The sequence below is a fragment of the Pseudomonas sp. GOM7 genome (genome assembly GCF_026723825.1).
GTDB lineage: Bacteria > Pseudomonadota > Gammaproteobacteria > Pseudomonadales > Pseudomonadaceae > Aquipseudomonas.
On the sequence record NZ_CP113519.1, the window covers coordinates 3,526,250 to 3,641,592 of the forward strand.

Here is a 115,343-nt window from a genome sequence, read left to right on the forward strand (position 1 = left end):
TCCAGCCCAGCGTGCCGGTGCTCAGGCGGTTCTTATCGGCCTCGGCGGTGCTGCCGATAACCGCGCCATCGAGCTGCGTGTGTTTACCCACGTCGATCTGGTAGCCGCCCTGTCCCGCGAACAGGCCGGTCTGTTCCTGCACGCTTCGGTAGTCGGATTCGAGCTTGTTCTGGCTATAGCTGAGGTTGGCACCACCGCCAGTGCCGATAATGGCAACACTCGCCCCTGCTGAGATGTTCTGCTGCTTGGCGTCGTACTTGTCGCTGTCCTGCAGACTGCGCAATTCCAGATCACGGCCCACCTTGGCGGTGATGCTTTCACCGCTGACCTGGCTACCCGCAAGGCTGGTGTCACGGCCACTGTCCAAGCTGACTTGCCGGCCGGCATCGACCGTGGTTTCACTCCAGGTCGTACCGTTGCCTTTCTCCGAGCCTTTACCTGCATTGGCGTTGGCAAAGATGCTCAGGCCGATGCCATCAGCGCTCGCGCCGATGCTGGCACCAACGCTACCGCCGCCGCTCTTGTTCGAGCCGGTCAGTTTCTGGGTATCGGCGGCGGCCTCTAGCTGAATATCCTGCGCAGCCTTCAGACCCAGATCGCGCCCAGCCTGCAGGCGGCTGCCAGTCACACGAAGATCACCACCGCCCTCTTGCGAGCCCGTGGCCTCTACACTCAGGTCACGTCCGGCATTGACGTTGCTTCCCTGGCTGAGCTGTTGCTCTTGCACTTGCTTGGAGCTGGATTTCTGCGTGCCCAGCGACACGCTGATACCGAAGAACTGACTGGCATTCTCCGCCGTGATGCCACCGCCCATTTCGGCTGCCTGCATGGCTTGATAACCACTCAGCCCCGCCTTGACGCCTTGCAGCGCCGCCATGCGGCTGTCACCACCCTGCTCGGAATCACGTGCAGCCTGGGCACTTTCATAGCTACTATTCAGGGCCGAACCCACGCTACCAGAGAGAGCCAGGGTCAGGCCGCTCTTCTTGCTCTCTTGCCTCTGCTCGCTGCGATTGCGGTTCTGTGCGGCACTGATGACAACCTCCTGGCCTTTGAGCGCGATATCGCGCCCGGCCACGACATCCGAGCCGATCACGCTCAGTTTCTTGCCAGCCTCAGCTTCGACATCGCCTTGGACGCTACCGACGGTGCTGGCCCTGGTGGTTTCACTGGTGCTCTTCTGGCTGCCCTTGAGGCTGGAGGAGCCCAGGGTGATGCCTATGCCGCCACTGCCCATCAGGCCGGATTTCTTCTTCGCCTCGAAGCTCTCGCGGGACGTACTCTCGGTCACGCCACGGATATCGATATCGTTGCCCGCCAGCAGGGAAGTGCCGTCGGTGGATACCACATCGCTGCCGTGAATGCGCATATCGTTTTTGGCCAACAGCTCCACGCTATCGGCGCTGACCAGACTCCCCTGGGCTTCACTGGCTACCGTCGACTGGAACTTGGTCTTGCTGGAGCCCGAGAGCATCCCCTTCTTTTTCTTCTGGCTGTAAGACGACTGCGAGGTGATGTTTTCAGCGGTGATCAGGTTCAGATCATTGCCGGCGTAGAGATAGGCTTCCCCTTCTGCACGCACCTCACTGGCAACCAGGGTCATGTCCCTGCCAGCAGTGGCCAGCAGATCAGCCCCCGCGTCCACCTCGACGCCTTGCTGGCGCACGCTCTGCGCTTCCTGAATCGTATGTTTGCTGCTGCTCTTGCCGAAGCGCCCTTTCTTTTTCTGAAATTTCTCGTAGTAGCTGTAGTCCTGGTCGGCTTCGGCGAGCATGCGTAGATCGTTATCCGCCTCCAGGCTGACACCTTCTTCGGCCTTGAGCTTGCTGGCGCTCAATGTCAGGTCATTACCGGCAGCCACGCTCAGGTCACCGCCAGCCTCGAGCACCGAGGCCTGCTGACGGACCGACGCATTTTCCTGGGTGATGCGCTTCTTGCTGGTTCTGTAGCGGTACTCGCTGCTCTGCTCATTGGCTGCCGAGCCCACGAGCACATCACGCTCAGCAGAAAGCGCCAGATCACCCTCCGCCTTCACCGTACTGGCCACCACCGCAATATCCTGCCCAGCGGTCACGGCCAGATTCCCACCGACCTGCACGTCACTGCCATGCTGAGTCGTGCTACTGGTGCTCCAGAAGTGGTGCTTGTCCTGGCGCATGCTGCCGTTTTCTTCGGCAGCCGAGGCGATGATCACGTCGCCGCCCGCGTTGAGTTGGGCATCACCACCAGCCTTGAGGCTACCACCGATGTTCTGGATATCCCCCCCGGCGCGCAGTTGCAGGTCGTTGCCGGCTTCGATACCCGCGGCCTTGTCCACCACGCTGGTCAGTTGGCTGAAGCCCTTGCCCTCCTTGCTTTGCTGGCTGATGGTGCGTTCGTTGCTGATATCGTGGGTGGCGACCAGGGACACGTCCTGACCATTGATGAGGCCGCCCTGGGCGTTGTGGATGCTGTTGGTGGCCAGCAGACTCAGGCGCTGGTTGGCCTGCATCAGGCCGCTGTTGCTAATGTTCGCGGCGCTAGCATTGAAGCTCTTGGTGGCGCGCAAGGTGCCGCTATTGTTCAGGCTGCCGCCGCTGATCAGCGCGACATCCTGACCCTGGATCAAGGCACCGCTGGGCGCCAGGCGATCACCGACCTGGGCCAGGTAGAGCACCGGCACCAGGACTTTTTCGCCATTGACCTCACGCTCTTCGAGCCAGACGATGTCGTGGGTCAAGGCCGCCACCTGAGCCGAGGAGAGCCCCACCCCCACCGACAGGTTCAGCGCATCCTTGCTGGCGATGGCGTTGTCCATCAGATAGCGAAATTGCGCGTCGTTGTTGGTGAAGCCCTCGAGGTAGCGTTTGCCGGTACGCGCAGCCACGGCCTGCTCGAGCAGGCGCTGTTCGTACAGGCCGTCGCCCAGGCGTTTCTGTGCCGTGTCGCTATCGAAACCAAGCAGACCGAGCATGTAGTCGGAGCTGACGAACTGCTTGAGGTCAGCGAAGGCCGGATTGGTTTCGATCAGGTAGCGGTGGCCCGGCGTGGTGTTGGCGCGGAACAGGCCGTTCTGCCCTTGCGGCAAGCTGAAACCCGGCAGGCTGATGGGGTCGACTGCCTGCTGTGCGGTGTCGGCAGGCAGTTGCGGGTTGAGGCGCACCACCAGCGGTTGCGCCACTTCGCTCACCGACGTTTGCGGCGTTTGCGGCGTTTGCGTGGTATCGGTCTGGGGAGCGTTATGGGCCAGCGCGGATTCGTTGCTGATCGGCTGGCTGGCCTGGATGCGCACATTGCCTCCGGCCTGGATGATGCCAGGCGCCGCGACACCGATGGGGGTTTCGGTCTGAATATCGCTGGTCAGATTCCACTCATACAGCGCAGAGGGCATGTCCTTGGGCAGTGGCTGCGCGTTGTAAGGATCCAGCACGCGGCCACGGAAACGATGATCCGTGCCATCGGTGACCCGCCCCGTGTTGAAACGGCGCACCCGCTCGACCGAGGCCAGCGTGGCCCCCTTGTTCTCCAGGCTGGTAGCCTGGATGTCGATATCACCCGCCGCACTCAGGGTGCTGTAGCGGTTGGCTACGTCGCCACCCTTGAGCAGCAGATTCGCGCCACTGTGGATGCGCGAGGCGGCGGAGTCAGCCTGCACACTGGCCTCGAAGCGCTCGGTGGCGATGTAGTCGACGTTGTGGTGATCACCACTGCAGTCATAGCAGTGAACGCTGATGCTGCCGTAGGTCTGCGATAGCTGCCAGTCGAAGACCTCCTTGCGGTTGCGCAGCAGCGCTGCCCGCAGGGTCATGTCACCCGCTGATTCGATGCTGGCGGAGCGGTTTTCCAGCAGGTCGAGGTTGCTGCCCTGCTCGTCTTTGGCAACATCCAGTTGGCCCAGGCTGTAGATATCACCCAGCAGGTTGACCAGGCTGGCAGTGCGCAGCGTCATGTCCGCGCCACTGAAAATCAACCCACGCTCGTTATGCAACGAGTCACCCTCGATACGCAGCAGCCCACTGCCACCCAAGGTGCCACGGTTGTCGAGACTGCCCAGGGCGAGGGACATGTTCTGCGCGGCGGTCAGGCGACCACGGTTGAGCAACTGGCCGCTCAACTCGAAGCGCGCGATGCCGCCGCTCTTGGCCTGGGCGTCGCTGCCGAACTCGGCGCTGGCAGCCTTGAAGGTCAGGTCGCCCAGGCTGCGCAGGGCACCATTGCCCTGATAACGCCCACTGAGGGTCAGATCGAGCGCACCATCAGTGGCGATGACGCCATCGTTCACCCAGTCGTCGCCGGTGGCGACGATGCTCTGCCGAGAGATCAACTGGCCACTGGAGGTCTGGGTGAACTGGCCGATGTTCAACGTCAGGCGCTCGGCCTGCAGTTCGCTGGTGTTGGTCCAGTCAGTGGCGCTCAGGGTCAGTTCGCCATTGGTGCTGAAGCGCCCACCGGCGCCGCCCATGTCGGCCAGATCCAGCTCGAAGCCTTGCGTGCCCAGATGGCGCACCGTGCCGCCCAGGTTGCTCAGCGAACCACTGGCAAGGGCGAAAGCGGCGTTGCCGATTTCCACCAGGCCCTGGTCGTTGTCGAACAGGTTGCCGATCTGGAACTCGCTCTTGCCAGTACTGGCCAGGGCACGCAGGCGGCCATCGTGGTTCTGCGCGCTGCCTGCGGCCAGCTTGAGCGTCTGGCTGGACTCGATCAGGCCCTGGTCGTTGTTCAGTGCGCCCGTCAGCTTCACGTCGACGGCATCAGCGGCCAGGATGCCGCTGCGGTTGTCCAGCGAGGCAGCATCGATCAGCAGTTGGTTAGCGGCCAGCAGTTCACCGTTCTGGTTGCTCAGGGCGCCGCCTTTGAGTTCGAGGTTCTTCTGCCCGATAAGCTGGCCCTGGCTGTTGCTGAGCTGCGCCGCCTGGATCTTGGCATCGCCGGCGCTGAGCAGCTTGCCGTTACTGTTGTCCAGCACCTCGACATCCGCCTCCAGGCTGCCACGGGCGATGAGTTCGCCCCGGTTGCTGACGCGTTGGCTGTTCAGTACCAGCTTGCTGTCGGTAACCAGCGTGCCATCGGCCTTGACCCCAGCCTCGACGACGCCCTGGTTATCCAGCTCACCGCCGCCGACTTCGACGCGATTGCCGGCCGCCAGGCTTGCCTTGACCAGGGTCTTGTCGGTGGCGGTGACCGTGGCATTACGCCCGGCATAGGTATCGGCGCCCAGCTCGATCTCGCTGGCCGCGAGCTTCACATCCTGGCTGGCTGCGGTGCGCGCCAGGCTCAGCTTGCCGTTGGCATCGATCTGGATATCCCCGGCACTGGCGGCCATGTCGCCGGCCAGTTTCACCCCCACGCCCTGCTCGGTGCCCACCAAGCGAATGGCCCCGGCGTACATGCCGCCCAGGGCCGAGCTGTCGATGGCCAGCAGGGGCTTGTCCGAGCCGTCATCTGCCTTGGCGGTGGCAGCCAGGGTGGTAGCGTCCACCTGGTTGCGGCCAGTGACGATATTGAGTTTTTTCGCGTACAGCTCGGCGTTGATCTTGGCGCTGCGGGTGATCAGGTCGAACTGATCGACATTGGCGGCATTGAGGCCCTGCCCCTCGATGCTGATTTGCCCGCCGTCGACGTCGAAGCGTTGCAGGCGACCGCCTTCCACCACCGGCGTGCCGGTGCTGAGGGTGACCCGCGGGGTGTTGATGAAGCCACAGCCATCGCAGGTGATGCCGTGCGGGTTGGCGACGATGACCGCCGCCGAACTCCCGGCCACTTCCGTGTAACCCTTGAGCAGACTGGCATTGCCGCCGGTAACTTCGTTGAGGATCAGCCCGGCGGCGCCGTTCTTGAGATTCGGGTTGCCGACCACGTAGCCGCCCAACTGGGTCTGCACCACGTTCTGCGCGCTGTTGTTGAGGATCAGCCCCTGCGGGTCGACGTTGTAGTCGGTGAACTTGTTGTGCGACAGGCCACTGCCATTGGGCGTGGCGATATTGACCATCGGCACGCCGTTCTGCGCCTGGGTCACGGCCGTGTTGCCGCCTGCGGCCTGGTCCACCGCCAGTTGCGCCGCCGTGGCCACGATGGGGTTGAGAAACAGCACGCCCGCGAGGATGAGGGCAATGTTCTGATACAGGGGACTGCGTACGTCCATGTCGATACTCCTACCGGCCACAAGGGCGGAAATCAGAAGAACAGATCGAGGCGGAAATAAACCGGGCGCTCGCCATGCTCGATGGCATCCGGGCGCTCCAGGGAATGGGCAAAACTCAGCGACGCGGCCAGGTGCTGGCCGCGCAGGGCGAATTCGACGGCGTTGCCGCTCATGCGCCCGCGTTGCTCGGGGTTGTAGCGGCCACCGTGGATCACCCCGACGTCATAAGCGAAGGCCAGGCTGTACTCGTGAACCAAGGGACGTAGCACCTCCCAGGTCACCGGGCGGCGCCAGCGCAACTGGTTACGCCAGTAGCCGCCGGTGTCGCCGGACAGCGACTCCTCCTTGAACCCCCGCACCGAGCTGAGCCCGCCGATGCTGATGCGCTGTGGGCTGAACAGCACGTCCTCGCTCTTCTGCCCGTAGGCCAGGCTGTCGAAAGTGAAGGACTCGCCCCATAGCTCGAAGGGCTGCAAGTAGCTCAGGGTCAGGCTGTACTTGTTGTAGCGCGCCACCGGCTGGCTGCCCTGCGGATCGCCGGCACGCTGGGCGTCGAAGGCGCCGATGCCACGCTGCCAGCCGATATCGGCGTTGACGAAGGCCGTGCCGATGCGGCGGCCATGGTTAAAGCCCAGTTGCGCTTCGGACAGGCGTGTACTGGAAGTGTCGATGCGGTTGCCGAGGATGAAGTTGTTGCTGCGCAGGTGGCTGACGCCCAGGTTGAAGGCCGTCTTGCTCACGGCATCGCGATGCAGCACGCGCTCGCCACGCAGGGCGTGGGTCTGGCTGTCGCCGTCCTGATCGAAGAGGAAGCCATTGCCCTCGCTCTGCGTGCGGTAGTAGCTCTGGCTGAAGCTGTAACTGAAGTTCCACCAGCCGTAGGGCACCTGGTAGATCAGGCTCTGGCTGTGAGAATGGCGATAGCTGTCGCTCACCGCATCGCGCGTGGCGCGCAGGCTGAGCTGATCGGCCAGGCCCAACGGGCTGTCCCAGTCGAAATTCACGCCCCATTGCTGTTCGCCGGTGCTTTCCTGCCCCTCGTTGCTGCGGCTCAGGCCGGCACGCCAGGGCTTGCTGCGCTGGCCCTGCAAGCGCACGCGGCTGCCGCCCACCGCTTGCCCTGGCACCAGTTCTAGCTGGGCCTGGCGCGACGGCAGGCGATTGAGCTGATCGACCAACTGCTCCAGCTCGCGCAGGTTGAGCACCTCGCCAGTCTGCCCGGGAAAGCCCATGGCCAGTTCGCGGTCGGAGGCCAGCTCGGAGCTATCCAGCCCCTCCAGATGGCCTTCCACCACTATGACCCGTAACTCACCGGAAGACAGATCCTGCTGCGGCAGGTAGGCCCGCGAGGTGACATAGCCGTGATCGATATAGAACTGGGTGATGGCCTTGAGCAGCTCGTTGAGCTTGCCCACCCCCAGGCACTGGCCAGCAAAGGGCTGCAGCACCTTCTGCTGCTCGGCCTTATCGAGCAGCGTCGCGCCCTCTAGGCGAATCTGCGAGATATCGAAACAGCGCTCGTCCTCGACAGGCGGGCTTGCAAGCTGAGGAGTATTGCCAGGCAGTTGGCGCAACTCATCGAGGCGCTGCTGCTGCTCCTGCAGCACACGCTCCTGACGCTCGCGAATCAGCTCACGGTCGCCTGGCGTCTGCGCCAGCGCAGTGGTGGACAGGGATAACGCACATAGCCATACGGCCAAAGGGCTACTACGGAAAGGCATGCTTTCAGTCCTTTGATAGCGAAAAAAACAACGGCGGAAAACTGGCGTCGATTAAACAGCATGGCACCTGGCCATCAAACCAACATTGAGTGAGCCAGTTCACATTTTCCCGTTCAGGATTCGTTCAACCCGACGAATGGCATATAGCCACCAGGCATGACCTCCCTTGCTCAGCCAGCCGCTTCCTGCCTAGGCTGTGCCCCTTCGCTCACTCAGGACATGGCCATGGACAAGCAGCAGAGCTGGCGCCAACGCCTCTACATCATCATTTTCGAGACCAGTACGCCGGCGGCGCAGCGCTTCGACAACTGGCTGCTGGTGACCATCCTGGCCAGCCTGGTGGTGGTGATGCTCGATAGCGTCGAGCGCTTCCATAGCCAGCACGCCGAGCTGTTCAGCGCGCTGGAGTGGTTCTTCACCGCGCTGTTCGCCATCGAATATGGTTTGCGCCTGTACTGCTCACCCAAGCCCATGCGCTATGCCTTCAGCTTCTTCGGCCTGGTGGATCTGCTCGCCGTGCTGCCGGCCATCCTGGCGCTGGTGTTCGCCGATGCGCAGTACCTGATGATCGTTCGCGCCATCCGCATGATCCGTATCTTCCGCGTGCTCAAGCTGCGCCAGTACCTGAACCAGGCCAATTTCCTGCTGGTGGCGTTACGCGGCAGTCGGCAGAAGATCGTGGTGTTCCTGGTCACGGTGTCCACCCTGGTCACGGTGTTCGGCGCGCTGATGTATGTGATCGAGGGGCCGAGCAACGGCTTTACCAGCATTCCCATCAGCATCTACTGGGCGGTGGTGACGCTGACCACGGTGGGCTTTGGCGACATCACCCCACAGACACCCGTGGGCCAGATGCTGGCGACCATGGTGATGATCACCGGCTATTCGATCATCGCCGTGCCCACCGGCATCTTCACCGCCGAGCTGGCCAACGCCATGCGCCAGGACGGCTCGATGGAGCATGACTGCCCGCACTGCCGCAAACCCTTTCACGAACACAGCGCAGCCTTCTGCAACCGTTGCGGTGGGCCGCTGTTCAGTCGCAAGCACGAGGACGTGGACACAGCTTGAAGTAAAACCATGGGCTCCATGCGTGGTCTGAAAGGCGCTCACTGAGCTATAACACCGCCTTTTTAGCTGAAGGATGCGCCTGATGGCAGTCACCACCAACAATGCCACGGCACCGGCCAAGGCTGCCTGGATCGGTCTGATCCTGGGGCCCTTGCTCCTGCTGGTGTGCTTGATCACCGACCCGCCCGGCGGATTGTCCGCCACCGCCTGGGCCACCGTTGGCCTGACGTTGCTGATGGCCACGTGGTGGTCGACCGAGGCCATTCCGATTCCGGCCACCTCGCTGTTGCCGATCCTGCTGGTGCCCGCCCTGGGCATCGACAGCCTCAATGCTGCCACCGCCCCCTATGCCAGCCCGACCATCTACCTGTTCCTCGGCGGCTTCATCCTCGGCCTGGCCATGGAGCGCTGGAACCTGCACAAGCGCATCGCCCTGATGACCCTGCTGGCCATGGGCAGCAAGCCGAGCCGACAGATCGCCGGTTTCATGCTGGCCACCGCCTTTCTCAGCATGTGGGTGAGCAACACCGCCACCACCATCATGATGCTGCCCATCGGCCTGTCGGTGATCGGCCTGCTGGCGGGCGAACAGGCTGCCAGCAACGCCGAGCGTGAACGTTTCGCCACCGCCCTGCTGCTGGCCATCGCCTATGCCGCCAGCGTCGGCGGTATCGCCACCCTTATCGGTACGCCGCCCAATGCCCTGCTGGCAGCCTTCCTGGCAGAGAACTACGACGTGCAGATCGGCTTCGGCCAATGGATGCTGCTCGGCCTGCCGGTGGCGAGCCTGATGCTGGTATTCATCTGGTGGTGGCTGACCCGTGGCGGTTTCAACCTGGCCGGGCACGACAGCACGCAACTGATCCGCAGCGAGCTGGCCGAGCTCGGCCCCTTGAGCCGTGGCGAGAAACTGGTGGCCTTGGTATTCGTGATCACCGCACTGGCCTGGGTATTCCAGCCGCTGATCGGCGAGTGGGTGTCAGGGGTCAATGACACCAGCATCGCCATCGCCGCGGCGCTGGCCTTGTTCATCATTCCGGTGGACAGCAAGCAGCGCGTGTTCCTGATGAACTGGGAAAGCGCCAGCAAACTGCCCTGGGGCGTGTTGTTGCTGTTCGGTGGCGGCCTGTCCCTGGCCGGAGTGATCCGCAGCACCGGCCTGGCCGAGTGGATCGCGCAGAGCCTCGGCGCCCTCGGGGCGCTGCCGGTAATCGCGATGATCGGCGTGGTGGTGCTGGTGATCATCTTCCTCACCGAGGTGACCTCCAACACCGCCACTGCGGCCGCCTTCTTGCCCCTGCTGGGCGCACTGGCGGTATCGCAGGGCATGCCTGCCGAGCTGCTGGCGATTCCCGCCGCCATCGCTGCAAGCTGCGCCTTCATGATGCCGGTGGCGACGCCGCCCAATGCCATCGTGTTCGGCACCGGGCACATGCGCATCCAGTCGATGATCAAGGCCGGCTTCGCCCTCAACCTGTTCGGGGTGCTGCTGGTGACGGTGATCAGCTATCTGCTGGTGGGACTGATCTGGGCACATTGAACAGGGGGCTCTGCCCATAAAAAGCGGCGCCTGCGGGCGCCGTTGTCATATCGGGTGTTTGCCGGGTTTCGCCTCAACGATTCTGGTAGTGCCGAAACAAGCCCGGCGGAATACCCGAGCTATCGGTTTCCGTCCAGGGGCCAGCGGCTTGCGGCGACCAGCTCCAGCCGCCATCCCAGCGATAGAAGATGCGCTCGCGGTAGAACAGATCATGCGCACCCTCCACCACATAGACGCCCAGCGCCGGGCTCCAGTGGCTCTTGACCCCGGGCGGCGGTGCGTAGCGCGGGTGCGCCGGTTGCTGCACTTCAGGCACGGAAGAACCCGGCGCCCCTGGCTGCAGGCCGGCACAGCCAACCAGCGCCAGGCTCAGCGCGCACAGCAGCGCCAGCCGTTTCATTGTGCCTTGGCCTCGGGGCTGTCGATCAGCAGCTTCTGCACATCACGAGCGGTGCTGGAAACCGGCCCGACCTGCCCCGTCCACTCGCCCTGGGTGGCATTGCCAGCGCGCGAAACACGAGCGACCAGTTGCACCTGCTGGAAACGCGACAGCTTCAGCTCCGGCATCATCGCATCGACATCGGACAGGCTGACCTGCGCCGGCAGGTCGGACACCTTCAGGCGCTTGACCGCCAGCGGCATCGGTGGGCCACTGAGGGCACGGGCGAAGATGAACACGGCATCGTCTGGCTTGACCTGGGCCTGCACCTGGGGCGCCAGCGAGACGGCGACCTCCAGGGCCTGTACCTTGGCCGCGGGCTCGGCGGCGGCGGCGCTGGCCTGCTCGCCTTCGCCCATCTGCTGACGGGCACGCTCGATGCCGCTGGCGATGGCGGCACGCGACGGATCCTGCTCGGGCAATACCGCGACCAGGCGCTCCCAGTAGCGCACGGCATCGGCATAGCGCTGGCTTTCATAGGCGGCGATACCGAGCAGGCCGAGGCTGGTGACTTCTTCCGCATCCGCCTTCAGCGCCTCGTCGGTCAGCGCCTGCAACTGCGCGTTCCACTGCTTGCCATTGGCGAAGTACAGCGCCTGGGCCCACTGCCCGAGCAGCTCGGGCGCGCGGCCTGCCAGGCCCACCGCTTTCTCGAAGGCCTTGGCGGCGTCGGCGGCACGATCCTGCGCCATGTAGGTACGGCCGAGGAAGTACCAGGCCTCGGCGGACTCCGGCTGCTCCTGCACCGTACGCTCCAGGCGGGCGGTCATTTCCTCGATGCTCTGCGGTTGCTGCGCAGCCATTTCGCGGGCCTGCTGCAATTGCTCCAGGGCGCCCCAGTGCATGTACAGACCCACGCCGAGCACCGGCACCAGGATCGCCGCCAGCAGCGGAATCTTGCTGCCCAGCACGCTGCTACGGCGCTGCACGCCTTCGGTGTCGGTGAGCAGCTCGCGTGCAGCCTCGGCACGGCCGGCTTCCAGCCCGGCATCGTCGAGCACGCCGCGCTGGTGCTGCGTCTGCAGCTCCTGCAGGCGCTCCTGATAAAGGGTGACGTTGAGCGCGGTACGGTCTTCCTCGGCCTGCAGCTTGCGCACGCGCAGCACGGGGATCAGCAGGAACGCCAGGGCAGTGAGCAACAGCAGCCCGGCGGGCAACCAGAAATCGATCATCGGTCTTTCTTGTCCTGAGAGGCTTGTTCGAGCAGTGCGGCGAGGCGCTGCTGTTCGTCAGTGCTGAGGCCATTGTCCGGGCGCGCCTTCTGGCCACGGCGGCGCAGGACGATCACCCCGAGCACGCCGAAACCGATCAGCAGCAGGCCGGCCGGGCCGTACCAGAGCAGCAGCGTGCGGCTGGTCACGGGCGGGTTGTAGAGGACGAAGTCACCGTAGCGGGCGACGAGAAAATCGATGATCTGCGCGTCCGTCTTGCCCGCTTCGAGCATCTGGTAGACCTCGTTGCGCAGATCCATGGCGATCGGCGCATTGGAGTCGGCGATGTTCTGGTTCTGGCACTTGGGGCAACGCAGTTCCTCGACCAGGGTGCGATAGCGCTCACGCTCCGCTTCGTTGGCGAACTCGTAGGTGTCGATGGCGGCATGGGCGCTGGCCAACAGGCCCAGCGCCAGGCCGGTGGCAATCAGCAGACGTTTAGGCAGGCGCCATGAAAACGTCGCGAGCGAAGAGCAGGCAAGGCGAAAGCAGGCGAAGAAGCGGAGTTTACAAGTTGTAAATGAGCATTCTGAGCCTGTTTTCAACGCAGCATGATCGAGCGCAGTAGTTTTCATGGTGCCTGTGCCTCGTCGACCAGCTCTCGATAGATCGGCGCCAATTGTTCGCGCCAGATGCGCTCGTCGATGGCGCCGACGTATTTGTGGCGGATGATGCCCTTGGCATCGATGAAGAAGGTTTCCGGCGCGCCGTAAACCCCCAGATCCAGGCCCAAGGTACCCTTGGCATCCTCGATGTTGAGCTGATATGGGTTGTGCAAGTCGCGCAGCCACTTCTGCGCAGGCTCACGTTCATCCTTGTAGTTGATGCCATGAATGACCACGCCAGCTTCGGCCAGCTTGTTCAGCACCGGATGCTCATGGCGGCAGGATGGGCACCAGGTGCCCCAGACATTGACCAGAGCCGGCTTGCCCTTGAGGTCGTCCTGGGTCAGGGTGCGCGATGGATCGGTCACCGACGGCAGACTGAACGCCGGGAACGGCTTGCCGATCAGCGCCGACGGCAGCTCGGAGGGATCGAGGAACAAGCCGCGATAGAGGAATACGGCCATCGCCAGAAAAGCCAGCAGCGGCAGCAGCAATAACAGGCGTCTCATGCAGTAGCCTCCATGCCCAGCGCTTCACGCACTCGGGTTCTGACCTTGATCCGATAACGCTTGTCGGCCGCGGCGAGGAAACCGCCGAAGGCCATCAGCAGGCCGCCGAGCCAGATCCAGCGCACGAAGGGCTTGATATGGATGCGCACGGCCCAGGCGCCCTGCTCCAACGGCTCGCCGAGGGCGACGAAGAGATCACGGGTGAAGCCGGCGTCGATCCCCGCTTCGGTCATGGTGGCCTGCTGCACGGTGTACAGGCGTTTTTCCGGGTGCAGCACCTTGATCTGCCGCTCGCCGTCGAAGACACGCACCGTGCCCTTGTCGGAAATGAAGTTGGGGCCTTCGTGGTGCACGGCACCGTCGAACTGGAAGCGATAGCCGCCCAGCTCCACCGAATCGCCCGGCGCCATGCGCAGGTCACGCTCGTAGCTGCCCAGGCTGGTGAGCACCACGCCGAGGGCGCAGAAGGCGAAGCCGAAATGTGCCAGTTGCATGCCCCAGTAGCTGCGGCCCAGGCTCGGCAAGCCCTTGAGCAGGCCCTTGTGACGGGTCTTGTCGAGCACGTCGCGCACGCCAGCCAGAACCACCCAGAAGGCCAACAGGCAGACCGCCAGCACCGCCCAGTGGAAATCGCCGTGGAGGAAGGTGGCGATCACGGCCAGCACCACGCTGGCCACCAGTACCGGCGTCAGCATGCCAACCAGCCATTTCAACGGAGTGTCCTTCCAGCGCACGATCACGCCAACGGCGATCACCGCCATCAGCAAACCCATCAGCGGCAGGAACAAGGCGTTGAAGTAAGGCGGGCCGACCGACAGCTTGGCGCCGGTCAGGGCATCGAGCACCAGCGGATAGAGGGTGCCGAGCAGGATCATCGCCGCCGATACCACCAGCACGATGTTGTTGACCAGCAGCAGTGTCTCGCGCGACCACAGGCCGAAGCCCACCTGGCTCCTGACCACTGGCGCACGCAGCGCGAATAGCGCCAGCGAACCGCCCACTACCAGCAGCAGGAAGGCGAGGATGAACACGCCACGCTCCGGGTCAGTGGCGAAGGCATGCACCGAGGTCAGCACGCCGGAGCGCACCAGGAAGGTGCCGAGCAGGCTGAGGGAGAAGGCAGCGATGGCCAGCAGCACCGTCCAGCTCTTGAACACGCCACGCTTCTCGGTGACCGCCAGCGAGTGGATCAGCGCGGTGCCCACCAGCCAGGGCATGAACGAGGCATTTTCCACCGGATCCCAGAACCACCAGCCGCCCCAGCCCAGCTCGTAGTAGGCCCACCAGGAACCGAGGGCAATGCCGATGCCGAGGAAGGCCCAGGCGACAATGGTCCAGGGCCGCGACCAGCGCGCCCAGGCGGCGTCCAGCTTGCCGCCGAGCAACGCGGCGATGGCGAAGGCGAAAGCGACGGAGAAACCGACATAGCCCATGTACAGCATCGGCGGATGCACGATCAGGCCGAAGTCCTGCAGCAGCGGGTTGAGGTCGCGACCGTCGACCGGCACGTTGGGCAGCAGGCGCGCGAAAGGGTTGGAGGTGATGATCAGAAACAGCAGGAAGCCGACGCTGATCATGCCCATCACCGCCAGCACGCGAGCGAGCATTTCCTCCGGAAGGTGGCGCGAGAAGATCGCCACGGCGAAGGTCCAGCCGCCGAGGATCAGTGCCCAGAGCAGCAAGGAGCCCTCGTGCGCGCCCCATACGGCACTGAACTTGTAGAACCAGGGCAGCGCCGTGTTGGAGTTGTGCGCCACGTAGGCCACGGAGAAATCGTCGACCATGAAGGCGTAGGTCAGACAGCCGAAGGAGAACGCCAGGAAGGCGAACTGCCCCCAGGCCGCCGGTTGCGCCAGGCTCATCCACTGGTGGTCACCGCGCCAGGCGCCGATCAGCGGCAAGGTGGCCTGCACCAACGCCAGGCACAGGGCCAGAATCATTGCCAGTTGGCCCAGTTCAGGGATCATTGCGCGTTCTCCTGCTGGTAACCCTGCTTGCCGGCGGTCGCAGCATCGTGTTTCTGCTTCATCCCGCTCTTTTCCAGCGCCTGCATCACTTCCGGCGGCATGTAGTTCTCGTCGTGCTTGGCCAGCACCTCGTCGGCCACCAGCACACCCTGCTCATTGACCCGGCCGAGGGCGACGATGCCCTGCCCTTCACGGAACAGATCCGGGAGGATGCCGTGGTAGCGGATGGTCACCTCATGGGCGCCATCGGTGACCACGAAGTCCACTTCCAACGAATCGGCCGAGCGCTTCACCGAGCCCTCCTCGACCAGGCCACCGGCACGGATGCGGGCGCCTTCCGGCGCTTCGCCATTGGCGATCTGCGTCGGGGTGTAGAACAGGTTGATGTTCTGCTGCAACGCACTGAGCGCCAGCGCCACGGCGATACCTACGCCGCAGAGGATGGCCAGAACGATGTACAGGCGTTTCTTGCGAACCGGATTCACTTGGACTTCTCCCGGCGCAAACGACGCGCCTCGTCTTGCAGATAACGGCGGCGCGCCAGGATCGGCAGCGCCACATTCAGCAACAGAACCACCAGGCTGATGCCATAGGCGCTCCACACATAGGCACCATGGGTGCCCATGGCGAGGAACTCGGCAAACGAGGAAAAGCTCATGCGCGGCCCTCCACCAGGTTCTGCACTTCGCTCTTCACCCAACTGCTGCGCGATTCGCGCTTGAGCACTTCAAGACGCATGCGATAGAGCAGCACGGCGCCGAAGAAGCAGTAGAAGCCCAATACCGCGAGCAGCAGCGGCAGCCACATTTCCACCGGCATGGCCGGCTTCTCGGTGATCTTGAAGGTGGCGGTCTGGTGCAGCGAGTTCCACCATTCCACCGAGTACTTGATGATCGGGATGTTGACCACGCCGACGATGGCCAGCACGGCGCAGGCCTTGGCGGCGCTGTCGCGGTTGCTGATGGCGTTGCCCAGGGCGATGACGCCGAAGTAGAGGAACAGCAGGATCAGCATGGAGGTCAGGCGCGCGTCCCACACCCAGTAGGTGCCCCAGGTCGGCTTGCCCCAGATGGCGCCGGTGATCAACGCGATGAAGGTCATCCAGGCGCCAATCGGCGCAGCCTGCTGCAGGGCGACGTCGGCCAGCTTCATCTTCCATACCAGCCCCACCAGGCCGGCGACGGCGAGCATGACGTAGATCGATTGCGCCAGGAACGCGGCCGGCACATGGATGTAGATGATGCGGAAGCTGTTGCCCTGCTGGTAGTCCGGTGGCGCGAAGGCCAGGCCCCAGACCAGGCCTGTGATGATCAACAGCACGGCGGCGACGCTGAGCCAGGGCAGCCAACGACCGCTCATCTCATAGAACCACTTGGGCGAACCCCATTTGTGAAACCACGTCCAGTTCATTCGCTCGACTCATCATCTACACGTAGCCCGGAGGAACTCCGGGGAGGCTATCGAGAGCTCCCGGATTGCATCCGGGCTACATCACGGTTCGTTCTTATTCACCGACGCTGATGGTCAGGCCGGCGGCAATCGCAAAAGGTGTCAGGGTCACCGCCAGGGCAGTGAGGCTCGCCAGCCACAACAGGTGGCCGCTCGCCGGCAATCCTTGCAGGGCCGCCTGCAACGCCCCACTGCCGAGAATCAGCACCGGGATGTACAGCGGCAGAATCAGCAGCGCCAGCAGCAAACCGCCGCGCTTGAGACCGACGGTGAGCGCCGCGCCCACCGCGCCAAGCAGGCTCAGCACCGGGGTGCCGAGCAGCAGGGAGATCAGCAGCACCGGCAAGCAACGCCCGGGCAAGCCGAGCATCAAGGCCAGCAGGGGCGCCAGCAATACCAGGGCCAGGCCGCTGAACAACCAGTGTGCCAGCACCTTGGCCAACACCAGAAGAGGCAGGGGGTGCGACGAAAGGACCCACTGTTCCAGCGAGCCATCCTCGAAATCACTGCGAAAAAGCCCATCCAGCGAGAGCAGCACGGCCAATAGCGCCGCCACCCAGACCAGGCCAGGGGAAAGGGTTTGCAACAATTGCGTCTCCGGCCCCACCGCCAAGGGGAACAGGGCGATGACGATAGCGAAGAACACCAGCGGGTTGGCCAAGTCGGATGGGCGACGGGCCAGCAGGCGCATCTCTCGGCTGAGCAATTGCGTGAAGACGTTGCTCATGCGGCGTGCTGCCCCAGATCGAGTTCGCGATAGGTGGCCGGCTTGTGCTGCAGGCTGTGATGGGTGGTCAGCACCACCACGCCGCCACGCTGGCAATGGCTGGCCAGGTGCGCTTCGAGTTGCGCCACGCCATGTTTATCCAACGCGGTGAAGGGTTCGTCGAGCACCCACAGCGGCGGCGTGTCGGCCAGATACAAGCGCGCCAGGGCCACACGGCGCTGTTGGCCAGCGGACAGGGTGTGACAGGGCACGTCCTCGAAACCGCGCAGGCCGACGGCCTCCAGTGCCTGCCAGATCGCCTCACGGCTGGCTGGGCGATGCAGCGCGCAGAGCCAGGCCAGGTTCTCCTCGGCCGTCAGCAAGCTCTTGATGCCAGCGGCATGGCCAATCCACAACAGGTTGCGCGCCAGTTCGCTGCGCTGCTCGGTGAGCGCCCGTCCCTGCAGCAGGATGTCCCCGGCAGTCGGCTGGCGCAGCCCGGCGATCAGGCGCAGCAGGCTGGTCTTGCCACTGCCGTTGGGGCCACTGATCTGCAGCATGTCACCGGGCTCGAGACGGAACGCCAGGTGCTCGAAGAGCATGCGCCAATCCCGCTCACAAGAGAGCGCCACGGCTTCGAGAAGAGGAACGGAAGAGGTCATCGATACCTGGCAGGGTTCAAGTCGGCGATGGTTCGGCCGCTATACTGAGGCGTGCCGGAAGCGCTGTGCGCAACGGGACGGCATTATACATGTCACGGCACGGCACCCGCAGTCAGCATTTTCGACAGGGTGTGAATCGAGTAGGGTGAACCCGGTATCGTGCCCCCCCCGCAAACAGACGAACCAGCCGCAGAGCGTACTTGCGTAGCAGTACGCCACCCGACACCTGAGAGCCCATGAGCGAGATCAGCAGCCCACGCCCGCTTCCCCCCTCCCCGCCACCGATTCGCAGCAGCGCGACGGCGGCGGACATGGCCGTGCGCCTGCTGCAGCCGTTGGAGGGCATGCTCGCCGCCGGGGAAAGCGCCAAGGCCGAAGTGGTGGCCGTGCGCGAACAGGCGCAGAGCTTCCAGTTGCTGCTGAAACTGACCCTGGAAGGTGGCAAGCAGACCACCCTGCAAGCCGAGAGCCCACGCCCGCTGGCCCAGGGCAGCGCTCTGGTGGTCACCGCGCTGTCCGATACCCGTCTGGCCCTGGCGCTGCAAGCCGGGGGCGACAAGGCGCTGACCAGCCTCGACCTGCAACAACTGCCTCTCGGCACCCTGGTGCAGGGCAAGGTGATCAGCCGTGAGCCCTTACCTCTGCCCGCGCAGAACGCCCAGCAGGTCTATCGCCTGCTGGTCAACTTGCTCAACACACCGTTGGCCGGCAACAAGCTGGCCGTCGACAGCCTCATGCCATTGCCGCTGGGCAGCCTGCTCAGCGCTCAGGTGCAAGGCAGCCAGAGCCTCGCCTTCCTGCCCCTGAGCGGCCGCCTCGATCAACTGGTGCTGGGCCAGCAACTGGCCGCCCAGCAGAACCGTCAGGGCTCTCTGGAGGGCCTGTTCAAAGGCTTGCAGAATCTGGCCGGTGGCGACGAAAGCCTGCGCACCAGCATCGACAAACTGCTCGGCGCCCTGCCCAGCAGCGACCAACTCAGCACCGCCAAAGGCCTGGCCAAGGCCCTGGAAAGCAGCGGCGCGCTGCTCGAAGCCAAACTGCTGCATGGCCAGACCAGCGCCCTGCCACAGGATCTGAAGGCCAACCTGCTGCGCCTGATCGCGCAGATGCTGCCGCAAACGCCGGGCGGCGCCGCCACCCTGGCCGGGCTGCAGGGCGCCATCACCCAGAACCTGCCCGCCATGGCGCGACAGATGCTGGGAATCAACAGCAGCGGCAGCTCGGCGCGCCAACAGGCGCTGAGCTTCCCCCTGCCCTCGCGCCTGCTGCAGAACATGGAAGAAGGCGAAGCCGACCTGGAGGCTCTGCTGAAATTGGCCGCCGCCGCCATTTCCCGCTTGCAGACCCACCAGTTGTCGAGCCTGGCGCAGACCCAGGTGGATGCCAACGGCAACCTGCTGACCACCTGGCAACTGGAACTGCCCATGCGCCACCAGCAGGAGATCATCCCGCTGCAGATCAAGCTGCAACGCGAAGAAGGCAATGCCAAGGGGCAGAAGAACGAACAGAAGGAAACCCTCTGGCGCATCGACCTGGCCTTCGACCTGGAACATCTGGGCCCGCTGCAGGTACGTGCGCAATTGTTGCGCGGCAGCCTGTCCAGCCAGCTATGGGCCGAGCGGGCCGAGACCACGGCGCTGATCAACGCCGAGCTGGGCAACCTGCGTGAGCGCCTGCAGGCTGCCGGCCTGGAGGTCGGTGAACTGGCCTGCAGCCAGGGCATGCCGCCTCAGGGGCCGAAGACCTCGCTGGAACAACGCTGGGTGGATGAAACCGCATGAGCCGCAAACAACAACCCGCAGCGCGCCAGGCCATTGCCCTCAACTACGACGGGCAGAGCGCGCCTTTGCTCAGCGCCAAGGGTGACGACGAACTGGCCGAGGCTATCCTCGCCATCGCCCGCGAATACGAAGTGCCGATCTACGAGAATGCCGAGCTGGTGCGTCTGCTGGCACGCCTGGAGCTGGGCGATGCCATCCCCGAATCGCTGTACCGCTGCATCGCCGAGATCATCGCCTTCGCCTGGCACCTCAAGGGCAAGACGCCACCAGGTTTCCAGGCGCCAGAGGACGAGCGCGACGTCACCCCGCCCCTGCCCCGCCTTTCTGGCCCGGCGCCCGAATAAGTGAATATTGGTTCTTCGCATTTTTGGGGGAATGCTTGGTTGACACCGGGCTGGCGAGTTTGTGTGTTGTTTGATGTTCTGCGCGCCGCTTCGGTGTGTTCGGAAACTCCTTGTTTCGCCCCCTCGGGCGACTCACTTTTCTTTGAACTCGGATTGCCGCCCAGCGCAAAGAAAAGTAAGCAAAAGAAACGCACCCCCGCCATCCGGGTCTCGCTTCGCTCGACTCCCCTCACTCCGGCATTGCTCCGGGGTCGGCGTACATGGGCCATCCATGGCCCATTACGCGGGGCCGCCATCGGTATCTCGCGGCATCCATGCCGCTCGCCCCCCTGCGCAATGCCTACGTTCGGCCTCCTGAAGGGGGAGTTAGCGCGCCTGAACGAACCGAAACTCCATGGTGTGCCCGGCATGTTCTGGTAGCTGTGAAGTCGCGATGTGGCCGTCGAATTAAACCGATACTTTCATTCGCGTAGTTTCATCTTGCCGGCTTCCAGCCGGCATCCCGGTCAGCCCTAAGGCTGACCTTATGTTCAAGCACGCAGAGTCCCAAAGAGTTACCGGAGGTTCAGGCGCGTGCAGAGCCCGCCCAGGAGGGTGAGCGGAATCGTCGTGGAAGAGGTCGAGCGACATGGATGTCGCGAGAGCCGCGATGGCCATGGATGGCCCACCGCGGCGGGCCTCTGGAGCGGCGATGGAGCGAACGAACCCTGGCGCAGCCAGGGCCGGATGACCGGGCGGAGGGTTTTGGTTACTTTTGCCCTGCAAAAGTGACTCGCCCGGGAGGGCGAAACCAAAAACATCAACAAAAACGCGGCAATTCAGAACAGACACAAGAACAACCAACACCCGTATTGCCAGTCCAGTGTCAATACTATTTTTCCCGAGATTCCGCGAAGAACCTGAATATTGGGAGTTACACCTGTTTGCTGCGCGGCTGATGCAAGCGGCTGATCAGCTCGGCCTCGGCCTTGCTCAGGCCACAGGACTGGGTCAGGTCATCGACGCTGGCGCCCATCCCCACCAGGCGCGCCGCCTGGGTGAAGGACAAGCTGTTGGGGTCGCGCTGTTCGATCTGGCTGACCTTGTCCGGCAGCGGCGCCACCACACGACGCAGCTCGTGCAGTTCCTCACCCATGCGGATGCTGCCGGTCAGGTAGGCGTCCAGGCGCTTGGTCAGCTCGCGAATCCGCGCATCGCGCACGGCGTCACGCTTGGCCTGCTCCGCCAGCAAACGCTGCTGACTGCGGTACAGGCCGTTGCAGACGATGCCCAATGCCACACATAGCAGCGCCACCAAGGCCAGGGCCGCAGCGAGCATGGCGAACTCGGACATGGCTCAGATGCTCTCCAGCTCCGACCACTCTTCCTCGGACATCATCTTGTCCAGCTCGACCAGAATCAGCAGTTCGCCGTTCTTGTTGCACACGCCCTGGATGAACTTGGCCGTCTCGTCGTTGCCAACGTTCGGCGCCGTCTCGACTTCCGATTGGCGCAGGTAGACCACCTCGGCGACGCTGTCGACCAGGATGCCCACCACCTGCTTGTCGGCCTCGATGATGACGATACGGGTGTTATCGGTGACCGGCGCCGAGCCCAGGCCGAAGCGCTGGCGGGTATCGATCACGGTGACCACGTTGCCGCGCAGGTTGATGATGCCCAGCACGTAGCTCGGCGCACCCGGAACCGGCGCGATCTCGGTGTAGCGCAGGACTTCCTGCACCTGCATCACATTGATGCCGTAGGTCTCGTTGTCCAGGCGAAAGGTCACCCACTGCAGAATCGGATCTTCGGCACCTTGTGCAGAACTTTTCTTCATGTCCCTAGCCTCGTCAAAAACCGCTCAGTGCGGCACGCGCGGTTGAACCCGCTTGTCATTAACTATAGAGCCCGTTTGCCCGGACTCACCAATTCTCAGTGTGCTTTTGTGCCGGCCATGCTTTTGACGGCACCACTGGCGATCAATTCGGCTAGGGCCTCGACGTCGAGCAAGGCGCACATCTGCTCGATCACCGTGCCCGCCAGCCAGGGGCGTTGCGTGCGCTGACTGCGCCACTTCACCTCGCTGGGGTCGAGGCGGATCGAGCGGCTGACCTGATGCACCGCCAACCCCCACTCATAGCCACCCACCGAAATCACGTACTGCAGGCCTTCACGGAAGTCGTCACGATAGCGGTCAGGCATTACCCAGCGCGCCGTATCCAGCACCTTGAGGTTGCCGGACTGGCCGGGCAGTAGCCCGAGAAACCAGTCCGGCTGGCCGAACAACGGGGTCAGCTCCTGGCCCTCGAGCGGGTAGATCGAACCCAGGCACACCAGCGGCACAGCCAGGGTCAGACCAGCGACATCGAACAGCAGGCACTCGAACGGTTCCTCGGCCCAGGCCGGCCTGCCATCGAGTGAAGGGCCAAGCGGCGGCGTGGGAGCTTCGCCTTGAGCCGCACTCACCGGCGGTGCCAACTCGATCACTCGCGCAGGCGCCTGCACCTCGGGCTCCACGGGTACCGAGCGCACCTCGGGCACGACCGCTGCTGGCTGCGCCAGTGGCTCGACGGGCGCCGGCTTCGCCAGCGGTTCGACCAGCACGGGCTTGGCCACGGGCGGCACCATGCGGGCATCGCGTATCTGTTCTTCGAGCACGGCAGCCTCGAACTCGTCGAGGCTGACGGACATTTCCAGCTCGACGGCGGCTTCCTGCAGCAAACCGTCGAGGTAGGACTGCAGGGCCAGTTGCGAGCGCGTAGCGGTGGCGAGGGGACGACTCATGGATGGATCCCGTGATGAAAAGCTGTACAGCTTATCGGCCGCACAGTGACCCGGCTTGAGTGCAGTTCAGCATAGACCGGCATTTCAGGCTACCTGCGCGGCGGGCTGATGGTTCAGCAGATGCTTGAGCAGCGCGCGATAGGCGATCACGCCACGACTGGTGGGGTCGAACTGCGACGGCGTGCGGCCTGCACGGCTGGCATCACGCAGACGGGTATCCACCGGCACGTAAGCCGGCCAGAGGTTGTCGGGATAGGTGTTGCGCAACAGCTTCAGGGTGCTCATCGAGGCCTGGGTACGCCGGTCGAACAGGGTCGGCACGATGGTATAGGGCAGCGCCTGCTTGCGCGAACGGTTGATCATGGTCAGGGTGGTGATCATCCGTTCCAGGCCCTTGACCGCGAGAAACTCGGTCTGCACCGGGATCACCAGTTGCTGACTGGCGGCCAGGGCGTTGACCATCAGCACGCCGAGCAGCGGCGGGCTGTCGATGATGGCGTGGTCGAAGTCTTCCCAGAGCTGCGCCAGACTCTTGGCGATGACCAGGCCGAGGCCACTCTGTCCAGGCGACTGGCGCTCCAGCGTGGCCAGGGCGGTGCTCGACGGCAACAGGGAAATGTTTTCGTGGCTGGTGCCATGCAGCAGTTGCCTGGGCAAGCCCTGCGGCACGTTGCCCTGATGCAGGAACAGGTCGAAGCAACTGTGCTCCAGCGCATCGGGATCGTGCCCGAAGTAACTGGTCATGGATCCATGCGGGTCGAGGTCGACGACGATCACACGCTTGCCGGCATCGGCCAACAGGCCAGCCAGGGCGATGGACGTGGTGGTCTTGCCGACACCACCTTTCTGATTGGCTACTGCCCAGACTTTCATGTTCTCTCATCCTCCCGGCGCGACGCGTTGAAGCCGAGAATGGCTGTCGCCGCTGCTGCACGGCGACCGATAAATTGACGGCTCACGGTTGCGAGGCCCCCTGCCCTGGCGCTGTAGCAGGTTGCGTGCCAGCTCCGCCTTGCTGAGCCGCCGTACTGCCGCTGTTGCGGCGATTGTCCAGATCACGCGAGATTACCAATACCACACGACGGTTGCGCGCACGCCCCTCGGGCGTGGCGTTGTCGGCTACCGGTTGGTACTCACCATACCCCACTGCGGACAACCGTGCAGGGTTGACGCCATCCATGGCCAGCATGCGCACGATGCTGGCAGCGCGTGCCGCAGACAGCTCCCAGTTGGTAGGGAACTGGCTGGTCTGAATCGGCAGGTTGTCGGTGAAGCCTTCCACCTTCACCGGGTTCTCGTAGGGCGCCAGAATCTTGGCAACCTTTTCGATGATGTCGAACGCCTTGTCGTTGGGCAAGGCATCGCCACTGGGAAACAGCAGGCTAGAGCTCAACTCGATCTCGATCCACATCTCGTTGCCGCGAATGGTCAACTGATCGCTCTGCAGCAGATCGCCAAAGGCGCTGCGCACGCTGGAGGCGATGCTGCGCAAGGTGGTGTCGGTCATCTCGCTGTCGTCGTCCGGCGTGTCGTCCTGCGCCTGGGAACTGCGCGGGCGCTCCTCGCCGACGGGGATAGGCTTGACCGAACGATCCGGCTGGTTGAACACCCCGGTCAGGGAGTCCGACAGAATCTTGTACTTGCCTTCGTTGATCGAGGAGATCGAATACATCACCACGAAGAAGGCGAACAGCAAGGTGATGAAGTCGGCGTAGGACACCAACCAGCGTTCGTGATTCTCGTGTTCTTCCTGATGCCGTCTGCGCGCCATGCCATGCCTCCATCAGTCCATGAAGCCTTGCAGCTTCAGCTCGATGGAACGCGGGTTCTCGCCTTCGGCAATCGACAGGATGCCCTCCAGGAGCATCTCGCGATAACGCGACTGGCGCAGCGCAATGGACTTGAGCTTGTTGCCCGCTGGCAACAGCAGCAGGTTGGCGAAGCCGACGCCGTAGATGGTCGCCACGAACGCCACGGCAATGCCGCTGCCGAGCATAGCGGGATCAGCCAGGTTGCCCATGACGTGAATCAGCCCCATCACCGCACCGATGATGCCGATAGTCGGCGCGTAGCCGCCCATGCTCTCGAACACCTTGGCCGCCTGCATGTCGCGTGCTTCCTGGGTGTAGAGATCGACTTCGAGAATGCTGCGAATGGCCTCCGGCTCGGCGCCATCGACCAGCAGTTGCAAGCCCTTGCGCGCGTAAGCATCGGGCTCGGCGTCAGCCACCGCCTCCAGGCCGAGCAACCCCTCCTTGCGCGCCACCGTGCTCCAGCCGACCACGCGCTCGATACCGCCGAGCAGGTCGATGCGCGGCGGGAAGAAGATCCAGCGCAGCACGCTCATCGAGCGCTTGAACACATTGATCGGCGTCTGCAGGAAGGCCGCCCCCAGGGTACCGCCAATGACGATCAGCGCTGCCGGGCCATTGAGCAGCGCCGAAGCATGCCCGCCTTCGAGGTAGTTGCCGCCGAGAATGGCGACGAACGCCAGGATGACGCCAATGAGGCTCAGAACATCCATGCAGGCTCGCCCGCATCAAGCATCATCACTGACAGGCCTCGGTCAGGTGGCGACCGATCTCGTCGAGGTCGTAAACCGCATCGGCCAGATCGGCCTTGACCACCGCCATCGGCATGCCATAGATCACGCAACTGGCCTCGTCCTGAGCCCAGACCTGACTGCCACTCTGCTTGAGCAGACGCGCGCCCTCGCGACCATCGGCACCCATGCCGGTGAGCACCACGGCCAGCACCTTGTCATGGAAGGACTTGGCAGCCGAACCGAAGGTGATGTCGACGCAAGGCTTGTAGTTAAGACGCTCGTCACCTGGCAGGATTCTCACCGCGCCGCGGGCATCGACCATCATCTGCTTGCCGCCTGGCGCCAGCAGCGCCAGGCCAGGGCGCATGATGTCGCCATCCTCGGCCTCCTTGACCTGGATCCGGCACAGCTTGTCCAGGCGCTCGGCGAAGGCCTTGGTGAAGGCCGCCGGCATGTGCTGGATCAGCACGATGGGGGCCGGAAAATTGGCGGGCAATTGAGTCAGCACCCGCTGCAGGGCCACCGGCCCGCCGGTGGAGGTGCCAATGGCCACCAGCCTGTAGGCCTTGCGCTTGGGCGCAGCAGAATGCCCACCAGTTGCCGAGGTACGCACGGGCGCTGTGGGAGCCGGTGCCGGTACCGGCCGGGCAGGCGCGGCTGGGCGCGGCTGGGCCGGTGCGGGTGTAGCAACGGCTGTCGGCGCCACGGCTGCGGAGCTGAAACGACGATTGCTGCGCGCGATGGTGTGCACCTTCTCGCAGAGCATCTGCTGAACCTTCTGCGGGTTGCGCGAGATGTCCTCGAAATTCTTCGGCAAGAAGTCCACCGCCCCCGCATCCAGCGCATCGAGGGTGACCCGCGCGCCTTCATGAGTCAGCGAAGAGAACATCAACACCGGGGTCGGGCAACGCTGCATGATGTTACGCACGGCCGTGATGCCATCCATCATCGGCATCTCGTAATCCATGGTAATCACGTCCGGCTTGAGAGCCAGCGCCTGATCGATCGCTTCACGCCCGTTGGTGGCCGTACCCACTACCTGAATGCTGGGGTCGGCGGACAGAATTTCCGTAACACGCCGGCGAAAGAAGCCGGAGTCGTCCACCACCAGAACCTTGACAGCCATACACTCTCCTAGACGACGCGGGCACGGCCCGCGCCGCGAACCATCAGAAACGTCGAGCGTAGCGCTTGAGCATGCTCGGAACGTCGAGAATCAACGCGATGCGGCCATCGCCCGTGATCGTGGCACCGGACATACCCGGGGTGCCCTGGAGCATCTTGCCCAGCGGCTTGATCACCACCTCTTCCTGGCCGACCAACTGGTCGACGACGAAGCCGATGCGTTGGCTGCCCACGGTGAGGATCACCACATGGCCCTCACGCTGCTCCTCCTGGAACGCCTGCGGTACCAGCCAGCGCTTGAGGTAGAACAGTGGCAGAGCCTTGTCGCGCACGATCACCACTTCCTGACCGTCGACCACGTTGGTGCGCGACAGGTCGAGGTGGAAGATTTCGTTGACGTTGACCAGCGGGAAGGCGAAGGCCTGGTTGTCCAGCATGACCATCAGCGTCGGCATGATCGCCAGGGTCAGCGGCACCTTGATGATGATCTTCGAGCCCTGGCCCTTCTGCGAGAACACGTTGACCGTGCCGTTGAGCTGGGAAATCTTGGTCTTGACCACGTCCATGCCGACACCACGGCCGGACACGTCGGAGATCTCGGTCTTGGTCGAGAACCCCGGGGCGAAGATCAGGTTGTAGCACTCGAACTCGTTGAGGCGATCGGCCGCATCCTTGTCCAGCAGCCCTTTCTCCACGGCCTTGGCACGCAGAATGTCGGCATCCATGCCCTTGCCGTCATCGGTGATCGACAACAGGATGTGGTCGCCTTCCTGCTCGGCCGACAGCACCACGCGACCAGCACGGGCCTTGCCCGCCTTCTCGCGCTCTTCCGGGGTTTCCACGCCATGGTCGACAGCGTTGCGCACCAAGTGCACCAGCGGGTCGGCCAGGGCCTCGACCAGGTTCTTGTCGAGGTCGGTTTCCTCGCCTACCAGCTCGAGGTTGATTTCCTTCTTCAGGTTACGCGCCAAGTCGCGCACCAGGCGCGGGAAGCGGCCGAACACCTTCTTGATCGGCTGCATGCGGGTCTTCATCACCGAGGTCTGCAGATCCGCCGTGACCACATCGAGGTTGGACACCGCCTTGGACATGGCCTCGTCGCCACTGTTGAGCCCCAGGCGCACCAGGCGGTTACGCACCAGCACCAGTTCGCCGACCATGTTCATGATCTCGTCCAGGCGCGCGGTATCGACCCGCACGGTGGTTTCGGCCTCACTGGCGGGTTTCTCGGCAGCAGCGGGCGCTGCCGACGCACGAGCAGCGGCGGGCTCACTCTTGGCGGCGGGCTCGACCTTGGCAGCAGGCTTGGCCACGGGCGCCACAGGCGTTATCGGGGCAGGCTTGGCCGGTTCTGGCTTGCTTGCCGCAGGAGCAGGCGCCGATACGGGGGGCGGCACGAACTTGCCCTTGCCATGCAGCTCGTCGAGTAGCGACTCGAATTCACTGTCGGTGATCTCGTCGCTGGCTGGGGCTGCCGGCACAGCCTCGCTGGCCGGAGCCGCAGAACCACTGGCCGGTGCGGCTGGCGCAGCGAACTGCCCCTTGCCGTGCAACTGATCGAGCAGTGCCTCGAACTCGTCGTCGGTGATTTCATCACCGGCAGGCTCGTTTGCTGGCGCACTGGCAGCCGCGGCGGCTGGCGCAGTTGCGGCTGCCGGTGCGGAGAACTGGCCCTTGCCGTGCAACTGATCGAGCAGCGACTCGAACTCGTCGTCGGTGATTTCATCGCTGGCACTCGAGGCGGCTGCCGGCGACTCGGCAGCCGCCTCCTCGCCCAGGGCATCGAGCAACTGGGCGAACTCGCTGTCGGTGATATCGGAAGAGGCCGGCGCCGCTGCGACAGGCTCGGGCTCGGGTTCCGGCTCAGGTTGCGTCACCTCTTCGACGGCAGCAGCGGGGCCGGCCGCCTGCTCGGCACCGGCTGGCTCGGCCAGGCGTGCCAGTGCCGCCAACAGCTCGGGCGAGGCCGGGGTCAGCTCGGTACGCTCACGTACCTGGTTGAACATGCCGTTGACCGCATCCAGCGCAGCCAGCACCACGTCCATCAGCTCGGCATCGACGCGGCGCTCGCCCTTGCGCATGATGTCGAAAACGTTCTCGGCAATGTGGCAGCACTCCACCAGCTCATGGAGCTGGAGGAAGCCCGCGCCACCCTTGACGGTGTGGAAGCCACGGAAGATGGCATTGAGCAGGCTCATGTCATCCGGTCGACTTTCCAGTTCGACCAACTGCTCGGACAACTGCTCGAGAATCTCTCCGGCCTCTACCAGGAAGTCCTGGAGAATCTCTTCATCGGCGCCGAAGCTCATGGGGGTGCTCCTTAGAATCCAAGACTGGACAGCAGGTCGTCGACATCGTCCTGACTGGAGGCGACATCATCACGCTTATCGGCATGAATCTGCGGACCTTCACCATGAGATGGCGCTTTCTGTTTCTGTTGTTCGGCACGCAGTACTTCGTGGTCATGCTCGATGCCGGCGAAGCGATCCACCGAGCTGGCCATCAGTACCAGCTTGAGCAGATTGCTCTCGACCTCGGTAACCAGTTGAGTGACACGCTTGATCACCTGACCAGTGAGATCCTGGTAGTCCTGCGCCAGCAGGATGTCGTTGAGATGGCTGGACAACTTGTTGCCATCACGCTCGCTACGCGCGAGGAACAACTCGATGCGCTTGGCCAGCTCACGGAAACCGTCGGCACCGATTTCACGGCGCATGAAGCGGCCCCACTCGGCACCCAGGCTCTGCGCTTCATCGGCCAGGTCATTGACCAGAGGCGCGCTCTGCTCGACCAGATCCATGGTGCGGTTGGCCGCCCGCTCGGTCATGGTGACCACGTAGTTCAGGCGCTCGGTGGCGTCGGCGATCTGCGACAGCTCCTTGGCATGCGGCATGCGTGGATCGAGCTGGAAATTGACGATGGCATTGTGCAGTTCGCGGGTCAGCTTGCCGACTTCGTGATACAAGCCACGGTCACGAACCTTGTTCAGTTCGTTGATCAGTTGCACCGCATTGCCGAAATTGCCTCTTTCGAGGCTATCGACCAATTCGCGGGCATTTTTCTTCAGGGACGACTCGAGTTCGCCCAGTGTGGAATCATCGTGTTCCATAGCACCCTCGCGGCCGACATCAGCCGTTGACCCGCTCGAAGATCTTCTCGATCTTTTCCTTCAGCACCTGGGCGGTGAAGGGTTTGACCACGTAGCCGTTCACACCGGCCTGAGCGGCTTCGATGATCTGGTCACGCTTGGCCTCGGCCGTGACCATCAACACCGGCAGATGCTTGAGGCGCTCGTCGGCGCGCACCGCGCGCAGCAGGTCGATGCCGGTCATGCCGGGCATGTTCCAGTCGGTCACCAGAAAGTCGAAGCTGCCGCTTTGCAGCATGGGCAACGCCGACGTACCGTCATCAGCCTCCGCCGTGTTGGTAAAGCCCAAATCACGCAAGAGGTTCTTGATGATCCGTCGCATCGTCGAGAAATCGTCAACGATGAGGATTTTCATGTTCTTGTCCAAGTCGACCTCCGTACAGTCCCAAACGTATTGCGCTTGCAAATACGCCTTCTAATCGTGAAACCGGCCCAGCAATATCGTTGCTTCTGCCTCAACCCGCCCGCCATTCCATCAGGCGCGAGCGCAAACGCGCCGCACACTGACTATGAATCTGACTGACTCGCGACTCACTGACGCCAAGCACTTCACCGATTTCCTTCAGGTTCAGTTCTTCATCGTAATACAGCGCCAGCACCAGACGTTCACGCTCCGGCAAGCCGGCAATGGCGTTGGCCAAAGCCGCCTGGAAACGTTCATCTTCGAGATCCCGCGAAGGTTCGAGGTGGGTGTGCCCGGCTTCTTCATGCAACCCGCCGTGTTCGCCGTCCTGCAGCAGGTCGTCGAAACTGAACAGGCGGCTGCCCAAAGTGTCGCCAAGGATGCCGTAGTAATCTTCCAGACTCAATTGGAGTTCGGCCGCAACCTCGTGATCTTTAGCGTCTCGCCCCGTTCTGGCCTCCACGGCGCGGATCGCATCGCTGACCATGCGGCTGTTGCGGTGCACCGAACGCGGCGCCCAATCCCCCTTGCGCACCTCGTCGAGCATGGCGCCACGGATGCGAATACCGGCGAACGTCTCGAAACTGGCGCCCTTGCTGGAGTCGTATTTGCGTGAGGCTTCGAGCAGGCCGATCATGCCGGCCTGAATCAGGTCGTCGACCTGAACGCTGGACGGCAAGCGCGCCAACAGGTGATAGGCGATGCGCTTGACCAGCGGCGCGTAGCGCTCGATCAACTGATACTGGGAATCCTGCGCCTGAGCCTTGTTGTACATACGAAGTCCAGAGGCTGCTGTCATACGGCCGAATCTGCAGTCGGTTGTTTCACCAGGCGCTCGACGAAGAACTCCAGATGACCGCGCGGGTTGGCTGGCAAGGGCCAGGTGTCGACCTTCTGCGCGATCGCCTTGAACGCCAGCGCACACTTGGAGCGTGGAAAGGCCTCGTAGACGGCGCGTTGTTTCTGCACCGCCTTGCGTACGCATTCGTCGTAGGGCACGGCACCGACGTACTGCAAGGCGACATCGAGAAAACGATCCGTCACCTTGGTCAGCTTAGCAAAGAGATTGCGTCCTTCCTGCGGACTGTGCGCCATGTTGGCCAGAACGCGGAAACGGCTGATGCCATGGTCACGGTTGAGCAGCTTGATCAGGGCGTAGGCGTCGGTGATCGAGGTGGGCTCGTCGCACACGACGACGAGAATCTCCTGAGCCGCGCGAACGAAGCTGACCACCGCATCGCCGATGCCGGCAGCGGTATCGATCACCAGCACGTCGAGGTTCTCGCTGATGTCGCTGAAGGCCTGGATCAGGCCGGCATGCTGCATCGGTGACAGGTTGACCATGCTCTGCGTACCGGACGCTGCCGGCACGATGCGGATGCCACCAGGCCCTTGCAGCAGCACTTCACGCAGCTCGCACTCACCGGCAATCACGTCGGCCAAGGTGCGCTTGGGGGTCAGTCCAAGCAACACGTCGACATTGGCCAGACCCAGGTCGGCGTCCATGAGCATGACTCGGCGACCGAGATCGGCCAGGGCCATGGACAGATTCACCGACACGTTGGTCTTGCCGACGCCACCCTTGCCGCCGGTCACCGCGATCACCTGTACGGGATGCATACCCATGTTCTCTACACACCTTGTCTAACTTCGACTTGGCCTAGCGGCCGTTAGTCCCTGCGGAAAAAACGCAGGGCTTGCAACACTTTAGCGCGTCAGCCGACTCGCCGCGCGGTTCCTTGATAAAGACCGGCGAACAATTGCGCCATGGCATCCTCGCTCGGCTCTTCGGCGGCTTGCAGACTCACGGCGCGGCTGACCAACTGATGGCTACGCGGCACCTGCAGGTCATCCGGAATACGTGGCCCATCAGTGACATAGGCTACCGGCAGACGCTGGCCTATGGCCAGGCCCAAAACCTCGCCCAGGCTCGCCGCCTCGTCCAGCTTGGTCAGTATGCAGCCGGCAAGACCGCAGCGCTTATAACTATGGTAGGCCGCTTTCAGCACTTGGTTTTGACTGGTAGCAGCCAGAACCAGATAATTTTTTGCCTTCAGCCCACGTGCGGCCAGGCTCTCGAGCTGCAGGCGCAGGGCCGGGTCATTGCTTGGCAGGCCGGCGGTATCGATCAGCACCACGCGTTTCTTCGCCACAGGCGCCAGGGCTTGCAGCAGAGACTGCCCTGGGTCGACCTGAGTCACCGAGACGCCAAGGATGCGCCCGAGGGTCTTGAGCTGCTCCTGCGCGCCGATGCGGTAACTGTCCATGCTCACCAGGGCGACCTGCTGGGCGCCATGCTTGAGCACGTAGCGCGCCGCCAGCTTGGCCAGCGTGGTGGTCTTGCCCATGCCGGCAGGGCCGACCAGGGCGATCACTCCGCCCTCTTCCAACGGCTCGACCTTGGGCGTCTTGATCGCATGGGCCAGGTGCGCCAGCATCATGCGCCAGGCCTGGCGCGGCTCGTTGATGGTGTTCACGCGCTCGAGCAGCAGTTGCGCCAGGTCGGCCGACAAGCCCATGCGTTGCAGGCGGCGCCACAGATTGGCCTGCTGCGGACGACGGTTCTGCATCTGCCCCCAGGCGATGCTGCCCAACTGCACTTCGATCAGCTCACGCAGGCCGTGCAGCTCGAAGCGCATGGCGTCCAGCGCGCGCGGATCGACACTCGGGACGGGGGCAGGCTTCTCTGCCACCGGGCGCTGCGGTTTGACCGGAGTGACCGGCAATTCCGGCGCCACCAGCGAATCATTGGCAAAAAGTTGACGGTCTTTCAGGGCATCCTCTTCGGCACGGGTGGCCAGTTCGGCCTGGGCGTTGGCGATGCGTGCCTGGGTCTTGCGCAGCTCGGCCTCCAGGGCCGGGTTCGGCCGCACCGGCGTGGGCGCAACCTGATAGTCCAGCGCAGCGGTCAGCTCGACGCCACCGGCCACGCGACGGTTGCCGATGATGGCAGCGTCGGCGCCCAGCTCATCGCGCACCAGTTTCATGGCGGTTCGCATATCGGCAGCGAAGAAGCGTTTGACCTGCATGACCCTTTACCTCAGTTCTGGCCCACAGTGGCGACTATGGTGACCTGCTTGTTGTCCGGAATTTCCTGATAAGCCAGCACGTGGATGCTGGGTACTGCCAGCCGCGCGAAGCGCGACAGCATCGCCCGGATCGGGCCGGCCACCAGCAGGATCACCGGTTTGCCGAGCATTTCCTGGCGCTGCGCCGCATCCACCAGGGAACGCTGCAGCTTGTCGGCCATGCCAGGTTCGAGGAGGATGCCATCCTCACTGCCCTGACCGGCCTTCTGCATACTGTTCAGCAATATCTGTTCCAACCTGGGCTCGAGGGTGATCACAGGCAGCTCGGGCTCAAGCCCGACGATGCCTTGGACGATTGCGCGGGCCAGCGAGACGCGCACTGCCGCCACCATCGCGGCGGGATCTTGACTCTTCGGTGCGACGTTGGCGATGGCCTCGGCGATGGTGCGGATATCCCGTACCGGCACCTGTTCCTGCAGCAGCGCCTGCAGCACCTTGAGCAGCGTGGACAGCGACACCAGCCCCGGCACCAGCTCTTCGGCCAGCTTCGGCGAGCTCTTGGCCAGCAGTTGCATGAGCTGTTGCACTTCCTCGTGGCCCAGCAGCTCGTGGGCATGTTTGTGCAGGATCTGGTTGAGGTGAGTGGCGACCACAGTGCTGGCATCGACCACGGTGTAGCCGAGCGACTGCGCCTGGTCACGCTGGCTGGGGTCGATCCATACCGCCTCCAGACCGAATGCCGGATCCTTGGCGGCAACGCCATTGAGCGGACCGAACACCTGCCCTGGGTTGATCGCCAGTTCGCGATCCGGGTAGACCTCGGCTTCGGCGACGCTGACGCCCATCAGGGTCAGACGGTAGGCGTTGGGCGCCAGGTCGAGGTTGTCGCGGATATGCACCGAGGGCATGAGAAAGCCCATCTCCTGCGACAGCTTCTTGCGAACCCCCTTGATCCGCGCCAGCAACTGCCCGCCCTGGTTGCGGTCGACCAGCGGGATCAGGCGGTAGCCCACCTCCAGGCCAACCATATCCACCGGGGTGACGTCATCCCAGCCCAGCTCCTTGACCTCCTGGGCCTTCTGCGCCGGCAGCAGTTCCTGCTGACGCTGCACTTCCTTGACTTCCTCTTCCTTGACCTTGCGGTTCTTGTGCGCAATCCAGTAGGCGCCGCCTGCCGCTACCAGGCCCAGGCTGATGAAGGAAAAGTGCGGCATGCCCGGCACCAGGCCCATGGCGATGAGGATGGCCGCAGCCACCGCCAGCGCCTTGGGCGAGGCGAACATCTGCCGATTGACCTGCGCGCCCATGTCTTCGGAGGTGGAGACGCGGGTCACCATCACTGCGGCGGCGGTGGACAGCAGCAGCGAGGGGATCTGCGCCACCAGGCCGTCACCGATGGTCAGCAGGGTATAGACCTTGCCCGCTTCGGCGAACGGCAGGCTGTGCTGCAAGACACCGATGGCGATACCGCCGATGAGGTTGATGAAGAGGATCAGCAGGCCGGCGATGGCATCGCCACGGACGAACTTGCTGGCACCGTCCATGGAGCCGTAGAAGTCGGCCTCCTGGGCTACCTCGCTACGACGTTTCTTGGCTTCGACCTGGTCGATCAGGCCGGCGTTGAGGTCGGCGTCGATGGCCATCTGCTTGCCGGGCATGGCGTCGAGGGTGAAGCGCGCACTGACTTCGGAGATACGCCCGGCACCCTTGGTGACCACCACGAAGTTGATGATCATGAGGATGGCGAAGACCACGATACCAACCACGTAGTTGCCGCCGATCACCACCTCGCCGAAGGCCTGGATCACCTGCCCCGCCGCGCCATGCCCCTCGTGGCCGTTGAGCAGCACCACCCGGGTCGAGGCCACGTTCAGCGCCAGGCGCAGCAGCGTGGCGGCCAGCAGGATGGTGGGAAACACGGCGAAATCCAGCGGCCGCAGCGCATAGATACTGACCAACAGCACCACGATCGAGAGCGCGATACTGAAGGTGAACAGCACGTCGAGCAGAAATGCCGGCACCGGCAGCATCACCATGCCGAGCATCACCAGCAGCAGCAATGGAATACCCAGGTTGCCCTGGCGCAGCCCCGCCAGGTTGCTGCGAACATCACCGATGATTTGTGCGCGATCTACTGCCACTTGCCTACCCCAGCCGAATCAAACTTTTGACGCGAAACTGCGTCCTGATTGGCTAAGGGCAAGAAGTGTTCCAGAAAAGCAGCTACAAGTTGCAAGCCTCAAGCTGCAAGCAAGAAAGAGCAAAAGCGCCCGCCCTCAAAGCGGGTCTTGCTTGCAGCTTGCGGCTCAATCATCCCGGCGCAGATCCTGGGGAATCGGCAAGTCCGGCAACGGGCCGGGGCGTTTGGCCTTGCCCGCCTGGAACTGGCGGAGCTGGTAGACATAGGCCAGCACCTGGGCCACGGCCAGGTAAAGACCGGCGGGAATTTCCTGCTCCAGTTCGGTGGAGTAGTAGACCGCCCGCGCCAGAGCCGGCGACTCGAGCACCATGACCTTGTGCTCATTGGCGATCTCGCGAATCTTCAGGGCGATGAAATCGTTGCCCTTGGCCAGCAGTACCGGGGCACCGCCCGAGTTGGGGTCGTACTTCAGCGCCACGGCGAAGTGGGTCGGGTTGGTGATCACCACGTCGGCCTGCGGCACGGCCTGCATCATGCGCCGTTCGGCCATCTCGCGCTGCAACTGACGAATGCGCCCCTTGACCTCTGGCTTGCCCTCGGAGTCCTTGTATTCGTCCTTGACCTCCTGCTTGGTCATCATCAGCTTCTGCTTGTGGCTCCAGAGCTGGAACGGCACATCCACCGCCGCAATCAGGATCAGCCCGCAGGACAACCAGAAGGCGCTCCAGCCGACCACGGTGAGGCTGTGCAGGATCGCCGGCTCCACCGGCTCGTTGGCGATGGCCAGCAGGTCGTCCTGATCCGTGGCCAGCACCAGCAGGGCCACCGCCAGGATCACCAGGAACTTGGCAAAGGCCTTGAGCAGTTCCACCAGCGCCTGTACCGAGAACATGCGCTTGAGGCCCGCCAGCGGGTTCATCCGACTGCCCTTGGGCAACAGTGCCTCGCTGGAGAACAACCAGCCGCCCAGGCCGATGGGGCCGATCACCGACGCGATCAGCAGGACGATGAAGAAGGGCTGCAGGGCCAGCAGGGTCTGCTTGCCGTAGGCCAGCAGGTAGAGAGCCATGCTGTCTTCGCGCATCAGCACCTCGCGCGGCAGGCTGAAGGTGCCGCGCATCAGATCCAGCAAGGCGCCGCCAATCTGGGCGCCGAACAGGATCAGGGCCGCCGTGCCGGCAAAGGTCACCGCCAGGGTGTTGAGCTCCTTGGAACGCGCGATCTGGCCTTTTTTCCGCGACTCTTCGAGCCGCTTGCCTGTGGGTTCCTCGCTCTTGTCGGCGCCGCTCTCGCTTTCCGCCATGGCTACCTCGTCTGGGCGAATTCGCCCAATTGCTGCAGGGCATCACTGGCAATGGCCTGGAACAGGCTGCCGAAGTCGGAGAGGCTGATCCAGAAGATCACCAGGCCCATGGCCAGGGTCAGCGGAAAGCCGATGGAGAAGATGTTCAGTTGCGGCGCCGCCCGTGTCATCACGCCGAAGGCCAGGTTGATTACCAGCAGCGCGGTAACGGCCGGCAGGGTGAGCAACAGCCCGGCGCCGATCACCCAGCTAAGCTTGCCGGCCAGCTCCCAGTAGTGCTGCACCATCAGGCCCTGCCCTGGTGGCAAGCTGACGAAGCTCTCGGCGAGCACTTCCAGCACCACCAGATGGCCATTGATGGCCAGAAACAGCAGGGTCACCAGCATCAGCATGAACTGGCCCAGCACCGGCACCGATACACCGTTGGTGGGGTCGACCATGGAAGCGAAGCCCAGACCCATCTGCATGGCGATGATCTGCCCGGCGACGGTGAAGACGTGGAAGAACAACTGCAAGACGAAACCGAGCATGACCCCGATCATGACCTGCTCGGCGATCAGCAGCAGACTGCGCAAGCTCAGCGCATCCACCTGCGGCATCGGCGGCAGGGTGGGCACCAGCACGACGCAGATGGCCAGCGCCAGGTACAGGCGCACGCGGGTCGGCACCAGTTGCGTACCGATGATCGGCATGACCATCAGCATGGAGGCGATGCGAAACAACGGCAGCATGAACTGGGCGATCCAGCCGCTGATCTGCGCGTTGCTCAACTCCAGCATCGTGCCCGCCCCATCAGCCTATGAGGTACGGAATGTTCTGGATCAGGTTCTGGGTGTACTCCATCAACTGGCTGACCAGCCAGGGGCCGGACCAGATCAGGGTCAGCAGCATGATCAGCAGGCGCGGCAGGAAGCTCAGGGTCTGTTCGTTGATCTGCGTGGCCGCCTGGAACATGGCGACGATCAGACCGACGACCAGGCTCGGCACCACCGCCAGGCCTACGATCAGCACGATCAGCCAGAGCGCTTCGCGAAACAGGTCAACCGCTACCTCGGGAGTCATGCACGCCTCGCTATATGGTGCCGAAACTGGCGGCCAGTGTACCCATGATCAACGCCCAGCCATCGACCAGGACGAACAGCATGATCTTGAACGGCAGAGAAATGATCAAAGGTGAGAGCATCATCATGCCCATCGCCATGAGGATACTGGCCACCACCATGTCGATGATCAGAAACGGAATGAAGATCATGAAACCGATCTGGAAGGCGGTCTTCAGCTCCGAAGTGACGAACGCCGGCACCAGGATGGTCAGCGGCACGTCCTCGACACCGTTGAGGTCGGTGCGCTTGGACAGGCGCACGAACAGCGCCAGGTCGCTTTCGCGGGTCTGCGCCAGCATGAAGTCGCGTATCGGCCCCTCGGCACGGCTCAGCGCCTCCTGGGCGATGATCTCTTCGTTGAGATAGGGCTGCAGGGCATTGGTGTTTATCCGGTCGAACACCGGCGCCATGATGAACAGGGTGAGAAACAGCGCCAGGCCGACCAGGATCTGGTTCGATGGCGTGCTCTGCAGCCCAAGCGCCTGGCGCAGGATGGAAAAGACGATGATGATGCGGGTGAAGCTGGTCATCAGCATGACGAACGCCGGGATGAAGCTCAGCGCCGTCATGATCAGCAGAATCTGCAGGCTGACCGAATACTCCTGCTGACCCTCGGCATCGGTGGACAGGGTGATGGCCGGGATCGACAGCGGATTGTTGCCTGACTGGATCAGCGAGCTCGCGCCTGGCGGATCCGCGGCGAACGCCAGTGAAGCGGCCAGGCTCAACACCAGCACCAGCAAGAAACGCAGCATCAGGACTTGTCCTTCTGATCCTTGCCCAGCAGCTCCATCAGGCGCTGGGCGAATTCCGGGGTGGCGGGCTCGGCATCGGCCAGATGCACCGGCTCCTTGAGCACATGCAAGGGGGTGATGCGCCCGGCCGACAGGCCCAGCAGGATCTGCTCGCTGCCCACCTGCACCAGCACCAGACGATCACGTGGGCCCAGGGGCTGGGTGGCCAGCAACTTGATCACCTGGCCAGTGCGCGGCGTCAGTTGCTGCACGCGGCGCAGCAACCAGGCCAGGGCGAAGATCAGGCCGATCACCAGCAACAGGCCCAGCAGCATCTGCCCCAATTGCCCGGCCAGCTCACCGCCCGCCGACGGCATGGCCTTGGCCGCGGGCTCGGCGGCCTGCGCCACCCAGGGCAGGCACAGCAGCAATGCGAGTAGGCGGCTCATGGTCAGCGCAGCTTCTTGATACGTTCGCTGGGGCTGATCACATCAGTCAGGCGAATGCCGAACTTCTCGTTGACCACCACCACTTCGCCATGGGCGATCAGGGTGCCGTTGACCAGCACGTCGAGCGGCTCGCCGGCCAGGCGATCCAGCTCGATCACCGACCCCTGATTGAGCTGCAGCAGGTTGCGGATGGTGATGTCGGTGTTGCCCACCTCCATGGAAATGGACACCGGTATGTCCAGGATCACGTCCAGGTTCGGCCCTTCCAGATTGACCGGCAGGTGATTGGTGGGCGGTGCACTGCCGAATTCTTCCATGGGCGCGCGGGGCGCTTGCGGCTTGGCAGCCTCCTGCGGCGCCTGCGCCGCGAGCATGGCATCGATGTCCTCTTGGCCGGCATCGCCGGCTTCGGCCAGGGCTGCTGCCCACTCGTCGGCCAGCGCCTGCTCTTCGGGGGAAGTGTTTTCTTCGTCTGCCATGGTAGTTCCTCGCCTGGCTCCTGAATCTGTTTGAAATCTGTCGGGGTCAGGTCTGCCTATGCAGACCGGCCTGAGAAACCGCGTCCATCAGCGCGGTCGTTCGATCGGCTCCAGCACCTGCAGGGCCAGATTGCCACGGTGCGCGCCCAGCTTGACCTTGAAGGTGGGCACACCATTGGCACGCATCACGATGTTATCCGCCATGTCCACCGGGATCACGTCACCGGGCTGCATGTGCAGGATGTCGCGCAGCTTCAACTGACGTCGCGCCACGGTGGCCCCCAGCGGCACGCTGACGTCAAGGATGTCCTCGCGCAGCGCCTTGATCCAGCGCTCGTCCTGAGCGTCGACGTCGGACTGGAAACCGGCGTCGAGCATCTCGCGGATCGGCTCGATCATCGAATAAGGCATGGTGACGTGCAGATCGCCACCGCCGCCGTCCAGCTCGATGTGGAAGGTGGACACCACCACCACCTCGCTGGGGCTGACGATGTTGGCCAGCGCCGGGTTGACCTCGGAGTTGACGTACTCGAAGTTGATGTCCATGACCGCGTGCCAGGCCTCGCGCAGGTCGACGAAGGCCTGATCGAGCACCATGCGCACCACGCGCAGCTCGGTGGGGGTGAACTCGCGCCCTTCGATCTTGGCGTGGCGGCCGTCGCCACCGAAGAAGTTGTCCACCAGCTTGAACACCAGCTTGGCGTCGAGAATGAACAGCCCGGTGCCACGCAGCGGCTTCATCTTCACCAGATTGAGGCTGGTGGGTACGTACAGCGAGTGCACGTACTCGCCGAACTTCATCACCTGTACCCCGCCGACGGCGACATCCGCCGAGCGACGCAGCAGGTTGAACATGCTGATGCGGGTGTAGCGAGCGAAGCGCTCGTTGATCATCTCCAGAGTCGGCATGCGCCCACGGACGATGCGATCCTGGCTGGTCAGGTCGTACTGTTTGACGCTGCCCGGTTCGGCTGCATCCTCGGTATCGACCAGGCCATCGTCCACACCGTGGAGTAGCGCGTCGATCTCGTCCTGGGAAAGCAGATCCTGAACGGCCATGATGACTCCCGCTTACTGCAATACGAAATTGGTGAACAGCACCTGTTCGACCACGGTGCTGCCGGTTTCCTTCTGCGCCACTTCCTGCACGCTGGCCAGTGCCTGCTGCAGGAGCATCTCCTTGCCCAGCGGCGTCTGCAGGGCCTTGAAGTCCTGGCCGGACAGCAGCATCACCAGGCGGTTGCGCAACACCGGCACATTGCCCTTGAGCTTCTCCATGCCGGCGGCATCGCGCCCCATCAGGGCCATGCTCACCTGCAGATAGCGGGTGCGCCCATCGACGTTGTAGTTCACCACGAACGCCGGCTGCAGATCCTGATAGATCGCCGGCTGATGCACCGGCGCAGCCGCAGCGGCCGCATCCTCGTGCGCGGGCTCCTCGGCCTTCTTGTCCTTGCTCAGGAAGAACCAGGTACCCCCGATGGAAAGGCCAACGGCCAGCAGCAGAACCACGACGATGAGAATGATGAGCTTGAGCTTGCTCTTGCCGCCGGGTTGCCCGTCCTCGGCTGGTGCTGCTTCTTTCTTAGCCATGCCAATAATCCGTCGCTATCGAGGTTCTTTCTGCAATCAATGGGTTGGGAGCAAGTGTTATGCCAGCCTGTGAGGCCTGTTGTCCAACCTTGGGCTGCGGATTTAACAGCGCCAGCGGCTTGCTGTCATCCAAAATGCATGCGCCCGAGTGATCTTGCGAACACTCGGGCGCTTGTCAGTCTAGGGTCTGTTGCCGCTTCACGCACGGCGCGTCTTCACAACGACGGTTCCGTGCGGCCGTGTAATCCAGCCGGCAGGGGCCGCCTGGTCTTCAGGCGTAGTAGTCCACCAGCCCGCGGCCCATGCTCGTACGCTCGCTACGAATCTCCTGCGGCACGCCTGAGATCAGCTCGTCACCGCCGCCCATGAGGCCGTCCCCTCGCCTCGACCCTGAACGCTCGTCGCCTTGCGCCTGCCCCTGCCAGCCACGGTTGAGCGACTGATCGGAAACGTTGGCGTCTGCCAGGTTCATGCCTTGCTGAGCAAACATGTCACGCAGGCGATGCATCTGCCCTTCCAGAGTTTCCCTCACAGCCGCGTTGGGGCTGGCGAAGGTGACCTGAGCGGCGTCCTGAGACATGTGCACGCGCACCTCGAGACGCCCGAGATCGGCAGGATCGAGCTGGATCTCCGCCGACTTGAGGTTCTGGCTGGACATCCACATCACCTTGTCCACCACCGCCTCGCTCCAGCCGCCCTGGTTCATCGCCACCGGCTGACCCGGCACCACCGGCACGCGCGTGGCCACCCCGCTCTGCTGATTGATCGCCTGGGTCAGCGCCGAGAGCTTGCTGACGAACTGATCCGGGCGATTGGGCTGGGCGCTCTCCTTGAGGCTTTCCAGCAGATCGCTGGCGCTCTTCTCGAGACCGACCTCCAGGGCCGGCTCCTCCCCTTCCGGGCTCGTCTCGGCCTGCTGCTTGCCCATGCTGGCCATGGCAGCCGCGAAATCCGTGCTGCTGGCCGTACGCGCGGCCTTGGCCTGGGTATCGGGTTGCGCCGTCGCCTGCGTCTTGGCCTGCTCTTCCAGTTGCGGCTGCAAGCGAACCATGGCATCGAGCGTCTCGCCGTCGGTTTCGGACTCGGCGGCGGCCTGGGCCGTGATGTCGGTGCTCACCTTGGCCTCCTTGGTGCCATCGATCAGCAGGGTCGGCAAGGCATCGCCCTCTGCGTCCGCAGTGGGCAACGGCTCTTCGCTGGGCTGCGGCGCCGTGCCGGTGAGGGCCATGGCCAGCAACGGATCGAGCGTCTCCTTCGACTCGTCCTCGGCCGGCAAGGTCTTGCCGTCGGCGGCAACCTCGGGCTGCTCAGCATCGCTGGCTTTTGCCGGTTCAGCCTCATCCTTGCTGGATGGCGCGCGCGCATCGGAGGACTTCCTGGCCTCGACGTTGCGCTCGCCGGCTTGCGTCTGGCGCTCCTTGGCATACACCTTGTCGAAGCTAGAAGGCTCGTTCTTGCTGGGCTCCGGCGCTCTCGCCGGGGGCTTGGCTCTGTTCTTTACCTCAGGCGCAGCCTGCAGGAGTGGTTCGGGCATCACAGGCATGGACGCTCTCCGTCTGTTGGGTCGTGACGGTATCAGAGCAAAGGACGGGCCAACTGCGCATGAACAGGCGCACATGGGCCTCTCGGCCGCTTCGGGGATCAGGGACGATAACGTTGACGTTCGCGCTTGAGCAGGATGCGCACGATGGCGAATTCACGCTCGATCTGCTCGATCAGCTCCGGCGCCAGCTCCAACGCCTCGCGCCGGCCGGCATCTTCGAGCTGCTTGCACAGCCCCGCCAGCATGGGCGCCCCCATGTTGCTACAGCTTCCCTTGAAGCTATGGGCAGCCAGGCGCAATGCCTGGGCATCGGCACGCTGCTCGGCCTGACGGATCAGGCGCAGGCGCTCTTCGGAGTCGACCACGAAGGTATCGAGCAACGAGGGATATTCGCCTTCCATGATGTCCTGCAGGGACGCAAGCACCGCGTCATCTAGATGAATATCGGACACTACTGAGTCACTCCATGAACGACAGCCCGGCGGATTATGCCTCAGCGACCCAGCAAAACTCCACGCTGATCCCCTGCCGATCCCAGTAGCAGACATCGCTCAACTCGCGCACCAGCGCCAGACCACGCCCACATAGCGCAGAATCCGGGCTCGCTGGCGGCAGCATGTCAGGCAAACCCGGCCCACTGTCCTCGACCCGCACGATCAGGCGCCCACCGCCGTCCTGCGGGCACAACTGCAGGTGGAAACGCACATAGCCTTCCTGCAGTTGCATCAGGCGCAGGCGGCGCTCACGGTAATACTCGGCAAAACCGCTGGCGTCACGCTTGAGCGCCGAATCCAGGCCCATCACGCCATGCTCCAGGGCGTTGGAATAGAGTTCGGTCAGCACCGTGTAGATTTCCCCGCCGCGCGGCCGTAGCGCCTGCACTTCCATCAGCAGCTGCAAGAGGTAAGGCAAGGGATTGGAATGACGTAGACTCTGTGCACGAAACTCGAAGCGGGCCGACCAGTTCAGCGGGCTGCTCTGCCCGGAATCGGCAAAGGCCAGCGAATGCGGCCGCGCTTCGTCCTCGTCGAGGCCGACCTGCAGCATGCTGACGTCATCGCGCTGCTCGCCGCGGAAGGCGGCCAGGGCCTCCTGGATTTCCTCGAACAGGGCATCGGGCTGCCGGTTGGCCTCCAGCACCCCGAGCAAACGGCTTTCACCGAACAGTTGCCCTTGGCGATCACTGGCCTCCAGCACACCATCGGTGAGCAGGAAGATGCGATCGTCCGGCTGCAGCGGGTACACCTCGCAGCGGTCGATGAAAGCCGCTGGTTCGAGAATGCCCAGCGGCAGGTGACGTGATGCCAGCACCTGATGCGGCCGCCCATCGCCATGCAGCAGATAACCATCCGGCAGACCGCCGTTCCATACCTCCAGCATCCTGCGCTGACTGCCGATATGCAGCAGCGTGGCGCAACAGAACACGCCGACAGGCAGGATGCGCTTGAGCTTGGCATTGATCTCGCGGAGCACTTCGGCCAGGGCATGGCCCTTGGCCGTCATGCCATAGAAGACTTCGGCCAGCGGCATGGCGCCGATAGCTGCCGGCAGCCCATGCCCGGTGAAATCGCCGAGCATCACATGCATGCCCCCGGAGGGCGTATAGGCGGCCAGCAGCAAGTCGCCGTTGAACAGCGCATAGGGCGATTGCAGGTAACGAATATTGGGGGCGTTGAGGCAACCGGCATGCGCCACCCGATCGAAGACCTCCTTGGCCACGCGCTGCTCGTGCAGGAGCTGCTCGTTGTGCCTGGCGATCATGTCGCGCTGCTCAAGCACGGTGGCCTGCAGGCGCCGCAGACGATCCATGGCCTTGATCTTGGCTTCGAGAATCACCCGATTGTAGGGCTTGGCGAGAAAATCGTCGCCGCCTGCCTCCAGGCAACGCACCAGGGCCTCGTTCTCGGTCAGAGAGGTGAGGAAGATGATCGGCACCAGCGCGTCGCCGGCCTGCTGCTTGATCCGCCGCGCCGCCTCGAAACCGTCCATCACCGGCATCAGCGCGTCCATCAGGACGAGCTGCGGACGCTCCTGCTCGAACAACGCGACGGCCTCCAGGCCGTTGCTGGCGGTGAGCGCGCGATGCCCCTGACGGCTGATGATGGTCGACAGCAGCATGCGATCGGCTGCGTTGTCCTCAGCGATCAGGATGGACAGACGCTCAGGCATGGTCAGCCGATCTGGAAGAGTTGCTCGAAATTGGAGATGGCGAGGATCTTGCGCACGTCGCCGCTGCAGTTGAGCAGGCGGATCTGCGCCGAGTCGCCACCGGCGTGATCGCGCAACAGCAGCAGCATGCCAAGCGCGGAGCTATCCAGATAGCTGGTTTCCTTCAGATCCACCAGATAGCGTTTAGGCGTAATGCTGACGCGCTCGTAGGCATCGCGAAACTCCTGATGCGAGGCGAAATCGAAACGCCCGCGAATGGTGATGGTCAGCTCCTGGCCGTCGGCCGATGCTTGCGAGGTAATGCTCATACCGGGTTCCTTATCACAAAACTGTTCTCAGCTTAGCCGGTTTATCGGCTGGAGAGGATGACAGGCAAGCGTTTTGTTTGACAGCCTCCAGGCCTCGCAGCGCGAAACGGCAACAGACCCTAGCAGACCGTTGAATAACGTAGGCGGCGACTGTATGGATGCAGGAGGTAGAGCGACGCAGGAAGCCCAAGCCGAGGCAGGCTGGCCCGAAGGGCGAGCGCAGTGAATCAAAAAGCACTGGGCCCGCACTCGGGGTTACGTGCTGTAAATGAGCATTTTTGAGGTTCTTCACGGAATCTCGGGAAAGTCAGTCTTGATACCGGACTGGCAAGTTTGTGTGGGGGCTTATTGCTTGTTCGGGTGCTTGTTCCGGATTGCCGCGTTTTTGTTGATGTCTCTGGTTTCGCCCTCCCGGGCGAGTCACTTTTGTAGGGCAAAAGTAACCAAAACCCTCCGCCCGATCATCCGGCCCTCGCTGCGCGAGGGTTCGCTCACTCCATCGCCGCTCCAGAGGCCCGCCACGGTGGGCCATCCCTGGCCCATCGTGGCTCTCGCGACATCCATGTCGCTCGACCTCTTCCACGACGATTCCGTTCGCCCTCCTGGGCGGGCTCTGCACGCGCCTGAACCTGCGGTAACCCAGAATTAGCGTGGAGTGCTTGAACATGGGTCAGCCGTAGGGCTGACCAGGATGCCGGCTGAAACTACGCGAATGAAAGTTTTGATTTAACCCGACACTTCACCGCTACCAGAACACTCCGTCTATACCTTGAAATACCCATTCGTTCAGTCGCGCGAATGGCCCCTTCAGGAGGGTGAGTGGAATCGTTGCGTAGAGGGTTGAGCGGCATGGATGCCGCGAGAGCCGCGATTGGCCAGGGATGGCCCTTCGCGGCGGGCCCTCGGAGTAACGATGGAGCGAACGAATCCCGGCGAAGCCGGGGCCGGATGGCGGGGCCAAGCCTTTTTGCCTTCTTTTGTGGCGTTTGACAAAAGAAGGTCGCCGGGGGGCGAAACGGGAGATATCAACTAAACGCCGATAAGCAGCTTTACACCGAAAACGAAAGCATACTCACACAAACTTGCCAGTCCGGTGTCAACCAGGCATTCCCCACTGAAAGTGCGATGAACCTGTTTTTAACGCAGTATTACCAACGCACGACTGCATGGATGCAGGAGGTAGAGCGACGCAGGAAGCCCAAGCCGAGGTAGTTTTTCAACAGCCTGCTAGGCTCAGCGCTCGCGGCCATCGAGCAGGCGTTGCGCCAGCTCGTCGAGCAACTTCTGCTCACGCCGATCCTCGGCCTGGCGGGCCTCGTCGCGGTAGCGCTGCACCAGCTTGCGCAGCCCTTCGAGTCGCGCATAGCGCTGCTGCCAGATGCCACGAGCCTTGTCCAGATTGGCGCGGTGCCAATCCAGGCTCTGGTTCTGCTGGCCGATGGCGGTTTCTAGCTGCGCCAGAAAGCGTTGGTAGTTCATCAGCCACTGCCCGGAAACACCCTTGCTGCCCTCGCTGATCCACTGCTGCTGGTAGTCGCCGCGAAAGCGTTCCAGTTCGCCGAGCTTGGCTTCGGCCTGGCTCACCAGGCCCTGACAGTGGCCAAGTTGGCGGGCCGCTTCGCGCTCGGCCTTCTCGGCCATTTCCACCACCGGCTGCAGGCGCTTGGCGCGGCTGAGGCTCATCGAGCCCAGGCTCCGATGCAGACGGCGCTTGGTTCAGGCACCTTGCTCACTGGCCCAGCACCGCGCTCAGTTGTTCACGGCTCTGGGCCATGCTCACGCTCTCGTCGAGCCCCTGGCGCAGGTAATGCGCCATCTGCGGCTGGCGGGCGATAGCCAGGTCGGTGTCGGCATCGCCACCGGGCACATAGGCACCGACGCTGATCAGGTCACGACTCTGCTGATAACGCGACCAGAGCTGCTTGAAGCGCTGTGCCTGCTTGAGCTGCTCCGGCGGCACCACCTGCGGCATCACCCGGCTGATGGACGCCTCGATGTCGATGGCCGGGTAATGCCCCTCCTCGGCCAGCCGCCGTGACAGCACGAAGTGGCCATCGAGCACGCCGCGCGCCGCATCGGCAATGGGATCCTGCTGGTCGTCGCCTTCGGAAAGCACCGTGTAGAAGGCGGTGATCGAGCCGCCACCAGCTTCGGCATTGCCGGCACGCTCCACCAGCTTGGGCAGCCTGGCGAACACCGAAGGCGGATAGCCCTTGGTCGCCGGCGGCTCGCCGATGGCCAGGGCGATCTCGCGCTGGGCCTGGGCATAACGGGTCAGCGAATCCATCAGCAGCAGCACGTTCTTGCCCTTGTCGCGAAAGTATTCGGCGATACGGGTGCAGTATTGCGCGGCACGCAGGCGCATCAGCGGCGCATCGTCAGCGGGCGAGGCGACCACCACGGAGCGTTTGATGCCCTCCTCGCCGAGAATCTCGTCGATGAATTCCTTGACCTCACGGCCCCGTTCGCCGATCAGGCCGACCACGATGATCTCGGCCTCGGTGAAGCGGGTCATCATGCCCAGCAGCACCGACTTGCCCACGCCGGTGCCGGCAAACAGGCCGAGGCGCTGACCACGGCCCACGGTGAGCAGGCCATTGATGCTGCGGATGCCGACATCCAGAGGCTGACTGATGGGGTCACGGTTGAGCGGGTTGATGCTCGGGCCATCCATCGGCACCCAGTCCTCGGCCTTCATCCCGCCCTTGCCATCGAGCGCGCGCCCGGCGCCGTCGAGCACCCGGCCGAGCATCGACATGCCCATGGGCAGACGCCCGGTATCCGGTAGCGGCACCACGCGCGCCCCCGGTGCGATACCCGCCAGGCTGCCGACCGGCATCAGGTATATCTTGCCGCCGGAGAAGCCCATGACCTCGGCCTCGACCTGCACCGGATGGTAGCTGTCGCTGTTGATCACCAGGCAGCGGCTGCCGATGGCGGCACGCAGACCTTCGGCTTCCAGGGTCAGGCCGACCATGCGCAGCAGGCGCCCCTCGACCACGGGTTGACTAGGCAGGCTGATGGCGTCGACATAGGCATCCAGACGCCTGGCGAAACTGATTCGGTCAAGGCGCATCGACGGCGTCCAGATCCAGGCTGATGTCCGCTTCCGGTGGCTGGCCGACCTGTGCGCGCTGCTGCTCGAACAACTGCTTGAGCGACTGCGCCAGGCGCGTCTCGACGCTGGCGTCGATCAGGCTGTGCTCGGACTCGATGCGGCAACCACCGGGCAGCAGGCTCTCGTCCTCGAGGATGCGCCAGCTTTCCTCGTGGCGCTCACGCAGGGCCTTGATGGTGTCGAAATCCTGCGGATTGACCTGGATGCGCAGGTTGTCCGCACCCATCGGCAGCAGTTTCAGCGCCTCACGCAGCACCTGGCGAATCTGGCTGGAGTCGGTGTTCAGCTCGCGCTGCACCACCTCGCGCACCATGTGGCTGACCAGCTTGACCAGCGCCACTTCCAGTTGCTGATCCTGCTCGGCAATGGGCTCGAGTAGCTGACTCATCAGCTTGTCCAGGCCCTGCAACTTGAGCGCCAACGCGGCATCGGCCTCCTGCTTGGCCTTGAGCTGGCCGGCATGGAAGCCATCTTTCTCGCCTGCGGAGAAACCTTCGTTGTAGGCATCCTGACGAATGGCCTCTAGCTCGTCGAGCGTCAGCGGCTTGACGTCCTCCAGAGCCACCTCTTCGGACTGTGCCGCCTCTTCGGCGGACGCCGGCTCGCTGGGCGCTTCGTCGACCGCCTCTGCCGTCTGCGCAGGCTCGTCCCCGGCATCACCAGGCTCGTCGAAGCTGGGCAAGGCCCAGCGGTCGAACCCGGTCAGATCCTTAGCGCGGATCAGTTCGCTTTCCGGCTCCTTGGGCGCCATGCTTTAGACCATCTCTTCGCCGCCCTTGCCGCCAAGCACGATTTCTCCGGCTTCGGCCATGCGACGGGCGATGGTGAGGATTTCCTTCTGCGCGGTTTCCACGTCGCTGACGCGCACCGGGCCCTTGGCCTCCAGGTCGTCGCGCAGCAGCTCGGCGGCACGCTTGGACATGTTCTTGAACACCTTGTCCTTGATCGCATCGTCGGCGCCCTTGAGCGCCAGCACCAGCACGTCGGAGGACACCTCGCGCATGAGCGCCTGGATACCGCGGTCGTCGACGTCGGCCAGGTTGTCGAAGACGAACATCAGGTCTTCGATCTGTGTCGACAGGTCTTCATCCACCTCGCGGATCGAGTCCATCAACTGGCCTTCGACCGAGCTGTCGAGGAAGTTCATGATGTCCGCCGCGCGCTTGACCCCACCCATGGTGGCACGCGAGGTATTGGCACTGCCGGAGAACTGCTTCTCGAGGATCTGGTTGAGTTCCTTGAGCGCCGAGGGCTGCACGGTGTTGAGCGAGGACACGCGCAGGATGATGTCCAGGCGCACCTTGTGGTCGAAATGGCTGAGCACCTCGCCCGCCTGGTCGGGGTCGAGGTAGGCGACCACGATGGCCTGGATCTGCGGGTGCTCGTAGCGAATCACGTCGGCCACGGCGCGTGGTTCCATCCACTTGAGGCTGTCCAGGCCACTGGTGCTGCCACCGAGCAGGATGCGGTCGATCAGGTTGCCGGCCTTGTCCTCACCCAGCGCGGCGGTGAGCATCTTGCGAATGTAACCGTCGGAGCCCACGCCCAGGCTGGTCTGGTCGCCGACGATGTCGACGAACTCGGCCATCACCTGCTCGACCTGTTCGCGATGCACGTTGCGCATGCCGGCCATGGCCAGGCCCACGCGCTGCACTTCCTTGGGCCCGAGGTGGCGCAACACCTGCGCGGCATCGGTCTCGCCCAGCGACAGCAGAAGAATGGCGGCCTTGTCGACCTTGGTCAGCTTGGTAGCGGTACGGTTGTCACTCATCGGCGTTGATCCACTCTTTCACCACCAGAGCCACACGGCCCGGATCTTCGGCGACCAGGCTCTTGATGGCATTCAGTTGTGCATCATACCCCTCGGTGGGGCTCGGCAACATGATGCTTTGCGGCCCACCCAGGCTCACTCGATCATCGGCCAGTTCGCCATCCAGACCCGCCATGCGGCCCAGCTCGACATCGCCGCCCTCGCCTTGCCCCTTGCCCTTGCCGGCGCCGGTGATGTTGTTGAGCACCGGACGCAACACACCGAACACCAACGCCACAATCAACAGGACACCGATCAGTTGCTTGCCGATGTCCCAGAACCAGGGCTGGGTGTAGAACGGAATGTCCGGAATCTCCTCGCCCTGGGCAGCGCTGAATGGCGTGTTGATCACGCTGACGCTGTCGCCACGGCTGGCGTCGAAACCGACCGAGTCCTGTACCAGGCGGGTGAAGCGCGCCAGATCGTCGGCACTCCAGGGCACTCGCGTGGTTTCCCCGGTGGCCGGGTCGACACGCACCTGGTCATCCACCACCACGGCCACCGACAGGCGACGCAGGCGCCCCTGCTGCTGCTTGGTGTAGCTGATGGAGCGATCCAACTCGAAATTGCGCGTCGACTGCTCGCGCTTGTCCGCCGGATACGGCGCCAGCATCGGCTGGCCGGTGGCCGGATCCATGATCTGTTGACCATTGGCATCCACCAGCGGCTGACCGGCAGCGACCGGGCCGGCTGGTGCGGCGGCGCCAGCGGCTTGCTGCGGTGCGGCGGCCGGGCCAGGCGGCTGATTGGACAGCGCCCCCGGCACTCCTTGCGGCGGCAGGCTGCTCTGACGCTGTTCGTTGACCTGCTGCTCGCTACGCAGCGCCGGCTGATCCGGGTTGAACATCTCGGAGGTGGATTCCACCGCGCTGAAGTCGACATCGGCGGAGACTTCGGCCTTGTAGCGGCCATTGCCGAGCACCGGCTGCAGGATGTTGTGCACGCGCTGGGTGAACAGACTCTCCATGCGCCGGGTGTAGTCGAACTGCTTGCCGGCCATGGTCAGCTCGGAAAGCTCCTGCTGATCGGACAGCAGGTTACCCTTCTGGTCGACGACGGTGACCTGGCTCTTGTCCAGCTCCGGCACGCTGGTGGCGATCAGGTTGACGATGGCCATGACCTGGCTCGGCTCCAGCGCCCGCCCCGGATACAGCTCGACCAGCACCGAGGCGCTGGGCTTGCGCTCGTCACGTACGAACACCGACGCCTTGGGCATGGCCAGGTGCACGCGCGCGCCCTTGACGTTGTTGAGGCTGGAGATGGTACGTGCCAGCTCACCTTCCAGGCCGCGACGGTAGCGCGTGGCCTCCATGAACTGGCTGGTGCCCAGGCCCTGCTCGCGGTCAAGGATCTCGAAGCCGACACTGTTGTCGGTCGGCGCCACGCCGGCCGCGGCCAGGCGCATGCGAGCGTTGGCCAGATCATCGGACTTGACCAGCAGCGCGCCGGAATTGGGTTCCACGGTGTAGTCGATACCGGCATTGCTCAGCACATCGAGCACCTGACTGGTGTCCATGCCATTGAGGTTGCCGTAAAGGGGGCGGTAATCGGGCTGCTGCGACCACAGCACCACGGCAAAACCGATCGCCACGCTGGCGGCCAAACCGACCAGCAGGCCGAGCTGACGCAACACCGACATTTCGGCGAGATTTTCCAGGAAGCTCAGTCCGAACAACGGCTTCTTGGGTTCTGTCGCATCGGCCTTGGCCGGGACGTTCGCTACTGCTGCTTCAGCCATGAATCAATCCTCAGACCGGCATCTGCATGATGTCTTGGTAAGCCTGAACCAGCTTGTTACGCACCTGGGTCATGGCCTGGAAGGATACGCTGGCTTTCTGCGAGGCGATCATCACATCGGTCAGGTCGACACCGCTCTGGCCCATCTCGAAGGCGGTGGCCAGCTTGTTGGACGCCTGCTGGGTCTCGCTGACCTTGTTCACCGCCTGCCCCAGCATCTCCGAGAAACTCGGTGCACCTGGTACGGGTTCGCTGGCAGCCGGCTTCTGCCGGGCCATGGCCTCGGCCTGCATGGCACGCATTTCCAGCATCAAGCGATTGAATTCGACACCCTGACTCATGACTTCCTCCACTGCCCGCTTTTTGACACTTGCGGTGCTTTGCGAGGGTATTTGCAACAAGGGTGCCAAGAGAGCAGCTACAAGCTGCAAGCCTCAAGCTTCAAGCAAGAGCAAGCCGCGGGTGACAGGCATGCACGGTCGGTAGGGATTTATCCGCGAAAGGGACAGCACCGCGTCCGCCAGAATCGCGAATGAATTGGCTCCTACACGAAGAGCCAGGCGATGGCGAACGCGGCTTTACCAGGGCTGGATCAACTGGCGTAGAGATAGGCCTCGACATCCATGCCGGCATCACGCATCTGCGCAAGCTTGTAACGCAGGGTGCGCGGGCTGATGCCCAGGCGCTCGGCGGCTTCCTTGCGCCGACCGCGTTCGGCCCGCAGCGTGTCGATGATGACCTGGAACTCGCGGCGACGCAGATCCTCCCCCAGGCCGGCATCCACCGTCGGCAATGCGTCGCTCGTCGGCACGGTTGGCGGCATGACGCTGGGCACCACGGCCAGGCGCGGCGCGGCGGCCTGAACGCTGTGACCGATAGGCGCGCTCAGGCACAGATCCTGCGGTTGGATGAGACCGCCCTGCTGCAGGATCAGCGCTCGCTGGATGGCGTTATCCAGCTCTCGCACGTTGCCCGGCCACTGGTGCTCGACCAGGGCCTGAGCCGCCGCCGGGGAGAAACGCACCGGGGCATGATTCATTTTCTTGACGTGCTTGCCGAGCAGACGTTCGGCGAGCGGCAGAATATCGGCGGGTCGCTCGCGCAGCGGGCGCCAGGCCAAGGGGAACACTGACAGGCGATAGTAGAGATCCTCGCGGAAACGCCCGGCGGCCACCTCACTGGCCAGATCACGGTTGCTGGTGGCCAGCACGCGAATGTCCAGGGTGACCGGCTTGCGCGCCCCTACCCGCTCCACCTCGCGCTCCTGCAAGACGCGCAGCAGCTTGGCCTGCAGCCCCAGGGGCATTTCGGAAATCTCGTCGAGCAGGATGGTGCCGCCATCGGCCAGCTCGAACTTGCCAGGCTGGGCGGTCACCGCGCCGGTGAAGGCGCCCTTCTCATGGCCGAACAGGGTGGCCTCGAGCATGTTGTCAGGGATCGCCGCGCAATTGATGGCGATGAACGGGCCAGCGGCACGTGGCGACTGCTGATGAATGTAGCGCGCCAGCACTTCCTTGCCGGTACCGGACTCGCCGGTGATCATCACCGTCGAATCACTCTGCGCCACTCGCGTGGCCAGCTCCAGCAGTTGCACGCTGGCCGGTTCCAGCGCTACCGGGCCGTCGCGATCACCGGCGCACATCTGCCCCAGGGCATGCCGCGCCACCAGCTCCAGCAGCGCGCGCGGCTCGAAGGGTTTGACCAGATAATCGGCCGCCCCCTGGCGGATCGCATCCACCGCACGCTCAACGGCGCCATAGGCGGTCATCAGCAGCACCGGCAACTGCGGGTGGCGCTGGCGGATCTGCACCAGCAACTGGTGACCATCCATGCCCGGCATGTTGACGTCGCTGACCACCAGACCAAAGGACTCCTCCCCCAGGGCGACCAGCGCGGCCTCGGCGCAGTCGACGGCGCGGTAATCATGACCGCCCAGCATCAAGGTATCGGCCAGGGCTTCGCGCAGAGCGCGGTCATCTTCCACCAACAGAACTTTGGTCGTCATGGGGTCACTCCTGATTCAGGTGGGTTGCCGTGCCCAGCAGCGGCAGCGAAATGATGGCGCAGGTACCACGACCAGCACGCGACTGCAGCAGCAACTGGCCCTGATGGGCCTTGGCCACGGCTTTGACCACCGCCAGGCCGAGGCCGGTACCGGTGGTCTTGGTGGTAAAGAAAGGTTCGCCCAGGCGCGCCAGGGTGGCAGCATCCATCCCCGGGCCATTGTCACTGACGCACAGGCGCAACTGGCTGCCACGGCGATAGAGGTGGATCTTCAGACGCGCATCACGGCCACTGGCCTGGATGGCATTGTCGATCAGGTTGAGCACGGTGCCGACCAGGGTGTCGCGGTTGCACAGCAGTTCGCCCGATTGGGTGTCGCACTGCCAACGCACCGCCATCCCAGCCAGATGCGGCTCGGCAGCGGCGCGCAGCGAGGCGAACAGCGCCGGCGGCGCCAATCGATCCGGCAGCGGCAATTCGCCACGCGCGAAGATCAGCATGTCACGCACCTGGTTTTCCAGTTCGTGCAGGCGCTCCTTGAGGCGCCCAGCGAAACGTTGCTGCTGCTCGGCTGGCAGCACCTGCTCGTTGAGATGGCTGGCATAGAGCAAGGCGGCGGACAGCGGTGTGCGAATCTGATGAGCCAGCGAGGCGACCATGCGCCCGAGCGCAGACAGGCGCTCGTGGCGCGCCAGTTGATCCTGCAGGCGACGGGTTTCCGTCAGGTCGGTGAGCAGGATCAGTTGCCCCGGCTCGGCATTCAACGAACGGGTGGCAATGGACAGCCGGCGACCGTCCTTCAGCGAAATTTCATGGCCATCGTCCTCGCGCGGGGCGAAATTGCGTGCGATCACCTGGCGCCAGAGCATGCCCACCAGCGGCTGACCGAGCAGTGAACGCGCCACAGGGTTGGCCTCACGCACCACGCCCTGGCCATCGATGACGATGACCCCGCCCGGCAGGAGATCCAGCAGGCTCTGCAGACGATTGGCCAGGCGCTCTTTCTCGGCCAGTTCCTGCATGCGCTGAGCGCTGACCAGGGCCAGTTGCCCCTTGAGCTCGCTGACCCGCGCTTCGAGCAGGCTGTAGGACTCGCTAAGCTGGCTGGACATCTGGTTGAACAGGGCAAAAGCCTGTTCCAGCCCGGCACGACTGGCTTGCTCCAGCGGAGCCGAAGGCACCGGCTCGGCTGGCTCGGCGGGGCGGACGCTTGTATTCATCTTCATCTCTCGCACAACGCACCGTCAGAGGACGGTCAGGTTGGGAGTGCTAAAGCAATCCGCGTGCCCACTTTTTTCTTATTATTTTTCAATCAGTTAAAAAATAAAGCCGGAGCTGCGTCAAAGCTCCGGCTTGCTTTCCGCGATAGCGGCGAGCCATTACGGCAGTTCCATGACGACTCAGTCGTCGCCGTTACCCTCGTCGTCACGGCGGCTCATGCCGTACTTGCGCATCTTCTCCACCAGAGTGGTACGGCGAATGCGCAGACGCTCGGCGGCACGCGCCACCACACCACCGGCATCATCCAGTGCCTGCTGGATCAGCCCTTGCTCGAGGTTGCCCAGGTAGTCCTTGAGATCCAGCCCCTCGGGCGGCAGCATCGCTGGCGTGTCGAGCCCCGGGAGGCCGGCGACGATGGCGGCGCGCTCTTCAATCTCATCGCGCAGGGTTTCGGCCAGTTGCTCGTCTTCATCGTCGACGTGGCGAAACTTCTTCGGCAACTCACCCACGCCGATCACCCCATAGGGATGCATGATCGCCATGCGCTCGACCAGGTTGGCCAGCTCACGCACATTACCCGCCCAGTCATGGCGGCACAGCGACATGATGGCGGCCGAGTTGAAGCGGATGGAGCCACGCTTCTCGTGTTCCATGCGCGAGATCAGCTCGTTCATCAACAGCGGGATGTCTTCGATGCGCTCACGCAATGGCGCCATCTCGATGGGGAAGACGTTGAGGCGGTAGTACAGATCCTCACGGAAGCTGCCGTCCTCGATCATGCGTTCGAGATTCTTGTGGGTGGCAGCGATGATGCGCACGTCGGCGGTCTGCGTCTTGTTGCTACCGACCCGCTCGAACGTGCGCTCTTGCAGCACGCGCAGCAATTTGACCTGCATCGGCAGCGGCATGTCACCAATCTCGTCGAGAAACAGGGTGCCGCCGTTGGCCAGCTCGAAACGCCCGGCGCGGCTGGTGATGGCCCCGGTGAAGGCGCCCTTCTCGTGGCCGAATAGCTCGCTCTCCAGCAACTCGGCCGGAATGGCGCCGCAGTTGACGGGCACGAACGGCGCTTCGCGGCGCTTGGAATGGTAATGCAGGTTGCGCGCGACCACTTCCTTACCAGTGCCCGACTCGCCCAGGATCAGCACGCTGGCCTCGGTATCGGCCACTTGCTGCATCATCTGCCGCACCTGTTGAATCGCCCGGCTGGTGCCAACCAGACTGCGGAACAGATTGGGCTCGCGCTGGCGGCCACGATCACGCGCCTGGTCGTACATCTCCCGGTAGATCTGCGCACGGTGCAGCGAGTCGAGCAGTTTGTTGTAGCTCAGCGGCATTTCCAGGGAGGCCAGCACGCGCCGACGCAGATCCTCGGGCCAGTCGCCGGTCGCCGTTTCGTTGAGCGTCAGTAACGGCAGGAATTCGTCCCAGGCGGAAATCTGCTTGGTCAACTCGAGGGCGCCACCACGGCTTTCAACCTCGCCGAGCAGCACACTGAGCACTTCACGACTGGAATCAAGGGCAGCCACTGCCTCCTTCCAGTTCAGGCTACTGCAACTGAGGTGCTCTTCCCCTAGAAAATTCAGAATGATCGCCAGCTCATGGCGGCGCGCGGCATTGTCGTCAATCAGCAGGATCTTGGTTTCACGCCACATCTTGTCTACGTCTGGCCCGAGGAGTGAAGGAAATGGTACGCCAAAGACTCAGCGAAAACCGGCAATTAGCCAGTAGTAAAGTCAATATAGCGGATGCAGTCAATTTTATGGCGTGAATATTTACCATGGCCAGTGGTGCGTAAATACAGCCGTTTGCATCAAGAAGGAAAATTGCATGGGAAAAGACGGCATTTGCCGCTTATTGTCGCGACCAGGCGCGCAAGCGGCAAAGCTAAACGACCGCGACTCAACCGAACAGTTGATAGACCTTGGCGCCCTGATGCGCCTGGTTGAGCTGCAGCAGCTCGCCGGCCAGACGCTGCTGCTCGGCCTGGCATACGCTCACCAGCTCGCGGTACAGATCGAGCAGTTGTTGCAGGTTCGAGCGTAGCTGCTCCTCATCCTGCAGACCCTCGACCATGGCGGCATCCACCGCCATGCGGCATTGCAGATCAAGCTCGCCGATGGCGCTCCAGTCCTGATTGGCCAAGGCATCGCGTAGCGCCACACCTGTCGCTTGCAAACGCTGGACGGATGAATTCATTGCCTTTCTCCTCCGATACCAGGCTTATTGAGCGATGGCATCCCAGCCAGCCTTGACGTTACGCAGCAAGCCGGACACCTCTTCGAGGATAGCCGGCTCGTTGCTGACGTTCGCTTCAGTCAGGCGGTTGATCATGTATTCGTAGAGATTATCGAGATTGCTGGCCACTTCGCCACCCTGCTGGTGATCCAGACTCTCACGCAGCCCGGCGATGATGGCAATGCTCTTGCCGATCAACTCACCCTTGAGCGCCGTCTGCTCGCGCTCCATGGCACCACGCGCCTGGGCGATACGGGCCAAGCCACCTTCCATCAGCATCTGGATCAGACGATGGGGGCTGGCCTCGATGGCCTGAGCCTGGGTGTTGACGGTCTGGTACTGTCTGAGGGCCGCCATGGCATTCATAATCGCTCTCGCTCTACCTGTGGGCTGATACTTCAGCTATCGGCCCAGACAGTAAAAGCTTTAGCGAAAATCAGCTGGCCGCTGCCGGCTCCACTTCCGGGCCTATGGCATCCCAGGCGCCCTTGATCCGGCCCAGCAGGGACTCGACCTCATCGAGGGTGCGCGGAGTTTCATCCAGCGCCACACCAGCCAGACGGCGAGTCATGTAGTCGTACAGGGCATCGAGGTTCTCGGCGATCTCGCCGCCCAGCTCCTTGTCCAGCGACGCCTGGAGCACGCCCAGAATAGTGATGGTGCTGCCCACGGCCAAGCCGCGGATTTCCGTATCGCCTTCGGCCTGCGCCTGCCTGGCCAGCATCACCCGCTGCAAGGCGCCTTCGAGCAAAAGCTGCACGGTGCGATAAGGCGATACCTCCTGGCTGGTCTTGACCTGCTTGTAGGCATCGATGGGGTTCTTGCTCATGGCTTATTCCTTCTTGACGAAGCCTGGCAGGCTGGCCAGCATGCCGCCGAGACTGTCACTGGTTTGTTTGAGGCGCCCCACCAGCGAGTCCATGGCGTTGTACTGCGCGTAGAGGCGGGTTTGCAGGCTTTCGACACGCCTGTCCAGCGCCTTGCGCTGCTTGTCGACATCCTGTTTGGTGACCTGCAACGCATCGTTGCGCTGCTTGAGTACACCATCGGTGGCAACATAGGTGCCGGTAAAGCTCGACAGACGCCCCATCAGCCCGTTGTCGCCGGTGAGGTAAGCACCCACCTGATCGAAGTTGTTCTCCAGCGCGTCCGTCAGTTTACTGTCATCCAGTGACAGCTTGCCGTCCTTGGCTGTGGTGATGCCCAGCTCGGCCAGGGCCTGAATGCCGCCATCCTTATTAGGTGAGCTCACCAGTTCGTTACGCAGCCCAGACAGCAGGCTACGCACCGAGGTATCACCGAACAGCGGGCCGGTAACCGGCGCGGAGCCATCGACCGGTACATAGGCAGTCAGTTGGGAGGTAGTGGAAATCAGCGCGTTGTAGGCGCTGACGAACTTCTGCAGGCTGCTCTTCACGCTGCCCTTGTCGACCCCCACGGTGAGGCTGATGGTCTTGCCATCGGTCAGATCGCTACTGCTCTGCGCGGCGAGCAGATCGAGGGTGACCCCTTCCAGAGCATCTTCGATGGTGTTGCTGGAACGCTCCAGTTGCAGGCCATCAATGGTCAGCTTGGCGGACTTGGCTTGGGTGATGACCCCGCCAGCCCCAGTGCTGGAGTTGGGCTTTAGAAAGGCACCTGGGTTATCGGGATCCGCTGTCGCGGTGAACGCCAGGGTAGACAGCGCATTGTCACCACTGGCTGCTCCGGCAGGCGGCGTGGGTACCGTTACCTTGACGTCGTTGCCCTGCCCGGTCTTGGTGGAGCTCAGCACCAGGCGCGAACCGGAATCATCGGTGATGATGGAGGCACTGATGCCGCTGCTCTTGCCGGCCTCGTTGATCGAGTCGCGTATGCCGGCCAGGGTGTTGTTGGCCGCCGTAACATCGACGCTGATGTTGCTCGAACCGGCAGAAATTTCCAGCTTACCGCCACCGAAGGTCGCCTTCGTCCCACCGGATACGGCCTGCAGGGCCACCTTGCTGCTGCTCGCCAACTGCTGCACCTGCAGGTTGTAGCTGCCAGCAGGGGCGGTAGAAGTCGCCGTGGCCTTGACCACACTGCTGTTGGAGGTGCTGGCCGTGCGTGACTCGAACAAGGAGGCCTTGTTCAAGGGATCGATGGCGCTCTTGAAGGTATTCAGCGCCCCGGTCAACGTGCCGATGGCCGAAATGCGCGTGGTGGTCTGTTTCTCGAGGCGATCGAGCTGGTTGGTCTTGGGTGCTTTCTCGGCATTGACCAATACCTCGACGATGCTCTTTATGTCGATGCCTGAGCCGATTCCTGGAATACCCGCCATGTCGCGTTACCTCGTCAATAATTCGACTTCACTCGTCCTGTGGACGAGTAATAGTCAAAACCCATGCCAAGGTTTACTGCTTATGCCTCAGCCTTGAACAGCAAGCTGCGCACTTCCGACAGATTCTCTGCCAGCTTGAGCGCCTCTTCCGATGGTATCTGTCGGATCACGTCACCCGATCCGGCATCGGTCACCTTGACCACTACACGACCGGAGCCATCGTCGACCGCGAAATTGATGCTGCGTCGCACCGACTGCACGAACTCCTGGATGGTAGCCACCGCATCCTCGACCTCTTCGCGGCTCACTTCCTGAGTGGGCTCGACGATACGTGCTTCAGCCTGGGCCTTGTCATTCACGCCCTGGGTAACGGGAGCAACGATGCCTGCACTGCTGCCGACGGGCTGCCGGCGCGAGTCCATCGCAGCCGAAGAGCCAGCATCACGTGCAATGACAGGGTTTACTGGAGGTTTGACCGAACCGACGTCCATAAATTAATCCTCACAATGAGGTAACGGGGAGAAGAGCCTGCAGGCCCTTCCCCCCGTAGTTTAGCGCCTTCGACCTTAGCCCAGCAGACTGAGCACAGCCTGCGGCAACTGGTTGGCCTGGGCCAGGATAGCAGTACCGGCCTGCTGCAGGATCTGGTTCTTGGTCAGCTCCGAAGTTTCGGCAGCGAAGTCGGTGTCACGAATCCGACCACGAGCAGCCGAGGAGTTTTCCGAGATGTTCTGCAGGTTCGAGATGGTGTTCTCGAAGCGGTTCTGCACCGCACCGAGCTGGGCACGCTGGCTGTCGATGTTGGAAATCGCGCCGTTGATGATACCCAGAGCGGTCTGTGCACCTCCCGCCGTGCTGATGTCCACATCCTTGACCGAATCCAGGGTACTGAACTTGTCTGCACCCAGACCAGCGGTCATGCCAGTGACCTCGAAGGCATCGGCGGCTTCCAGCTGAACCTGACCATCGGCACGGGCACCTGCACCACCGTTGATGGTAGCCGCAGTACCGACGTTCTCGTCGCCCTCGAAGTTCTTCGCCTGCAGGGTAGCGGTGGCACCGCTGCCGCCCTGGTAGTTCTTGATGGCGATGGCATCGCCGCGGGAGCTGACCAGTTCGATCTTGTCACCTTTGGAGACAGCCGAGATACCCGTCTTGCCGGTTTCCTTGTTGATGGCGTCAGCCAGTGCACCCAGGTTCTTGGTGTCGGTCACGACCGCGGAGATGACGGTCTTGTCGGTCGACTTGGTGTTGCTGTTGGCACCGTAGAGCTCGAAGGAGATGGTGCCGCTGGCGGAGATGGCGCCCAGTTCGGCCACGGTACGGGCATTGGCGGTCACGCCGGTTTCGTCGCTCTTGGCATTGACGGCACGGGCAATCTCGCTGGCGGCTGCACCACTGGCCGGACCGGTGATGGTCACCTTGCCGCTGGCAGCATTGGTGGTGAACTTCGAGGAGATCTCGAAGGACGCATCCGAGTAGGCAGTGCTGCCAAACTCGGTAGCGCCACTGGCACCACTGGTGATGGCACCGGCTGCACCGCCGGAAGTGGTAACGCGGTTGATACCGATACGATCGGTGGCAGCAGAGCCGATGGAGACGCTGATGGTCTCGTAGGCGTTGGCACCGACCTGGAAGCTCTGCGAACCGAAGCTGCCGTCGAGGATCTTGCGACCACCGAAGCTGGTGGTTTCGGAGATACGGTTCAGCTCCTGTTGCAGTTGGGAAACTTCGGACTGCAGGGCGGCACGCTCGGTGGCTCCGTTGGAGCCGTTGGCCGATTGCAGTGCCAGGTCACGCATACGCTGCAGAATGCCGGTGGACTGTTGCAGGGCACCTTCAGCGGTCTGCGCCAGAGAGATACCGTCGTTGGCGTTACGGGTCGCAACGCCCAGGCCATTGATCTGGCTGGTCAGACGGTTGGCGATCTGCAGACCGGCGGCATCGTCCTTGGCGCTGTTGATACGGGCACCGGTGGACAGGCGCTGGAGGGAAGTGTCCAGGCCTTTAGCCGAGGCGTTAAGGTTACGCTGAGTGTTGAGGGACGCAACGTTGGTGTTGACTGTAAGGGCCATGGTATTGCCTCCAGATGACCTTGAGTACCGATTGTCTGAGCCTGCGAGCTCGGGCCTGCTTGCTCAGACGCCCAGATAGTTCGCATTCGATCTCTTTATCGGCGCCTCCCTGGGGAGCTTTAGGGACTTTTTTCAGCTTTTTTTTATTCTTGCCGGTCAATCACTTAGCCAAAAAATCCTGACCTGCATGGAATTTTGACTGAAAACCGTCGAGCCATTGGCCTGGCCCGACGGTGATCATCGCTCACTCAGTCCGGCATCCAGGCGTCGTGCCAGCGCTGCAGGCCTGCGCCCTCGAGCATCCAGTCGCGGTAAACCGCCGCGCGCAAGCGATCCCCCGCCACGGCTGCCGCATCGAGGTCGTTGATATACATGCGGATGGCTTCGACCCAGTCGCGGAAACGGTTCTTCACCCGGGTCACAGGCAGGTCACCCTTGTAGCATTCCAGATCGCTGCACACCACGGGGAAGCCACAAGCGCCATATTCGAGCAGACGCAGATTGCTCTTGCATTCGTTGAACAGGTTCTGCTCGACCGGCGCTACCGCCAGATCCAGATCCAGACGCGCCAATGCAGCCGGATACGAATCGATCTCGACCCCGGCATGCACTTCATGCACATAGGGACGGATGGCGGCTGGGCACATGCCGAAGAAGACCCACTCCACCTCCCCTGCCAGCTCCTTGACCACATCCGCGATCAACTCCAGATCTCCAGTATGGCTGACCCCGCCGGCCCAACCGACCCGTGGTTTGCGTCCACGCCTGCGCTTGGCCTCCAGGCCCTGCCACCATTCGAGCGGCAAGCGGTTCTCCACCACGCGAATATCGTCATGCAGCCCGGAGAAGGCTTCGGCCAGCGGCGCGGTGGAAACCACGAAGCGATCGACGAAGCCCAGCCCACGGCGCAGGGACTTGAGGATGTCCCGGGGCATGTGCTCGCGGTGCACGCTCTTGATAGGCAGGTTGGGCAGATAGTCGTCCAGCTCGTAAACGGTGAAGGCCGAGGAGAACTGCTTGATGCGGCGCATCGCCTCCAGGCGTTCGTCGCCGATCTGCCGCTGCAGCACGATCACGTCAGGGTTGTAGCGCTCCAGCTCGACCACCTGTAGCAGCCCCTCGGAGAGCATGCCATCGACCAGAGCGTCGCGCTGCATGGCGCGCAACGGCCTGATTACCCGGTAGTTGCCGCAGCCCCAGGGATCGGCCGGGTGCGCCAGCACCACCGGCAGCGGGCGCCAGGTCAGCGGGCGCCAGGTCAGGTTGCTGTCGGCCTCCAGCTCGAACCCCTTGCCGTTGAGCGAGAGATTGCGGTTGTAGGCCGGGTCGTTGGCCAACGCCGGCAGCCATTTTTCATACATCGCATCCTGTTCGCCGACGAAGCGCTTGTACTTGGCCTCGGCGGCCTTGGGATCGATACGCTTCTGGCTCACGCTGCCCTCGTGCATCAGCACGGCATGCGGTGTCCAGACGATCAGGTGGCCGGCCTCGCGCACCTTGAGGCACAGGTCGACGTCGTTGTAGGACACCTTGAACTGCTGCTCCTCCAGCCCGCCGACCTCTGCATAGATCGATTTGCGGATCATCAGGCAGGCGGCCGTGACCGCGCTGTAGTTCTGGTCGACCTGCAGGCGCTGCATATAGCCCGGCGCGTCCATCGGGTCACCGATGAAGGGGTGCTCGGCCGGGCCACGCAGGCCCAGCAACACGCCGGCATGCTGAATCCTGCCATCCGGGTAGAGCAGCTTGGCGCCGACGATACCGACTTCGGGGCGCAGAGCGTGATTGAGCAACTCGTCCAGCCAATGTTCGCTGATGATCGCAGTGTCGTTGTTGAGCAGCACCAAGTAGTCGCCGCGCGCCTGGCGCGCCGCCATATTGTTGATCGCCGAATAGTTGAACGGGTGCGGATAGCGCAGGATGCGCACCTTGCTGTCGCCCAGCGCCTCGACCCCCTCGAACCAGGCCAGGGCTTCGGGCGTTTCGCTGTTGTTGTCGACGATCAGCAGCTCGTAGTTGCCGTAGGCCGTCTTCTCCAGCAGGCTTTCGACGCAGCGCTGCAGGATGGGGAGCTGATCCTTGGTCGGGATGATGATGGAAACCAGCGGCGCATCCTGGTGGCCATAGTGGATCCGGTAGCGTCCCGGCAGATGCGGCACCAGCCGCGCTGCCGCATAGCCGCGACGCTGCAGATGGCCATGGATGATGGCCTGCTCGTCGGGGCAGTCCTTGAGCACCGGGGCCTGGGTAATCAGCAGCGGCTCATCGACATGGCCGATACCGCCCCAGCCCTGGTTTTCGATCAGGCGCAGGATCAGGCCGAGTTCCATGGCGCCGGCATCCTGTTCAGCGAAGCCGCCGAGCTGCAGCAGGACGTCACGACGGAACAGCCAGTGCCGCGCCATGCCCACGGGAAAGCTCAACAGCAGATCAAGGTTGAACGCCGGTCGAAACGCCGCGCCAAGATCGCCCGAGGGCAGACGCTGCAGCTCATCGCCGTACACGGCCGTGCAGGCGCTCGCCGAAACCAGCTCGAGGCCGGCGATCAGCAACCCGGTGGGGGTGAACAGCTCCCCGGCCTGGACGACCATCGTCCAGTCGAAATCCATCTCGCCCAGCTCGGCGTTGAGCGTATGGATATAACTGTCGGCGTCCACCTGCAGCATGTGCAGCTTGCCGCCTCGTTGCGTGGCCGGAACGGCGGCCACGGACAGCACCAGGATGCGCACCGAGGCATACCAGTTGTCCTCGGCCCCCAGGCTCTTGATGGTGGCCGCCAGCGCTTCGGTATCGCCGACCAGGTCGACGATCACCACCGCGATCAACGGCCCGCCGTCATGGGCCTGCAGGTAATCATCGATCAGGGTGCGCTGCGCCTGGGTGGGAATTCGCTCCGCCAGCCAGGTGTTCAGCTCACCGCGCAGGCCGCTGGCATCGCCCAGCGCCAGACGCGGCTCGCCGAACCAGGCGCGCCCCTGCTGCCAGGCGCAGGGCTGCCACTGTGCATCGAAGCCGTTTTCCAGGCTGCGTTCGATATGCTGTTTCACCAGCTTGGCCAGCTCGGGATACAGACGCCCGGCCTGCAGGACGAGCTGATAGGCATGGGCAGTGCCCAGGGCCGGTTTGCCGAAGAACTTGCGATCGACCAGTTGCAGCACACCCGCCAGCTCAAGCAGCGCCGCAGCACGTTCCTGATCATGCTCCGGCTGGCGCAGCAGCAGCGATTCCAGGGACCACTGGCGGGCGAAGCCGACGATGGTTTCGAGCGTTTCGCTGCGAGCGGAGAAGTTCGGCCCGCGATCATCGAAGATACTCAGGTTCGAGCCATGCACGCGATATTCGGTCAGGCACTCCGGCAACCGGGCGATGCTGCCCCGCGCCAGCAAGCGTCCCCACAGCTCGAAGTCCTGCACGTAACGCAGCAGCGGGTCATAACCACCGAGCGCGAGCAAGTCGCTCCTGCGCACCATCGCCGAGGGCGCATTGAGAAAGTTGCCGGTCAGCAGTTGACGGCGCAGGTGAGTGATCGGCTGGTTGAAGAACGCCTCGGTATCACCGCCGACTCTCGCGCCCTGGGCATCGATGACCGCGATCTCGCTGAACAGCGCAATGCACTCGGGATCGCCGCGCAGGTACTCCACCTGCCGGGCGATACGCTCCGGCAGCATGCGGTCATCGGAGCCGAGCAGGGCGACGAATTCACCCTGAGCCATCTCGAACAGACGATTGGCCGCTCGCGAGGGGCCTTCGTTCTCTGCCAGCAGCACGGTGCGGATCCGACCCGGATGGCGCAGCGCGAATTCCTCGATGACGGCGGCCGTGCCGTCCTTGGAGGCATCGTCGGCCACCAGGATCTCGATGTTCGGGTAGCGCTGCGCCAGTACCGAGTCGATCGCCTCGGCAATGTAAGCCTCATGGTTGTAAGCCGCGATGCAGACGCTCACCAGCGGCGTTGCGCGCCTGGCATCCTTGAATTCGCGCAAGCGCGTCAGGCCGGCGCGCAAATGATCGAGGGCGGGCGTCGCGATCGCCCCCTCAGGACGCTCACTCATGCGTCACCTCCCCCCGTGACGACCTGGCGGAACTCATCGTAGTCCCGGTAGTAGTCATCCTCCAGATAGTGTTCCGAGGCCAGCACCATGCACACCGAACCACTGGAGAAGTTATCGATCTCGCGCCAGATCATCGGCGGGATGTAGAGCCCATAGTAGGAGCGGTTGAGGTGGTACTTGAACTTGGTGCGGCCATCGTCGAGGGTGATGTCGAAACTGCCGGACATGGCGATCAGCAACTGGTGCAAGTCCTTGTGCGCATGGCCGCCACGGTGCGAGCCGCCCGGTACGTCGTACAGGTAATAGGCCCTCTTGATCTCGAAGGGTATATGGCGGCCGCCCTCGATGAAGGTGAGGTTGCCACGCGGGTCTTCTATTTTCGGCAGATCGATGATCTTGCAATGCTGCAGTGACACGTCAGTGCTCCCGTGCAGATGTATGGGGTTCGATGGCGGCAAAATCATTGCAGGCATCGATAACGCGGTTGACCTGCTCCGGCGTCAGGCCCGGGTAGAGCGGCAGGCTGAGCACCTGCTCGCTGAGCCCTTGCGCCACCGGCAGGTTCAGCGCACTGAACTCGTTGTACGCGGCCTGACGGTGGATAGGTGTGGGATAGTGGATCAGCGTCTGCACCCCGGCGCGCGCCAGATGCGCTTGCAAGGCATCGCGCTGGCGGCTGCGAATGACGAAAAGATGCCAGGCATGGCGCTCACCACTGCCAGGCAGGGCCGGTAAGCGAATATGTGGGTTGTCGATGGCCGCGCAGTAACGTCTGGCCAGCGCATCTCGCTCGGCCACGTCAGCATTCAATGCACGCAACTTGATACGCAGAAAAGCGGCCTGCAGTTCATCGAGCCGGGAATTCACGCCCTGCATCTCGTGGAGGTACTTGCGGCTGGAGCCATAGCTGCGCAACTGCCGCACGCAGGCTGCCAGTTCGGCATCCGCCGTCAGCACCGCCCCGCCGTCGCCCAGCGCCCCGAGGTTCTTGCCGGGAAAGAAACTGAAACCCGCTGCCTCGCCGAAACTGCCGGCCCGCCGCTCATCCAATGCTGCACCGTGGGCCTGAGCCGCGTCTTCGATCAGCAACAGCCCATGGTTGTCGGCCAGCTCGCGCAGTGCGCGCATATCGGCCAAACGACCATACAGATGCACTGGCAACAGGGCCCGCGTACGTGTCGTGAGCGCGGCACCGACCGCTGCCGGCGAGAGATTGGCGGTGGCCTCGTCCGGTTCCACCAGCACCGGCACCAGGCCGGCCTGGGAGACCGCCAACGCGGTGGCGATAAAGCTGTTGGCCGGCAGTATGACCTCGTCACCCGCCGTCAACCGGCCGAGCTCCACGTAGCCGCGCAGGATCAGGGTCAAGGCATCGAGCCCGTTGCCGACCCCCACGCAGTGGGCTACGCCGCAATAGGCCGCGAACTCCTCCTCGAACGCCGCCAGCTCCTCGCCCTGGATGAACCAGCCGCTGGCCAGCACCCGCTGCAAGGCCGCGACGAATTCCGGCTCGAAGCGCTGGTTCAAACGCTGCAGATCGAGAAAGGGAATCATGCCTGCACCAGCCCATCATCCAGCTTGCGCACAACCCGCGCCGGATTGCCCAACACCAGGGTTCCAGGCGGCACGTCACGCGTGACCACCGCCCCCGCGCCGACCATCGCGCCCTGCCCGATTACCAGCCCAGGGAGGATCACCGCACCGGCGCCAATCGAGGCGCGCGCTTCGATAATGGTAGTCTCGAAACGCTCCGGGTATTCACGCGAACGCGGATAGCGATCGTTGGTGAAGCTGACGTTGGGGCCTATGAAGACATCGTCGGCCACGCGCAGCCCGTCCCACAATTGCACGCCGCTCTTGATGGTGACGCGATCACCGATCAGCACATCGTTCTCGATGAAGCAGTGCGAACAGACATTGCAGTCCTTGCCGATGCGCGCACCGGGCAGGACGACGACGAACTGCCAGATACGGGTGTGCTCGCCTATGGCGCTCGACTGCACGTCGGCCAGTGGATGAATCGAACTCATAGGCTCAACGCCGACTTGATGTGATTGACCACACGCTCTCCGGCATGACCATCGAAGCCGGCGAAGAAATGCTCGATAAACGCCTTGCGTCGCTGGGCATCATCGGCTGGGCGCTGGCTCAAGCCATCGAGGAACAGCTCGACCCCGGCCATGTCCGCGGCCCGATCATAATGCTGAACCACGGCTTCACCCTCAGCGTTGAGGCCGAGGCCATGGGGGTTCTCCAGATACAGGACCGGCTTGCCGGTCACCAGATACTCCATCAGGAACGAGCCGACATCGCTCATCATCGCGCAACTGGCGGCGAAGGCATGCCGATGATCGGCGCGCTCGTCGATGATCACGCCAAGCGCCGTCAGCTCACGGCGCATGGCCACCACACCCTCGGCGTCCAGCAGCCCCAGGTTGATCAGCTTGCGCCACAGCAGCGGGTGCGGCCGGAACAGCAACACCAGATCCTTGCGCGCGGCGAATGCCGAGACGATGTCCATGCCCAGGCGGTCGAAGGTGGACCAGAGGTCGGCATCGAAGGAAAAGTGCGCATTCCACAGCACCGCCCGGCGCTCGCCGATCTGCTCCAGCAGGTGCGGATCCACCGGGAAGCTTTCCAGGTCCACCAGGCCATCCATGCGCGGATGCCCGGACACCACCACATGGCTGTCTCCCGTGGGGCAATGGCTGCCGAACAGGGCTTTGGCTCCTTGCGAACGCACATAAACGGCGGAGGCATGCATTTCCGCCGGCTGACCGAACTGCATGGCCATATTGGCCTCGCCACCGCCCACTTCGAGCCCGTAGGGGATATAGGCAGTGAAGGCTACACGCCGGCGTATCTCGGCAAACTGGTAAGGCAGCGGCCGGGTGGCGTCGTAGGGCGAGGTGAACAAGGCGACATCAAAGTGTGCCGTGTCCGGATCCAGTTCATCCCAGTAGACGTAAGGCACGCCCAGGGCGTCGAGATGCCGCTGCGAGTCCTGTCGGTTCCAACTGTAGTCGACGTGCAGGAAAGGCAGGAGCACCACCGTGGTGTGAATCGACTCGTCCTTGCACAGGGCCGCCCAGACGCTACTGACATTGCCCCAGGAGGCCGGTAGCTGATAGAAGATCGCCACGCTGAGCTTCTTCCCCACGCTCAGCGCAGTGGCCTCGCTGTTTGCCGGGCAATGCAGCAGGTAAAGCACCCGGCCCTGACCCTGCTGCCCTTCGGCCAGCACGAAGCGCTGCACTAGACGCAGCCCCTGCTGGGTAAAGGCTTGCAGATACGGCGCCTCCTGCCGGTAGAGGGTCTCGTACTCAGCGTCGCAGTGGTAATGCTCGGCTGCGCCGTCGAGCATCAGCCAGTCCTCGAGTACCAGATAACCACCGGGCTGCAGGGCCTGCACCAGCGTATTCACGGCGCGAGTGAAAGCTGCAGGCTCGATCAGACAGGCCAGCAAGCCCATGCTCGCCACCCGTTCGTAACGACCATCGATCTCCAGCCCCGTGATATCGCCCTGGGCAAAACGCAGCCCCTGCACCTGGCGTTTACAGGCCTGCTCGATCAGGTGCGGCGAAAGATCCACGCCCAGCGCCTCTCGGCAGTCCTTGGCCAGCACCTGGGTAATTTCGCCATCGGCGCAGCCCAGATCAAGCAACCGTCCACCTTGAGGCAGCAACGGCAGTATGTAGGTGTTCAACACGAAATGTTGCTGAGAGTAGATCTCGGGCTTGTCCAGCCGACCACTCCTGGCCTGGCGCCAAAAGCGCTGGGAGACTTCACCCCTGCTATCGCTCATACGGGTTCAACCTTGTAATGGGTGTTTCTCGTTACGTCCAAGATCACGCTCGATCCCTGTTATGTGGCTCGCCTTTGCGCCATCTTTTGCGTGGCGCATGCATGGGGCTGGCTATCGATTCTGCCCCCATTGGCTGGCCAGTACATTGCGCGCCATATCGAGATCCGCCGTGGTGTCGATATCGAACGCCTTGAGCTCGAATGCAGGCAAAGGCAGATGTGTTTCAATCGCCTGGTAGACATAGATAGGCTCGTTACGCACGAGCTCGGGGCGCAGTACGGCGATCCCCGTCCACTCCATTGCCGGACGCGGCTCACGGGTAAAGCCCTGCACCAGCGCCCCCGAATCGTCGAGAAGCACCCTCACCCCATCGCTGGTGATATAGGGTGACACTCCGATCAATTGCTCATGATCAGCGCTGGCCTCAAGAAAGGCAGTGAAACTGCGCGGCTCGACCACGGTATCCGCATCAAGAACCAGAAAGCGCTCGTCCAGATGACGCGACACGCGATAGATACTCTGCAAGGTGTTGGTACGTGCATAGTCGGGATTACGCACGATGATCAGATCCGGGCGTAGGGAAACGGCATGCTCGATCACTTCCTCTTCATGAAAGCCCACTACCAGCCAGACGGTCTCGGCCCACTGCAGACGCTCCAGATGCCAGTCCAGCAGTGAACGCCCAGCCACCTCGACCAGACACTTGGGCTTGTTCAGCCCCAAACGCGAGCCGATACCGGCCGCACTGATCACAACGTGCTTAACAGGCGACATAGGGCTTTCCCGTCGTAGGTAACGAAATCGCTGAGTTTGACCAGCACCTGGTTGGGGGCATGCACCCCGCCGTAGGCAATGCGCCAGTCGGCGGCCTCGAACATCGGTACATCGTTCATACCCTCGCCGACCGCAACGATACGCTCGAAGCGCCCGCGCAAACTGCTGACGGCATCGCCTTTATGAAGGATATGCTCGACCCCTTCCAACTGACCGTCCTGACCCAGCCGCGCCCGCGAGGTGAAGCTCTGGATCCCCAGCTTGTCGAGCACGGGCCTGACCCAGAGATCGAGGTTGCCGGTGACCACGAATGCCTGCTGTGGATGTCGCGATATGAACTCGAGTATGGCCGGGTCGAATTCCACCTGTTCGTCGAGGGCCGAATGAATCCAGTCCAGCCTGGCATCACGCAGCAGGCGCACGCGAAGCTTGAAGGATTTGTCGAAGGGCAACAGGCCGTCGATGGTGGCCTGCGTCAAGACACTGATTTCATCTTCCAGCCCCACAGAGGAGGCAATCAGAGGCAGTAGTTCCTGGCGAGTCAGGGTGCCATCCAGATCGAAACAGTAGGCTGTCGTCATCCCTGCTCTCCCTCACAGCGCAGCACGAAGAAATACTGACGGGTTTCCACCCGTTTTTCCAACCCATCGGGAAACAGGAACCCCTCTCGCTCGATCCTTATGGCCTTTCCGGCAAAGGCCGCATTCATCATGGCCTGCAGCTCGTCGACGGTACGATAGATGGCCGAGTATTCATCTGCCAGTTCTTCAGAGTAATAGCGATCGAGGGTGAAACGCTCGCTGACACCAACCGGCTCACGCAGGTAGATGGCACCACCTGGGGCGCAGAAGCAGGCAGCATCGCGGAGCACTTTCACGCAGTCCTCATCGTTCAGATAGATGAGCAGGCCGGATATGAGAAGAAGATCGAAAGGCCCCGGTACGGCAAGCTCGTCAGCGCGAATATCGGTTGCCGACATGACCTGAAAGCTGAGCCCTGCGATACCACGCTGCTCGGCCTCCTGTCGTGCCTTGCCAATCAGGCTGGACGAGAAATCCAGCCCGAGATACTGCAACCGAGGACAGTGCTCGACGAGAAACCAGCCCCAGCGACCGATGCCACAGCCGATATCGAGCGCACTTTTGACGCCACTTAGACCCAGCACGGCTGCCACGGCGGCCTTCTCGGCCAGATCACGCGCCGCCACAAGATCAGGCTCGCGATCCTGATACATGGTTGCACTGAGCAGATTGGTGTATTCGCGCTGTCCGCGGGACTCGAAGAAAGACTGCGTAGCATCGTAATCGATGGCTACCTGTCGTCCCTTGATGCGTCGAGAGTCAGTCAAGATATGCCCTCACAGGTCGTCGGTTCTGACACTATCAAGCGTAGACCGGGAAATGCCTGCGCCGGATAGCTGGCACAAGCACGATCTTTTTCCCAGTACAGCAAGAAGTCGGCCAACCCGCAGCAAGCAAATCGATGCAACGAGCGTTCAACGCAATTGATTGAACAGATTCAGCCCGGCGATCTTCACGTAGCTCTGCTGCGCCGCCTCGAGGATGATGCTCTGGAAAGACAGGCGCGACAGGGCCTCAGCGTAGTCCAGTTCGCGCAACTCGGCCTGCACGGACTTGTTCACCAGAGCCACGTCCTCGTTGTCGACGCTGGTGGTCTCGATCAGACCGAGGCGCGCGCCGATCTCGGTATGCACTTCATCGACGTTGGCCATGCCGTTGTCGAGGTTCTTCAGGGCGATGGCCACCTCATTGCGCACGGCCAGGTTGCCGGCCGGCGAGGTGGGCGAGGATTCCAGCGCCTGACGCAGACGCGAGATGGTATTGAGGATGCCGCGCTGTTCCTGGAACTGCGGTTTGACGCCGAACTCGTCACCGCCGGCAGCACTGGCCGGCCCGGACAGGGTGAAGTCCACGCCATAGACGTTGAAGGTCGACGGATACGGCCCCGCAGCCGTGCCCGTGGTCAGCACCGGGCTGTTGGGGCCGACGGGCTGAGCATAAACCTCGTAGTTGGTATCGTCGGTGAAGCGCAGCACCACGCCGGAGGTGGGGAACTGGCTGTCGAAGGTGTTCTGGTTGACGATGGTGCCGCCGGCCACCACGGCCGCCGAGGCATTGGTGGAGGAGCGGGTCACGGCGAACTCGGTCGGTGCCGACTGCAAGGTGAAGCTGTGCGTACCGAGCCCAGGCGAGCCAGCGGTGGCCGGTGGTTGGATATCGGCCAGCAGGTTGTCCAGATCCAGCGGGTTGTCGCCCTCCTTGAGGGCCACATCGAGCTGGAAACGCATACCGCGAAAATTGATGGAGTTACCGCCACTGACCAGCGGATCGATCTTGCCGCCGCCAGGAATCTCCGAGGTGACGTCGGCGCCGCTGGCATCGTAGATGCGAAACTCGTTGCCGCTGACGAAGGCCAGCGAATAGGGCTCGCCGCTGCGGAAGTTGGCATTGAAGGCGCGCTCGTCCTCCACCAGCCCCGGCGACATGAACACGCGCTGCTCATCCTCGGGCACGGCAGCGATGGTGGTCGCGGGCAAGGGCGGGGTCGGCAGAGCCGGATTATTGACGCCGCCTGCGTTGATCACCCGATCGGCGTTGCTCACGTCCTCGAACAGGCGCTTGCCGTTGTCGTTGATCGCCACGTTGGTGGAACTGGCCACCTGCAGGCTGCGCTGGCCCTCGTCGCCGAAATAGGAGTAGGTGCCATCCGGGTTGCGTACGAAAGGCTCGGTCTTACCCAGGTTGCCGGAGAACAGGTATTCGCCACGGGCGTTGCGGCTGTTCATCAGGTTGAGCAACTCGGCCTCGCGCTCGGACAGCTCCTTGGCGATGGAATTGCGGTCAGCCGAAGACAGAGCCCCGCCACCGGCCTGTACGGCCAGTTCGCGCACCCGCTGCAGCACGGTATTGACCGAGTTGAGCGTGGTTTCCTCCTGAGACAGGCTGTTCTTCGCGGCTGTCAGGTTGTCGTTGTACTGCTTGAGTACCGACTGCTGCTGCTCGAGCTGCAGCAGGCGCACCGAGGCGACCGGATCGTCCGCCGGGGTCAGGATGCGGTTGCCACTGCTGATCTGCTCCTGGGTGCGGATCACGTTGGCGTAGTTGTTCCCCAGGCCTGAGACGCCGTTGTTGAACGCCTGAACGGAGGAAATGCGCATGACCATAAGGCTTGCCTCTTGCGGTACCTGCCATCGGAGCAGGCTTGACCCTCCCGCATTCGGGAGGGTCGCTATCAGAATGTATTGATCAAGGTATCGAACAGGCTACGCGCAACTTGAATGATCTGCGCGGAGGCCTGGTAGTACTGCTCGAACTGGATCAGCTTGGCGGCCTCCTCGTCCAGGTTCACCCCGGAGACCGAGTCGCGGTTGTCGGTGGCCTGCTTGAGGATCGCCGAAGTCGCCTGGCCATCCACCCGAGCCTGGCTGGTCAGAGTACCGACCCGCTCGACCAGGTCACCATAGGCATCGGAAAAACTCGAGCCCGTGGTATCCGGCGCGGCCGGGTTGATGCCGATGACCGATTTCTTCTGCAGGTCGACCAGGTTCAGGGCGTTGCGGTTATCGGACACACCATTGGTGTTGAACGACACCGAGAAATTGTCGCCTGCTGCCGGCCGGCCGCTGATGTTCACCTGATACTCGAAGGCCACCGGAATCCCCGGCGGATTGGCCGGCACGTTGATGGTCAGGGCGTTGTCCTGACCCGGCACGATGTTGCCGGTATTGATCACGTTGCCGTTGATGTCCACCACGTTGTAGCTCTGCGTGGCACCACCGGCGGCACCCATGACGATACGCAGCGGCGGCGCGTTGCGCAGGCTGGTTTCCAGGTCGGCTTGCGCCGCCGGGTCATAGATGTCGATCTCGGTCTTCAGGGTCGGCTGGCTGATCTTGCCGGTGCCGATGTTGCCCGGGCTGGTTTCGGCCTTCAGCGGCGCGGCGAAGGCCAGCTCTTCGGGGTTCTTCATGTCCGCGCGGATGTCGCGCCCGGCATTGCGGGTGGGCATGATCTGGAAGCGGTCGCCCGCGGCGAAGGTGCCGGCGGCGACGCCCAGGCTGAAACCGTCGATTTCCGGCGCTGGCACCGTGGTGATGTCGAAGGTGGCCGGGGTCGGCGGAAACAGGGTGCCATCGGATTGCCGGCGCACCACGTATTCGGTGGCGCTGGTGAACTGCACCTCGTAATCGCTGGTGGTCAGTTGGGTGGTATCGGTGATGCTGACATTGAGGTTGGCCGAGGGGTCACTGTTGCCCACCCGCGCCAGGCTGCGCTGAGCGAGCAACAGCGGGTCGTTGAGCGGGCGGAACAGTTCGTTGCCGAACTGGCCGTTGAGATCGAGCCCCTGCCCGAGCTGGACGTTGAGCTGGTCGGCAACCGACAGCGCCAGGCGCCCTACCGAGTTCATCGAAACGTCCAGCACGTCCTGGCGATAGCGCAGCAGGCCGCCCATCTCACCGCCGGTGATCAGCGAGGTGACGTTCTGCTGGGAATTGCCGCTGACAAACTGGATCTCGCTGCGCAGCGGGTCGGACAACCCAGGAGTGATCTGCAACTTGGAAGCCGTGCTGCCGACCACCAGGGGCTGGCCGGAGCCGATGAACAGGTTGTAGCTGTTGTCGTCCTGCGGCACCACGCTGACGCCGACGAACTCGGACAACTTGCGCACCGCCTCTTCGCGCGCGTCGAGCAGATCGTTCGGTGCCCGCCCGTTGGCCGAAGCGATGGCGATGGCGTCGTTGTAGCCGGCGATGGAGGTCGCCAACTGATTGACCTGGTCGGTCACCGCCGAAAGCTGCTTGTTGATGAAGCTGTTCTGCTCGAACAGGCGGTCGTATACGGTGTTGAAACGCTTGGCCAGACCCTCGGCCTCGGACAGCACCAACTGCCGTGCGGGAATGTTGGCCGGGTCTTCGGCGGCGGTCTGCAGGGCGCTGAACAGCTTCTGCAAGCCGGGCGTCACCCCGGTGGTACTGCCGGCCAGCAGCGAGTCGAGCTGGTTGATCTGGCTGAGGTAGGACTGCGTATCGGAGTTCAACGCCGTGCTGCTACGCACCTGGGTGGTGAGAAAGTCGTTGTAGATGCGCCGCACGTCCACCAGCGTGGTGCCCGAGCCGATGTAACCGGCACCGCTGAACTGCGGCACGCGCGTGGCCTGCACCGAATCCTGGCGGGAGAAGCCGGGGGTGTTGACGTTGACGATGTTGTGGCCGGTGACCGACAGCGAGGTCTTGTTCGCCGACAGGCCGGACAGGCCGATGTTCAGTAGGTCAGCCATGCTTCAATCTCAGGTCCTGGTAGTCGAGCCATCGGCAGCCGCGACCGCCTGATAGGTCTGCATCTGACGGGCGATCTGGGAGATCTTGCGCGCGTAGTTGGGGTCGGTGGCATAACCGGCCTGCTGCAGTTCCTTGACGAAGCGCTCCGGGTTCTCGGTAACGTTCAGCGCCTTCTCGTAGCGACCGTTGTCCTGCAGGAAGCGCACGTAATCATCGAAGCTGTGGGCGTAGGACTCGTAGGTACGGAAGCTGGCGGATTCCTTCACCGCCTTGCCGCCCTTGAACTCGGTGGTCAATACCCGTGCCGAGTCCCCTTCCCAGCCGCCATGGGCCTTGATGCCGAACAGGTTGTGGCTGCTGTCGCCATCGCGGGTGCGGATGATCGACTTGCCCCAACCCGTTTCCAGCGCGGCCTGAGCCACCAGATAACGCGGGTCGACACCGATTTTCTCGGCAGCCGCCTCGGCCATCGGCAACATGGTGGCAACGAATTCCTGTGGCGAGGCGAAGGCGGCCTTGCCCGGCGCCAGCGGCGGCTGGGCGATGCGCCGGCCAGCGAGGGCATCGATGTCCAGCTTCGGTGCCGTGGTCTTGGCCGTGCTGACCTGCGCCGGAATCCAGTCCTCGCCAGCCAGTGTCTTGCCATCGCCAGCGGCGGGCACAATGCCGGCCAGCAGGCGATCGGTCAGTTTGCCCGGCAGCGCCAGGCGCCGACGATTGAGTGCGGCCACATCATCGCTCTCGCGAAAGCCGGAGACCCCCTTGACGCTCTGCTCGGCACTTTGCGCCGCGACCGGCTGCTGCACCTGGGCAAAGGGGTTGGGGCGATCGGAGTGCTGCTTGAGCTTGGACATCTGCCGCGTCAGTACATCGGCCAGGCCGATGCCGCGACCTTCCTTGGACAGGGTGACCGCCAACTGCTGGTCGTACATGTCCTGGTAGGTCTTGCTCTCGTTGCTGTTCATGAAGTTGCCTTCGCTGAACACGGCATTGGCCGAGCGCATGGCCTTGAGCATTTCGTTGACGAACAGCGACTCGAACTCCTTGGCCACCTTGCGAATGTTCTGCTCGCTGTCACCGCCCACCTTGAATTGGTTGAGACGGTTCAGGTCGTTGAACGAGCCGCTGTCGACCGGGCTCTTGGCGCCGAGCAGACCGGCTGAGAGTCGAGAATCCATACGCTTTTGCCTCTTTAGATCACGATCAGGTCAGCCTGCAGGGCGCCGGCTTGCTTGAGCGCCTCCAGGATGGCCATGAGGTCGGAAGGTGCGGCACCGACCTGATTCACCGCACGTACGATTTCGTCGAGGCTGGTGCCTGGGCCGAACTTGAACATCGGTTTCTTTTCTTCCTCGGCACCGACGCGCGAGCGCGGCACCACGGCGGTCTGGCCACCGGAGAGTGCTTCGGGCTGGCTGACGATGGGGTCTTCGGTGATGGTCACGGTCAGGCTGCCGTGGGTCACGGCCGCTGGCTGCACCTTGACGTCCTGGCCGATGACGATGGTGCCGGTGCGCGAGTTGATGATGACCTTGGCCACCGCCTTGCCCGCCTCCACCTGCAGATTCTCCAGAATCGACAGGTAATCGACGCGCTGATTGGGGTCGAGCGGCGCGCTGACGCGGATCGAGCCACCATCGATGGCCTGAGCCACGCCGGGGCCGAGCAGGTCGTTGATCTGATCGACGATGTTCTTCGCCGTGGTGAAGTCGGGGCGATTGAGGTTGAGAGTCAGGGTATTGCCCTGATCGAAACCACTGGGCACAGGGCGCTCGACCGTGGCACCGCCGGGAATGCGTCCGGCCGAGGGCACGTTGACGGTGATGCGCGAACCATCGGCGCCACTGGCATCGAAGCCGCCGACCACCAGGTTGCCCTGAGCGATGGCGTAGACGTTGCCATCGATGCCCTTGAGCGGCGTCATCAGCAGACTGCCGCCGCGCAGGCTCTTGGCGTTACCGATGGAGGAGATGGTGATGTCGATGGCCTGGCCCGGCTTGGCGAACGCCGGCAAATCGGCATGCACCGAAACCGCGGCGACGTTCTTGAGCTGCACGTTGCCACCAGCCGGCACCTTGATGCCGAACTGCGCCATCATGTTGTTGAAGGTCTGCACGGTGAAAGGTGTCTGCGTGGTCTGGTCGCCGGTGCCGTTGAGACCGACCACCAGGCCGTAGCCGATCAGCTGGTTGCTGCGCACGCCCTGAATGGAGGCCAGATCCTTGAGACGCTCGGCCTGGGTTGGCAGGCTGATCAGCAAGCTGCATAGCATCGTCGCCAGCAGCAGCCAGTCGTTGGCACCACGGCGGCGATAGCCACGCTGCGCTGCGGCGAACTGCTGACGACAGGAGTACTGCGGCTTGCTCTCACGAGCGGCCGGGCGCAGGGCACTGATCCAGGATGTCATAACGGCTCTCCAGCTCAGAACGGCCACAACGGGCTCATGAAGAAGCGGCTCATCCAACCCGGCTGGTTGGCATCGGCGAAGGCGCCCGTGCCGGAATAGGTGATGCGCGCATCGGCCACACGGGTCGAGGCCACGGTGTTGTCGGTGGCGATATCGTCGGCGCGCACCAGGCCGGAAATACGTACCAGCTCGTCGCCGGTATTGAGGGTCATCCATTTCTCGCCGCGCACGGCGAGGATACCGTTGGGCAGTACTTCGGCAACGGTCACGGTGATCGAACCGGACAGACTATTGCTCTGCCCTGCCTGCCCGGAGCCGGTGTTGGCGCGTTGCGAATCCCAGCTCGAATCCAGGCTCAGGTTGTTGTTGGTCATGCCCAGGGCGCTGAGGCTGCGCAGCGGGTTGTCAGGGGCCACGGCCATGCCGAACAGGTTGGGCACGCCGAGGGTGCCGCTGCTGTCCTTCTTCAGCGCGCTGTTGGCGTTCTTGCTGGCCTGGGTACGCTCGTTGAGGGTGATGGTGATGATGTCGCCGACGCGGAAGGCCTTGCGGTCGTCATACAGGCCGTTCTCGAACCCGGCCTGATAGATCGCGCCGTTGTTCTGCGCCGCCGGCATGGGCGTGCGTGGCAGCACCGGCGCGTAATAGGGATCGTCCGGCTTGGCCGTCGGCGCCACGCAGCCACTGCTCAGCAGCACGCTCGCCAACAGGGGAAAACAGATCAATTGCCGGTTCATAACCTCTACCTCACGGTGTAACTAGTCGGGCTCGATGGATCAGAGGTTCTGCGTCACGAACGACAGCATCTGATCGGCGGTGGAAATCACCTTGGAGTTCATTTCATAAGCGCGCTGGGTGGTGATCATGTTCACCAGTTCCTCGACCACGCTGACGTTGGAGTTTTCCAGGGTGTTCTGCAGCGTGGTGCCGAGGCCGTTGAGTCCCGGCGCCCCTACCTGCGGCGCACCACTGGCGCCGGTTTCCAGGAACAGGTTGTTGCCGATGGCTTCCAGGCCGGCGGCGTTGACGAAGTCGGCCAACTGGATGTTGCCGATGACCTGCGGCTGCGGGTTGCCGGCAGTGGTCACGGAGGCGGTGCCGTCTTCACCCACGGTGAAGGTACGCACCTCCGCCGGCAGGACGATGGCAGGCTCCAGCGCGAAACCCTGAGAAGTGACGATCTGGCCATCGGAATTGAGATGGAAGCTGCCGTCGCGGGTATACCCCACGTCACCATTGGGCATCAGGATCTGGAAGAAACCGCGACCGTTGACCGCCAGATCCAGCGGCTGCTCGGTGGTCTGCAGGCTGCCTGCAGTGAAGATCTTCTGCGTGCCCACAATGCGCACCCCGGTACCGAGCTGCAGGCCGGAGGGCAGTTGGCTGTCCTGGGTGGACTGGCCACCCGGCTGACGGCGAATCTGGTACAGCAGATCCTCGAACTCCGCGCGGTCGCGCTTGAAGCCGGTGGTCGCCACGTTGGCCAGGTTGTTGGAAATGGTGGTCAGGTTCATGTCCTGGGCGGACAGGCCTGTCTTGCTGACCCACAGAGCCGGAAGCATGTCGTTTCTCCTCGGGCGCCGGTTTTACGGCGCCGCGTACTGGTAATTAGCTAAGTTGCAAAACCCGAGCCACGGACGATGCATTGTCCTCGGCGGTGCGCATCATCTTCACCGACAGCTCGAACTGGCGGGACAGCGCGAGGATGGCGGTCATCTCTTCGACGGCATTGACGTTGCTCGACTCGAGAAAGCCCGAGGTCAGGGTGACGGTGGCATCGGGCTCGACCTGGGGCTGGCCCTTGACCCGGATAAGGCCATCGGTGCCCTTCTCCATCTGCTTGGGATCGGGATTGACCAGCTTGATGCGGTCGACCTCGGCCAGGGTATTGGGTGCCTCGCCCAGCGCGCGGATGCTGATGGTGCCGTCCTGGCCGATCTCCACCTTCTGCTCCGGCGGCACGGCGATCGGCCCGGCATTGCCCATGACCGGCAAGCCATTGCCGGTGCGCAGGACGCCAAGGGCATCGATGTTGAGGCTGGCAGTTCGCACATAGGCTTCGCTGCCATCGGCAGCCTGCACGGCGATCCAGCCCTTGCCGCCGACGGCCACGTCCAGATCACGCCCGGTTTCCTGCAACGAGCCTGGCCGGAAATCCGTGGCCGGGCGTTCGCTCATGGCGAATACGCGGGCCGGGAAGGTTTCGCCGAACAGCGGCATGGAGCGCGCCTGCTCGAAATCACGGCGAAAACCGGTGGTCGACACGTTGGCCAGGTTGTTGGCGTGGGCGCGCAGCCCCAGGCTGTTGTTCTGCGCACCTGTCATGGAGACGTACAGCATCTTGTCCATGGAAATCCTCCGAGTGGGCGACGTGCCCTTGGCTCTTTGCATGCTCTAAAGCAAGTGCCGTGCCATTCCCGAAAAACAACCACAAGATACTGATTTAAAAGGAGTATTAGAGAAGATAAAAAGGCTTTAAGGATCTTGGCGGCGAAGTTTTGCCGGGCCGGAAGCAGCAAAGCGGCAAGCCAGGCTTGCCGCTTTGCCAGGTGCGCCAGGGATCAGCGCAGGTTGATGATGGTCTGGGTGATGGCGCTCTCGGTTTCGATGGTCTTGGCGTTGGCCTGGTAGTTGCGCTGCGCGACGATCAGGTTCACCAACTGGTCGGAGATTTCCACGTTGGAATCTTCCAGCGCGCCGGCCTGCAAGGCCCCCAGGGTACTGCTGCGCGGCGTACCGATCACCGGCTCACCCGACTCGAAGGATTGCACCCATTCGGTCTTGCCGTTGGGCGTCAGACCCTGCACGTTGGCGAAGTTGGCCATCAGCACCTGCCCCTGAATCTTCGACTGGCCGTTGGTGTAACGGGCGAAGATCACCCCGGTATCGTCGATTTCCAGGCCCGCTAGCTGGCCTGTGGTATAGCCGTCCTGACTGACGCTGTTGACGCCAAAGGCCGTGGCGTACTGGGTCGAACCGCGCATGTCGAAGGTAAAGGCAGAACTGTCGGCGCCGTTGGGCACCAGCGCGCCAGGGTTGGCCGGATCCTTCTCGGCCGGCACCCAGTCGGCCTGGGCCAGGACGAAGGTGCCGTTAGCCGCGGTTGCCGGAATGGCCGGCGCATCCAATGCCGGGTTGGCCGGGGTGCTGGCGATCGGGGTGAAAGCCGGGTTGGCAAGCTGACCGGCCGCATCGTAATTCATCGCATAGCTGAATGGCTGGGTACTGGTCGGATCACGCGGGTTCACGCCATCGATCAATACATGCATGACCCAGCCATTGTTGGCCGGCGCCTCGTTCTTCACGAAGTACTGCGACATGACGTGGGCATTGCCCTGCGTATCGTAGATATTGGTGGAGGTCGACCAGTTGAAGGATTTCGAGTCACTTGGATCGAAGGTCGGCGCGGCCATGGTGCCGGCATTGGCCGGGCGCACGGCGTTGGAGTTGAGGTTGATCGATTGCGTGACCGAGGTGGTGGCCCTGGGCTCCTGCTGACCGGCATTGATGCGCAGGTCGCTCTGGATCGGCAGGATGTTGCCCGACTCGTCGGCCGAGTAGCCCTGCAGGCGATAGCCGAAGTTGTTGACGATGTAACCGTCACGGTCGGTGCCGAAATAACCGGCGCGGGTGTAGCTCATGCTGCCGTTGTTGCTGGTCATGAAGAAGCCGTTGCCGTTGATCGCCAGATCCAGGGCATTCTGCGTGTAGTTGATGTTGCCCTGATTGAACAACTGCGACACGTCGGCAAGCAGCACACCACTGCCGCGCGGGTTCTTGCCGGTGCCCAGCACCGAGGATGCATAGACATCGGCGAACTCGGCACGCGACTGCTTGAAGCCTGCAGTGCCGGCGTTGGAAATGTTGTTGCCGGTAACGTTGAGGTCATTGGTCGCGGCACGCAGACCACTGAGACCGATATTGAACGACATGGAAAACTCCTTTGCCGGGATGGCCGGCAACAATAATTACTGGCCGATGATCTGCACTTGGGAAAGCGGAACGCTGCCGAGGCCGGCAAGATTGAGCATCAGTTCCTTGCCACCCAGCGCGACACTGTCGACATTGGCCGGCAACTGGGTGTACAGCCCCTTGGTCTCGCTGCCATAGGTGGCATGCGCCTCGAACTTGTAGGTGCCGGGCGGCATGATCTTGCCGCTGTCGTCCTTGCCGTCCCAGATGAAGCTGGCATTGCCGGCCACCTGCTCGCCCAGGTTGACGCGCGTCACCAGGGCACCGGAATTGTCGAAGACGTTGACATAGACGTTCTTGCTGCTTACCGGCACCGTCACGCTGCCCTTGAAGCTCTCGCTGGTGTCGACCACCGCCTTCTCGCCCTGCACGATGACCTTGCGCCCCACCAGCGACGAAGCCTGCAGCGCCTGCGAGGACTGGAAGTTGGACATCATCGAGTTGACGCTGCTGTTCAACTGCTGGATCCCCTCCAGGCTGCTGAACTGCGCCAACTGGGCGATGAACTCGCCGTTGCCCTGAGGCTCCAGCGGGTTCTGGTTGTTGAGCTGAGCCACCAGCAGGTTGAGGAACTCGTTCTTGCCGAGATCCTTGCTCTTGGTGGTGTCCTGCTTGAGCTGGTACTGATCCAGTACCGAGTTGGTGCCGCTGACGGTGCTCATGACCTGCGCTCCTCGTATTGGCTTACTGACCCAGGGTCAGCACACGCTGCAGCATCTGCTTGGCGGTATTCATCATTTCAACGTTGGTCTGGAAGGCACGACTGGCGGAAATCATGTCGGCCATCTCCTCGACCACGTTGACGTTCGGGTAATAGACGTAACCATCGGCGTTAGCCATTGGATGGTCAGGCTCGTAGCGCGGCATCAGGCTGCTCTGATCTTCGATCACACCCAGCACCTGCACGCCACGGCCGGCCTCGTCCTGCTCGGCGAACAGCGAGCCACGATCGCCGTTCTGCGCCTGCTGGAACACGGTGGCGAACACCGGGTGGCGGGCGCGGTAGGTCTGATCCAGGCTCGAGGAAACGGTCTCGGCGTTGGCGATGTTGCTGGAAATGGTATTGAGGCGAGTGCTCTGAGCGCTCATGCCGGTACCGGCGATGTTGAAAACACTGGCTAGGGACATGATCGCGCTCCTTATTCGCCGCGCAGGGCTGCGGTCAGCCCTTTGAACTTGCTATTGAGGAAGGTGAAGCTGGCCTGGAACTGCACGGCGTTCTCGGCGTAGTTCGCCTGCTCGACCTGCAGGTCGACGCTGTTCTGATCCAGCGACGCCTGGAACGGCGTGCGGTAGGGCAGCTCGGCTTCGCCGCTAGGCACACCATCGGCGGCGATGTGGCGGCTGTCGGTACGGCTCAGGGAGACAGGGCCGCGCTGCTGACGCGAATTCTCGGCAGCCAGGACACTGGCGAAGTCCAGATCACGCGCCTTGTAGTTCGGCGTGTCGGCGTTGGCGATGTTGTTGGCCAGCACCTCGGCGCGCTGGGCGCGAAAACCGAGTGCCTGTTCGTGGATGCCAAGGGCTCTGCCGAAGTTGATGCTCATGCTCTGAACCTTTGCCGCTAGGGCCGTCTGTCACTGTTGGCAGACATACAGCAAAGGCTGTGCCAGTTATTTAAAACCTTATATATCAATGACTTGAGATTAATCTGCTGGCTCGAAAGCGGCAAAGCGGCAAGGCCTTACCGCCTGCAGGCAAGCAGCGGCAAAGCCGGCCAGGCGCTTTGCCCCTCAAGTTTCGGCCGATGACCCAGCGAGTCGTTTCGACTGAATTCGTCGCTGTCTGGTGGCTTCGTGACCTGATTGGGAGATTTTGCTGCTTATGGGGAGCTGCTTGATTGGTGCCGCACTGGCAAATTTTTGTTGGCTTGTTGGTTGTTCGGCTGTCTGTTCCGGATTGCCGCGTTTTTGTTGATGTTTTTTGGTTTCGCCCTCCCGGGCGAGTCACTTTTGACGGGCAAAAGTAACTAAAACCCTCCGCCCGATCATCCGGCCCCGGCTTCGCCGGGGTTCGCTCACTCCATCGCCGCTCCAGAGGCCCGCCGCGGTGGGCCATCCCTGGCCCATCGCGGCTCTCGGCTTTGGCATCCTGCGTCGCTCTACCTCCTGCATCCATGCAGTCGTCGCGACATCCATGTCGCTCAACCTCTTCCACGACGACTCCGTTCGCCCTCCTGGGCGGGCTCTGCACGCGCCTGAACCCGAGGTAACCCAGAAGTAGCACGGAGTGGTTGCACATGAGGTCAGCCTTAGGGCTGACCGGGATGCCGGCTGCAGGCCGGCAAGCTATTCAAGCGAATGAAACTACGCGAATGAAAGTTTTGGTTTAACCAAGCGGCCACGTCATGGCTCCACTGCTACCAGAGCACGCCGGGCATGCCCGGAACCGATGTACGTTCAGGCGCGCGAATGCCCCCCTTCAGGAGGGTGAGTGGAATCGTTGCGTAGAGGGGCGAGCGGCATGGATGCCGCGAGATACCGATGGCGGCCCCGCTTAAAGGGCCAGGGATGGCCCTTGTAAGCCGACCCTCGGAGCAGCGATGGAACGAACGAACCCCGGCGCAGCCGGGGCCGGATGGCGGGGGTGCGTTTCTTTTGCTTACTTTTCTTTGCGCTGGGCGGCATTCCGATTTCAAAGAAAAGTGAGTCGCCCGAGGGGGCGAAACCCGGAATATCTGAAGACACCCAAAGCGGCGTCCAAAACACTCAACGAACCAACACACAAACTTGCCAGCCCAGTCTCAAGCCCGACTACCCAAGCAAGCCCCCCCGCAAGGAACCTTACTTGGCCTTGTAGATGATCCCCGGACTGCACTGCACCATCTGGTACTTGTCCGGCAGGCCGTTGAGCGCCTCGGAAGCCCCCAGGAACAGATAGCCGCCCGGCTTCAAAGTGGCATGGATGCGCGTGAGGATGTCCTTCTTCACCTCGGCGGAGAAGTAGATCAGCACGTTACGACAGAACACGATGTCGAACTTGCCCAGCGCCGCATAACTGTCCAGCAGGTTCAGCGGACGGAACTCGACACGACTCTTGATCGGCGCCTTGACCTGCCAACGCCCAGGCCCCTTGGGATCGAAATAGCGCTGCAGGCGCTCCTGAGACAAGCCACGGCCCATGGCCAGGCTGTCATACTCGCCAGATTTGCAGTTGGCCAGCATCGACGGCGACAGATCGGTCGCCACGATCTGAATGCCCGCCTTGAGCTGCCCCAGGTTGCTGCGCTCGAACTCGTCGATGGACATGGACAGCGAATAAGGCTCCTGCCCCGACGAACAGGCCGCCGACCAGATGCGCAGACGCTGCCCCGGATAGGACTTGATCATCTCAGGCAAGACCCGGTTCTTGAGTACCTCGAACGGGTAGGTATCACGAAACCATAATGTCTCGTTGGTCGTCATGGCATCGACGACCTGCTCACGCAGGCCGCCGCGCGGCTGGCTCTGCATGCGCTGCACCAGCTCGCCCAGGGTCTTGATGCCGTTCTGTTCCATCAGCTTGTTCAGGCGACTGGAGACCAGATACTGCTTGTTACTACCCAGCAGAATACCGCAGGCCTTTTCCAGAAACGTCCGGAACTGCTCGAAATCCAAATTACCTGAAGACACTAATGCCGCCTCACCAACCCTAACGTTCGCCAAGAGTTACCCCTGAGCCCCATCCGCTGCACGAATGCGATCGACCACGCGTGATGCCAGATCGTCTGGCTTGAACTTGGCAAGGAAGTCATCGGCACCGACCTTCTTCACCATCGCCTGGTTGAACACACCCGAAAGTGAAGTATGCAGGAGTATGTGCAACTTCTGCATGCGGGAATCGGCACGAATCTCGGTCGTGAGCGTGTAACCATCCATCTCCGGCATCTCGATGTCGGAAATGATCATCAACAGCTCCTGCTCAGGGCGTTTGCCTTCGTTGGCCATGCCCTTGAGGTAGTCCAGGGCTTCGCGCCCGTCGTTGAGCGCGATGACCTCCACGCCGACGCTCTGCAGGCAGCGCGACACCTGCTTGCGCGCCACCGAGGAATCATCGACGATCAGCACCCGCTTGGACACCGCGCTGCTCTGCACCTGCTCGTCGATCACCCCTGCGGAAATCACCTCGGACGTGGGCGCGACCTCGGCCAGAATCTTCTCCACGTCGATGATTTCCACCAACTGCTGATCCAGACGGGTCACGGCAGTCAGATAATGGTCGCGGCCGGTGCCCTTGGGTGGCGGATGGATCTCCTCCCAGTTCATGTTGACGATGCGCTCCACCGAGCGCACCAGGAAGCCCTGCACCTTGGTGTTGTACTCGGTGATGATGACGAAGCTGCTCTTGAGGTCATCCAGCGGCTTGCGACCGATGGCGATGGCCAGGTCGAGAATGGGAATGGTGCCGCCACGAATGTTGGCGACGCCACGCACCACGGCATTGGACTTGGGCATGATGGTGAGATTGGGGCATTGCAGCACCTCCTTCACCTTGAATACGTTGATCCCGTACAACTGCGGGCCATCCAGGCGAAACAGCAACAACTCCAAGCGGTTCTGCCCCACCAACTGCGTACGCTGGTTAACCGAATCCAGTAACCCGGCCATGCCCGGACTCCTTTGTCTTTATCGTCAAGTAACGCTTGTTGTAACAGCCTAGCAGGCGGCACGCGGCTTGCTTCGTCAATGAGTATGAAACCTAGAACGTCATCATCCCGTCAGCCACTGGCAATCTGTCGCAGCCTGCGCCCCGTTTTACTCGCTTTGCCATTGCTCGGCTATAGCGTAGGCGCGCCGGCGAGCGTCACCACGCCCGAAGAACTTATCGGCGCTGCCGAGTCGTTTCTTGAGTCGGCCGTGGTGGAATATTTACAGCGTAGCGAAATTCAGGGACGCCATGAGATCAGCATCAATCGAATTGATCCGCGCTTGCGTCTGCCGCAGTGCGACCAGGCCCTGAGCGTGCGCCTGGAAAGCCCTGCGCAACCGATGGGCCGCGTCACCTTGCGCGTACGCTGCGACGGCAGCGCGCCCTGGACGGTCTTCGTGCCGGGCGAGGTGCGCCTGTTCCGCCCGGTGCTGATACTCACGCGCCCCATGAAGCGCAAGAGCGTGCTCAGCGCAGCCGATGTGAGCCTGGTCGAACGTGACGTTGGCCAGCTCAATCAGGGTTACCTGACCGACCCCGTGCAGGCTATCGGCAAGAAATTGACGCGACAGTTACAAAGCGAGCAGGTACTGGCCCCCAACTATCTGGAGATCGTCGATGCGATCCGCAAGGGTGATCAGGTGGTGATCAGCGCTCGCAGCAGCACGGTGAATGTGCGCATGCCTGGTGAAGCCCTGTCCAACGGCGCGCCCGGCGAGCAGATCCAGGTGCGCAACCTGCGTTCGCAACGGGTCATTCGCGCCCGGGTGATCGGTCCCGGCCAGGTGGAAGTAGCCATGTAGGTATCTTTGCTATGGCGCAACAGGCGGGTGATTTCCTACACTGTCCAACGACGCCGAATTTTTTCCTAAAGTTTTTCCGCCATGGGCCGAAAAGCTTGGCAAGCGTCCAACAATCGTCCGAGGTTCTGCATCATGGTCATCGACTTCAACCGGCTGAATAACGCCACTACCCCCGCGAACACGGGGCGTGCAGGCTCGACTCAGGCTGGCCGCAACGAGGCCACGCAATCGAATCAGGCGCCCGTCGCCAAGGGCGAAGAGAAACAGAGCCCGGTCAAGAGCGGCGAATCCGTCGAGCTGAGCAGCCAGGCACGACAATTGCAGAAGGCAAGCGAGAAGCTGAACGATCAGCCGATCGTCAACAAGGAGCGTGTGGCCCAACTGAAGAAGGCCATCGCCGAAGGCAGTTACCAGGTCGACGACCAACGCGTCGCCCAGAAGCTGCTCAACTTCGAGTCCCAGCGTTAAGCCTAAGGCGCTGGGGGTGTTGGACGCCCGCCTCCCCTGGAGCCCAAGATGCTAGATACCAACCTGCTGCACCTGTTCACTTCCGATATCGGCATTGCCGAGCGACTTCTTGAACTGATCGACGACGAATTTCTGGCACTGGGTGAACGCGACCTCACCCGTCTCGACAGCCTTCTCGGCGAAAAACAACCCCTTCTCAGCCAACTACAACAGCACGGCAATGAACGCAGCCAATTGCTGCGCTCGGTCGGCTTGAGCGCTGATCGCGCTGGGCTGCACGCTCTGGCTGCCCGCTCCAGCCTCGGCGACGAACTGCTGACGCGCAGCGAAGAGCTTTCCACCCTGCTGCAGCGCTGCCAGGATGCCAACCTGCGCAACGGCAGGCTGATCCGTGCCAACAAGGCCAGCGTCAGCCAGGTGCTGGGCATTCTGCGCGGCAGCGATACGCCCGGCATCTATGACAGTCGCGGGACTACCGCTAGAATCGCGCAGCACCGACCGCTCAGCCAGGCCTGAGCCTCAGCACAATAACAGCACAGGGACATGCAGCCCACGCCGGCCTGCCAGTGCCCCGGCACGCTAGCACCTATAGCGGCCGAAGATTTGGAGAGCTTCAAACTGTGTCCAGCGCATTCCAAGAGGAAAGTGGCCCGCAACCACCCAAGCTGCTCAAGGCCCAGGTGGAAATCATCGCCACGCTGCGCCAGCTCCTGCAGAACCATGACCCTCTGATCATTCAATTCCATGAGCGTAGCCAGCGTTTTCAGAGCTACGTGGTGGAGATCGACCAGCAGCGCGCGCGTATCGCCCTGGATGAAATCATCCCCACCGATGGTGAGCGATTTTTCAAGCAAGGCGAAAGCTTCTCCGTGGAAGCCTTCCGCGATGGCGTGCGCGTAGCCTGGAAATGCGAGCACAGCGTGCAAGTTGGCCAGCACGAAGGAGCCCCCTGCTACTGGGCGCCCTTGCCCACCGAAGTGATCTATCACCAGCGCCGCGGCGCCTTCCGCGCCTCGTTGAAGCAGACCGACCTGATCAAGGTGGTACTCGCTGGCGACAAGTTGCGCGAACCCCTGCAAGGACAGTTGCTCGACATCTCCGCGACCGGCTGCAAACTGCGCTTCGCCGGCGACCTGAGTCAGCAATTGCAGAACGGCCAGGTACACGAGAACCTGACCGCATATCTGCCGTTCGGCACCGTGACCACCGCCGTCGAGCTGCGCCACGTGGACTACCAGGCGAAGATCGACACCACCTTCGTCGGCACCCGCTTCTACCACATCAATGGGCTGGAGCAGCGCCAGGTGGAGCGCTTCGTCTACCAGTTGCAGCGCGAGGCCCGACGCACCGAAAGCGACTGAGGGACAGGCCCTCAGCCTGCAGCGCCAGCGCTGCGCTCGCGATCCTCATTCTCTGCAGCCTCGGCAGCCACCGCCACCGCTGGTTCCTGCATCTGCTCCTGCACGGTCTGCTCATCGACCCGTGGATCCAGCGCGGCGACCAGCGGGGAACTGGCCACATTGCCCGGCATGGCCATGTGTTGCAGCGGTGCATCATCGACCTGGTGCAGATGGGTGACCACCTCAGGGCGAATCCGCCAGATCAGGATCAGCGCGCAGAAACAGACGAAGGCATACAGCATGTTGGCGCCGAAGAAGCGCATCAGCAGCCCCGTCAGCAGCGGCCCGATGCACGCTCCCACGCCGAAGGTGACCAGCAGCATGGCCGTCAGCGATACCCGACGTTCCGGCTCCACATGGTCGTTGGCCAAGGCCACTGCCAGCGGATAGAGGCTGAACTGCATCAGGCTGACGAGAAAACCAATGCCGATCAGCAGCCCGAGAAACACCTGTGGCAACGCAGCAAGTGGCGCAGCGGCGAGCAGCAGCAGCACGGCGCAACCACGAATCAGGCGCACCCGGTCTCGGCGGTCGGACAGCCAGCCCAAGGGCCACTGCACCAACAGCCCCGCCAGGATGCAACTGCCCATGAACAGGCCCACCTGCTCGGTGGCCAGCCCCATGCGCGTGGCATACAGCGGCGCCAGGCCATAGAAGGAGCCGATCAACAACCCGGCCACCACCACGGTGGTCAGCGAAAGGGGTACTCGCTTGAGGAAAAAGCGCAGCTCCAGCGGCGCCGGGTACAAGGGCGCAGGATGCAGGCGCCGAGTCAACGCCACCGGTACCAGGCACAGGGCGAAACACAGGGCCACCAGCATCAGCAGCTCCAGGCCCAGGGTCGGGTGCACCACCAGCGCCAGTTGCCCCAGGATCAGGCCCAGGTAGGAAGCCGCCATGTAGCCGCTGAACACCAGGCCGCGCTGTTTGGCTTCGGCCTGCTCGTTGAGCCAGCTCTCGATCACCATGTACTGGCACATCATGCCCAGGCCGACCAGCATGCGCAGCAGCAGCCAGAACGGCAGCCACTCCACCAGACCATGACCGAGTACCGCTGCAGTAACCACCCCGGCACAGGCGACGTAGGCACGAATATGACCGACCCGGGCAATCAGCCGATGCCCCAGCTTGCCGCCGAGCACCAGGCCGAAATAGTTGGCCGCCATCAAGGCACCCACCCACAGACCATCTACGCTATCGGCCAGACGCAGGGCCAGGTAGGTACTGAGCAGGCCGGAGCCGAGCAGCATCAGCAAGGTGGCGAAATACAGTGAGCGGAAGGATTTCCAGATCAGGCGCACAGTGGGTAGAGCTCCTTTTGCGTAACGTGGCCAACGGCTCACGCCCAGTACAGCGGAATGTCGTGAAACGGCGATAAGGGAAGGCCCTTGACTGGCGTATGCAGCGATTCTGAGCTTCGACGGGCTCGGGCTCGAACAGTTCGCAACCGACAGCGCCGCTAACGCGGCCACGCATGGTCATAGGGTAGCGCCAATCGCCAGGGCACGTCTGTGGCGGATGCGGTGAAGGCATGCACTGCTCGCGACACAAGCCCAGCCGGCGCAGCCTTGGGCCGTCAGGTTTCCGTGGATGCGACAGAGTGTTGCACCCGTTCGCCCAGCGCCCTGGGGCAAGGCAACTGCCTGCCAAGACTGTGCTAGAGTCGCGCGCTTGTTTTTCCGCCCCTAGGGTCTGTTGACGTTTCGCTCGCGGCCGCGCCGAAACGTCAACAGCCCCTAGCCGGAAAGCCTCTGAAAAGGCCAGCGAATCACGCGCGGCCAACAAGATAGAGACCTGCGTCATGCCACAAGCCGTCACCCCGTTCCTGCAACTGCTCAATCGCACCAGTCTGGTGGTGCAAATCCTCATCGGCCTGCTCATCGGCATCGGCCTGGCCCTGGTCGCCCCACAGGCCGCGCTGGCCGTAGGTTTCATCGGTGACGTATTCGTTTCGGCGCTCAAGGCTGTCGCCCCGGTTCTGGTGTTCATTCTGGTCATGGCCTCCATCGCCAATCACCAGCAAGGCCAGCAGACCCATATCCGCCCGATCCTGCTGCTGTACCTGATCGGCACCTTCAGCGCCGCACTGGTCGCGGTCGCCGCCAGCTTCGCCCTGCCCTCCACCCTGGTACTGAGCGGCTCGGCGGCTGAACTGACCCCACCCGGCGGCATCGGCGAGGTGCTCAAGACGCTACTGCTGAACATCGTCGACAACCCGGTCAACGCCCTGCTCAAAGGCAACTTCATCGGCATACTGGCCTGGGCCATCGGCCTGGGCTTCGCTTTCCGCCACGCCAACGCCAGCAGCAAGCAACTGCTCGGTGACCTGTCCCATGGTGTGACCGCAATCGTCAAACTGGTCATTCGCTTCGCCCCGCTGGGCATCTTCGGCCTGGTGGCCTCCACGCTGGCCACTTCCGGCCTGGATGCCCTGCTCGGCTACCTGCACCTGCTGCTGGTACTGGTCGGCTGCATGCTGCTGGTGGCACTGGTGGTCAACCCGCTGCTGGTGTACTGGAAGATTCGCCGCAATCCCTATCCGCTGGTTTTCACCTGCCTGCGCGAAAGCGGCCTGACCGCCTTCTTCACCCGCAGCTCGGCGGCCAACATCCCGGTCAACCTGCAACTGTGCCAGCGCCTGGGCCTGCACGAGGAAACCTACTCGGTGTCCATCCCGCTCGGTGCCACCATCAACATGGCCGGTGCCGCCATCACCATCAGCGTGCTGACACTGGCGGCCGTGCACACCCTGAACATCGCGGTCGACCTGCCCACCGCCCTGCTGCTCAGCGTCCTGGCCTCGATCAGCGCCTGTGGCGCCTCAGGCGTAGCCGGCGGCTCGTTGCTGCTGATTCCGCTGGCCTGCAGCCTGTTCGGCATCCCCAACGACGTGGCCATGCAGGTGGTGGCCATCGGCTTCATCATCGGCATCGTCCAGGATTCGGCGGAAACCGCGCTGAACTCCTCCACCGACGTACTGTTCACTGCGGCAGCCTGCCTGGCAGAAGAACGCCGCCAGGGCTGAAACGACAGAAGGCTTGTACGCTACCGCACAAGCCTTCCATGAAAAGGGGCTTGCCCCTGCCGCTATCGGGCTCAGGTCATTGCTGCGCGGCGAAAGCGAATCCCTGAACGGACTGGGCAGCCTGGTAGAGAATCTGCCCGACGAGCTCGATCTCGGCCTCACTGATGATCAGCGGCGGCAGGAATCTGACGGTCGCGCCATGTCGCCCACCCAGCTCGACGATCAGGCCACGCTCCAGGCAGGCCCGCTGCAGCTTGCGCGCCCTGTCGCCATCGGCGGCCGGCCGGCCCAGGGCATCCTGGCTGGCAGGATCGATGATCTCCATGCCCAGCATCAGGCCACGCCCACGCACGTCACCAACCCAGTCGAACTCGGCCTGTAGCCCCTGTAGCAGCCCCTGCAGGCGTGCGCCGACACTGCGTACATGGCCAGTGATGCCTTCACGCTGAATGAAACGCAAGGTGGCATCACCAGCGGCCATGGCCAGTTGGTTGCCACGGAAGGTGCCGGCATGGGCGCCAGGCTGCCATTGATCCAGCTCGCCCCGATAGACCACCACCGAGAGCGGCAGACCACCGCCGATGGCCTTCGACAGCGTCATGACATCGGGTGTGATCGCACTGCGCTCGAAGGCGAACAGATCGCCCGTACGGCCGATGCCGCATTGAATCTCGTCAAGAATCAGCGGAATGCCGTGCTCACGGGTGATCGCCCGCAGCCCCTGCAGCCAGCGATCGGGCGCGGGAATCACGCCGCCCTCGCCCTGCACCGTTTCCAGGATCATGGCCGCCGGCTGGGTCACTCCGCTTTCCGGGTCGCTCAGCATGTGGCGGATGTAATGCAGGTTGGCATCGATCGATTGCTCGCCGGATAGCCCAAACGGGCAACGATAGTCATAGGGATACGGCAGGAACTGCACGCCCGCCAGAAGCCCGCCAAGGGCATTCTTCGGCCCGAGGTTGCCACTCAGCGACAAGGTGCCAAGGGTCATGCCATGGTAGGCGCCATGGAAAGCCAGAGCGCTTTGCCGCCCGGTGGCCGTACGCGACAGCTTGAGCGCCGCCTCCACCGCATCCGCCCCGGTCGGGCCACAGAACTGGATGCGCGCGTCCTTGGCGAAGTCCCCCGGCAGCAGCTCGAACAGGGTCTGCACGAAGGCATCCTTGACCGACGTGCTCAGATCCAGAGTGTGCAGCGGGATGCCCGATGCCAGGGTTCGCTGAATGGCCTCGACCACCACCGGATGATTGTGCCCCAGCGCCAGGGTGCCGGCGCCAGCCAGGCAATCGATGTACACCTGCCCGCGCGAGTCCTCGACGTACACCCCCTGCGCCCGCTTGAGCTCCAGCGGTATGCGCCGTGGGTAGCTGCGCGCATTCGATTCGCGCTGCATTTGCCGCTGCAGCGCCGGCGTGCTGTCCAGACAGTAGCGTTGACGGAGCCCGCTGTGCCGGCTCTGTAGATCGACTACGGTGGTGGAAATCGGGGTGATCGCATTCATGAGTGCATCCTCGTGTCGCGCGGATAGCGCGTTATCTGACGACGCCGCCGGATCGAGCGTAGTGCAACGAACGATCAGTCAACTCAGGCGATTCCAAGTTGCTGCTATCGGATGTCAGACAGCGCCCCGTGCAAAGTCCATGGCCAGCGTCAATTTACAAATGATAATTACTATCATTATATTAATCAAATGACACAAGTGAGACATGCAGCACGAACGTGCAAAGGATACGGGTCGGCAGCAGCCGGCGATCTCAACAGAAAGTTTGAGGTAGGAATGCGATAGCCCTGGGCTCAGCCAACCGCCCGTTTGAGCGACTCGCCCAGTAACAGGCGCTGCATGAGCGCGAGCAACTCAGCCTCCTGCTCGAACAGATAGAAATGACCGCCGGGAAACAGCCATGTCCGGCAGTCGACCTGGCTTTCCTGAGCCCATCCATCGAGCAGTGACAGGGGTACACTGGCGTCCGTCTGCCCAGCCAACACATGGATGGGACACGACAAAGGTGGCGCAGCGCTGTAACGGTAGTCTTCGCACAGCGCGAAATCATCACGGATGATCGGCAGGAACAGCTCGACCCACTCAGGGTTGTCCAGCAACTCCCGAGGCATCCCGTTCATGTCACGGATGACCTCGAGAAACTGTGCAGGCGGCAGATCCGCCACCCGCTCGCGCCAGCCATGGGCGACCGGCGCAGTGCGGGCCGAGGCCAGCAACAGGGTCGGCGACAGCCCCTGCCGAGCCAGCCGGCGCGCCGTCTCGAAAGCCAGCAACGCGCCCATGCTGTGGCCGAAGAAAGCGAAGGGAATGCCGTCGGTACTGGCCTGGGTGATGGCCACGGCCAGGGCTTCAGCCAACTCGGCCAGCGCAGCCGCCCGAGGCTCGCCGAAGCGCGCCCCGCGCCCCGGCAACTTGACCAGAGCCAGCTCGATATCACCTGGCAACCCAGCGCGCCAATGCTGAAAAACCGTATGCCCTGCCCCGGCATAGGGGAAACAGTACAAGCGCAGCGCGGGTGCATGGCTGCCGCTCGGCAACAGGGAAAACCAGGGGCTGGATGCTCGCTGCATCAGCCGCGCCCCTGCCCCTGCATGGCTTTACGCAGGCTCAAAGGCCGCATGTCGGTCCAGACCGACTCGATATAGGCCAGGCACTCCTCCTTGCTGCCCTGTTTGCCGGCCGCGCGCCAGCCTTGCGGTATCTCCTTGTAGTCGGGCCAGATGGAGTACTGCTCCTCATCGTTGACCACAACCAAAAATCGCGTTTCAGGACTGTCCAGACTCATTTTCCACTCCGTTTTTCACTGACGATGCGAATGCCCGTGGGCCCGCTTGAGCCTTGTACACGAGCGTTGGCAGAATAATACAGTCAATAACAATTATCATTAACCAAATTTAACCTTCCTCTCACCCCCGACACCACTGTCCGGTTCGCTTGCAGGATGAGGTGTGTTTATACTGCCGCCACCTCAAGTGATAACGAGTCTCACCAGCAAATATCAAGCATGGCTCAGATAACCCTTTCCCCTCTCGCCCCACCTCCAACGCTGCCTTGCGGCGGCAACGAGCGCCTCTGATGATCGCCAGTCTTGCCCCGCTGTTCAGCGGCCCGCTGGCGGCCTATGGGGAAAACCTGCAGCTAGCCAGTGATCAACAGCAGACAGTTGCCGGCTCGCAACTGTTTCAGCCGGACTATTTCGCCGCGTTCATTGGTGACCTGGCAGCCCGCCATGGCACAGACGATCTGCTGGCGCTGACCTCCATCTGGTCGAAATGGTATTTCTGCTTCCTGGCCCCCACCGTAGCGGCCAGCTTGCTCTTGCAGCGCGAACTGCCTATCGCCCTGAGCGATATCGGCGTCGCCCTTTCGGCAGAAGGCAAACCGCTTGGCCTATGCCTGCCCCATGACGGCAGCAGTCTGTCGCCCTGCCCACCCTTCGAGCGCTTCAGTGCCTTGATACAAGGGCATCTGGAACCGGTGATCGAGGTGATGGCCAGCGTCTCGAAAGCCTCGCCACGACTGTTCTGGAGCAACGCCGGCAACCTCTTTGAATCCGCCACGACGCAAATCGAACTGCATCCACTGGCAACGCCCGATTGCTCCGCCCCGGCCAGAGCCGTGCTGGAAAGCCGCCTGCGCCCCGATGGCCGACGCAACCCGTTGTTCGCCCCGGTGTACTACAAGGACGTCGGCACCAGCGAACCGCGGCGGCTACGGCGCATCTGCTGCATTCGCTACCGCCTGCCCGGCGTCGACTATTGCAGCAGTTGCCCGCTCGATCGCGACAAGACGCCCGAGTAACCCACTACCTGACCAACTGGAAAGGGCTCTCGCTGCTGCGGTCATAGTCCACCAACTGACCGTAGTCGAGCCGGTAGATGCGATCGGCCACGTCGAAGTAGCGGTCATCGTGACTGATGGCGATGACCGTCTTGCCCGCAGCCTGCAACTCGGGCAGCAGCTCGTGGTAGAAGACGTGACGGAACACCGGATCCTGGTCCGCCGCCCATTCGTCGAGCAGCAGCACTTCGCGCCCTTCCATCATCAACAACAGCAGGGCCAGGCGCTTGCGCTGCCCCTGGGACAGCGCCGTGGTGGACAGGCGCCCCTCCACGAACTGCACCTTGTGCGCCAACCCCAGGCGTTGCAGGTAATGCTCGACCCGCTCCTCCAGCCCATCGAGCTGGCCGTTCTCACCGAGCACATCGGCGAACAGATAGAAGTCGGCGAAGATCGCCGCGAAATGCTCACGGTGCCACTCGCTGTGCGCGGCCTCCAGCGTCACGCCATTGAGCGTGACCGTCCCTTCGCTGGGCTGGTAGAGCCCGGTCAGCAACTTGGCCAGGGTCGACTTGCCGCTGCCATTGCCGCCAACGATGAAGATCAGCTCGCCACGGCGAACATGCAGATCGATGGGTCCTAGCTGGAAGGCGAACTCGTCGCTCTGCCCGGGGTAGCGGTATTGCACCTTGCTCAGGCGCAGCTCACGGAAAGGCTCGGCGGCCTTGGCCGGCAGGGTGAATTGCACCGTCTCGCCCAGGGCCAGGTCATCGATGGCCTGCAAGGCGACATGGCCGCGGATCACCGCCGGCACGGCATCGAGGATCATCGAGATCGGCGTGCGCAGGAACATGATCGCCAGCACGTAGCCCACCACCACCTGCTGGCTCAGCATCCCGAGGCCCTGGCCGAGGAAGAACAGCGTGCCGATCAGCAGGAACACCAGCAGCGAGGTCCAGTTCAGGTTGATCGCCCACAGGGTATCGGCGCGTACCGAGGCCTGCAGAGAATCGCGGGCGATAGGCTCCAGGCGCTGGTTGTACAGCAGTTGCCGACGCTCGCGGCTCAAGGCCAGTTCGCAGCGGCCGCTGATGGTCGCCTCGAACTGCTCGGTCAAGCGGTCATCCTGCTGCCGCACCTGCTGCATCAGGCGCTTGACCTTGCGCCCGAGCAGCACGTCGAGCGCCACGCCGAAGGCGATCACCGCCAGGGTCAGGGCGAAGAACGGCAGGCTCAGCCAGGCCATGTAGGCCAGGCCAGCCAGCAGCAGCAGGCCGTTGTACAGGGAGATCGGCAGTTGCTTGAAGGCCGTGGCCACGGTGGTCACGTCCTTGGTCAGAGCGTTGTAGATGCGCGGGCTGCCCAGCCGCTCGATGCGCTCCAGTGCTGTGCCCAGCACCTTGCCCACCAGGCGCAGGCGCAACTGATAGACCAGGCGATGGCCGATCTGCACCAGCAGCCACTGGGCCAGGGTGCCGCTGACGAACAGCAGCAACAGCAGGCCGGCGAACAGCGCCAGCGCCTGGCTCAGGTCATCCAGCCCCTGCTCCAGGCTGCGGTTGATATAGCCGATCAGGCCGATGCTGCAGGCCGCACTCAAAGCACTGCACAGCACCGCCAGGAAAATGCGCCAGCGCGCATCAATCAGCAGCTCCTTCAATAACATCATCAGTTCGATACCCTCTCGGCTCGGTGTTGCGGCGTAATGCTCGGCGCCAGCAAGGACAACAGCTCCGCACTCAGGCGCGGCTCGGCAAGGATCGCATGATGGCCGACATCCAGGCTCCGATAATGCAGCGCCTTGCGCGTGTGCGCCTGCCAGGCGGCACGCAGGTCGCCGTGGGCATTGCTGCGCCACAACCAGATGGGCACGTCGACCATCGGTAGAGCCTGTTCGTACAGGCGCGTCTTGATCGTCCGGTAGCGCACCATCGCGGCCTGCAACTCGGCCTCGGCACCCTCCCATTGCAGATGCTCGCGCACTTCGGCGTCGGCCAGCAGGCGGGCCACCCCCTCGGCATAATCGCAATCGACCAGTTGCCGGGCCAGCCGCTCGCGCAAGGTATCGCCAAGCGGCCGCGCACGGCTGCCACACAGGAACACCAGGTCGGCGAGCAACTGCCCCCCCTCGTCGCCATCACCCGCCAGGCTGCGCTGCGAATCATGATCCACCACCGCCAGGGCCTGGACGTTGAAGCCTGCGGCCTGCAGATGCGCCGTCAACAGCAGCGCCAGGCGCGACGCCAGACACCAGCCAAGCAGCACCAGCGGGCGCTGCTTGAGCGACTCGGGAATGCTCTGCACATAGCGCTGCAGCAGCGCGTCCAGATCCCTGCTTTGCCAACCCTCTTCAAATGCCGCCAGGCCATAAACGGCCTGGTTTTCGCCCAGTTGCGCCAGCAACGGTCGGTAGTCTTTCAGGTGACCATCCGCGCCATGTACCAGAAGCAAGGCTGGTGCATCACCGGCCACCTCGTTCAGCACCTGCCAGCCCTCGCTGCTCGCGCCCTGGTCGAGGCTATACACCAGTTCGCGCACGGTCTGCCGCTCGAACAGCAGATTGGTTGGCGGGTTGAGCCCCAGTTGCTCGCGAATCAGCGCTACCACCTTGATCGCCGCGAGGGAATGCCCACCCATGGCGAAGAAGTTGTCGGTCACGCCGAGATCCTCGACACCCAGCACACGGCACCAGATTTCCAGCACTGCCCCCTCCAGTTCGCCGACCGGGGCCACCCGCGCGCCCTGCATGCGCTGCCGGGCACGCGCCAGCAGCGCCTGACGATCCAGCTTGCCATTGCTGTTCAGCGGCAGGGCTTTCAAGGCGAAGATGCCGGCGGGCAGCATGTAGTCCGGCAGTTGTTGGGCCAGGTCATCGCGCAGCAGGTTCGCTGCCCGACTCTGCCCCTCCTCCTCCACGATGAAGGCCAGCAGGCGTTCGCCATCGAGCAGCACCGCCGCCTGTTGCACGCCCGGCAGGTCACGTAGTGCCTGTTCGACCTCCGCCAGTTCCAGACGGAAACCGCGAATCTTCACCTGCTGATCATTGCGCCCGAGGATGCGCAAGGCGCCATCGGCCTGGCGCAACGCCAGATCACCGGTGCGATACAGGCGCGCGCCGGACAGCGGGTCCTGGCCGAATGCCGAGCTACCGACATTGCCCAGGTAGCCACGGCCGACACTCGCCCCGGCCACGCACAGCTCGCCCGCCTGCCCGCAGGGCACGGGGCGCTGTTGTTCGTCGAGCAGGTAGATGCGGTTGTTGCCGAGCACCTGGTTCAGGGCCGTGCCGCTCGCCCCCTGCTCGATATCGATGGCGCGCCAGAGCACGCCGACCGTGGTTTCGCTCGGCCCGTAGTGGTTGTACAGGCGGCAGCCAGCTGCTGCCTGTACAAGGCGCGCCAGCAGGCTCTCACCCACCGATTCGCCGCCAAGCACCAGTACCTGACGGGGCAGCACGCCCTCCAGCGGATGCTCGCCGATCAAGGCTTCCAGGTGCGACGGAACGATCTTCAGCACATCCAGCGGATGCTCGCGCAGCTCCTCGGCGAAGGCCTGTGCATCGGTGACGCTGGCCTGGCTCAGCAGGTGCACGCAGCCGCCCTGCAACCAGGCCGGGTACAGCACGGTGTTGCCCAGGTCGGCGAGCAGCGAGGACACCAGCCCGTAGTGAGCACCGGCCGGCAAATCCAGGGCATGGGTGATCTGGCTCGCATAGTGGCGTAGCTGCCCCTGCTCGATCTGCACGCCCTTGGGCTTGCCGCTGGTTCCCGAGGTGTAGAGCACATAGGCCAGGTGCTGCGGCGCGCTGGCTACAGGCGCCGCGAGTGGCGCAGCGCTGCTGGCCTGCGACCAGGCCAGGCTGGGCACCTCGCAGGCCATTGTCAGCTCATCCAGATACAGCACAAGCGCTGGTCTGGCATCGTCAAGAATGCTGGCCAGGCGTAGCGGTGGCAGCGCCGGATCCAGCGGCAGGTAGGCCGCACCGGCCTTGAAGCAGGCCAGCATGGCCACCAGCATCTGCGCGCCGCGCGGCAGCAGCAGCGCCACCACCTGATCCGGGCCAACGCCGGCCTGCTGCAGGCTGCCGGCCACCCGCTCGCTCAGCTCGTCCAGCTCCGCGTAAGACAGCACCCACCGACCATCGCGCAGCGCCGGGCTGTGCGGCTGGTTGCGCGCATGGGCACGGAAGCGCTCGACGATATCCATGTCCGCTGGTAGCTCTCCGCCAGTCGCCACCGGCTGCGCCTCTTCCGCCAGCAAGGTATCCAGGCTGTCCAGCGGCGCTTGCGGTGCCTGCAGCAGCTGGCCGAGCCAATGCGCGTAGCGGCGCAGCAGGAGTTGCATCTGCTCACGGCGATACAGCCCGGTGTCGTACACCAGCGCCAACTGGCCCTGGCCGGACTCATCCAGCAGCCAGTGCAGTTGCAGCTCCACCGGTGTGTCGAACGACAGGGCCTGCAGCGCCGGTACCTCGGCCAGATGCTGCACGCGCAGCCCGGCCTGATAGCTGGCGCGCCACTCCGGCAGCAGCTCGGCCTGGCCGAGGTACTCCTGCCAGAGCACGGCGTTTTCCAGTTGCCGGGCCAGTTGCCGGGCCAGGCTGACCCAACTGGCGTGCTCGGACAGATGCACCTGCATGGGCAGGGTCTGCTCGAACAGCCCGTAGGCGCCCTGCAGCTCTTCATAATCGTCGCGCGGATCGTGCTGCAGGCCCAGTTGCGCATGGCGCTGACCGTTGAGACGGCCAAGCAAGGCACCCCAGGCCGCCAGGGCGAGCGGCTCGACGGCCAGCGCCTCGCCCTCGGCCAGTGCTTGCACGGCCGAACGCAATGCAGGATCGAGCGCCTGCTGCACGCAACCACGGGCACCGCTGGCCATGCCATAGCGTTCGATCAGGCGCAGCCCCGGCACCTCCTGCAGGGTCAGGTTGCGCCAGAACTGCACGCCCTGCTCGGCGTCCTCGTCCAGTTGCAGGCCGGCGATCCACTCGGCGTAGTCGCCGTACTGCATCGGCTCGGTCTGCTGTGTCGCGCCCTGCCCCAGCAGCTCACGGCGCAGTTGCTCTAGGCTGCGCAGATCCAGCGAGTAGGCTGGCACTGCCAGCCATAGCTGTTCGTCGCGCCACCAGGCCAGCAGGTCGGGTTGCTGCGCCTGGCACCTGGCCTGGGCCTCGCGCTGCCAGGTAGCCGCATCGACACCGGCATCCGCCTGGTGCCAGTCAAAACGCAGCTCGCCTGGCTCGGCCACGCGCTGGCGCAGGCCAGTGGCGCCGAGCGGGCGCTGGTAGTGCAGGCGCAGCGCCTCATGGCTGTTCAGCAGCTCACGCAGACGTTGTTCGACCCGCTGCGGGGCAACGCCGGCGAGCGTCATGCGCACCCAGCGATACGCCTGCGGGTTGGCCTCGGCCAGTTGCTTCTGGGCCGGGGAAAGAGGCAGACCAAGATCCATCATGGTGTCATCTCCAAAGCGTTTTCCTCAGGCGTAGCCGGTGCCGCCGCCACCTGATCGCGGCGGTAGATATCGCCCATGGCGACGACGATGCGTCGCTCGCCCTCGAAGGGGTCGCGGGCATGGGCGGCGAGCATGTTGTCGAGCATCACCACATCGCCGCGCTGCCAGTCGAAACGCACCGCGCAACGCTCGTAGGCGGCGTTGATCGCCTCGATGGCCGCCTCTTCCAGCTCGCTGCCATCACCGTAGAACACCTGCCGGGGCATGACGCTGTCGCGGCCCTTGAGGAATTGCTCACGGATATCGGCATCGAGAAACGCCGGGTGGTAGAGCTGAATCTGGTTGAAGAAGCTGGCATCGCCGGTCAGCGGATGGAGGATCACCGCCGGGCAGACCTGGCGCGTGTGCAGCTCGTTGGCGCCACGCCACTCGAACTCGATGCCACCCTCGCGGCAGATGCGCTCGGCCTCGGCACGCTCCTCGGTCTGGAAGAAGTGCTGCCAGCTGACGTCCAGGCTGGCGCTGAAGTTGCGCACGTACATCAACTGCTTGCGGCGCAGCTTGTCCTGCAGCCATGCCGGCAGCTCGCGGTACACCTCACGGCTGTCGACGATGGGCGTGGCCCCGCCGCTGGCAGCCGGCGTCTCGCAATAGAACCACTGCCGTCGCGGCCAGCGATGCTGGTGGGCGCTCTCGTTGTGGAACATGATCATGCGGTCTTTCGGGTAAGGCGTGGACTTGTAGATCTTCTTGCCACCCTCCTTCTTCGGCAGGTCGCCGTACTGGCCGTACAGCTCCGGGCACAAGGCCTGGCAGAACTGCTCGAAGTCCGCCGGGGTGGGCAGATCGAAGCCGCGGAAAAGAATCCCGCCGTGCTCGCGCAGCCAACCTTCCACCTGCTCACGATTGGCTTCGGCCCACACCGCTGGCGCCAGCTCGCGCTCGCGCAGTTGCACCAGCAAGGGGAAGTTGGAGCCGGCGCGCAGCGGCCGGGTTTCGATCGGTGTGGCAGCGGCAGCCGGGCCGTTCTGGCGCAGCTTGCCGAGCTTGCTCATCTTGCGTTGCATCGGGTTGTCCGTGGGGGTGGACATGGCAGCGGCTCCCTTGGAAGGCAGAGGTAAGGCATCGATGGGGCTGTCCGGCGCCCCGAGGGCTGCGTCGAGCAGCGCCAGGAAGCTGTCGCGCAAACGCTCGATGGTGGCCGGGCGGAACAGGCTGGTGCGGTACACCCAGCGCAGGCTGAGGGCATCGCCGTCGGCACTGGCGAACAGCGCCATGTCGAACTTGGAGTGTTGTTGCTCGCCGCTCAGCGGCGTCACCTCGAGGTTGCCGAGGCGGCGCGGCTGACGCGGCGTGTTGTCGAGCACGAAGAGGGTCTGCAGCAGCGGATGCTGGTTGGCCACGCGCGGCAGGTCGAGGCATTCCACCACCTGCTCGAACGGCGTGTCCTGCCAGGCGAAGGCATCCAGGCAGACATCGCGCACCAAGGCCGCCTGCTCACGGAAGCTCAGTTCCGGTTGCACGCGGATGCGCAAGGCCAGCAGGTTGACGAAGAAGCCGATCAGCGCCTCGGTGGCCGGGTGTTCGCGGTTGGCCACGTCGGTGCCAATGACCAGATCGCGGCCCTGGGTTTCACGCTGCAACACGGCGGCATACACGGTCAGCAGCAGCATGAACAGCGACAGGCCGCTGTCACGCTGCAAGGCCTCCAGGCGCGCCAGCGTCGCCGCCGACAACTGGAAGTCCAATGCCGCACCACCGCTGCCATCGCGCTCGCCACGCTGGAAGTCGAACGGCAAGGGCACCTGGCTCGGTATGCCGGCCAGGGTACGTTGCCAGAACTGCTGGCCCTGGCGCTGACGGGCACGCAGCGCCGGCGAAACCTGCCAGGCGGCATAGTCGACGTACTGGATCGCCAGCTCGTGCTCCACGGGTGCCTGGCCCTGGCTATAGGCCTCGTAACCTTCCACCAGTTCAGCGATCAGCACCGAGCCGGACCAGCCGTCGGAGGCGATATGGTGCAGCACCAGTTGCAGCACATGCTCCTGCTCGCCCAGGCGATAGAGCACCGCGCGCAGCGGCGCCTCGGCACTCAGGTCGAACGGGCGCGTGGCCAGCTCATGAGCCGCCTGGGCCCACCGGGTTTCACTGCTGCTCTCCACCTGCAGCGTCAGCGCCGACTGCGCATGGATACGCTGGCGCGCCTCGCCCTGCTGCTGATGGTAGGTAGTGCGCAGGATCGCATGGCGCCGTACCACGCGCTGCAAGGCACGCTGCAACGCCTCGACATCGAGCTGGCCACGCAGGCGCACGTTGCTGCTCATGTTGAAGCTGCTGTCGTCCGGCTGCAGTTGCTGCATCAGCCAGACCCGTTGCTGCGCAGGCGACAGCGGCTGATCGATGTACTGATCGACCCGCGCGATGCTCAATGTGGTCGGGTCGATGGCGGCGGCCTGGGTCTCCAGGCGCGCCGCCAGCTCCGTCAGCACGGGCGTCTCGAACAGCCAGCGCAACGGCACCTCGAAGCCCTGCTCGCGCAGCCGCGAACGCACCTGCGCGGCCATCAGCGAATGCCCGCCGAGCTGGAAGAAATGCCCGTCGAGCGGCACCTGCTCGAGCTGCAGCACCTGCGCCCAGATCTCGCTCAGCAACGCCTCGCTGGCGCTTATCGGCCGCTGCACGCTACTTGCCGTGCGAGGCGCGTCGCTCATCTGCGGCAATTGCTTGCGATCCACCTTGCCGTTGCTGTTGAGCGGCAATGCGGCCAGCGCTTGCAGATGGGTCGGCAGCATATACACCGGCAGGCGTGCCTGCAGATGCTCACGCAGCTCGTCTGCGCTCGGCTCGGCGCCAGGATTGGCGACCCAGAACGCGGCCAGGTGCTCGCCCTGCACCGCCACCACCGCCTGGGCGACATCCGGGTGGCTGAGCAGCGCCGCCTCGATCTCGCCCAGTTCGATACGGAAACCGCGCAGCTTGATCTGATCGTCGCTGCGGCCCAGGTAGTACAACTGGCCATCGGCCTGCCAGCGGGCCAGGTCACCAGTGCGGTACAGGCGCCCGCCTGTGCCGAACGGGTCGGCGATAAAGCGCTCGGCGCTCAGCGCCGGCTGCCCGGCATAACCACGAGCCAGCCCTTCGCCTGCGATATACAGCTCGCCGGCGCGGCCCGGTGGCACTTCGCAGAGAAACTCGTCGAGTACATGGCAGCGTGTGTTGAGTAGCGGCCGGCCAATCGGTACTACCGGATGATGCAATTCGGTCACCGCCGTCTGGGTCGACCAGACGCTGGTTTCGGTCGGCCCGTAGACGTTGATCAGGCAGCCCACGAGCTGCTTCAGCTCGCTGGCCATTTCTGCCGCCAACGCCTCGCCGCCGGCCAGGGCGATACGCCCGTCCAGTACCTGGCGATCGCCCTGCAGCAGCATGGCCCAGGTCGCCGGGGTGGCCTGGATCAGATCCACCTCACGCTCACGGATCAGTTGCGCCAGCAGCAACGGGTCCTGACGTTGCTCGTCATCGGCCAGCACCACGCTGCCGCCACGCACGAGTGGCAGGCACAGCTCCAGGCCGCTGATATCGAAGGTCACGGTGGTCAATGCCAGATAGCGCTGCACGCCGTGCAGCGGCAAGGCGCGCTCCATCGCCAGGAGGAAGTTGGCGAAGTTGCCCCGGCTGATCTGCACGCCCTTGGGCTGCCCGGTGGAGCCGGAGGTATAGAGGGTATAGGCCAGTTGCTGCAGGTGCCTCGGCAACGCTGGTGCGTGCGTTGGCTGCGCCGACAAGGCCAGGTCCTGCCAGCGCTGACAACGCAGCTCGGCCGGGAAATGCTCATCCTCACGCTCGCACAGCAGCAGATGCGGCCGTGCCCGCTGCACGATGGCCGCCTGCCGCGCAGGCGGATGGCTCGGATCGAGCGGCAGGTACTGCGCCCCGGCCTTCTGGATACCCAGCAGGCAAACCAGCAGACGCTCGTCGCGCGGCAGGCAGAAGGCAACAGTCGATTCCGCCGTCACCCCCTGCGCCAGCAGCCAGTGGGCAAGCTGGTTGGCCTGTGCCTGCAACTGCCCATAGCTCAGTTGCCGGTCGCGGCAGAACACTGCGGTACGCTGGGGATGCAAGGCGGCCTGCACCTCGAAGCGGGTCACGAAATCCGCCTCGACATTCAACTCGGCAGCTTCGCCCGCTCTATGCAGGCGTTGCACCGAGGGCAGTGGCAGCGCCAGCAGCGGCCGCTGCAGATCCAGATGCGCCAGGCTGGCCAACACGCCCAGGTAGTCGCCCACCAGGCACTGGATGCGCGCCGGATCGAACAGCGCGGTGGCGTATTCGACTATCAGTTGGCTGCTGGCTTCATCGCCACGGCCCTGGCTGAACAGGTTGAAGGTGAGGTCGAACTTGGCGCTGATCGCCTCCTGCGGCAACGCCAGCGGCGCTACGGTAACACCCGGCAGTTGCAGATTGCGCTCGCCGAGGTGATCGACCTGGTAGTTGAACAGGGTCTGGAACAATGGCGTGCGGTCGAGGCTGCGCTCCACCTGAAGCACGTCGAGCAGGCGCTCGAATGGCAGTTGCTCGTGGGCCCGGTCATCCGCCAGGCGCTGGCCAAGGCGTTGCAGGAAATGCTCCAGGCTTTCCCGCTCGTCGAGCTGCACGCGGTAGGCCAGGGTGTTGACGAACAGACCGACCAGCGCCTGGCTGTCCACCGCTTCGCGCCCGGACACCGGCAGGCCGATGGCGAAATCGCGGCGCCCGGAATGTTTCCACAGCAGCAGTTGCTGCGCGGCGAAATACAGCACGAAGGGGGTCACCCCGAGCTGCCTGGCGCGGGCCGCCAGTGCCGAGGTCAGCTCGCCTGGCAACGGGAACTGCTCACGCGCGCCGGCATAGGTTTGCAGTTCCGGACGCGGGGTTTCGCTGAGGGTCAGCGGCTCATCGCTCAAGCCCTGCAGGCGCTGCTGCCAGTAATTCAGCAGTGCCTGGCCGGCATCTCCTTCCAGCGTCTGGCGCTGCGCTTCGATCACCTGCAGCAGGCCTGTTCTGGGCGCTAACTGACGGCCCTCGTAGAGTGCGGCCAGATCCTGCACCAGCAACCCCATGGACCAGCCGTCCACGGCGATATGGTGGGCATTGAACAGCAGGCGATAGTCGTCTTCGGCGAGCTGAAACAGATCGATGGCCACCAGCGGCCCTTGGCCCAGATCGAAGACCCGCTGCGCGGCCTGGGCGATCGCCGCCTCGCGCACTTCTGCCGGCGAGGCGCGCAGATCGTGCAGGGCAAAGCTGGACTCAGGTGCCGTGTCCAGGCGCTGACGCACCTGCCCGTTGTCCTCGAAGAAGCGGCAACGCAGGGCTTCGTGACGTTCGATCAGGCTCAGGCAGGCGCTGCGCAGGCGTGGCACGTCCAGCTCGCCGTGCAAGGCCAGCAGTTGGGTGACGTTGTAGGCGGTGGCATCGGGTTCGAGCTGCTGCATGAACCACAGCCGCTCCTGAGCATGGGACAGGCGCGCCACGGTGCTGACCTGTGCTGGCGGCGCCGCTGCCGGTTCAGCAACTGGCTCCAGCGCGGCCGCCAGTTGCCGTGGCGTGGGGTTTTCCAGCAACTGGCGCGGCATCAGGCGCAGGTCGGCCTGGCGCAGCCGGGCGATCAGTTGCAGGCTGAGGATCGAATCACCGCCAGCGGCGAAGAAGTCGTCGTCCAGCCCCAGTTGCGGCTGGCCGAGCAGTTCGCGGAAGGCCGCCAGGATGCTGGCCAGGCGCGGTTGCGCGCGGCAATCGGCGCTCGCCGCCATGGCCGCTAAGGTTGATTGAGTAAGCACATCGCGCGGTTGCAGGCGCAGCCCTTCGCGCGCGGCCAGGCCGATCAGTTGCAAGCTGAGAATCGAGTCGCCGCCGAGGGCGAAGAAATCGTCCTGGCGGGTGACCGAGGCGCAACCCAGCACCTGGCACCACAAGCGGGCCAGCAATTGCTCACTGGCACTCTGCGGCGCCTGCCCGCCCTCTTCTACCATCACCTTCGCTTCAGGCTCGGGCAAGGCGCGGCGGTCCAGCTTGCCGTTGGCGGTCAGCGGCAAGGTATCCAGGCTCGACCAGTACGCCGGCTGCAGCGGTTCGGGCAGTTGCGCCCGGGCCTGCGCCTGGAGGGCACTCAGTTCGTCCGCGCTCAGGCGCGGCGCGACATAGGCCGCCAGTTGCATACGGCCCTGGATCTCGCGTGCCAGCACGGCGGCTTCGCGCACCAGCGACTGTCGGCTCAGCCAGGTGCTGACCTCACCGGGTTCGACGCGGAAACCGCGAATCTTCACCTGATCGTCCTGGCGCCCGAGGAACGCCAGACGCCCATGGTGATCCAGGCGTACCCGATCACCGCTGCGGTAGAAGCGCCGCCCTGCGTCCTCGATAAAGGCAGCGGCCGTGGCTTCGGGTTGGCCGAGATAGCCTAGCGCGACCTGGGGGCCGCCGATCAGCAACTCGCCCGCCACGCCACGCGGCACCGGCTGGCCCGCCGCATCGACGATACGCAGCTCGGCACCGGCCAGCGGCTGGCCCAGGGGCAGGTAAAAGCCCTGCCCGGTCTCCGTCACCTCGCCACAGACCACACCAACGGTGGTTTCCGACGGGCCATAGTGGTTGAACACACGCAGTTCCGGCGCCAGTTCGCGGATACGGGCGAACAGCGCCGCATCGAAGCCTTCACCGCCGAGGATCAGCAACTGCCGCGGCAGTACCCGCCGGGCATCGTCCAGCGCCAGCAGGCCACGCAAATGCGAAGGGGCGATCTTCAGGCAGTCCACGGGATGTTGCGCCAGGAAATCGGCCCAGCCGGGTGGATCGAAGGCCAGCGCGGCCTCCGGCAGGATCAGCGGATCACCGGATTGCAAGGCAGCGAATACGCAGGTCAGTCCCAGGTCGGCGGCCACCGTGGCCAGGGTCGCCCAACGGCTGCCGGCGCAGGCCTGCAGGCGCTGGCTGACGGCGGCGGCGTAGTGCGCCAGGTTGGCATGGCTGACCAGCACGCCCTTGGGCTGGCCGGTAGAGCCCGAGGTGTAGATCAGGTACGCGGCCTGCTCAGGTTGGCTAAGGCTGGCCTCCGGCTGCTGCGGGGCGGGTGCAGCGAGATCGGCAGCGCTCAGTTGCAGACGCGCGAGCGCGCCATTCAGCGCCGGCGCCTCGGCCAGGGTCAGCAGCAGGCTCGCCGCGCTGCTTTCCAGCAGTTGCTGCAAGCGCTGCACGGGCTGCGCCGGATCGAGGAACAGGCAGGTAGCGCCACGTTGCCAGCAGGCCAGCATGGCCAGCACCTGCTCGGCACTGCGCGGCATGCACAGGGCCACTACCTGGCCCGGGCCGACGCCCTGCTCGGCCAGACGCAGCGCCAGTGCCTGCACGGCATTGGCCAGCTCGCCATAGGCCAGCGACTGCCGGGCATCGCACAGGGCGGGTGCCTGCGGCGTGCACGCGGCCCACTGCTGCACCTGGCGATCCAGCGGCTCGGGGCTGGCGTCCAGCGCAGGGCCCTGCAGTTCGCTACGCGGCGAGGCCAGGCGCAGTGCCGACAGGCGCTGCCCGGGATTGACTGAAGCGTCCTGCAGGATGGCCTGCAGATCGTCGAGCAGTTGCTCGATGGTGGCCGCCTCGAACAACTCGTCGCTGTATTCCAGCTCGCAGCGCAGGCGCTGGTCGGCGCTGCGTACCAGGCGCAGGGTAAGGTCGAAACGGGCATGGCGCTGCGGCGGGTCGAGTACCTCGACGCTGACTCCCGGCAGGCTCAGGGTGCGGCTTTCCGGCAATTCGACCTGCACGAACATGGCCTGGAACAACGGGCTGGAACGGGGCCGGTCGAGGGCTTCGAGGATCTTTTCATACGGCAGGGTCTGTTGGTCGAACGCCGCCGCCACGCTGTCGCGGGTGCGCAGCAGGGCGCTGCGAAAGTCCGGGTCATCCTCCAGGCGCTGGCGAATCACAAGGGTATTGAGCAGCGGGCCGATCAGTGGCGCCAGCTCGGGGCGATCACGTTGCGCCACCGAGGTGCCCAGGCACAGGTCGCGCTCGCCGCTGTAGCGCGCCAGCAGGCAGGCGAAGGCGGTCAGGCCGAAGATGTACAGGGTCACGCCCTGCTCACGGATGGCCGCATCCACCTGCGCCGACAAGGCAGCCGGCAGCTCACGCACTCGCACCGCGCCGCTGTGACGGCGCTGGTTGGCCGGCGGCTGCGGGTGGTCGTATGGCAGTGGCAACGGGCCGGGCGCATCGGCCAACTGGCTGCGCCAGTAGTCGAGCTGCTGGCGGCAGGCATCGCTGGCCAGCCATTCGTGTTCCCAAGCCGCGTAATCGGCGTACTGGATATCGAGCGGCGGCAACTGGGGCGGCTCACCCAGACTCAGGGCACGGTAGCCCTCGGCCAGTTCGCGGGTCAGTTGCTGGGCCGACCAGGCGTCGTAGGCGACGTGGTGGATGGTGAAGAACAGCCAGGTGCAGCCCTGCTCGGCATCGCTGAACACACGCCAGCGCCAGGGCACCTCGCGGCTCAGGTCGAAGGGCTCGGCCAGTTGCCGGGCGTACTCGTCGGCGCACCATTGCTGCGGGTCGGCAAGCGCCTCGCGGGGTAACGGCTCGACCGCCGGCAGGCCCGCCGTCCAGGGCTCGCAGTGCGCCTGCAAACGGCCCTCGGCATCGGCCAGGTAGCGGGTGCGCAGGATGGCGTGGCGCTCCACCAGTTGCTGCATGGCCTGCTGCAGGCAGGCCAGATCCAGGCGGCCATCGAAGCGCAGCACCGAGCAGAGGTTGTACAGCGCACGGCTGCTCAGGGCCTCGGCCGAGAGAAAGCGCAGTTGCGCATGGGCCAGTGGCGCGGTTTCACCCTCCCCGCCAGCGGCCGGGACTATGGGCAGGCGCCAGCTATCGATGCCCTTCTCGGCCAGGCGCTGGCGGAATAGCTGCTTCTTGTCCGCCGGCAGTGAGGCCAAGCGCTGGGCGATCTCGACAAAGGCCTGTTGGTTGGTCGCATTCATCTTCAGTCTTCCATCTCTGCCAGCAAACGCTGCATCTCATCCAGTGCCTGATCGGTCGAAGGCCGCTGCGGGTTTTCGATCTGTTCGGCCAGGCCGGCAATGGTCGGGTTATGGAACAGGCTGCGCAGCTCGACCTTGACGCCGAAGCGGCTCTCCACCCGGGTCATCAGTCGCATCGCCAGCAGCGAATGGCCGCCCAGCTCGAAGAAGCTGCTGAGCACGCCGACCTGCGGCAGGTCGAGCAGCTCCTGCCACAGCTCGGCCAGTTCGCGCTCCAGTGCCGTGCGCGGCGCTACGCCTTGCTCGGCCTGCGCTTGCGGCGCCGGCAGGGCCTTGCGGTCGATCTTGCCGTTGGCATTGAGGGCGAAACGAGGTAGCTGGATGAAACCGGCCGGCACCATATAGGCCGGCAGCAGGTTTTCCAGATGGCGGCGCAGCGCCGCCTCGTCGACCGGGCTCGCGGCCTGCAGCCAGGCGAACAGGCTGTGGCTGCGACCATCGAGCATGACCACCGCCTCTTCCACGCCGGGGTAACGGCGCAGCAGCGATTCGATCTCCCCCGGTTCGATACGGAAGCCGCGTACCTTGACCTGGAAGTCGGCGCGGCCGACATAGGCCAGGCGCCCATCGCTACGGCGGCGCACCAGGTCGCCAGTGCGGTACATGCGGCTACCAGGCTCGCTGGCGAACGGATCGGGCAGGTACGCCGCGGCGGTAATAGTCGGCGCACGCTGGTAGCCACGGGTCACGCCGCTGCCGGCGATATACAGCTCGCCAGTGCTGCCCAGCGGTACCGGCCGCAGGCATTCGTCGAGCACGTAGCAGCGCGTGTTGAGCAACGGCATGCCGATATCGGCGACACCGGCCGGCACCTCGCGCAGCGCCTGGGTGGTCGACCAGACGGTGGTTTCCGTGGGGCCATAGGCGTTGATCAGTTGCACACCCTTGGCCTGCAGCACCTTGACCAGCTCGGCCGGCACCGCTTCACCGCCGATCAGGCCGCGCAGGGCCGGCCAGTCGTCACGCCCGGTTTCCAGCAGGATCTGCCAGCCAGCCGGGGTGGCCTGGAACACCGTGGCGCGACGCAGCAGCTCGAACAGGCGGTGGCCATCGACCACCTGCTCGCGGCGTGCCAGGAGGATGGATGCGCCCTTGAGCAACGGCAGGAACAGCTCCGGCTTGCACATATCGAAGGCGTAGGTGGTGCTGGCCAACCAGACGTCCTCGGCGCTCAGCGGCAACTGGCGGTCGAGGCCGGCGAGCAGGTTGCTCAGGTTGCCACGGGTGACCTGCACGCCCTTGGGCGTGCCGGTGGAGCCCGAGGTATAGATCACGTAGGCACGCTGCAGCGGCGCCACCGGCAATCCCAGATCATGCGCCGGCTGCTCGGCCAGCGGCAGGTGCTCGACGAGCGTGCTGTCGACAGCGCCGAGCACCTCGGCGCAGGCCTGCTCGCTGAGCACCAGGGCCGGCCGCGCATGCTCGATGATGAAACGCAGGCGTTCGCCCGGTTGCTGCGGGTCCAGCGGCAGATAGGCCGCGCCCGCCTTGTGGATCGCCAGGATGCTGGGCAGCAGCCAGGGGCCACGGCTCAGGCACAGGGCGACCAGATCATCGCAACCGACACCCTGGGCGCGCAGCCAATGGGCCAGGCGATTGCTCAGGGCATTGAGCTGGGCATAGCTGTAGCGTTGCTCCTGACAATCCACCGCCAGTGCGTCCGGGGTCAGCGCGACCTGGCGCTCGAAGCGGGCGATCAGATCCTCGGTTTCGCTCAGCGCGTGCGCCGGCAGGTTCCACGGGCGGCGGGTCAGGGCGTGATCGGCATTGGCCAGGTCGATGTCCCACAGCCGCGCCTCGGGCCGCACCAGCATGCCGTCGAGCAGATGACGGTACTCGTCGGCGTAGCGTTGCATGGTGCTGGCGACGAACAGCTCGGTGTTGTACTCCAGCACGCAGTGCCAGGCGCTGCCGTGCTGTTCGATATGCAGGCCGATGTCCACCAGGGCACTGTCGCTCTCGACATCCAGGCGCTGCGCCGGCAGGCCGGCGAAGCCCTGGCCGACCGCCGCCACGTCGTCGCGCTGGATCAGGTTGAACAGCGCCTGGAACAACGGCGTATGGCTCAGATCGCGGCGTACCTGCAAGGCCTCTACCAGCCGCTCGAAGGGCACGTCGCCGTGCTGCTGGGCGCTCAGGTGGGTGGCTTGCAACGCCTGCCAGAACGACGCCACCGATTGCAGCGGGTCGACCTGGCTGCGCAGCACCTGGGTGCTGGCGAAATAGCCGATAAGGTTGTCGGTGTGCGCCTGCTGACGCTGCGCCACCGGCAGGCCGATCCACAGCTCGCGCTGCCCGGAATGCCTGGCCAGCAGCACCTTCCAGGCCGCCAGCAGGGGCGCGAAGGCGGTCAGGCCATGGCGCTGCGCGGTGCTGCGCAGGCGTTCGACCAACTCGGCAGGCAGCTCGAAACGCAGGCGCCGGCCGTGGTAGCCCTGCTCGGCAGGGCGCGGCAGGTCGGTGGGCAGATCCAGCACCGGCGGCTCGCCGGCCAGGGCCTGGCGCCAGTAGTCCAGTTGTGCGTCGATGCGCGCCTGCCCGGCGGGGCTCTGCCAACTGGCGGCGACATCGCTGAATTGCAGCGGCAGCGGCGCCAACGTCGCCTGGGCTCCGCTCAGCTCGGCCTGGTAAAGGCGTTGCAGTTCGTCGAAGAAGATCTCCAGCGAACGGGCGTCGGCGATGATGTGGTGCAAGGTGGCCTGCAGCACGCTCTGCCCTTCGCCCTGATACAGGCGCACGCGCCACAGCGGCGTCGCGCTCAGGTCGAAGGCGCGCTGCGCTTCCTCGCTCAAGGTGCGGGCGAAGGCCGGTGACTGCACATCCTGCTGCAACGGCTCGACGCTGAGCAGGGGGCCGTGCAACGGCACGACCTGCTGCTGCGCGCCAGCATCCGTCTCGCAGAACACAGTGCGCAGACTGTGCTGACGCTGCACCAGTTGCGCCAGGGCGCGTTCCAGTACCTCGGCGTGCAGGTTGCCGTGCAGGTGCATGGCCAGTGACAGGTGGTAGGCCTGGGTGTCGCCCTGCAAGCGGTCGAGGAACCACAGCCGTTGCTGGGTGAAGTGCAGCGGCGCCGCAACCTCGCCGAATGGTCGCAGGATGCTTTCGTCTGCCCCCTCGGCAGTGGCCAGGCTGGCCGCCAGTGCGCCCAGGGTCGGGCACTCGAATACGCTGCGCAGCGGCAGTTGCCGCCCGTGGCGTTCGGCGATACGTGCTACCAGCCGTGCCGCCAGCAACGAATGGCCGCCGAGGGCGAAGAAGTTGTCGCCGGCGCCCACCGCATTGCAACCAAGCAGCTCGCACCAGAGCTCGGCCAGTTGCGCCTCCCAGGGCTGGCTCAGTTCACCATCGCGCTGGCCTTCATGTTGCGTGGGCGCCGGCAGCACCTTGCGCTCCACCTTGCCACTGGGGCTCAACGGCAAGCTGTCGAGGCGCACGAACTGGCTTGGCAGCATGTAATCCGGCAGGTGCTGCGCCAGTTGCGCGCGCAGCGCGGCGTCGTTCAGCTCGGCGCTCGCCGCCTGGGTGACCGAGTAGTAGGCCACCAGGCGCGCGCTGTCGCCTCTGCCGAGCAGCACCACGGCCGCTTCGCGCACCCCGGCGACGCGCGCCAATAAGGCTTCGATTTCGCCCAGTTCGATACGGAAACCGCGCAGCTTGACCTGGAAGTCCAGGCGCCCCTGGTAGTCCAGGCTGCCATTGGCATTGCGCCGCACACGGTCGCCGGTGCGGTACATGCGCGCCCCCGGCACGAAGGGATCGGGCAGGAAGCTGGCCGCGCTCAGGGCAGGCGCGGCGAAATAACCACGGCCCAGGTTGGCGCCGGCCAGGTACAGCTCGCCGGGCACGCCAGGCGCCACGGGTTGCAGGTCGGCATCCAGCACATAGGCGGCTGTGTTCACCACAGGCCGGCCAATCGGCACCTCCACCCCGCCGCTCTCACCCTGACGCACCTCGAAGGTGCTGTAGACGCTGGCTTCGGTCGGCCCGTAGCCATTGATCACCCGCGCGCCACGCTGCTCCATGGCCTCGGCCAGCGCGCTCGGCAGCGCCTCGCCACCGGAAATGGCGCGCACGCCCTGCCAACTGCGCTGGGTGTGCGCCACTAGCATGCGCCAGGTGGCCGGCGTGGCCTGCATCACCGTCGGCTGACCGGCCTCGATCAGACTGTCGAGGGCTTGTGGGTCGCGTGCCTGCTCACGGTCGGCGAGCAGGATGCTGGCCCCGCGAGCGAGCGGCAGCAGCAGCTCGACTATGGCGATATCGAAGGTCGCGGTGGTCAGTGCCAGCACCCTGTCCTGCGCCGTCAACGGCAGCACCTGCTGCACGCCGAGCATCAGGTTCATCAGGTTGCCACGGGCGATGGCCACGCCCTTGGGCTGGCCGGTGGAACCCGAGGTGTAGAGCACGTAGGCGAGCTGGGCAGGATGCACGCTTGGCGCACGGTAAGGCTCGGTGGTGCTCAGCGCATCGATATCCAGCAGTTCGACGGCACTGCCCCACTCGGCCAGTTCCGCCAGGGCCTCGGCATTGCTCAGGCACAGCCGCGGCTGCGCGTGGGCGAGAATGTAGCGACCGCGCTCGGCCGGGGTGTCCTCGGCCAGCGGCACGTAGGCAGCGCCCGTTTTGAGGATGGCCAGCATGGCCATGGGCAGGCGCGCATCGCGCGGCAGGCGCAGAGCCACACGATCCTCGACGCCGACACCACGGGCCTGCAAGGCAGCGGCCAGGCGCTCGGCTGCCTGGTTCAGTTCGGCATAGCTCAGGCGCCGTTGGCCGGCCTGCACGGCGATGGCCTCGGGCTGCTCGGCGACCTGCCGGGCGAAAGCCTGCAGGATGTCTTCGTGGCCCTGCACAGGCTCGCCATGCAAGCGGGCCAGGGCGCGCTGCTCGGGCTGCCAGGCGAGCTCACCGAGCACCTGCTGCGGTTGTTCGAGCACGGCATCGAGC

Annotated in this window: 92 protein-coding genes (2 of these 92 running past the window's edge); 10 read left to right on the forward strand and 82 right to left on the reverse strand. The window is 63.8% G+C overall.

Annotated features, from left to right (window positions below; all coding sequences use genetic code 11):
* Together OU800_RS15540 and OU800_RS15545 are read right to left on the reverse strand one after the other, a co-directional pair.
* On the reverse strand, window positions 1–6,121 hold the 5' portion of the coding sequence (locus OU800_RS15540) for a hemagglutinin repeat-containing protein (RefSeq protein ID WP_268178209.1). Its footprint begins 1,757 nt before the window's first position; only the first 6,121 of its 7,878 coding nucleotides appear in the window; the start codon lies at window positions 6,119–6,121; its stop codon lies beyond the left edge, outside the window.
* 32 nt (window positions 6,122–6,153) lie between these two features.
* On the reverse strand, window positions 6,154–7,842 hold the full coding sequence (locus OU800_RS15545) for a ShlB/FhaC/HecB family hemolysin secretion/activation protein (RefSeq protein ID WP_268178210.1): 1,689 nt from the start codon (window positions 7,840–7,842) through the stop codon (window positions 6,154–6,156).
* A gap of 225 nt (window positions 7,843–8,067) precedes the next feature.
* On the opposite strand from OU800_RS15545, the gene OU800_RS15550 reads away from it, so the two are divergent.
* Window positions 8,068–8,913, forward strand: coding sequence for an ion transporter (locus OU800_RS15550; RefSeq protein WP_268178211.1), 846 nt, complete (start codon window positions 8,068–8,070; stop codon window positions 8,911–8,913).
* Window positions 8,914–8,995: 82 nt separating this feature from the next.
* On the forward strand, window positions 8,996–10,453 hold the full coding sequence (locus OU800_RS15555) for an SLC13 family permease (RefSeq protein ID WP_268178212.1): 1,458 nt from the start codon (window positions 8,996–8,998) through the stop codon (window positions 10,451–10,453).
* Between the two features lie 73 nt (window positions 10,454–10,526).
* On the opposite strand, the gene OU800_RS15560 is transcribed toward OU800_RS15555, so the two are convergent.
* The 10 genes from OU800_RS15560 to ccmA form a co-directional block, all read right to left on the reverse strand.
* On the reverse strand, window positions 10,527–10,853 hold the full coding sequence (locus tag OU800_RS15560) for a hypothetical protein (RefSeq protein ID WP_268178213.1): 327 nt from the start codon (window positions 10,851–10,853) through the stop codon (window positions 10,527–10,529).
* Window positions 10,850–12,064 (reverse strand): c-type cytochrome biogenesis protein CcmI, encoded by a 1,215-nt coding sequence (ccmI, locus tag OU800_RS15565; protein ID WP_268178214.1) that lies wholly within the window; start codon window positions 12,062–12,064, stop codon window positions 10,850–10,852. Before ccmI ends, OU800_RS15560 begins: the two co-directional genes overlap by 4 nt.
* Window positions 12,061–12,549 (reverse strand): cytochrome c-type biogenesis protein, encoded by a 489-nt coding sequence (locus OU800_RS15570; RefSeq protein ID WP_442964782.1) that lies wholly within the window; start codon window positions 12,547–12,549, stop codon window positions 12,061–12,063. The genes ccmI and OU800_RS15570 overlap by 4 nt, the downstream gene beginning before the upstream one ends.
* Before the next feature lie 125 nt (window positions 12,550–12,674).
* The gene (locus tag OU800_RS15575; protein ID WP_268178215.1) at window positions 12,675–13,217 is read right to left on the reverse strand and encodes a DsbE family thiol:disulfide interchange protein; all 543 of its coding nucleotides are present in this window, start codon (window positions 13,215–13,217) and stop codon (window positions 12,675–12,677) included.
* A complete protein-coding gene (locus OU800_RS15580) occupies window positions 13,214–15,184 on the reverse strand; it encodes a heme lyase CcmF/NrfE family subunit (RefSeq protein WP_268178216.1) in 1,971 nt (656 codons plus the stop codon). The genes OU800_RS15575 and OU800_RS15580 overlap by 4 nt, the downstream gene beginning before the upstream one ends.
* The gene (gene ccmE / locus OU800_RS15585) at window positions 15,181–15,669 is read right to left on the reverse strand and encodes a cytochrome c maturation protein CcmE (RefSeq protein ID WP_268178217.1); all 489 of its coding nucleotides are present in this window, start codon (window positions 15,667–15,669) and stop codon (window positions 15,181–15,183) included. Before ccmE ends, OU800_RS15580 begins: the two co-directional genes overlap by 4 nt.
* A complete protein-coding gene (gene ccmD, locus OU800_RS15590; protein ID WP_268178218.1) occupies window positions 15,666–15,842 on the reverse strand; it encodes a heme exporter protein CcmD in 177 nt (58 codons plus the stop codon). The genes ccmE and ccmD overlap by 4 nt, the downstream gene beginning before the upstream one ends.
* On the reverse strand, window positions 15,839–16,594 hold the full coding sequence (locus OU800_RS15595; RefSeq protein ID WP_268178219.1) for a heme ABC transporter permease: 756 nt from the start codon (window positions 16,592–16,594) through the stop codon (window positions 15,839–15,841). Before OU800_RS15595 ends, ccmD begins: the two co-directional genes overlap by 4 nt.
* A gap of 94 nt (window positions 16,595–16,688) precedes the next feature.
* Entirely contained in the window at window positions 16,689–17,360 is a 672-nt protein-coding gene (gene ccmB / locus OU800_RS15600; RefSeq protein ID WP_268178220.1) for a heme exporter protein CcmB, read from the reverse strand.
* On the reverse strand, window positions 17,357–18,001 hold the full coding sequence (gene ccmA, locus OU800_RS15605; RefSeq protein WP_268178221.1) for a cytochrome c biogenesis heme-transporting ATPase CcmA: 645 nt from the start codon (window positions 17,999–18,001) through the stop codon (window positions 17,357–17,359). Before ccmA ends, ccmB begins: the two co-directional genes overlap by 4 nt.
* Window positions 18,002–18,237: 236 nt before the next feature.
* Between ccmA and fliK the strand changes: the two genes are divergently transcribed.
* Window positions 18,238–19,782, forward strand: coding sequence for a flagellar hook-length control protein FliK (fliK, locus tag OU800_RS15610; RefSeq protein ID WP_268178222.1), 1,545 nt, complete (start codon window positions 18,238–18,240; stop codon window positions 19,780–19,782).
* Window positions 19,779–20,126, forward strand: coding sequence for an EscU/YscU/HrcU family type III secretion system export apparatus switch protein (locus tag OU800_RS15615; protein WP_268178223.1), 348 nt, complete (start codon window positions 19,779–19,781; stop codon window positions 20,124–20,126). The genes fliK and OU800_RS15615 overlap by 4 nt, the downstream gene beginning before the upstream one ends.
* A 913-nt stretch (window positions 20,127–21,039) precedes the next feature.
* Here the strand turns inward: OU800_RS15615 and OU800_RS15620 are convergent.
* From OU800_RS15620 to OU800_RS15925, 62 genes are all read right to left on the reverse strand, one after another.
* A complete protein-coding gene (locus tag OU800_RS15620) occupies window positions 21,040–21,459 on the reverse strand; it encodes a DUF2802 domain-containing protein (RefSeq protein WP_268178224.1) in 420 nt (139 codons plus the stop codon).
* A 3-nt stretch (window positions 21,460–21,462) separates the two neighbouring features.
* Complete coding sequence (locus OU800_RS15625) at window positions 21,463–21,942, reverse strand: chemotaxis protein CheW (RefSeq protein ID WP_268178225.1); 480 nt, start codon at window positions 21,940–21,942, stop codon at window positions 21,463–21,465.
* A gap of 95 nt (window positions 21,943–22,037) precedes the next feature.
* Window positions 22,038–22,889, reverse strand: a complete 852-nt coding sequence (locus OU800_RS15630; protein WP_268178226.1) for a CheW domain-containing protein — start codon at window positions 22,887–22,889, stop codon at window positions 22,038–22,040.
* 84 nt (window positions 22,890–22,973) lie between these two features.
* Window positions 22,974–23,762 (reverse strand): ParA family protein, encoded by a 789-nt coding sequence (locus tag OU800_RS15635; protein ID WP_268178227.1) that lies wholly within the window; start codon window positions 23,760–23,762, stop codon window positions 22,974–22,976.
* A gap of 82 nt (window positions 23,763–23,844) precedes the next feature.
* On the reverse strand, window positions 23,845–24,660 hold the full coding sequence (gene motD / locus OU800_RS15640) for a flagellar motor protein MotD (RefSeq protein ID WP_268178228.1): 816 nt from the start codon (window positions 24,658–24,660) through the stop codon (window positions 23,845–23,847).
* Between the two features lie 12 nt (window positions 24,661–24,672).
* Entirely contained in the window at window positions 24,673–25,413 is a 741-nt protein-coding gene (locus OU800_RS15645; protein ID WP_268178229.1) for a flagellar motor protein, read from the reverse strand.
* Between the two features lie 25 nt (window positions 25,414–25,438).
* A complete protein-coding gene (locus OU800_RS15650) occupies window positions 25,439–26,560 on the reverse strand; it encodes a protein-glutamate methylesterase/protein-glutamine glutaminase (RefSeq protein ID WP_268178230.1) in 1,122 nt (373 codons plus the stop codon).
* 43 nt (window positions 26,561–26,603) lie between these two features.
* Window positions 26,604–28,868, reverse strand: a complete 2,265-nt coding sequence (locus OU800_RS15655; protein WP_268178231.1) for a chemotaxis protein CheA — start codon at window positions 28,866–28,868, stop codon at window positions 26,604–26,606.
* Window positions 28,869–28,879: 11 nt separating this feature from the next.
* Entirely contained in the window at window positions 28,880–29,668 is a 789-nt protein-coding gene (locus OU800_RS15660) for a protein phosphatase CheZ (RefSeq protein ID WP_268178232.1), read from the reverse strand.
* Window positions 29,669–29,687: 19 nt separating this feature from the next.
* A complete protein-coding gene (locus OU800_RS15665; RefSeq protein ID WP_169968482.1) occupies window positions 29,688–30,062 on the reverse strand; it encodes a chemotaxis response regulator CheY in 375 nt (124 codons plus the stop codon).
* 100 nt (window positions 30,063–30,162) lie between these two features.
* Window positions 30,163–30,909 carry an RNA polymerase sigma factor FliA gene (fliA, locus tag OU800_RS15670; protein WP_268178233.1) on the reverse strand — a complete coding sequence of 249 codons (747 nt, stop codon included), beginning with the start codon at window positions 30,907–30,909 and terminating at the stop codon, window positions 30,163–30,165.
* Entirely contained in the window at window positions 30,906–31,736 is an 831-nt protein-coding gene (gene fleN / locus OU800_RS15675) for a flagellar synthesis regulator FleN (RefSeq protein WP_268178234.1), read from the reverse strand. Before fleN ends, fliA begins: the two co-directional genes overlap by 4 nt.
* A gap of 89 nt (window positions 31,737–31,825) precedes the next feature.
* Window positions 31,826–33,139 (reverse strand): flagellar biosynthesis protein FlhF, encoded by a 1,314-nt coding sequence (flhF, locus tag OU800_RS15680; RefSeq protein WP_268178236.1) that lies wholly within the window; start codon window positions 33,137–33,139, stop codon window positions 31,826–31,828.
* A gap of 11 nt (window positions 33,140–33,150) precedes the next feature.
* Entirely contained in the window at window positions 33,151–35,280 is a 2,130-nt protein-coding gene (gene flhA / locus OU800_RS15685) for a flagellar biosynthesis protein FlhA (RefSeq protein WP_277372434.1), read from the reverse strand.
* A gap of 165 nt (window positions 35,281–35,445) precedes the next feature.
* Entirely contained in the window at window positions 35,446–36,582 is a 1,137-nt protein-coding gene (gene flhB / locus OU800_RS15690; RefSeq protein ID WP_268178237.1) for a flagellar biosynthesis protein FlhB, read from the reverse strand.
* Between the two features lie 2 nt (window positions 36,583–36,584).
* A complete protein-coding gene (fliR, locus tag OU800_RS15695) occupies window positions 36,585–37,361 on the reverse strand; it encodes a flagellar biosynthetic protein FliR (protein ID WP_268178239.1) in 777 nt (258 codons plus the stop codon).
* Window positions 37,362–37,374: 13 nt separating this feature from the next.
* Window positions 37,375–37,644: a flagellar biosynthesis protein FliQ gene (gene fliQ, locus OU800_RS15700; RefSeq protein ID WP_268178240.1), complete on the reverse strand. Its 270-nt coding sequence runs from the start codon at window positions 37,642–37,644 to the stop codon at window positions 37,375–37,377.
* A gap of 10 nt (window positions 37,645–37,654) precedes the next feature.
* Window positions 37,655–38,440: a flagellar type III secretion system pore protein FliP gene (fliP, locus tag OU800_RS15705; RefSeq protein WP_268178241.1), complete on the reverse strand. Its 786-nt coding sequence runs from the start codon at window positions 38,438–38,440 to the stop codon at window positions 37,655–37,657.
* A complete protein-coding gene (gene fliO, locus OU800_RS15710) occupies window positions 38,440–38,796 on the reverse strand; it encodes a flagellar biosynthetic protein FliO (protein ID WP_442964783.1) in 357 nt (118 codons plus the stop codon). Before fliO ends, fliP begins: the two co-directional genes overlap by 1 nt.
* 74 nt (window positions 38,797–38,870) lie before the next feature.
* On the reverse strand, window positions 38,871–39,347 hold the full coding sequence (gene fliN / locus OU800_RS15715; RefSeq protein ID WP_268178243.1) for a flagellar motor switch protein FliN: 477 nt from the start codon (window positions 39,345–39,347) through the stop codon (window positions 38,871–38,873).
* Between the two features lie 87 nt (window positions 39,348–39,434).
* Complete coding sequence (fliM, locus tag OU800_RS15720; RefSeq protein ID WP_268178244.1) at window positions 39,435–40,406, reverse strand: flagellar motor switch protein FliM; 972 nt, start codon at window positions 40,404–40,406, stop codon at window positions 39,435–39,437.
* 12 nt (window positions 40,407–40,418) lie between these two features.
* Window positions 40,419–40,940: a flagellar basal body-associated protein FliL gene (fliL, locus tag OU800_RS15725; protein ID WP_268178245.1), complete on the reverse strand. Its 522-nt coding sequence runs from the start codon at window positions 40,938–40,940 to the stop codon at window positions 40,419–40,421.
* 271 nt (window positions 40,941–41,211) lie between these two features.
* Complete coding sequence (locus OU800_RS15730) at window positions 41,212–42,483, reverse strand: flagellar hook-length control protein FliK (RefSeq protein ID WP_268178247.1); 1,272 nt, start codon at window positions 42,481–42,483, stop codon at window positions 41,212–41,214.
* 98 nt (window positions 42,484–42,581) lie between these two features.
* Window positions 42,582–42,935, reverse strand: coding sequence for an Hpt domain-containing protein (locus OU800_RS15735; RefSeq protein ID WP_268178249.1), 354 nt, complete (start codon window positions 42,933–42,935; stop codon window positions 42,582–42,584).
* Window positions 42,936–42,969: 34 nt separating this feature from the next.
* Window positions 42,970–44,652 (reverse strand): fused response regulator/phosphatase, encoded by a 1,683-nt coding sequence (locus tag OU800_RS15740; protein WP_268178251.1) that lies wholly within the window; start codon window positions 44,650–44,652, stop codon window positions 42,970–42,972.
* 2 nt (window positions 44,653–44,654) lie between these two features.
* Window positions 44,655–44,960, reverse strand: coding sequence for an STAS domain-containing protein (locus OU800_RS15745; RefSeq protein WP_268178252.1), 306 nt, complete (start codon window positions 44,958–44,960; stop codon window positions 44,655–44,657).
* A 1,233-nt stretch (window positions 44,961–46,193) separates the two neighbouring features.
* On the reverse strand, window positions 46,194–46,643 hold the full coding sequence (gene fliJ, locus OU800_RS15750) for a flagellar export protein FliJ (protein WP_268178254.1): 450 nt from the start codon (window positions 46,641–46,643) through the stop codon (window positions 46,194–46,196).
* Between the two features lie 46 nt (window positions 46,644–46,689).
* Window positions 46,690–48,036, reverse strand: coding sequence for a flagellar protein export ATPase FliI (fliI, locus tag OU800_RS15755; protein ID WP_268178256.1), 1,347 nt, complete (start codon window positions 48,034–48,036; stop codon window positions 46,690–46,692).
* Window positions 48,026–48,829 (reverse strand): flagellar assembly protein FliH, encoded by an 804-nt coding sequence (gene fliH, locus OU800_RS15760; RefSeq protein ID WP_268178258.1) that lies wholly within the window; start codon window positions 48,827–48,829, stop codon window positions 48,026–48,028. The genes fliI and fliH overlap by 11 nt, the downstream gene beginning before the upstream one ends.
* A gap of 3 nt (window positions 48,830–48,832) precedes the next feature.
* Complete coding sequence (gene fliG, locus OU800_RS15765; RefSeq protein WP_268178260.1) at window positions 48,833–49,849, reverse strand: flagellar motor switch protein FliG; 1,017 nt, start codon at window positions 49,847–49,849, stop codon at window positions 48,833–48,835.
* On the reverse strand, window positions 49,842–51,626 hold the full coding sequence (gene fliF, locus OU800_RS15770; RefSeq protein ID WP_268178262.1) for a flagellar basal-body MS-ring/collar protein FliF: 1,785 nt from the start codon (window positions 51,624–51,626) through the stop codon (window positions 49,842–49,844). The genes fliG and fliF overlap by 8 nt, the downstream gene beginning before the upstream one ends.
* 10 nt (window positions 51,627–51,636) lie before the next feature.
* Window positions 51,637–51,966, reverse strand: coding sequence for a flagellar hook-basal body complex protein FliE (fliE, locus tag OU800_RS15775; protein ID WP_268178264.1), 330 nt, complete (start codon window positions 51,964–51,966; stop codon window positions 51,637–51,639).
* 251 nt (window positions 51,967–52,217) lie between these two features.
* Entirely contained in the window at window positions 52,218–53,630 is a 1,413-nt protein-coding gene (gene fleR, locus OU800_RS15780) for a sigma-54-dependent response regulator transcription factor FleR (RefSeq protein ID WP_268178266.1), read from the reverse strand.
* Window positions 53,631–53,634: 4 nt separating this feature from the next.
* Complete coding sequence (locus OU800_RS15785) at window positions 53,635–54,849, reverse strand: sensor histidine kinase (protein ID WP_268178267.1); 1,215 nt, start codon at window positions 54,847–54,849, stop codon at window positions 53,635–53,637.
* 180 nt (window positions 54,850–55,029) lie between these two features.
* On the reverse strand, window positions 55,030–56,505 hold the full coding sequence (locus tag OU800_RS15790) for a sigma-54 dependent transcriptional regulator (RefSeq protein ID WP_268178268.1): 1,476 nt from the start codon (window positions 56,503–56,505) through the stop codon (window positions 55,030–55,032).
* A gap of 247 nt (window positions 56,506–56,752) precedes the next feature.
* Window positions 56,753–57,049 (reverse strand): flagellar protein FliT, encoded by a 297-nt coding sequence (locus tag OU800_RS15795; protein WP_268178269.1) that lies wholly within the window; start codon window positions 57,047–57,049, stop codon window positions 56,753–56,755.
* Between the two features lie 24 nt (window positions 57,050–57,073).
* Window positions 57,074–57,454: a flagellar export chaperone FliS gene (gene fliS, locus OU800_RS15800; RefSeq protein WP_268178270.1), complete on the reverse strand. Its 381-nt coding sequence runs from the start codon at window positions 57,452–57,454 to the stop codon at window positions 57,074–57,076.
* A gap of 70 nt (window positions 57,455–57,524) precedes the next feature.
* Window positions 57,525–57,917: a flagellar export chaperone FliS gene (gene fliS / locus OU800_RS15805; protein ID WP_268178271.1), complete on the reverse strand. Its 393-nt coding sequence runs from the start codon at window positions 57,915–57,917 to the stop codon at window positions 57,525–57,527.
* A 3-nt stretch (window positions 57,918–57,920) separates the two neighbouring features.
* Entirely contained in the window at window positions 57,921–59,387 is a 1,467-nt protein-coding gene (gene fliD / locus OU800_RS15810; protein ID WP_268178273.1) for a flagellar filament capping protein FliD, read from the reverse strand.
* Window positions 59,388–59,467: 80 nt separating this feature from the next.
* On the reverse strand, window positions 59,468–59,878 hold the full coding sequence (locus OU800_RS15815) for a flagellar protein FlaG (RefSeq protein WP_268178274.1): 411 nt from the start codon (window positions 59,876–59,878) through the stop codon (window positions 59,468–59,470).
* A 75-nt stretch (window positions 59,879–59,953) separates the two neighbouring features.
* Entirely contained in the window at window positions 59,954–61,462 is a 1,509-nt protein-coding gene (locus tag OU800_RS15820) for a flagellin (protein WP_268178275.1), read from the reverse strand.
* Between the two features lie 248 nt (window positions 61,463–61,710).
* Window positions 61,711–65,514: a glycosyltransferase gene (locus tag OU800_RS15825; RefSeq protein WP_268178276.1), complete on the reverse strand. Its 3,804-nt coding sequence runs from the start codon at window positions 65,512–65,514 to the stop codon at window positions 61,711–61,713.
* Window positions 65,511–65,930, reverse strand: a complete 420-nt coding sequence (locus tag OU800_RS15830; RefSeq protein ID WP_268178277.1) for a sugar 3,4-ketoisomerase — start codon at window positions 65,928–65,930, stop codon at window positions 65,511–65,513. The genes OU800_RS15825 and OU800_RS15830 overlap by 4 nt, the downstream gene beginning before the upstream one ends.
* 1 nt (window position 65,931) lies before the next feature.
* Complete coding sequence (locus tag OU800_RS15835; RefSeq protein ID WP_268178278.1) at window positions 65,932–67,068, reverse strand: DegT/DnrJ/EryC1/StrS family aminotransferase; 1,137 nt, start codon at window positions 67,066–67,068, stop codon at window positions 65,932–65,934.
* A complete protein-coding gene (locus OU800_RS15840; protein WP_268178279.1) occupies window positions 67,065–67,544 on the reverse strand; it encodes an acyltransferase in 480 nt (159 codons plus the stop codon). The genes OU800_RS15835 and OU800_RS15840 overlap by 4 nt, the downstream gene beginning before the upstream one ends.
* Window positions 67,541–69,319: a methyltransferase domain-containing protein gene (locus OU800_RS15845; protein WP_268178280.1), complete on the reverse strand. Its 1,779-nt coding sequence runs from the start codon at window positions 69,317–69,319 to the stop codon at window positions 67,541–67,543. The genes OU800_RS15840 and OU800_RS15845 overlap by 4 nt, the downstream gene beginning before the upstream one ends.
* Window positions 69,320–69,430: 111 nt before the next feature.
* Window positions 69,431–70,093, reverse strand: a complete 663-nt coding sequence (locus tag OU800_RS15850) for a phosphocholine cytidylyltransferase family protein (protein ID WP_268178281.1) — start codon at window positions 70,091–70,093, stop codon at window positions 69,431–69,433.
* Window positions 70,069–70,674, reverse strand: coding sequence for an HAD family phosphatase (locus tag OU800_RS15855; protein ID WP_268178282.1), 606 nt, complete (start codon window positions 70,672–70,674; stop codon window positions 70,069–70,071). The genes OU800_RS15850 and OU800_RS15855 overlap by 25 nt, the downstream gene beginning before the upstream one ends.
* A complete protein-coding gene (locus tag OU800_RS15860) occupies window positions 70,671–71,441 on the reverse strand; it encodes a class I SAM-dependent methyltransferase (protein ID WP_268178283.1) in 771 nt (256 codons plus the stop codon). The genes OU800_RS15855 and OU800_RS15860 overlap by 4 nt, the downstream gene beginning before the upstream one ends.
* A 147-nt stretch (window positions 71,442–71,588) precedes the next feature.
* Complete coding sequence (locus OU800_RS15865; RefSeq protein WP_268178284.1) at window positions 71,589–73,277, reverse strand: flagellar hook-associated protein 3; 1,689 nt, start codon at window positions 73,275–73,277, stop codon at window positions 71,589–71,591.
* A 68-nt stretch (window positions 73,278–73,345) separates the two neighbouring features.
* Window positions 73,346–75,391: a flagellar hook-associated protein FlgK gene (gene flgK / locus OU800_RS15870; RefSeq protein ID WP_268178285.1), complete on the reverse strand. Its 2,046-nt coding sequence runs from the start codon at window positions 75,389–75,391 to the stop codon at window positions 73,346–73,348.
* A gap of 9 nt (window positions 75,392–75,400) precedes the next feature.
* Window positions 75,401–76,570, reverse strand: a complete 1,170-nt coding sequence (gene flgJ / locus OU800_RS15875) for a flagellar assembly peptidoglycan hydrolase FlgJ (protein WP_268178286.1) — start codon at window positions 76,568–76,570, stop codon at window positions 75,401–75,403.
* 14 nt (window positions 76,571–76,584) lie between these two features.
* On the reverse strand, window positions 76,585–77,664 hold the full coding sequence (locus tag OU800_RS15880) for a flagellar basal body P-ring protein FlgI (RefSeq protein WP_268184347.1): 1,080 nt from the start codon (window positions 77,662–77,664) through the stop codon (window positions 76,585–76,587).
* Window positions 77,665–77,813: 149 nt separating this feature from the next.
* Window positions 77,814–78,536: a flagellar basal body L-ring protein FlgH gene (gene flgH, locus OU800_RS15885; RefSeq protein ID WP_268178287.1), complete on the reverse strand. Its 723-nt coding sequence runs from the start codon at window positions 78,534–78,536 to the stop codon at window positions 77,814–77,816.
* A 39-nt stretch (window positions 78,537–78,575) separates the two neighbouring features.
* Window positions 78,576–79,361: a flagellar basal-body rod protein FlgG gene (flgG, locus tag OU800_RS15890; protein WP_268178288.1), complete on the reverse strand. Its 786-nt coding sequence runs from the start codon at window positions 79,359–79,361 to the stop codon at window positions 78,576–78,578.
* 46 nt (window positions 79,362–79,407) lie between these two features.
* The gene (locus OU800_RS15895; RefSeq protein WP_268178289.1) at window positions 79,408–80,148 is read right to left on the reverse strand and encodes a flagellar basal body rod protein FlgF; all 741 of its coding nucleotides are present in this window, start codon (window positions 80,146–80,148) and stop codon (window positions 79,408–79,410) included.
* A gap of 212 nt (window positions 80,149–80,360) precedes the next feature.
* On the reverse strand, window positions 80,361–81,731 hold the full coding sequence (gene flgE, locus OU800_RS15900) for a flagellar hook protein FlgE (protein WP_268178290.1): 1,371 nt from the start codon (window positions 81,729–81,731) through the stop codon (window positions 80,361–80,363).
* 36 nt (window positions 81,732–81,767) lie between these two features.
* On the reverse strand, window positions 81,768–82,433 hold the full coding sequence (locus OU800_RS15905; RefSeq protein ID WP_268178291.1) for a flagellar hook assembly protein FlgD: 666 nt from the start codon (window positions 82,431–82,433) through the stop codon (window positions 81,768–81,770).
* Between the two features lie 22 nt (window positions 82,434–82,455).
* Entirely contained in the window at window positions 82,456–82,899 is a 444-nt protein-coding gene (flgC, locus tag OU800_RS15910; RefSeq protein ID WP_268178292.1) for a flagellar basal body rod protein FlgC, read from the reverse strand.
* Between the two features lie 11 nt (window positions 82,900–82,910).
* Window positions 82,911–83,318 carry a flagellar basal body rod protein FlgB gene (gene flgB, locus OU800_RS15915; protein ID WP_268178293.1) on the reverse strand — a complete coding sequence of 136 codons (408 nt, stop codon included), beginning with the start codon at window positions 83,316–83,318 and terminating at the stop codon, window positions 82,911–82,913.
* Between the two features lie 1,236 nt (window positions 83,319–84,554).
* The gene (gene cheR / locus OU800_RS15920) at window positions 84,555–85,382 is read right to left on the reverse strand and encodes a protein-glutamate O-methyltransferase CheR (protein WP_268178294.1); all 828 of its coding nucleotides are present in this window, start codon (window positions 85,380–85,382) and stop codon (window positions 84,555–84,557) included.
* Between the two features lie 36 nt (window positions 85,383–85,418).
* On the reverse strand, window positions 85,419–86,357 hold the full coding sequence (locus OU800_RS15925) for a chemotaxis protein CheV (RefSeq protein ID WP_268178295.1): 939 nt from the start codon (window positions 86,355–86,357) through the stop codon (window positions 85,419–85,421).
* 84 nt (window positions 86,358–86,441) lie between these two features.
* Here OU800_RS15925 and flgA point away from each other — a divergent pair, with 84 nt between their 5' ends.
* The 4 genes from flgA (at window position 86,442) to OU800_RS15945 (ending at window position 89,029) form a co-directional block, all read left to right on the forward strand.
* A complete protein-coding gene (flgA, locus tag OU800_RS15930; RefSeq protein WP_268178296.1) occupies window positions 86,442–87,200 on the forward strand; it encodes a flagellar basal body P-ring formation chaperone FlgA in 759 nt (252 codons plus the stop codon).
* A gap of 132 nt (window positions 87,201–87,332) precedes the next feature.
* Window positions 87,333–87,668: a flagellar biosynthesis anti-sigma factor FlgM gene (gene flgM, locus OU800_RS15935; protein WP_268178297.1), complete on the forward strand. Its 336-nt coding sequence runs from the start codon at window positions 87,333–87,335 to the stop codon at window positions 87,666–87,668.
* Window positions 87,669–87,716: 48 nt separating this feature from the next.
* On the forward strand, window positions 87,717–88,184 hold the full coding sequence (locus OU800_RS15940; RefSeq protein WP_268178298.1) for a flagella synthesis protein FlgN: 468 nt from the start codon (window positions 87,717–87,719) through the stop codon (window positions 88,182–88,184).
* A gap of 104 nt (window positions 88,185–88,288) precedes the next feature.
* The gene (locus OU800_RS15945; protein WP_268178299.1) at window positions 88,289–89,029 is read left to right on the forward strand and encodes a flagellar brake protein; all 741 of its coding nucleotides are present in this window, start codon (window positions 88,289–88,291) and stop codon (window positions 89,027–89,029) included.
* Between the two features lie 11 nt (window positions 89,030–89,040).
* Here OU800_RS15945 and OU800_RS15950 read toward each other — a convergent pair whose 3' ends face one another.
* On the reverse strand, window positions 89,041–90,369 hold the full coding sequence (locus OU800_RS15950; protein ID WP_268178300.1) for an MFS transporter: 1,329 nt from the start codon (window positions 90,367–90,369) through the stop codon (window positions 89,041–89,043).
* A gap of 500 nt (window positions 90,370–90,869) precedes the next feature.
* On the opposite strand from OU800_RS15950, the gene sstT reads away from it, so the two are divergent.
* Window positions 90,870–92,093: a serine/threonine transporter SstT gene (gene sstT, locus OU800_RS15955; RefSeq protein WP_268178301.1), complete on the forward strand. Its 1,224-nt coding sequence runs from the start codon at window positions 90,870–90,872 to the stop codon at window positions 92,091–92,093.
* Window positions 92,094–92,169: 76 nt separating this feature from the next.
* On the opposite strand, the gene OU800_RS15960 is transcribed toward sstT, so the two are convergent.
* From OU800_RS15960 to OU800_RS15970, 3 genes are all read right to left on the reverse strand, one after another.
* Window positions 92,170–93,594 (reverse strand): diaminobutyrate--2-oxoglutarate transaminase, encoded by a 1,425-nt coding sequence (locus tag OU800_RS15960; protein WP_268178302.1) that lies wholly within the window; start codon window positions 93,592–93,594, stop codon window positions 92,170–92,172.
* Window positions 93,595–93,887: 293 nt separating this feature from the next.
* Window positions 93,888–94,664, reverse strand: coding sequence for a thioesterase II family protein (locus OU800_RS15965; RefSeq protein ID WP_268178303.1), 777 nt, complete (start codon window positions 94,662–94,664; stop codon window positions 93,888–93,890).
* Window positions 94,664–94,879 carry an MbtH family protein gene (locus tag OU800_RS15970; protein WP_268178304.1) on the reverse strand — a complete coding sequence of 72 codons (216 nt, stop codon included), beginning with the start codon at window positions 94,877–94,879 and terminating at the stop codon, window positions 94,664–94,666. Before OU800_RS15970 ends, OU800_RS15965 begins: the two co-directional genes overlap by 1 nt.
* A gap of 290 nt (window positions 94,880–95,169) precedes the next feature.
* Between OU800_RS15970 and fhuF the strand changes: the two genes are divergently transcribed.
* Window positions 95,170–95,895: a siderophore-iron reductase FhuF gene (gene fhuF, locus OU800_RS15975; RefSeq protein ID WP_268178305.1), complete on the forward strand. Its 726-nt coding sequence runs from the start codon at window positions 95,170–95,172 to the stop codon at window positions 95,893–95,895.
* Window positions 95,896–95,899: 4 nt separating this feature from the next.
* Here fhuF and OU800_RS15980 read toward each other — a convergent pair whose 3' ends face one another.
* The 4 genes in view from OU800_RS15980 to OU800_RS15995 are tightly spaced (at most 2 nt apart) and all read right to left on the reverse strand, a layout consistent with a single transcriptional unit that may run on beyond the window.
* Window positions 95,900–97,543 (reverse strand): cyclic peptide export ABC transporter, encoded by a 1,644-nt coding sequence (locus tag OU800_RS15980; protein ID WP_268178306.1) that lies wholly within the window; start codon window positions 97,541–97,543, stop codon window positions 95,900–95,902.
* A complete protein-coding gene (locus OU800_RS15985) occupies window positions 97,543–101,325 on the reverse strand; it encodes an amino acid adenylation domain-containing protein (protein WP_268178307.1) in 3,783 nt (1,260 codons plus the stop codon). The genes OU800_RS15980 and OU800_RS15985 overlap by 1 nt, the downstream gene beginning before the upstream one ends.
* Window positions 101,322–110,333 (reverse strand): non-ribosomal peptide synthetase, encoded by a 9,012-nt coding sequence (locus tag OU800_RS15990; protein WP_268178308.1) that lies wholly within the window; start codon window positions 110,331–110,333, stop codon window positions 101,322–101,324. Before OU800_RS15990 ends, OU800_RS15985 begins: the two co-directional genes overlap by 4 nt.
* Before the next feature lie 2 nt (window positions 110,334–110,335).
* Window positions 110,336–115,343: the 3' portion of a non-ribosomal peptide synthetase gene (locus OU800_RS15995; RefSeq protein WP_268178309.1), read on the reverse strand. It continues 4,472 nt past the right edge of the window; the window shows 5,008 of its 9,480 coding nt (coding positions 4,473–9,480); its start codon lies beyond the right edge, outside the window — the gene reads right to left on this strand; its stop codon occupies window positions 110,336–110,338.

What these genes read in the sequence shown, in the direction of transcription:
- OU800_RS15545 (WP_268178210.1), bottom strand. Translation starts at nt 7,842, where the DNA reads ATGCCTTTCCGTAGTAGCCCTTTGGCCGTATGGCTATGTGCGTTATCC.
- OU800_RS15550 (WP_268178211.1), top strand. Translation starts at nt 8,068, where the DNA reads ATGGACAAGCAGCAGAGCTGGCGCCAACGCCTCTACATCATCATTTTC.
- OU800_RS15555 (WP_268178212.1), top strand. Translation starts at nt 8,996, where the DNA reads ATGGCAGTCACCACCAACAATGCCACGGCACCGGCCAAGGCTGCCTGG.
- OU800_RS15560 (WP_268178213.1), bottom strand. Translation starts at nt 10,853, where the DNA reads ATGAAACGGCTGGCGCTGCTGTGCGCGCTGAGCCTGGCGCTGGTTGGC.
- ccmI (WP_268178214.1), bottom strand. Translation starts at nt 12,064, where the DNA reads ATGATCGATTTCTGGTTGCCCGCCGGGCTGCTGTTGCTCACTGCCCTG.
- OU800_RS15575 (WP_268178215.1), bottom strand. Translation starts at nt 13,217, where the DNA reads ATGAGACGCCTGTTATTGCTGCTGCCGCTGCTGGCTTTTCTGGCGATG.
- OU800_RS15580 (WP_268178216.1), bottom strand. Translation starts at nt 15,184, where the DNA reads ATGATCCCTGAACTGGGCCAACTGGCAATGATTCTGGCCCTGTGCCTG.
- ccmD (WP_268178218.1), bottom strand. Translation starts at nt 15,842, where the DNA reads ATGAGCTTTTCCTCGTTTGCCGAGTTCCTCGCCATGGGCACCCATGGT.
- OU800_RS15595 (WP_268178219.1), bottom strand. Translation starts at nt 16,594, where the DNA reads ATGAACTGGACGTGGTTTCACAAATGGGGTTCGCCCAAGTGGTTCTAT.
- ccmB (WP_268178220.1), bottom strand. Translation starts at nt 17,360, where the DNA reads ATGAGCAACGTCTTCACGCAATTGCTCAGCCGAGAGATGCGCCTGCTG.
- ccmA (WP_268178221.1), bottom strand. Translation starts at nt 18,001, where the DNA reads ATGACCTCTTCCGTTCCTCTTCTCGAAGCCGTGGCGCTCTCTTGTGAG.
- fliK (WP_268178222.1), top strand. Translation starts at nt 18,238, where the DNA reads ATGAGCGAGATCAGCAGCCCACGCCCGCTTCCCCCCTCCCCGCCACCG.
- OU800_RS15615 (WP_268178223.1), top strand. Translation starts at nt 19,779, where the DNA reads ATGAGCCGCAAACAACAACCCGCAGCGCGCCAGGCCATTGCCCTCAAC.
- OU800_RS15620 (WP_268178224.1), bottom strand. Translation starts at nt 21,459, where the DNA reads ATGTCCGAGTTCGCCATGCTCGCTGCGGCCCTGGCCTTGGTGGCGCTG.
- OU800_RS15625 (WP_268178225.1), bottom strand. Translation starts at nt 21,942, where the DNA reads ATGAAGAAAAGTTCTGCACAAGGTGCCGAAGATCCGATTCTGCAGTGG.
- OU800_RS15630 (WP_268178226.1), bottom strand. Translation starts at nt 22,889, where the DNA reads ATGAGTCGTCCCCTCGCCACCGCTACGCGCTCGCAACTGGCCCTGCAG.
- OU800_RS15635 (WP_268178227.1), bottom strand. Translation starts at nt 23,762, where the DNA reads ATGAAAGTCTGGGCAGTAGCCAATCAGAAAGGTGGTGTCGGCAAGACC.
- motD (WP_268178228.1), bottom strand. Translation starts at nt 24,660, where the DNA reads ATGGCGCGCAGACGGCATCAGGAAGAACACGAGAATCACGAACGCTGG.
- OU800_RS15645 (WP_268178229.1), bottom strand. Translation starts at nt 25,413, where the DNA reads ATGGATGTTCTGAGCCTCATTGGCGTCATCCTGGCGTTCGTCGCCATT.
- OU800_RS15650 (WP_268178230.1), bottom strand. Translation starts at nt 26,560, where the DNA reads ATGGCTGTCAAGGTTCTGGTGGTGGACGACTCCGGCTTCTTTCGCCGG.
- OU800_RS15655 (WP_268178231.1), bottom strand. Translation starts at nt 28,868, where the DNA reads ATGAGCTTCGGCGCCGATGAAGAGATTCTCCAGGACTTCCTGGTAGAG.
- OU800_RS15660 (WP_268178232.1), bottom strand. Translation starts at nt 29,668, where the DNA reads ATGGAACACGATGATTCCACACTGGGCGAACTCGAGTCGTCCCTGAAG.
- OU800_RS15665 (WP_169968482.1), bottom strand. Translation starts at nt 30,062, where the DNA reads ATGAAAATCCTCATCGTTGACGATTTCTCGACGATGCGACGGATCATC.
- fliA (WP_268178233.1), bottom strand. Translation starts at nt 30,909, where the DNA reads ATGACAGCAGCCTCTGGACTTCGTATGTACAACAAGGCTCAGGCGCAG.
- fleN (WP_268178234.1), bottom strand. Translation starts at nt 31,736, where the DNA reads ATGGGTATGCATCCCGTACAGGTGATCGCGGTGACCGGCGGCAAGGGT.
- flhF (WP_268178236.1), bottom strand. Translation starts at nt 33,139, where the DNA reads ATGCAGGTCAAACGCTTCTTCGCTGCCGATATGCGAACCGCCATGAAA.
- flhB (WP_268178237.1), bottom strand. Translation starts at nt 36,582, where the DNA reads ATGGCGGAAAGCGAGAGCGGCGCCGACAAGAGCGAGGAACCCACAGGC.
- fliR (WP_268178239.1), bottom strand. Translation starts at nt 37,361, where the DNA reads ATGCTGGAGTTGAGCAACGCGCAGATCAGCGGCTGGATCGCCCAGTTC.
- fliQ (WP_268178240.1), bottom strand. Translation starts at nt 37,644, where the DNA reads ATGACTCCCGAGGTAGCGGTTGACCTGTTTCGCGAAGCGCTCTGGCTG.
- fliP (WP_268178241.1), bottom strand. Translation starts at nt 38,440, where the DNA reads ATGCTGCGTTTCTTGCTGGTGCTGGTGTTGAGCCTGGCCGCTTCACTG.
- fliO (WP_442964783.1), bottom strand. Translation starts at nt 38,796, where the DNA reads ATGCCGTCGGCGGGCGGTGAGCTGGCCGGGCAATTGGGGCAGATGCTG.
- fliN (WP_268178243.1), bottom strand. Translation starts at nt 39,347, where the DNA reads ATGGCAGACGAAGAAAACACTTCCCCCGAAGAGCAGGCGCTGGCCGAC.
- fliM (WP_268178244.1), bottom strand. Translation starts at nt 40,406, where the DNA reads ATGGCCGTTCAGGATCTGCTTTCCCAGGACGAGATCGACGCGCTACTC.
- fliL (WP_268178245.1), bottom strand. Translation starts at nt 40,940, where the DNA reads ATGGCTAAGAAAGAAGCAGCACCAGCCGAGGACGGGCAACCCGGCGGC.
- OU800_RS15730 (WP_268178247.1), bottom strand. Translation starts at nt 42,483, where the DNA reads ATGCCTGTGATGCCCGAACCACTCCTGCAGGCTGCGCCTGAGGTAAAG.
- OU800_RS15740 (WP_268178251.1), bottom strand. Translation starts at nt 44,652, where the DNA reads ATGCCTGAGCGTCTGTCCATCCTGATCGCTGAGGACAACGCAGCCGAT.
- OU800_RS15745 (WP_268178252.1), bottom strand. Translation starts at nt 44,960, where the DNA reads ATGAGCATTACCTCGCAAGCATCGGCCGACGGCCAGGAGCTGACCATC.
- fliJ (WP_268178254.1), bottom strand. Translation starts at nt 46,643, where the DNA reads ATGAGCCTCAGCCGCGCCAAGCGCCTGCAGCCGGTGGTGGAAATGGCC.
- fliI (WP_268178256.1), bottom strand. Translation starts at nt 48,036, where the DNA reads ATGCGCCTTGACCGAATCAGTTTCGCCAGGCGTCTGGATGCCTATGTC.
- fliH (WP_268178258.1), bottom strand. Translation starts at nt 48,829, where the DNA reads ATGGCGCCCAAGGAGCCGGAAAGCGAACTGATCCGCGCTAAGGATCTG.
- fliG (WP_268178260.1), bottom strand. Translation starts at nt 49,849, where the DNA reads ATGAGTGACAACCGTACCGCTACCAAGCTGACCAAGGTCGACAAGGCC.
- fliF (WP_268178262.1), bottom strand. Translation starts at nt 51,626, where the DNA reads ATGGCTGAAGCAGCAGTAGCGAACGTCCCGGCCAAGGCCGATGCGACA.
- fliE (WP_268178264.1), bottom strand. Translation starts at nt 51,966, where the DNA reads ATGAGTCAGGGTGTCGAATTCAATCGCTTGATGCTGGAAATGCGTGCC.
- fleR (WP_268178266.1), bottom strand. Translation starts at nt 53,630, where the DNA reads ATGACGACCAAAGTTCTGTTGGTGGAAGATGACCGCGCTCTGCGCGAA.
- OU800_RS15785 (WP_268178267.1), bottom strand. Translation starts at nt 54,849, where the DNA reads ATGAATACAAGCGTCCGCCCCGCCGAGCCAGCCGAGCCGGTGCCTTCG.
- OU800_RS15790 (WP_268178268.1), bottom strand. Translation starts at nt 56,505, where the DNA reads ATGTGGCGTGAAACCAAGATCCTGCTGATTGACGACAATGCCGCGCGC.
- OU800_RS15795 (WP_268178269.1), bottom strand. Translation starts at nt 57,049, where the DNA reads ATGAATTCATCCGTCCAGCGTTTGCAAGCGACAGGTGTGGCGCTACGC.
- fliS (WP_268178270.1), bottom strand. Translation starts at nt 57,454, where the DNA reads ATGAATGCCATGGCGGCCCTCAGACAGTACCAGACCGTCAACACCCAG.
- fliS (WP_268178271.1), bottom strand. Translation starts at nt 57,917, where the DNA reads ATGAGCAAGAACCCCATCGATGCCTACAAGCAGGTCAAGACCAGCCAG.
- fliD (WP_268178273.1), bottom strand. Translation starts at nt 59,387, where the DNA reads ATGGCGGGTATTCCAGGAATCGGCTCAGGCATCGACATAAAGAGCATC.
- OU800_RS15815 (WP_268178274.1), bottom strand. Translation starts at nt 59,878, where the DNA reads ATGGACGTCGGTTCGGTCAAACCTCCAGTAAACCCTGTCATTGCACGT.
- OU800_RS15820 (WP_268178275.1), bottom strand. Translation starts at nt 61,462, where the DNA reads ATGGCCCTTACAGTCAACACCAACGTTGCGTCCCTCAACACTCAGCGT.
- OU800_RS15825 (WP_268178276.1), bottom strand. Translation starts at nt 65,514, where the DNA reads ATGAGTGAGCGTCCTGAGGGGGCGATCGCGACGCCCGCCCTCGATCAT.
- OU800_RS15835 (WP_268178278.1), bottom strand. Translation starts at nt 67,068, where the DNA reads ATGATTCCCTTTCTCGATCTGCAGCGTTTGAACCAGCGCTTCGAGCCG.
- OU800_RS15840 (WP_268178279.1), bottom strand. Translation starts at nt 67,544, where the DNA reads ATGAGTTCGATTCATCCACTGGCCGACGTGCAGTCGAGCGCCATAGGC.
- OU800_RS15845 (WP_268178280.1), bottom strand. Translation starts at nt 69,319, where the DNA reads ATGAGCGATAGCAGGGGTGAAGTCTCCCAGCGCTTTTGGCGCCAGGCC.
- OU800_RS15850 (WP_268178281.1), bottom strand. Translation starts at nt 70,093, where the DNA reads ATGTCGCCTGTTAAGCACGTTGTGATCAGTGCGGCCGGTATCGGCTCG.
- OU800_RS15855 (WP_268178282.1), bottom strand. Translation starts at nt 70,674, where the DNA reads ATGACGACAGCCTACTGTTTCGATCTGGATGGCACCCTGACTCGCCAG.
- OU800_RS15865 (WP_268178284.1), bottom strand. Translation starts at nt 73,277, where the DNA reads ATGGTCATGCGCATTTCCTCCGTTCAGGCGTTCAACAACGGCGTCTCA.
- flgK (WP_268178285.1), bottom strand. Translation starts at nt 75,391, where the DNA reads ATGGCTGACCTACTGAACATCGGCCTGTCCGGCCTGTCGGCGAACAAG.
- flgJ (WP_268178286.1), bottom strand. Translation starts at nt 76,570, where the DNA reads ATGGATTCTCGACTCTCAGCCGGTCTGCTCGGCGCCAAGAGCCCGGTC.
- OU800_RS15880 (WP_268184347.1), bottom strand. Translation starts at nt 77,664, where the DNA reads ATGCTATGCAGCTTGCTGATCAGCCTGCCAACCCAGGCCGAGCGTCTC.
- flgH (WP_268178287.1), bottom strand. Translation starts at nt 78,536, where the DNA reads ATGAACCGGCAATTGATCTGTTTTCCCCTGTTGGCGAGCGTGCTGCTG.
- flgG (WP_268178288.1), bottom strand. Translation starts at nt 79,361, where the DNA reads ATGCTTCCGGCTCTGTGGGTCAGCAAGACAGGCCTGTCCGCCCAGGAC.
- OU800_RS15895 (WP_268178289.1), bottom strand. Translation starts at nt 80,148, where the DNA reads ATGGACAAGATGCTGTACGTCTCCATGACAGGTGCGCAGAACAACAGC.
- flgE (WP_268178290.1), bottom strand. Translation starts at nt 81,731, where the DNA reads ATGTCGTTCAATATCGGTCTCAGTGGTCTGCGTGCCGCGACCAATGAC.
- OU800_RS15905 (WP_268178291.1), bottom strand. Translation starts at nt 82,433, where the DNA reads ATGAGCACCGTCAGCGGCACCAACTCGGTACTGGATCAGTACCAGCTC.
- flgC (WP_268178292.1), bottom strand. Translation starts at nt 82,899, where the DNA reads ATGTCCCTAGCCAGTGTTTTCAACATCGCCGGTACCGGCATGAGCGCT.
- flgB (WP_268178293.1), bottom strand. Translation starts at nt 83,318, where the DNA reads ATGAGCATCAACTTCGGCAGAGCCCTTGGCATCCACGAACAGGCACTC.
- OU800_RS15925 (WP_268178295.1), bottom strand. Translation starts at nt 86,357, where the DNA reads ATGGCCGGGTTACTGGATTCGGTTAACCAGCGTACGCAGTTGGTGGGG.
- flgA (WP_268178296.1), top strand. Translation starts at nt 86,442, where the DNA reads ATGAAACCTAGAACGTCATCATCCCGTCAGCCACTGGCAATCTGTCGC.
- flgM (WP_268178297.1), top strand. Translation starts at nt 87,333, where the DNA reads ATGGTCATCGACTTCAACCGGCTGAATAACGCCACTACCCCCGCGAAC.
- OU800_RS15940 (WP_268178298.1), top strand. Translation starts at nt 87,717, where the DNA reads ATGCTAGATACCAACCTGCTGCACCTGTTCACTTCCGATATCGGCATT.
- sstT (WP_268178301.1), top strand. Translation starts at nt 90,870, where the DNA reads ATGCCACAAGCCGTCACCCCGTTCCTGCAACTGCTCAATCGCACCAGT.
- OU800_RS15960 (WP_268178302.1), bottom strand. Translation starts at nt 93,594, where the DNA reads ATGAATGCGATCACCCCGATTTCCACCACCGTAGTCGATCTACAGAGC.
- OU800_RS15965 (WP_268178303.1), bottom strand. Translation starts at nt 94,664, where the DNA reads ATGCAGCGAGCATCCAGCCCCTGGTTTTCCCTGTTGCCGAGCGGCAGC.
- OU800_RS15970 (WP_268178304.1), bottom strand. Translation starts at nt 94,879, where the DNA reads ATGAGTCTGGACAGTCCTGAAACGCGATTTTTGGTTGTGGTCAACGAT.
- fhuF (WP_268178305.1), top strand. Translation starts at nt 95,170, where the DNA reads ATGATCGCCAGTCTTGCCCCGCTGTTCAGCGGCCCGCTGGCGGCCTAT.
- OU800_RS15980 (WP_268178306.1), bottom strand. Translation starts at nt 97,543, where the DNA reads ATGATGTTATTGAAGGAGCTGCTGATTGATGCGCGCTGGCGCATTTTC.
- OU800_RS15985 (WP_268178307.1), bottom strand. Translation starts at nt 101,325, where the DNA reads ATGATGGATCTTGGTCTGCCTCTTTCCCCGGCCCAGAAGCAACTGGCC.
- OU800_RS15990 (WP_268178308.1), bottom strand. Translation starts at nt 110,333, where the DNA reads ATGAATGCGACCAACCAACAGGCCTTTGTCGAGATCGCCCAGCGCTTG.